Annotated in this window: 106 protein-coding genes and 1 pseudogene (2 of these 107 only partly in view); 64 read left to right on the top strand and 43 right to left on the bottom strand. The window is 60.0% G+C overall.

What is annotated here, in order from left to right:
- The 5 genes in view from AAHA41_RS10085 to tapM are tightly spaced (at most 16 nt apart) and all read right to left on the bottom strand, a layout consistent with a single transcriptional unit that may run on beyond the window.
- Window positions 1–2,018: the 5' portion of a type IV pilus secretin PilQ family protein gene (locus AAHA41_RS10085; protein WP_323070395.1), read on the bottom strand. It extends 193 nt beyond the left edge of the window; 2,018 of the gene's 2,211 nt are visible here — the first part of the coding sequence; its start codon is at window positions 2,016–2,018; the stop codon falls past the left edge of the window.
- Window positions 2,019–2,034: 16 nt separating this feature from the next.
- The gene (locus AAHA41_RS10080) at window positions 2,035–2,568 is read right to left on the bottom strand and encodes a pilus assembly protein PilP (RefSeq protein WP_041210018.1); all 534 of its coding nucleotides are present in this window, start codon (window positions 2,566–2,568) and stop codon (window positions 2,035–2,037) included.
- On the bottom strand, window positions 2,568–3,164 hold the full coding sequence (tapO, locus tag AAHA41_RS10075; protein ID WP_033112649.1) for a PilO family type IV pilus biogenesis protein TapO: 597 nt from the start codon (window positions 3,162–3,164) through the stop codon (window positions 2,568–2,570). The genes AAHA41_RS10080 and tapO overlap by 1 nt, the downstream gene beginning before the upstream one ends.
- Window positions 3,161–3,739, bottom strand: coding sequence for a PilN family type IV pilus biogenesis protein TapN (tapN, locus tag AAHA41_RS10070; RefSeq protein ID WP_041210017.1), 579 nt, complete (start codon window positions 3,737–3,739; stop codon window positions 3,161–3,163). The genes tapO and tapN overlap by 4 nt, the downstream gene beginning before the upstream one ends.
- Window positions 3,727–4,791, bottom strand: coding sequence for a PilM family type IVa pilus assembly protein TapM (gene tapM, locus AAHA41_RS10065; RefSeq protein ID WP_277988561.1), 1,065 nt, complete (start codon window positions 4,789–4,791; stop codon window positions 3,727–3,729). The genes tapN and tapM overlap by 13 nt, the downstream gene beginning before the upstream one ends.
- Before the next feature lie 298 nt (window positions 4,792–5,089).
- On the opposite strand from tapM, the gene AAHA41_RS10060 reads away from it, so the two are divergent.
- Window positions 5,090–7,549 (top strand): PBP1A family penicillin-binding protein, encoded by a 2,460-nt coding sequence (locus AAHA41_RS10060; RefSeq protein WP_219271119.1) that lies wholly within the window; start codon window positions 5,090–5,092, stop codon window positions 7,547–7,549.
- Between the two features lie 49 nt (window positions 7,550–7,598).
- Here AAHA41_RS10060 and oxyR read toward each other — a convergent pair whose 3' ends face one another.
- From oxyR to AAHA41_RS10040, 4 genes are all read right to left on the bottom strand, one after another.
- Window positions 7,599–8,498, bottom strand: coding sequence for a DNA-binding transcriptional regulator OxyR (gene oxyR, locus AAHA41_RS10055; RefSeq protein WP_198505876.1), 900 nt, complete (start codon window positions 8,496–8,498; stop codon window positions 7,599–7,601).
- A 151-nt stretch (window positions 8,499–8,649) separates the two neighbouring features.
- The gene (locus AAHA41_RS10050; protein WP_323070394.1) at window positions 8,650–10,290 is read right to left on the bottom strand and encodes a methyl-accepting chemotaxis protein; all 1,641 of its coding nucleotides are present in this window, start codon (window positions 10,288–10,290) and stop codon (window positions 8,650–8,652) included.
- Between the two features lie 171 nt (window positions 10,291–10,461).
- Window positions 10,462–11,100 (bottom strand): DsbA family protein, encoded by a 639-nt coding sequence (locus AAHA41_RS10045; RefSeq protein WP_323070393.1) that lies wholly within the window; start codon window positions 11,098–11,100, stop codon window positions 10,462–10,464.
- Window positions 11,101–11,178: 78 nt separating this feature from the next.
- Entirely contained in the window at window positions 11,179–12,039 is an 861-nt protein-coding gene (locus AAHA41_RS10040) for a Vmh family MBL fold metallo-hydrolase (RefSeq protein WP_043850210.1), read from the bottom strand.
- Between the two features lie 123 nt (window positions 12,040–12,162).
- Between AAHA41_RS10040 and AAHA41_RS10035 the strand changes: the two genes are divergently transcribed.
- Window positions 12,163–13,062, top strand: coding sequence for a LysR family transcriptional regulator (locus AAHA41_RS10035; protein WP_323070392.1), 900 nt, complete (start codon window positions 12,163–12,165; stop codon window positions 13,060–13,062).
- A 64-nt stretch (window positions 13,063–13,126) separates the two neighbouring features.
- On the opposite strand, the gene AAHA41_RS10030 is transcribed toward AAHA41_RS10035, so the two are convergent.
- On the bottom strand, window positions 13,127–13,903 hold the full coding sequence (locus AAHA41_RS10030; protein ID WP_043850144.1) for a BPSS1780 family membrane protein: 777 nt from the start codon (window positions 13,901–13,903) through the stop codon (window positions 13,127–13,129).
- Between the two features lie 263 nt (window positions 13,904–14,166).
- Here AAHA41_RS10030 and AAHA41_RS10025 point away from each other — a divergent pair, with 263 nt between their 5' ends.
- Complete coding sequence (locus AAHA41_RS10025; protein WP_323070391.1) at window positions 14,167–14,988, top strand: M23 family metallopeptidase; 822 nt, start codon at window positions 14,167–14,169, stop codon at window positions 14,986–14,988.
- A 56-nt stretch (window positions 14,989–15,044) separates the two neighbouring features.
- Here the strand turns inward: AAHA41_RS10025 and AAHA41_RS10020 are convergent, their stop codons facing one another.
- On the bottom strand, window positions 15,045–16,379 hold the full coding sequence (locus tag AAHA41_RS10020; RefSeq protein WP_323070390.1) for an MATE family efflux transporter: 1,335 nt from the start codon (window positions 16,377–16,379) through the stop codon (window positions 15,045–15,047).
- A 155-nt stretch (window positions 16,380–16,534) separates the two neighbouring features.
- On the opposite strand from AAHA41_RS10020, the gene mscM reads away from it, so the two are divergent.
- The 10 genes from mscM (at window position 16,535) to AAHA41_RS09970 (ending at window position 28,962) form a co-directional block, all read left to right on the top strand.
- Window positions 16,535–19,816, top strand: a complete 3,282-nt coding sequence (mscM, locus tag AAHA41_RS10015; RefSeq protein WP_323070389.1) for a miniconductance mechanosensitive channel MscM — start codon at window positions 16,535–16,537, stop codon at window positions 19,814–19,816.
- A 26-nt stretch (window positions 19,817–19,842) separates the two neighbouring features.
- Entirely contained in the window at window positions 19,843–20,526 is a 684-nt protein-coding gene (locus tag AAHA41_RS10010) for a glycerophosphodiester phosphodiesterase family protein (RefSeq protein ID WP_323070388.1), read from the top strand.
- 153 nt (window positions 20,527–20,679) lie between these two features.
- Complete coding sequence (locus AAHA41_RS10005) at window positions 20,680–22,557, top strand: methyl-accepting chemotaxis protein (protein WP_201929108.1); 1,878 nt, start codon at window positions 20,680–20,682, stop codon at window positions 22,555–22,557.
- Between the two features lie 510 nt (window positions 22,558–23,067).
- Window positions 23,068–24,852, top strand: a complete 1,785-nt coding sequence (frdA, locus tag AAHA41_RS10000) for a fumarate reductase (quinol) flavoprotein subunit (protein WP_041210004.1) — start codon at window positions 23,068–23,070, stop codon at window positions 24,850–24,852.
- Entirely contained in the window at window positions 24,845–25,579 is a 735-nt protein-coding gene (locus AAHA41_RS09995) for a succinate dehydrogenase/fumarate reductase iron-sulfur subunit (RefSeq protein WP_005347973.1), read from the top strand. The genes frdA and AAHA41_RS09995 overlap by 8 nt, the downstream gene beginning before the upstream one ends.
- Before the next feature lie 16 nt (window positions 25,580–25,595).
- A complete protein-coding gene (locus tag AAHA41_RS09990; RefSeq protein ID WP_033112664.1) occupies window positions 25,596–25,994 on the top strand; it encodes a fumarate reductase in 399 nt (132 codons plus the stop codon).
- Between the two features lie 10 nt (window positions 25,995–26,004).
- A complete protein-coding gene (gene frdD / locus AAHA41_RS09985) occupies window positions 26,005–26,361 on the top strand; it encodes a fumarate reductase subunit FrdD (RefSeq protein ID WP_033112665.1) in 357 nt (118 codons plus the stop codon).
- A gap of 254 nt (window positions 26,362–26,615) precedes the next feature.
- Window positions 26,616–27,347 (top strand): nucleoside recognition domain-containing protein, encoded by a 732-nt coding sequence (locus tag AAHA41_RS09980; protein ID WP_041210002.1) that lies wholly within the window; start codon window positions 26,616–26,618, stop codon window positions 27,345–27,347.
- A complete protein-coding gene (locus tag AAHA41_RS09975) occupies window positions 27,344–27,811 on the top strand; it encodes a YjiG family protein (RefSeq protein ID WP_041210001.1) in 468 nt (155 codons plus the stop codon). Before AAHA41_RS09980 ends, AAHA41_RS09975 begins: the two co-directional genes overlap by 4 nt.
- A gap of 26 nt (window positions 27,812–27,837) precedes the next feature.
- A complete protein-coding gene (locus AAHA41_RS09970) occupies window positions 27,838–28,962 on the top strand; it encodes a M20 family metallopeptidase (protein ID WP_323070945.1) in 1,125 nt (374 codons plus the stop codon).
- A 91-nt stretch (window positions 28,963–29,053) separates the two neighbouring features.
- Here the strand turns inward: AAHA41_RS09970 and AAHA41_RS09965 are convergent, their stop codons facing one another.
- The 3 genes from AAHA41_RS09965 to AAHA41_RS09955 all read right to left on the bottom strand — a co-directional run bounded on the left by AAHA41_RS09965 (window position 29,054) and on the right by AAHA41_RS09955 (window position 31,823).
- Entirely contained in the window at window positions 29,054–29,845 is a 792-nt protein-coding gene (locus tag AAHA41_RS09965) for a hypothetical protein (protein WP_323070944.1), read from the bottom strand.
- Between the two features lie 49 nt (window positions 29,846–29,894).
- Entirely contained in the window at window positions 29,895–31,142 is a 1,248-nt protein-coding gene (locus tag AAHA41_RS09960; protein WP_323070943.1) for a winged helix-turn-helix domain-containing protein, read from the bottom strand.
- A gap of 87 nt (window positions 31,143–31,229) precedes the next feature.
- Window positions 31,230–31,823, bottom strand: a complete 594-nt coding sequence (locus tag AAHA41_RS09955; protein WP_139395343.1) for a TetR/AcrR family transcriptional regulator — start codon at window positions 31,821–31,823, stop codon at window positions 31,230–31,232.
- 107 nt (window positions 31,824–31,930) lie between these two features.
- On the opposite strand from AAHA41_RS09955, the gene AAHA41_RS09950 reads away from it, so the two are divergent.
- Window positions 31,931–32,866 carry an ABC transporter six-transmembrane domain-containing protein gene (locus tag AAHA41_RS09950; protein ID WP_323070942.1) on the top strand — a complete coding sequence of 312 codons (936 nt, stop codon included), beginning with the start codon at window positions 31,931–31,933 and terminating at the stop codon, window positions 32,864–32,866.
- Window positions 32,867–32,880: 14 nt separating this feature from the next.
- On the top strand, window positions 32,881–34,269 hold the full coding sequence (locus AAHA41_RS09945) for an FAD-dependent oxidoreductase (RefSeq protein WP_203975249.1): 1,389 nt from the start codon (window positions 32,881–32,883) through the stop codon (window positions 34,267–34,269).
- A 31-nt stretch (window positions 34,270–34,300) separates the two neighbouring features.
- On the opposite strand, the gene AAHA41_RS09940 is transcribed toward AAHA41_RS09945, so the two are convergent.
- Complete coding sequence (locus AAHA41_RS09940) at window positions 34,301–34,948, bottom strand: class I SAM-dependent methyltransferase (RefSeq protein ID WP_323070941.1); 648 nt, start codon at window positions 34,946–34,948, stop codon at window positions 34,301–34,303.
- Between the two features lie 132 nt (window positions 34,949–35,080).
- On the opposite strand from AAHA41_RS09940, the pseudogene AAHA41_RS09935 reads away from it, so the two are divergent.
- The 7 genes and pseudogenes from AAHA41_RS09935 to AAHA41_RS09905 all read left to right on the top strand — a co-directional run bounded on the left by AAHA41_RS09935 (window position 35,081) and on the right by AAHA41_RS09905 (window position 41,593).
- Window positions 35,081–35,752, top strand: a pseudogene (locus AAHA41_RS09935) (thermostable hemolysin).
- Window positions 35,749–37,227, top strand: a complete 1,479-nt coding sequence (locus AAHA41_RS09930) for an AMP-dependent synthetase/ligase (RefSeq protein ID WP_323070940.1) — start codon at window positions 35,749–35,751, stop codon at window positions 37,225–37,227. The pseudogene AAHA41_RS09935 and the gene AAHA41_RS09930 overlap by 4 nt, the downstream one beginning before the upstream one ends.
- Window positions 37,224–37,877, top strand: coding sequence for an iron-containing redox enzyme family protein (locus tag AAHA41_RS09925; protein ID WP_033112674.1), 654 nt, complete (start codon window positions 37,224–37,226; stop codon window positions 37,875–37,877). Before AAHA41_RS09930 ends, AAHA41_RS09925 begins: the two co-directional genes overlap by 4 nt.
- Before the next feature lie 18 nt (window positions 37,878–37,895).
- The gene (locus tag AAHA41_RS09920) at window positions 37,896–38,756 is read left to right on the top strand and encodes an SDR family oxidoreductase (RefSeq protein WP_323070938.1); all 861 of its coding nucleotides are present in this window, start codon (window positions 37,896–37,898) and stop codon (window positions 38,754–38,756) included.
- Window position 38,757: 1 nt separating this feature from the next.
- Entirely contained in the window at window positions 38,758–39,390 is a 633-nt protein-coding gene (locus tag AAHA41_RS09915) for a tetratricopeptide repeat protein (RefSeq protein ID WP_043850158.1), read from the top strand.
- Between the two features lie 83 nt (window positions 39,391–39,473).
- Entirely contained in the window at window positions 39,474–40,160 is a 687-nt protein-coding gene (locus tag AAHA41_RS09910) for a response regulator (RefSeq protein ID WP_203130151.1), read from the top strand.
- The gene (locus AAHA41_RS09905) at window positions 40,157–41,593 is read left to right on the top strand and encodes an ATP-binding protein (RefSeq protein ID WP_323070937.1); all 1,437 of its coding nucleotides are present in this window, start codon (window positions 40,157–40,159) and stop codon (window positions 41,591–41,593) included. The genes AAHA41_RS09910 and AAHA41_RS09905 overlap by 4 nt, the downstream gene beginning before the upstream one ends.
- Window positions 41,594–41,631: 38 nt before the next feature.
- On the opposite strand, the gene AAHA41_RS09900 is transcribed toward AAHA41_RS09905, so the two are convergent.
- Window positions 41,632–42,126: an ATP-dependent zinc protease gene (locus tag AAHA41_RS09900; RefSeq protein ID WP_041209987.1), complete on the bottom strand. Its 495-nt coding sequence runs from the start codon at window positions 42,124–42,126 to the stop codon at window positions 41,632–41,634.
- A 395-nt stretch (window positions 42,127–42,521) separates the two neighbouring features.
- On the opposite strand from AAHA41_RS09900, the gene AAHA41_RS09895 reads away from it, so the two are divergent.
- The 5 genes from AAHA41_RS09895 to AAHA41_RS09875 all read left to right on the top strand — a co-directional run bounded on the left by AAHA41_RS09895 (window position 42,522) and on the right by AAHA41_RS09875 (window position 47,470).
- A complete protein-coding gene (locus tag AAHA41_RS09895; RefSeq protein WP_005348017.1) occupies window positions 42,522–43,565 on the top strand; it encodes a GMP reductase in 1,044 nt (347 codons plus the stop codon).
- A gap of 95 nt (window positions 43,566–43,660) precedes the next feature.
- Complete coding sequence (gene earP / locus AAHA41_RS09890) at window positions 43,661–44,869, top strand: elongation factor P maturation arginine rhamnosyltransferase EarP (protein WP_323070936.1); 1,209 nt, start codon at window positions 43,661–43,663, stop codon at window positions 44,867–44,869.
- Window positions 44,870–44,914: 45 nt separating this feature from the next.
- Window positions 44,915–45,481, top strand: a complete 567-nt coding sequence (gene efp / locus AAHA41_RS09885) for an elongation factor P (protein WP_005335100.1) — start codon at window positions 44,915–44,917, stop codon at window positions 45,479–45,481.
- A gap of 136 nt (window positions 45,482–45,617) precedes the next feature.
- Window positions 45,618–46,382: a DUF3530 family protein gene (locus AAHA41_RS09880; RefSeq protein WP_040066845.1), complete on the top strand. Its 765-nt coding sequence runs from the start codon at window positions 45,618–45,620 to the stop codon at window positions 46,380–46,382.
- 131 nt (window positions 46,383–46,513) lie between these two features.
- A complete protein-coding gene (locus AAHA41_RS09875; RefSeq protein WP_323070935.1) occupies window positions 46,514–47,470 on the top strand; it encodes a D-2-hydroxyacid dehydrogenase in 957 nt (318 codons plus the stop codon).
- 66 nt (window positions 47,471–47,536) lie between these two features.
- Here AAHA41_RS09875 and AAHA41_RS09870 read toward each other — a convergent pair whose 3' ends face one another.
- Both AAHA41_RS09870 and AAHA41_RS09865 read right to left on the bottom strand, forming a co-directional pair.
- Window positions 47,537–48,013, bottom strand: a complete 477-nt coding sequence (locus AAHA41_RS09870) for a YMGG-like glycine zipper-containing protein (RefSeq protein ID WP_071913044.1) — start codon at window positions 48,011–48,013, stop codon at window positions 47,537–47,539.
- A 267-nt stretch (window positions 48,014–48,280) separates the two neighbouring features.
- Window positions 48,281–49,222, bottom strand: a complete 942-nt coding sequence (locus tag AAHA41_RS09865; RefSeq protein ID WP_323070933.1) for a LysR family transcriptional regulator — start codon at window positions 49,220–49,222, stop codon at window positions 48,281–48,283.
- 135 nt (window positions 49,223–49,357) lie between these two features.
- On the opposite strand from AAHA41_RS09865, the gene AAHA41_RS09860 reads away from it, so the two are divergent.
- The 4 genes from AAHA41_RS09860 (at window position 49,358) to AAHA41_RS09845 (ending at window position 54,294) form a co-directional block, all read left to right on the top strand.
- On the top strand, window positions 49,358–51,157 hold the full coding sequence (locus tag AAHA41_RS09860; RefSeq protein ID WP_323070932.1) for an adenine deaminase C-terminal domain-containing protein: 1,800 nt from the start codon (window positions 49,358–49,360) through the stop codon (window positions 51,155–51,157).
- Between the two features lie 16 nt (window positions 51,158–51,173).
- Window positions 51,174–52,091: a ribonucleoside hydrolase RihC gene (gene rihC, locus AAHA41_RS09855; protein ID WP_323070931.1), complete on the top strand. Its 918-nt coding sequence runs from the start codon at window positions 51,174–51,176 to the stop codon at window positions 52,089–52,091.
- A gap of 54 nt (window positions 52,092–52,145) precedes the next feature.
- Complete coding sequence (dcuC, locus tag AAHA41_RS09850) at window positions 52,146–53,507, top strand: C4-dicarboxylate transporter DcuC (RefSeq protein ID WP_323070930.1); 1,362 nt, start codon at window positions 52,146–52,148, stop codon at window positions 53,505–53,507.
- Between the two features lie 184 nt (window positions 53,508–53,691).
- On the top strand, window positions 53,692–54,294 hold the full coding sequence (locus AAHA41_RS09845; protein ID WP_005335120.1) for a nitroreductase family protein: 603 nt from the start codon (window positions 53,692–53,694) through the stop codon (window positions 54,292–54,294).
- A gap of 112 nt (window positions 54,295–54,406) precedes the next feature.
- Here the strand turns inward: AAHA41_RS09845 and AAHA41_RS09840 are convergent, their stop codons facing one another.
- Together AAHA41_RS09840 and AAHA41_RS09835 are read right to left on the bottom strand one after the other, a co-directional pair.
- Window positions 54,407–55,084: an HAD-IA family hydrolase gene (locus tag AAHA41_RS09840; RefSeq protein WP_323070929.1), complete on the bottom strand. Its 678-nt coding sequence runs from the start codon at window positions 55,082–55,084 to the stop codon at window positions 54,407–54,409.
- A gap of 8 nt (window positions 55,085–55,092) precedes the next feature.
- On the bottom strand, window positions 55,093–55,338 hold the full coding sequence (locus tag AAHA41_RS09835; protein ID WP_100653106.1) for a hypothetical protein: 246 nt from the start codon (window positions 55,336–55,338) through the stop codon (window positions 55,093–55,095).
- Window positions 55,339–55,453: 115 nt separating this feature from the next.
- Here AAHA41_RS09835 and AAHA41_RS09830 point away from each other — a divergent pair, with 115 nt between their 5' ends.
- Complete coding sequence (locus tag AAHA41_RS09830) at window positions 55,454–56,362, top strand: LysR substrate-binding domain-containing protein (protein ID WP_323070928.1); 909 nt, start codon at window positions 55,454–55,456, stop codon at window positions 56,360–56,362.
- Between the two features lie 87 nt (window positions 56,363–56,449).
- On the opposite strand, the gene AAHA41_RS09825 is transcribed toward AAHA41_RS09830, so the two are convergent.
- The 4 genes from AAHA41_RS09825 to AAHA41_RS09810 all read right to left on the bottom strand — a co-directional run bounded on the left by AAHA41_RS09825 (window position 56,450) and on the right by AAHA41_RS09810 (window position 60,242).
- On the bottom strand, window positions 56,450–57,388 hold the full coding sequence (locus AAHA41_RS09825) for a diguanylate cyclase (protein WP_323070927.1): 939 nt from the start codon (window positions 57,386–57,388) through the stop codon (window positions 56,450–56,452).
- Window positions 57,389–57,585: 197 nt separating this feature from the next.
- Window positions 57,586–58,248, bottom strand: coding sequence for an excalibur calcium-binding domain-containing protein (locus AAHA41_RS09820; protein ID WP_323070272.1), 663 nt, complete (start codon window positions 58,246–58,248; stop codon window positions 57,586–57,588).
- A 119-nt stretch (window positions 58,249–58,367) separates the two neighbouring features.
- Window positions 58,368–58,934, bottom strand: coding sequence for an isochorismatase family cysteine hydrolase (locus AAHA41_RS09815; protein ID WP_323070273.1), 567 nt, complete (start codon window positions 58,932–58,934; stop codon window positions 58,368–58,370).
- A gap of 144 nt (window positions 58,935–59,078) precedes the next feature.
- Window positions 59,079–60,242: an FAD-dependent oxidoreductase gene (locus AAHA41_RS09810; RefSeq protein ID WP_323070274.1), complete on the bottom strand. Its 1,164-nt coding sequence runs from the start codon at window positions 60,240–60,242 to the stop codon at window positions 59,079–59,081.
- Between the two features lie 267 nt (window positions 60,243–60,509).
- Between AAHA41_RS09810 and miaB the strand changes: the two genes are divergently transcribed.
- The 5 genes from miaB to lnt all read left to right on the top strand — a co-directional run bounded on the left by miaB (window position 60,510) and on the right by lnt (window position 66,177).
- Complete coding sequence (gene miaB / locus AAHA41_RS09805) at window positions 60,510–61,943, top strand: tRNA (N6-isopentenyl adenosine(37)-C2)-methylthiotransferase MiaB (protein WP_033112695.1); 1,434 nt, start codon at window positions 60,510–60,512, stop codon at window positions 61,941–61,943.
- A 54-nt stretch (window positions 61,944–61,997) separates the two neighbouring features.
- Window positions 61,998–63,047, top strand: a complete 1,050-nt coding sequence (locus tag AAHA41_RS09800; RefSeq protein WP_215801776.1) for a PhoH family protein — start codon at window positions 61,998–62,000, stop codon at window positions 63,045–63,047.
- Entirely contained in the window at window positions 63,044–63,508 is a 465-nt protein-coding gene (gene ybeY / locus AAHA41_RS09795; protein WP_201929070.1) for an rRNA maturation RNase YbeY, read from the top strand. Before AAHA41_RS09800 ends, ybeY begins: the two co-directional genes overlap by 4 nt.
- 99 nt (window positions 63,509–63,607) lie before the next feature.
- Complete coding sequence (corC, locus tag AAHA41_RS09790) at window positions 63,608–64,492, top strand: CNNM family magnesium/cobalt transport protein CorC (RefSeq protein ID WP_033112698.1); 885 nt, start codon at window positions 63,608–63,610, stop codon at window positions 64,490–64,492.
- Window positions 64,493–64,632: 140 nt separating this feature from the next.
- Window positions 64,633–66,177 (top strand): apolipoprotein N-acyltransferase, encoded by a 1,545-nt coding sequence (gene lnt, locus AAHA41_RS09785; protein ID WP_323070275.1) that lies wholly within the window; start codon window positions 64,633–64,635, stop codon window positions 66,175–66,177.
- A gap of 100 nt (window positions 66,178–66,277) precedes the next feature.
- Here lnt and recJ read toward each other — a convergent pair whose 3' ends face one another.
- Window positions 66,278–68,008: a single-stranded-DNA-specific exonuclease RecJ gene (recJ, locus tag AAHA41_RS09780; protein WP_323070276.1), complete on the bottom strand. Its 1,731-nt coding sequence runs from the start codon at window positions 68,006–68,008 to the stop codon at window positions 66,278–66,280.
- Complete coding sequence (locus tag AAHA41_RS09775; RefSeq protein WP_323070300.1) at window positions 67,974–68,621, bottom strand: disulfide isomerase DsbC N-terminal domain-containing protein; 648 nt, start codon at window positions 68,619–68,621, stop codon at window positions 67,974–67,976. The genes recJ and AAHA41_RS09775 overlap by 35 nt, the downstream gene beginning before the upstream one ends.
- 318 nt (window positions 68,622–68,939) lie before the next feature.
- Here AAHA41_RS09775 and mscL point away from each other — a divergent pair, with 318 nt between their 5' ends.
- Complete coding sequence (gene mscL, locus AAHA41_RS09770) at window positions 68,940–69,350, top strand: large-conductance mechanosensitive channel protein MscL (protein WP_041209969.1); 411 nt, start codon at window positions 68,940–68,942, stop codon at window positions 69,348–69,350.
- Between the two features lie 75 nt (window positions 69,351–69,425).
- Here the strand turns inward: mscL and xerD are convergent, their stop codons facing one another.
- Window positions 69,426–70,325 (bottom strand): site-specific tyrosine recombinase XerD, encoded by a 900-nt coding sequence (xerD, locus tag AAHA41_RS09765; RefSeq protein ID WP_124241855.1) that lies wholly within the window; start codon window positions 70,323–70,325, stop codon window positions 69,426–69,428.
- Window positions 70,326–70,542: 217 nt separating this feature from the next.
- Here xerD and fldB point away from each other — a divergent pair, with 217 nt between their 5' ends.
- The 3 genes from fldB to AAHA41_RS09750 all read left to right on the top strand — a co-directional run bounded on the left by fldB (window position 70,543) and on the right by AAHA41_RS09750 (window position 74,045).
- On the top strand, window positions 70,543–71,061 hold the full coding sequence (gene fldB, locus AAHA41_RS09760) for a flavodoxin FldB (protein WP_033112705.1): 519 nt from the start codon (window positions 70,543–70,545) through the stop codon (window positions 71,059–71,061).
- 243 nt (window positions 71,062–71,304) lie between these two features.
- Window positions 71,305–72,705, top strand: a complete 1,401-nt coding sequence (locus AAHA41_RS09755) for a TldD/PmbA family protein (RefSeq protein ID WP_216994678.1) — start codon at window positions 71,305–71,307, stop codon at window positions 72,703–72,705.
- Complete coding sequence (locus AAHA41_RS09750) at window positions 72,705–74,045, top strand: TldD/PmbA family protein (protein ID WP_323070277.1); 1,341 nt, start codon at window positions 72,705–72,707, stop codon at window positions 74,043–74,045. The genes AAHA41_RS09755 and AAHA41_RS09750 overlap by 1 nt, the downstream gene beginning before the upstream one ends.
- A gap of 83 nt (window positions 74,046–74,128) precedes the next feature.
- On the opposite strand, the gene AAHA41_RS09745 is transcribed toward AAHA41_RS09750, so the two are convergent.
- Complete coding sequence (locus AAHA41_RS09745; RefSeq protein ID WP_323070278.1) at window positions 74,129–75,250, bottom strand: AAA family ATPase; 1,122 nt, start codon at window positions 75,248–75,250, stop codon at window positions 74,129–74,131.
- A 156-nt stretch (window positions 75,251–75,406) separates the two neighbouring features.
- Window positions 75,407–75,895, bottom strand: coding sequence for a zinc ribbon-containing protein (locus AAHA41_RS09740; protein ID WP_041209964.1), 489 nt, complete (start codon window positions 75,893–75,895; stop codon window positions 75,407–75,409).
- Between the two features lie 145 nt (window positions 75,896–76,040).
- Here AAHA41_RS09740 and leuS point away from each other — a divergent pair, with 145 nt between their 5' ends.
- From leuS to lipA, 14 genes are all read left to right on the top strand, one after another.
- The gene (gene leuS / locus AAHA41_RS09735; protein WP_323070279.1) at window positions 76,041–78,617 is read left to right on the top strand and encodes a leucine--tRNA ligase; all 2,577 of its coding nucleotides are present in this window, start codon (window positions 76,041–76,043) and stop codon (window positions 78,615–78,617) included.
- Between the two features lie 97 nt (window positions 78,618–78,714).
- Window positions 78,715–79,197: an LPS assembly lipoprotein LptE gene (gene lptE / locus AAHA41_RS09730; protein ID WP_071913004.1), complete on the top strand. Its 483-nt coding sequence runs from the start codon at window positions 78,715–78,717 to the stop codon at window positions 79,195–79,197.
- Window positions 79,197–80,246, top strand: coding sequence for a DNA polymerase III subunit delta (holA, locus tag AAHA41_RS09725; RefSeq protein WP_323070280.1), 1,050 nt, complete (start codon window positions 79,197–79,199; stop codon window positions 80,244–80,246). Before lptE ends, holA begins: the two co-directional genes overlap by 1 nt.
- Entirely contained in the window at window positions 80,240–80,890 is a 651-nt protein-coding gene (gene nadD, locus AAHA41_RS09720) for a nicotinate-nucleotide adenylyltransferase (protein WP_323070281.1), read from the top strand. The genes holA and nadD overlap by 7 nt, the downstream gene beginning before the upstream one ends.
- Before the next feature lie 97 nt (window positions 80,891–80,987).
- A complete protein-coding gene (gene rsfS, locus AAHA41_RS09715) occupies window positions 80,988–81,329 on the top strand; it encodes a ribosome silencing factor (protein ID WP_033112713.1) in 342 nt (113 codons plus the stop codon).
- A 21-nt stretch (window positions 81,330–81,350) separates the two neighbouring features.
- A complete protein-coding gene (gene rlmH, locus AAHA41_RS09710; RefSeq protein ID WP_005335166.1) occupies window positions 81,351–81,818 on the top strand; it encodes a 23S rRNA (pseudouridine(1915)-N(3))-methyltransferase RlmH in 468 nt (155 codons plus the stop codon).
- A gap of 99 nt (window positions 81,819–81,917) precedes the next feature.
- A complete protein-coding gene (gene mrdA, locus AAHA41_RS09705) occupies window positions 81,918–83,840 on the top strand; it encodes a penicillin-binding protein 2 (protein WP_041209959.1) in 1,923 nt (640 codons plus the stop codon).
- Window positions 83,833–84,936 (top strand): rod shape-determining protein RodA, encoded by a 1,104-nt coding sequence (gene rodA / locus AAHA41_RS09700; RefSeq protein ID WP_041209958.1) that lies wholly within the window; start codon window positions 83,833–83,835, stop codon window positions 84,934–84,936. Before mrdA ends, rodA begins: the two co-directional genes overlap by 8 nt.
- Complete coding sequence (gene mltB / locus AAHA41_RS09695; protein WP_323070282.1) at window positions 84,936–85,937, top strand: lytic murein transglycosylase B; 1,002 nt, start codon at window positions 84,936–84,938, stop codon at window positions 85,935–85,937. The genes rodA and mltB overlap by 1 nt, the downstream gene beginning before the upstream one ends.
- Window positions 85,876–86,847, top strand: coding sequence for a septal ring lytic transglycosylase RlpA family protein (locus tag AAHA41_RS09690; protein ID WP_323070283.1), 972 nt, complete (start codon window positions 85,876–85,878; stop codon window positions 86,845–86,847). The genes mltB and AAHA41_RS09690 overlap by 62 nt, the downstream gene beginning before the upstream one ends.
- A gap of 187 nt (window positions 86,848–87,034) precedes the next feature.
- Window positions 87,035–88,231 carry a D-alanyl-D-alanine carboxypeptidase family protein gene (locus tag AAHA41_RS09685; RefSeq protein WP_033112718.1) on the top strand — a complete coding sequence of 399 codons (1,197 nt, stop codon included), beginning with the start codon at window positions 87,035–87,037 and terminating at the stop codon, window positions 88,229–88,231.
- A 282-nt stretch (window positions 88,232–88,513) separates the two neighbouring features.
- Window positions 88,514–88,777: a DUF493 family protein YbeD gene (ybeD, locus tag AAHA41_RS09680; protein WP_005348100.1), complete on the top strand. Its 264-nt coding sequence runs from the start codon at window positions 88,514–88,516 to the stop codon at window positions 88,775–88,777.
- Window positions 88,778–88,840: 63 nt separating this feature from the next.
- Window positions 88,841–89,518, top strand: a complete 678-nt coding sequence (lipB, locus tag AAHA41_RS09675) for a lipoyl(octanoyl) transferase LipB (RefSeq protein WP_323070284.1) — start codon at window positions 88,841–88,843, stop codon at window positions 89,516–89,518.
- Window positions 89,515–90,480 carry a lipoyl synthase gene (gene lipA / locus AAHA41_RS09670; protein ID WP_041209955.1) on the top strand — a complete coding sequence of 322 codons (966 nt, stop codon included), beginning with the start codon at window positions 89,515–89,517 and terminating at the stop codon, window positions 90,478–90,480. Before lipB ends, lipA begins: the two co-directional genes overlap by 4 nt.
- A 393-nt stretch (window positions 90,481–90,873) precedes the next feature.
- Here lipA and AAHA41_RS09665 read toward each other — a convergent pair whose 3' ends face one another.
- Together AAHA41_RS09665 and AAHA41_RS09660 are read right to left on the bottom strand one after the other, a co-directional pair.
- Entirely contained in the window at window positions 90,874–91,434 is a 561-nt protein-coding gene (locus AAHA41_RS09665; protein ID WP_182927999.1) for an NUDIX domain-containing protein, read from the bottom strand.
- Between the two features lie 7 nt (window positions 91,435–91,441).
- On the bottom strand, window positions 91,442–92,242 hold the full coding sequence (locus AAHA41_RS09660; RefSeq protein ID WP_323070285.1) for a DUF2989 domain-containing protein: 801 nt from the start codon (window positions 92,240–92,242) through the stop codon (window positions 91,442–91,444).
- A 211-nt stretch (window positions 92,243–92,453) separates the two neighbouring features.
- Between AAHA41_RS09660 and AAHA41_RS09655 the strand changes: the two genes are divergently transcribed.
- Both AAHA41_RS09655 and AAHA41_RS09650 read left to right on the top strand, forming a co-directional pair.
- Window positions 92,454–93,887: a glyceraldehyde-3-phosphate dehydrogenase gene (locus AAHA41_RS09655; RefSeq protein WP_323070286.1), complete on the top strand. Its 1,434-nt coding sequence runs from the start codon at window positions 92,454–92,456 to the stop codon at window positions 93,885–93,887.
- A gap of 63 nt (window positions 93,888–93,950) precedes the next feature.
- Window positions 93,951–94,244: a DUF1315 family protein gene (locus AAHA41_RS09650; RefSeq protein WP_011707127.1), complete on the top strand. Its 294-nt coding sequence runs from the start codon at window positions 93,951–93,953 to the stop codon at window positions 94,242–94,244.
- 235 nt (window positions 94,245–94,479) lie between these two features.
- Here AAHA41_RS09650 and ansA read toward each other — a convergent pair whose 3' ends face one another.
- Entirely contained in the window at window positions 94,480–95,487 is a 1,008-nt protein-coding gene (gene ansA, locus AAHA41_RS09645) for an asparaginase (protein WP_005354141.1), read from the bottom strand.
- A gap of 441 nt (window positions 95,488–95,928) precedes the next feature.
- Here ansA and gltS point away from each other — a divergent pair, with 441 nt between their 5' ends.
- Complete coding sequence (gene gltS, locus AAHA41_RS09640; protein WP_042029850.1) at window positions 95,929–97,128, top strand: sodium/glutamate symporter; 1,200 nt, start codon at window positions 95,929–95,931, stop codon at window positions 97,126–97,128.
- Between the two features lie 198 nt (window positions 97,129–97,326).
- Here gltS and AAHA41_RS09635 read toward each other — a convergent pair whose 3' ends face one another.
- The gene (locus AAHA41_RS09635; protein WP_323070301.1) at window positions 97,327–99,198 is read right to left on the bottom strand and encodes a methyl-accepting chemotaxis protein; all 1,872 of its coding nucleotides are present in this window, start codon (window positions 99,196–99,198) and stop codon (window positions 97,327–97,329) included.
- Between the two features lie 255 nt (window positions 99,199–99,453).
- Here AAHA41_RS09635 and prfB point away from each other — a divergent pair.
- Together prfB and lysS are read left to right on the top strand one after the other, a co-directional pair.
- A protein-coding gene (gene prfB / locus AAHA41_RS09630) for a peptide chain release factor 2 (protein ID WP_104014039.1) occupies window positions 99,454–100,552 on the top strand; the annotation gives its coding sequence in 2 pieces (ribosomal slippage) (window positions 99,454–99,528 and window positions 99,530–100,552; 1,098 coding nt in all).
- 16 nt (window positions 100,553–100,568) lie between these two features.
- Window positions 100,569–102,104 (top strand): lysine--tRNA ligase, encoded by a 1,536-nt coding sequence (gene lysS / locus AAHA41_RS09625; RefSeq protein WP_033112728.1) that lies wholly within the window; start codon window positions 100,569–100,571, stop codon window positions 102,102–102,104.
- Between the two features lie 122 nt (window positions 102,105–102,226).
- Here lysS and AAHA41_RS09620 read toward each other — a convergent pair whose 3' ends face one another.
- The gene (locus AAHA41_RS09620) at window positions 102,227–103,033 is read right to left on the bottom strand and encodes a PhzF family phenazine biosynthesis protein (RefSeq protein ID WP_323070287.1); all 807 of its coding nucleotides are present in this window, start codon (window positions 103,031–103,033) and stop codon (window positions 102,227–102,229) included.
- A gap of 198 nt (window positions 103,034–103,231) precedes the next feature.
- Here AAHA41_RS09620 and AAHA41_RS09615 point away from each other — a divergent pair, with 198 nt between their 5' ends.
- Genes AAHA41_RS09615 through AAHA41_RS09605 form a run of 3 tightly spaced genes read left to right on the top strand, consistent with a single transcriptional unit; the run spans window position 103,232 to window position 107,515 of the window.
- Window positions 103,232–105,022, top strand: a complete 1,791-nt coding sequence (locus AAHA41_RS09615) for an assimilatory sulfite reductase (NADPH) flavoprotein subunit (RefSeq protein WP_323070302.1) — start codon at window positions 103,232–103,234, stop codon at window positions 105,020–105,022.
- Entirely contained in the window at window positions 105,022–106,746 is a 1,725-nt protein-coding gene (gene cysI, locus AAHA41_RS09610) for an assimilatory sulfite reductase (NADPH) hemoprotein subunit (RefSeq protein WP_323070288.1), read from the top strand. Before AAHA41_RS09615 ends, cysI begins: the two co-directional genes overlap by 1 nt.
- A 7-nt stretch (window positions 106,747–106,753) precedes the next feature.
- Window positions 106,754–107,515 (top strand): phosphoadenylyl-sulfate reductase, encoded by a 762-nt coding sequence (locus AAHA41_RS09605; protein WP_342697326.1) that lies wholly within the window; start codon window positions 106,754–106,756, stop codon window positions 107,513–107,515.
- A gap of 54 nt (window positions 107,516–107,569) precedes the next feature.
- On the opposite strand, the gene folA is transcribed toward AAHA41_RS09605, so the two are convergent.
- From folA to AAHA41_RS09585, 4 genes are all read right to left on the bottom strand, one after another.
- Complete coding sequence (folA, locus tag AAHA41_RS09600; RefSeq protein ID WP_279010308.1) at window positions 107,570–108,061, bottom strand: type 3 dihydrofolate reductase; 492 nt, start codon at window positions 108,059–108,061, stop codon at window positions 107,570–107,572.
- A gap of 18 nt (window positions 108,062–108,079) precedes the next feature.
- Window positions 108,080–108,547 carry a threonine/serine exporter family protein gene (locus AAHA41_RS09595; RefSeq protein WP_033112733.1) on the bottom strand — a complete coding sequence of 156 codons (468 nt, stop codon included), beginning with the start codon at window positions 108,545–108,547 and terminating at the stop codon, window positions 108,080–108,082.
- Complete coding sequence (locus AAHA41_RS09590; RefSeq protein ID WP_042029862.1) at window positions 108,544–109,341, bottom strand: threonine/serine exporter family protein; 798 nt, start codon at window positions 109,339–109,341, stop codon at window positions 108,544–108,546. The genes AAHA41_RS09595 and AAHA41_RS09590 overlap by 4 nt, the downstream gene beginning before the upstream one ends.
- A 233-nt stretch (window positions 109,342–109,574) precedes the next feature.
- Window positions 109,575–109,910, bottom strand: a complete 336-nt coding sequence (locus AAHA41_RS09585; protein WP_323070290.1) for a DUF3135 domain-containing protein — start codon at window positions 109,908–109,910, stop codon at window positions 109,575–109,577.
- A gap of 402 nt (window positions 109,911–110,312) precedes the next feature.
- Between AAHA41_RS09585 and mog the strand changes: the two genes are divergently transcribed.
- On the top strand, window positions 110,313–110,843 hold the full coding sequence (mog, locus tag AAHA41_RS09580; protein ID WP_323070291.1) for a molybdopterin adenylyltransferase: 531 nt from the start codon (window positions 110,313–110,315) through the stop codon (window positions 110,841–110,843).
- Window positions 110,844–110,931: 88 nt separating this feature from the next.
- On the opposite strand, the gene AAHA41_RS09575 is transcribed toward mog, so the two are convergent.
- From AAHA41_RS09575 to AAHA41_RS09555, 5 genes are all read right to left on the bottom strand, one after another.
- Window positions 110,932–111,333 carry a DUF2541 family protein gene (locus AAHA41_RS09575; protein ID WP_041209941.1) on the bottom strand — a complete coding sequence of 134 codons (402 nt, stop codon included), beginning with the start codon at window positions 111,331–111,333 and terminating at the stop codon, window positions 110,932–110,934.
- A 173-nt stretch (window positions 111,334–111,506) separates the two neighbouring features.
- A complete protein-coding gene (locus AAHA41_RS09570; protein WP_033112737.1) occupies window positions 111,507–111,716 on the bottom strand; it encodes a YgdI/YgdR family lipoprotein in 210 nt (69 codons plus the stop codon).
- Between the two features lie 201 nt (window positions 111,717–111,917).
- Entirely contained in the window at window positions 111,918–113,210 is a 1,293-nt protein-coding gene (locus AAHA41_RS09565) for a sulfurtransferase (protein WP_323070292.1), read from the bottom strand.
- Between the two features lie 29 nt (window positions 113,211–113,239).
- On the bottom strand, window positions 113,240–114,160 hold the full coding sequence (gene glsB / locus AAHA41_RS09560; RefSeq protein WP_033112739.1) for a glutaminase B: 921 nt from the start codon (window positions 114,158–114,160) through the stop codon (window positions 113,240–113,242).
- Window positions 114,161–114,291: 131 nt separating this feature from the next.
- Window positions 114,292–114,396, bottom strand: the final stretch of a protein-coding gene (locus AAHA41_RS09555) for a YggL family protein (protein WP_033112740.1). 228 nt of this gene lie beyond the right edge of the window; 105 of the gene's 333 nt are visible here — the last part of the coding sequence; its start codon lies beyond the right edge, outside the window — the gene reads right to left on this strand; it ends in the stop codon at window positions 114,292–114,294.

The following is a 114,396-nucleotide window of genomic DNA, read 5'->3' as shown; positions in this document are numbered from 1 at the left end:
ACCTGGGTGGTGATGGACTGGGCATTGATGGATACCGCATCACCTGTGCCGGTCGGCACAGTCTCACCCTTGGTATCCTGAGTAACGGTCAGATCGAGGATCACTCGATTGTCGGGAGTGATCTGCGGAGTCACCTTCAGACTCAACACAGCCTTCTTGAAGGTCACAGAGGTAGCACCACTGGAAGATGACTCTACATAGGGGATCTCGGTACCCTGCTCAATCAGCGCCGGTTTCTGGTTGGCGGTTGTCACCCGGGGGCTTGCTATGATTTCGGCCTTGCTCTCCTTCTCCAGCGCAGAGAGTTCAAGGTCCAGAAGCGTGCCATCGGCCAGACGAGCCACCTGGAAGGCCAGTGTGCCAGCGGCATTGGTCACAGGTAGATTGACGTTCATGCGATCATCAACGGTAGGTCTGGTAATCGCCGACGTACCGTTGTTATTACCTGAAGTATCGTTACCTTGGATGGAGCCCGAGGTGCTGTTGCCATGGCCATCATTCTTGGTCACTCCCCAACGCACACCGAGAGCCTCGTCAAAGCCATCGTCAATGGTCACCATGCGAGCTTCAATAACGACCTGCTTGACCGGTATATCGAGAATATCCAGCATTCGCTTGATATTGCTGATCACCTCAGCCGTATCCTTCACCACCAGCACGTTGGTACGCTCGTCCACACTTACTGCACCGCGCGACGAGAGCAGCTTGGTGCTCTGGGAGGAGAGCAACGCCGCGACTTCAGATGCTTTGGCATAGTTGATCTGCAGATATTCGGTGTAAAGCGGTGCCAGATCGGCAACCTGATTGCGACTCTCCAACTGCTGTTTCTCGCGAGTAGCGATCTCGTCAGCAGGAGCAACCAGCAGAATATTGTTGTCCAGCCGCTTATCCAGCCCACGCACCTTCAGGATGATATCGAGTGCCTGCTCCCAGGGTACGCCATCAAGACGCAGTGTAATGTTACCGGATACAGAATCGGTGGTAACCAGATTGAGGTTATTGAAGTCAGCAATGAGCTGCAGCACGGTCCTTACAGGAATATCCTGAAAGTTCAATGAGATGGGTTTTCCTTGATACTGCTTGGAACCAGCCGCAGCCGTGCGCTTTTTCACCTCGATAATGAACATTTTGTCAGCTTGGTCATAGCGATAATCAAACTGACCATTCACCGAAAGCTCGAACAGGGTATCACTGCCCTGGCGGGACACTTCGACCTGAGAAACCGGAGTCGCAAAATCCTGTACATTGATAAGATTGAGCAAGCCATCAGGCACGCTGGTACCGTGGAATTTGGCCATCACAGTCTGGCCGCGACTGCTCACATCCACCGCAGCGGAGCTGTTGTCCAGTGTCACCAGAAACTCGCCCTGACCATCCTTGCCACGGCGAAAATCAACGCCAGTTACCGTATTGAAATAGGCGCCACCGCCACTGTTCTGATAATTATTGAGAACGGGTTTGGCTGAGGCCGTTGAGGCAACAGGCATCGCCTGCGGTTGAATAGACTGCGAACTGGCTACAACGTTGGAATTGATCAATGCCGATGTGGTGACAGGCGTTGCTGAAGTAGAAGCAGGTGTCGCAGCTGGGGTCAGCAGAGCACTCTGTGCATTAAAAGACGCCGTTGATGCCCCCTCCCCCAGCGATACTAGCAATTTGCTGCCCTGCTGCTGTACCTGGTAGGGGGCCAGCTGATCAAGAGCGATCTTGATATCAAGTCCGGCTCCTTTACCCTCCACCTTGATGTTATCAACCCCCTGTCTCTGGATTGGTAACGGATTGACCTTGAGGGCGCCGACTGCTCCAGGAATATGCAACAGCAGTTGATTGGGTTGGTAGGAGAGACGATCGGTAAAACTGCTGACTGGTTCACTAAAACTCAATTCAAGCTGCAGTTGGTCAGCAAGCAGAGGATTGACCTTGATCTCTTGCAGGGTTGCAACCGCCCAGGCCTGAGTAAAGGCACTGGCACAAAACAGCAGGGCCACCTTGGTTACATGTTCCATTGTTCTTCTCATTGCTGCTCATCCCTGATTATTGTTTTGCCTGCGTATTGGCCATGGCCAACTGGGTTTCTCTTGTTACCCAGCACCCCTTCCCATCCGGTATGGTTTCCAGCAAATCCACTGCAGTATCGGTAATTTTGATGACCCGCCCCTGATCAAGCCCCATATACTGGTTTAGCCCGACCCGCATAGACTGACCATCGGGAGTTCGGATCAACGCCCACAATTGCCCGGCCTTGGCCAATGAACCTTGCATCGACAGGCTGGCTAACGAGTAATTCTCCAGCACCTCTTTTTCCCGATCGCTTACTACTTGTGCACAATCAGGCTTTAGCTTGGCACTATTCTCTGTCCCACTGCTCGCCTCGGGCTGAGGCATCATGAAGGGGCTACGCAACTCCTGTTGTTGGTAGTGCATGGGAGAAAACGGCTTGAGCTCCGGCAATGGTTCAATGGGGATTGGCGGCCTTGCTTTAACGTCGGCAATATAGGAATCCATGTCCTCCTGGCCACCACACCCCGCCAGCAGGAGAGCAGGTAACAACCAGCAGATACGCTTCATTATTTAGACCCCACTGTTTTGCCGTTATATTTGTAGGTCTTGGCCAGCATCGACATCGAGATCAGGTCTCCCGAATCCTTGTTCTGATCGAGCGTAAAGGAGTCGAGGATGACGATACGAGGTAACGCCGCCATGTCAGCCGTGAACTTGCCAAGTTCATGATAGGTTCCTACCACCTCGATACGCATGGGAAGCTCGGTCGAAAACTCGTGTTTCACTTCAGGTTCCCAATTAATGCGATTCAGCTTCAAGCCGTTATCCGTCGCAATAAAACTGATGTCATCCAGCAACCCCGCTACTTCATGAGTATTGGGCAGCTGCTTTAGCTGGGTATCGACCAGATGTTCCAGCTCAACCATCTGAGCCTTGTATACCCCCAAGTTCGCAGCAAGCATCGCTTTGCTCTCAAACTGAGACTTCAGCTCAGTTTCCTTCTCCGTTTCTTGTGTCAGCACAGCCAGTGAATTGGCTATCACGTAGTAGTAGAGGAGCCCACCAGTCAACACGCAGCAAAACAGAATAAAGATCACTTTTGCAGCCTTGGGCCAGCTCGCTATGTTGTTGAAATCCAACTCATTGAGTTGCTGCAGATTCATTTTTTCTCCTTGTTCGCATCATCGGCAGCTGCCGCATTGTTGGCGATAAGGAACATCATGGAAAACTGGCTGAGGGAAACAGGCTCAACGTCGGCAGTAAAAATAGTGCTGATCTTGGACTGTCCCAGCCAACCGGAAGCATCAATCCTGCGCATCATGCTGGCTACCCGACCATATGCCTCCGTCTTGCCATTTACATCTATCGTATTGTTCTGCAAGGCGAGAGTGTTGAGATAAACCCCGTTAGGCACCAAAGATGGCAGTTGGTTGAAGAGGCGAACCGGCAAGTTGCGGCGCATCTGCAACTGCTCGATAAGCTGCATTCTGTCGATCAGCTCTTTGCGCCGCTCCTTGAGCAACCGGATCTCTCCCAGATGCGCATCCAAAATAGCCATCTCCTGAACAAGGCGCTGATTTCGCTGCTGCTGCGAGCCCACCTGATGTTCAACCAACCAGTCGACAAAGAACCCGAGTGCCACTGTAGCCAGCACAAAGGCTCCCAATAAGACACCAAACTGTTTCTTCTGGCGCTGTGCTCGTACCTCGCGCCAAGGCAGGAGGTTTATATTTGACATGGAGTGAAGCTCCTCAAGGCCAGCCCGAAAGCAGTCATATATTTCGCACCATGTGACTGTTCAACTTCACTTTTGGGTTTGCCAAACAAGGCAAAGGGATCCGGGTGCAATACCTCGCAGTTGACTTCCTCTTTCAGCTGCACCACCAGACCCGGCAACAAGCTCCCTCCACCGCTCAACACCAGCCTGGATACTTCCCGATAGCCGGAAGAGCTGCAAAAGAGCTGAATATTGCGGCGAACCTGCTGAAGCAGTGAGTTGATATGGGGCATCAGCACATCCAGCTCGTGATCCACCGGTAGCGTGCCTTTGGTCTTGGCCTGCTCTGCTTCTTCCAGCGTCATGCCATAAAAGGAGGAGAGTGCCTGGCTATATTGATCGCCACCGAAGTTTTGCAGCCGGGAGTAGATAACCTCCCCCTTAACTAGGGCTGCAAAGGTCATTGAGCTGGCACCGATATCTATTACCCCCACAGGCCGTTCGCTTTCCAGCAGCTCAGGCAGACAAGTCACCACGGCACGTCCCAGTGCGTGTGACCCGATATCAACCACTTTGACCATAAAACCTGACTCGGAAAGCGCACTAACCCTGCCATTCACACTTTCGGTTCGCGCTGCACTCAGCAGTACATCAAGACGTTCTTCATTGTTAAGGCTATTACCCAGTACCTCAAAATCGAGGCTGACCTCATCAAGCGGAAAGGGAATGATTTGCTCGGCCTCGAGCTGAACCTGATTCTCCAGCTCCTTGTCGCTGAGAGCGGCATCAAGTTGAATAACTTTGGTGATCACATTGGAACCCGTCACAGCCGTGGCGGCATAGTCGCTGTTACCGGGGAGCAGGCGTTTAAGACTTTTGAGGGACTGGCTGACTCGCTCGATATCCTGTAACTGGTAATCCACCAGCGTCCCCTTCGGGGTAACGATATCTGCGACGGAATCGATATGCAGCTTGCCGGGACGTCCACTGAGGGTGACCGCCTTGATGGTCTGACTGCCAAAATCAACGCCCACCAACGGGAGGAGGGATCCCTTGTTGAATAGCCCAAACATATACACATCCATGCGTTATTGGGTTTGGTTTCTGGGTTGAGTGTAGGACAGCCCACCCGAAGAGGTCTTTGGCTATCCTAAATGCTCTATCTATCAATGTCATAAAGTTTATACCGAAAAGTGACTTGCCTCGCTTTCTTAATCGGAAGGCGTCTCCTTGGTTATTGCGCCCCGGGGTGCTAACCTCTCGCATCCTTCGAGGTGGGTGGCTAGCCACAGGAAAACCTCGAATTCCAGATAGCAAAAGGGCTATACTCTGCGCCCGTTGGCTAATTTTAAGACGATTGGTAGTTCTTCCATGCTGAAATGGCTCGTTCGCCTGTTTATTGTCATGATGCTGGGTGCTGTGCTGGGTGTTGCCAGCCTCATCGGTATCTATTTCTACATCAAGCCTCAACTGCCTGACGTTACTGCACTGCGTGACGTCAAACTGGCAACTCCGATGCGGGTCTATAGTCGTGATGGCGAGTTGATCGCCCAATATGGCGAGATCCGTCGCATTCCGTTGCGTCTGGATGAAATTCCAAAGCCGATGATCGATGCCGTGCTGGCAACGGAAGATGCCCGCTTCTATGAGCACCCGGGGATCGACCCCATCGGCATCCTGCGCGCAGCAACTGTCTGGGCTGTCTCCGGCCAAGCCCGTCAGGGTGCCAGTACCATCACCCAGCAGGTTGCCCGCAACTTCTTCCTGAGCAACGAGAAGACCCTGATCCGCAAGATCAAGGAGGTCTTCCTTGCCTGGCGGATTGAGCAAAACCTCTCCAAAGACGAGATCCTCGAGCTCTATCTCAACAAGATTCCCCTTGGTTACCGTGCATTTGGTGTCGGCGCAGCCGCCCAGGTCTACTTCGGTAAAGAAGTAAAAGATTTGGGACTCGACGAGATCGCCATCATCGCCGGTCTGCCAAAGGCCCCCTCCATGCTCAACCCAATTCGTTCGCCGGAGCGCGCCTTTGCACGCCGCAATGTGGTGCTGGGTCGGATGCTGGAGACAGGCAAGATCACTCAGGCCCAGTTTGACGAAGCCTCCAAGATGCCAATCAAGGCTCGTTATCACGGCGCCGAAGTGACCCTGCATGCCCCCTATCTGGGTGAGATGGTGCGCCAGAAAATGGTCGAGCAGTTCGGTGAAGATGCCTACACCATGGGCCTGCATGTCTACACAACCGTCTCTGCCGAACGTCAGCGCGCGGCCAGACAGGCCCTGCTGGACGGTGTCTTTGCCTACGACATGCGCCACGGCTACCGCGGACCGAGCGAACAATTGTGGAAAGCTGGCGAGTCGAGCTGGGACTACGAGCAGATCGTCGCCCATCTGGCCAAACAGCCTACCTATGATCCGCTGATGGCTGCCGTCGTCACCAAGCTGGATGACCGTAATGCCACCCTGGTTCTGAAAAATGGTAAAGAAGCTACCCTTGGCTGGAACGGCATCAAGTGGGCTCGCGCCTTTATTACCGACGACCGCCAGGGCTATGCCCCCAAATCAGCGCGGGATGTGTTGAAAGTCGGCGCCCGGATCTGGGTTCGCGAGCAGGGCGAAGAGCTGCTGCTGGCTCAAATACCGGACGTCAACGCGGCACTGGTTGCCATGAACCCGAAAAATGGTGCGCTGGAAGCGCTGGTCGGTGGCTTCAGCTTCGAACTCTCCAAGTTCAACCGGGTTGATCAAGCACGTCGCCAGATTGGTTCCAACATCAAGCCTTTCCTCTATGCCACCGCGCTGGAGCATGGTTATACCCTGGCGTCACTTATCAACGACGCACCGATCAACCAGTGGGATCCCTCCAAGGGGCCGATGTGGCAACCCAAAAACTCGCCGGCCGTCTACGATGGCCCGACACCGCTGCGTTTGGGGCTCGCCAAGTCCAAGAACGTCATGTCAGTACGCCTGATGCGCGCCATTGGCCTCGATACCTATATCGACGGCCTGACCCGCTTCGGTTTCCCGCGTGACTTCATTTCACCTCATGAAGCATTGGCACTGGGCGCTGCCGAATTCACGCCTCTTGAAGTGGTGCGCGGCTACTCGGTACTGGCCAACGGCGGTTTCCTAGTCACCCCTTACTTTATCGACAAGGTAACCGACAGCCAGGAGAACACCCTCTATCAAGCCAATCCGGCGATCGCCTGCACTACCTGCGAACAGCAGAGTGACCCGCAGCAACAGACCGTACAAACTGCACCTGCCACTGAAGGAGCAGCACCCAGTGCAACTGCTGCTATAGCTCCGCATACCATCAGTGCCCAGAGTTCTTTCCTCATTACCGATACCCTGAGCACCGCCATCTGGGGTGGCAACGGCTGGCGCGGTACCGGCTGGCGTGCAGCGCGTGACCTCAAGCGTCACGATATTTCCGGTAAAACCGGTACCACCAACGAATCTCGTGATGCCTGGTTCTCCGGCTATACCCCGGATATTGTCGCCACATCCTGGATCGGGTTTGACAACCACCAGCGCGGTCTGGGCCGTGCCGAGTTTGGCGGTGGCGCTGCTCAGCCTATCTGGATCGACTTCATGAAGGTGGCGCTCAAGAATATCCCCGAGCACAAGATGCCGGTGCCGGAAGGGATCATGACCGTCAAGATTGACAGTGAGACAGGACTGCTGGCCACGGGTGGCGGTACCGATGAATACTTCAAGGAAGGAACCGAACCGACCCGCTATGCGACACCGACCTCTGATGGCAATCAGGTGTATGGCGGAGATAATCCGAATGTAGAAGGCCCCGTCTCCACCGACGATATCTTCTAAATCAGCTCAATGGTTCAAATCAAACCGGCAGCCTGCGCTGCCGGTTTTTTTATTGCGCCAGAGCGACCTTCATCAAGCCCGCAATTTTGGTTGCCAGTTCATTGAAACATGGGCGACGTACCGAGTAGTGACGATAGAGCAAAGAGATAGTCCGCCCGGGAACCGGATCGATAACAGGTCGATAACTGACGCCCCCTTCATCACGATCGGCAGGCACTGCAAGTCGGGGAATGAGGGTCATGCCACTACCAGCAGCCACCATGTTGCGCAGCGTCTCCAGGCTGGTTCCCTTGAACCGCTGATCCTCACCGATGCCGCCGGCGAAGCAAAAGCCCATGGCTTGATCTCGCAGGCAGTGGCCATCTTCCAGCATCAGCAGCTTTTTACCCTTGAGATGCCCGAGCGGTACCTCTTTGGATCTTGCCTCCGGGTGCTGGCAAGGCACTGCCAGCCACATCGGCTCGTGATAAAGCGGGATGGAGCCAAAGCCCTCCATGCCAGCCATCTCGGCCAGAATGACACAATCCAGCTCTCCCTCCTCCAGCCGCTTGAGCAAGCTCTGGGTCTGCTCTTCATAGAGGTAGAATTCCAGCTGGGGGAAGCTCTCGCGCAGGGCTTGAATAATACGAGGCAACAGGTAAGGCCCCACCGTCGGGATAAATCCGATATGGATCTCCCCCGACATGGGTTCTGAAAAATGCTGGCCGATACTCTTGAGCTCACGCACTTCCTTGAGCACGCGTCTCGCCTGCTGGGCCATGGCATCCCCTGCAGGGGTGAACAGAACCTTGCGTGAGGTACGCTCAATCAGGATCACTCCGAGTTCATCCTCCAGCTTGCGCAGCTGGCCGCTCAGGGTTGGCTGGCTGACAAAGCAGCGCTCGGCCGCCTTGCGAAAGTGCTTTTCCTCATCCAGTGCCACCAGATATTCGAGATCACGAAGGTTCATACAGCAAGAGTCCTGCCCGGCAAATGGGTCAACAGAATGCCCAATATCCGCACCAGGAACAAGCCATCGCCATCCCAGGGCTTACGCCATCTTGCTACGTTAATAAAAAAGGCCGACAACCTTGCGGTTGTCGGCCTTGCTTTTGTAACAATCACACCCGGAAACGGCGCACCATCTCCTGCAGCTGGGTCGCCAGATGGTTCAGTTCGTTGCACGCCTGCGCCATCTGGGTTGCGCCGGAGGCGACCTCCTCGGAGGCGTGGCTGATATTGACCACGTTGCGGTTGAGCTCCTCGCTCACCGCCCCCTGCTCTTCGGTCGCTGTCGCGATCTGGATATTCATGTGAGAGATGCTGCTGACCGAGCCACTGATCTGGGAGATAGACTCGCCAGCTTCCCGCGCCGTGGCCACAGTGGTATTCATCAGATCCTGGCTCTGCTGCATGGTGCTGCCCGCCTGTTCGGCGCGTTGTTGCAGCTCGGCGATGATGTTGTTGATCTGGGAAGTGGAGTCCTGAGTACGTTTAGCCAGGGTTCTCACCTCGTCCGCCACCACCGCAAACCCGCGCCCCTGTTCACCGGCACGGGCAGCCTCGATAGCCGCGTTGAGCGCCAGCAGGTTGGTCTGCTCGGCAATGCCGCGGATCACTTCCAGCACCATGCCAATGTTGCGACTGTCATCACCCAACTGGCGGATCACCACCGCGGTACTCTCAATAGCGCTCGCCACCCGCTCGATGCGCTGGATGGAGTCATTGACCGTCTTGGCCCCCAGTTCAGCAGTTTCACTGGCAGAAGTGGCCGCACTGGCGGCATCGCTGGTGTTGCGCGACACCTCCTGCACTGTGGCTTGCATCTCGTTCATCGCCGTTGCCAGCTGATTGAGCTCATGCTGCTGGGAATGCATATTGTTGGCAGACTGGCTGGCAACCGAGCTAATCTCCTCAGCTGCCGAACTCAGTTGCACCACGGAACCTGATACTTCGCTGACCAGAGTTCGCAAATTGGTCTGCATCTCGCCAAACCCCTTGGCCAGCGTACCCAATTCGTCGTTGTTGAACTGCTGCATATCGATACGCGAGGTGAGATCCCCGGCAGAGACTCTGCGAGTCTGCTCAAGGAGGGCCATCACCGGATTGCGGATCTGGCCAGTCAGCAACCAGGCAATCACAACGACAAAGCCAAGGGTGATCAGGCTGACGACGATGCTCATGGTTCTGGCACTGTCGTAGAGATCGGCCACCCCTTTGGTCATCTGCTCGGCGATTTCATTGTTGATCTCGCGCAGGCGATAGGATTTGGCCCCAGCCTCCTCCAACGCAGCTCTGGTCTCGTTTTTGCGCAGGCTTCTGACCTTATCCAGATCACCGGCAGCAAAGGCGCTCATCAGCTCTTCGTGAACCGAGAAGTACTTGGCTCCAGCGCTGCGGAGTTGATCATAAAGCTGCTTCTCTTCGTCGGTGGTGAAGGGCAAGGCACCATATTTATCTGCCGCAGCCTCAAACTCCTGCTTGGCCTTGTTGAAGGTGAGCGTCCGTTCACTCACCTCCTGCGCATCCTTGTTGAGTCCGCCAATGACCTGAGCCAGCTCGGAGCGACGCGCATCCAGAATGGCCACGTGCATCTGGCTGGAATAACGGGTGGAGGGCAGCAAATTGGTAGTGATGGTTTCAGTATCATCATAAAGCTTGGCCAACTGGCTGATGGAGAACCAGGCCAAGCCCAGAACCAGAACAGCCAGAACGGCAAATCCAGCACTCAGCTTCTGACCGATAGACATGTTTTTGAACATAGGAGGGGTTCCTTGAAATAGGTCTGCACTCCCGCAACATCCCTCGGGAATGGTCATATAGAGCATAGCCTGCAAGCAGAAAATCGAAGTGTTTCATATCGCTTCTGCATACCGGAATATCGGCCCGCCCCCTCCACGCTAAAGGTGCATTATCTGTTCACACTTTAATAACTATTTCATCAGTTCCAGCAGCTGCTGACGCAACCCGGCCGGGTCACCCAAGAAGTCGGACACTCGGACAGGACTCAGCTTGCCATCACACTCCAACCCAAGCGTGGGGTAGCCCTGACCACCTGCCCTCTTCATCCACCCCTGGCTGTCAGCCAGATGTTGCAGCAGAGGGGCCTGCAGATAGGCTTGCTGGAACGCCTCTTCACTGATCCCCTGCTCTGCTGCCAGCGTGGCCAGATGTTCGGCAGCGCCCACCCAGATCCCGTCCCGATAATGGGATTGCTGGATCCGGTGCAGCATGGTCAGGCCATCACCACCCAGTGCGGTGACTGCCAGTACCGCACGGATCGGCGGTTCGGAGTCCAGCAGACACCCCTCACGCAGCAGAAGATCGTTGAAATAACGCTCGCCAAAAGGCTGACCGGTCAGCGCTTCGATCCGCTGATCATGAGGCCGGACGTAGTCGCGCAGCGCTTCGCCCATCGGCTGACGACGCACACCCAGCCAGAGTCCGCCAGCATGGAGCTCAATCTTCAGCCCGGTAATGGTGGCAGCACTTTGCAGCAGGGGCGCCGCACCGTAGCACCAGCCACAGAGGGGGTCATAAACATAATGGAGAACGGAATTCTGTTGCTTCATGGTATCTCTCTTCACATTCAGGATAAAAAACCGGGCCCTCTGGCCCGGTAAAAAAACACAGGGATACGGCTCAGTGAATTACCACTTCATCTCGCCGGTATTGACCTTGGCACCGATGGCCAGACCATCGTCAACCGGCAGGGAGGGGTAGGCCTTCTTCAAGCTATCGATCAGCTGGCCGGAGTTCTTCGCTTTCGCCAGCTCTTGCTCGAAACGCTGCACATAGTCACGGGTAAAGGTCACTGCTTCGCTCCCTTTCGGTTCAGCACCCAGGAAGTGGCCCGGCACTACCCGCTCGGGTTTCAGCGCCAGCAGCTTGTCGAGAGCCTGAACCCAGTTGCTGCGGGCCGCTTTGGTCTGGCTGTCGGCCATCCATACATGCACACCGTGGTAAACCGGCACACCACCAAAAGCGGTCTTGATGGAAGGTGCCCAGAGGTAGGCATTCGGCGTGTTCATCTCTTTGATTTCGATCTTCTCGCCATCAAGGGTCAGCTGGCTGGCAGTCATCACTTGCGGCACGGTCAGGCTCTTCGGAGCCCCTTTACCCAGGATCGGTCCCCAGTAAGCCAGTTTGGCATCCTTGGTCTCCTTGATGTGGTCGACCACGTGCTGGTCGGCCAGCACCTTGACGTTCGGGAAGGCGGCCAGTACCGGCTCCAGACCAAAGTAGAAGTCGGGGTCACCGGCGCTGATATAAACGGTGGTCAGCTGCTTGCCACTCTTCTTGATCATGTCGACCAGCGCCTGACCATTCTGTACGTCGAACTGGGCATCGATCAGGATGGCCTCTTTATCGCCCGCTACCAGCGAGGAGGAGACCGGGAAGATCGCCTTTTCACCGGGGTTGTAGACGGTCACGCTCAGCGGGCCCGCCAGAACGGCGCCGCTCAACAGGGTGGTGGTCAGAGTCAGGTTGCGGATCAGGTTGTTCATCATGTTTTCCTCATTAATCATTCGGGGGTTCATTTGATGGACAGAGTTTATTAGATCACTTAAGGTGCAAATACAGCACTAACAGCGCATCACTGTTGCACAAATCGAACATATAGAGAGCCATACATGGATCGACTGACCGCTTTACGGGTCTTCGTCAGCGTAGTCGAACAGGGGAGCCTGAGTGGCGCCGGCGAGAAACTGGATATGTCGCGCGCCATGGTGTCGCGCTACCTGGCCGAGCTGGAGAGCTGGATGGGTGCCCGGCTGCTGCATCGCACCACCCGGCGTCTGAGCCTGACCGGCCCGGGCGAGGAGGCGCTGAACCGGGCCCGCGCCATGCTGGCGCTGGGAGAGGAGATGGAGCAGATCGCCGTGAAGGGGGATGATGCCCCCAAGGGGCAACTGCGGATCACCAGCAGTTACTCCCTGTCGGAAGCCTTGCTGGTTGGCGCAGCCAACGACTATCTGGCGCAATACCCGGGCACCGCCATCGATATCCTGCTGCTGGACAGAACCGTCAATCTGGTGGAGGAGCGGATCGATCTGGCCGTGCGCATCACCAACGATCTCGACCCCAATCTCGTGGCTCGCCGACTTGGCACCTGCCATTCGGTGGTCTGCGCCAGCCCGGCCTATCTGGCCAACCACCCGGCACCGCAAAAGGTGCAGGATCTGGCGCTGCACAACTGCCTCACCTACACCTACTTCGGCAAGAGTCTGTGGGAGTTCAACGGCCCGGACGGCCCAGAATCGGTGCCGGTCAGCGGCAACCTGAGTGCCAATATCTCCAATCTGCTGCTGGAGGCGACGTTGGGCGGCGCCGGGATCAGCCTGCAACCGCGCTACTCGGTCCAACCCTATCTTGAGCGGGGGGAGCTGGTCCCGCTGCTGACCCAGTGGCAGCCCAAGCGACTCGGCGTTTACGGGGTGTATGCCACCCGCAAGCAGATGTCACCGCTGCTGCGCAGCTTCCTCGATTTTCTGCTGGCCCGCATGGCGGCCGACCCGCTTTGGCGGGAGTGAAACATCCAGCAATGCAGAAGGGGCCACAGAGGGCCCCTTCTTTAATCAACTGTTCAAGGCTGCGTCAGGCTTCGAAGCCAAACGGAGTAACCGGAGGCGTCACCTCCCCCTCTTCGTCGACGAAGATATCGCGGTACGCCACATAGATGGAGTAGTTGAGCGCCGGGATCACCACCAGCAGACCCACCAGTAACAGCACAGCGCCAAAGAGCAGCAGGATGGCGCAGAGGATCCCCCACCAGAAGAAGGGCCACATGTTGCGCCAGCAGCCGGCAAAACTGAGGCGCGCCGCCTGCAAAATACCGATATCGTGGAAATAGATGAGGGCCGGAGCGAAAGTGACCGCCATCAGCACCGGAATAACCAGCACCATCCCCACCAGCAGCACGATCAACAGTTGCTGCACCTGCAGGGCAGAGACCACCATGCTATCGGGATCCTGGGTCAGCACCGAGAGCAGACCCCACATGGAGAGCAACCCCACACAAACCAGCCCAATCAGGGTGAAGAGTGCCAATACCAGCAGACCACCCAGCATCAGGGGAGTCAGCTTGTGGCGAAAACCGGCAAAGAGGTCGTTGAAGTTGAGCGCTTCACCGCGGTATCCCCTGGCTGCCACGACGGCCCACCCCGCCCCCCACACCATGTAGAGCAGTTGGGAGATCAACCCGCCGGCAGGCAGCAGGTCGAGCACCATGCCAACGCCAAACCAGAACACCACCATGGCGACGCTGGCACCCATCCCCTTGTTGAAGATATCGAACCCGCTGCGAACCCAGACCCAGCCACGGCTGAGCGGGTGGCGGGCCGGTGCTTGGCGCAAAGGGGATAATCCATTCATGTCGTCTCCTCGGTGTATCGCAGGCATCAGTGCCGGATGCCGATTCTAGAGGCTGGACACCAGTGACTCAATGGCGAAGCGGGATGTCAGCGACATAAAACCTGACGCAGCCAACCCCGATTGCCCGCTCTTTTCACCACCCGGCACTGGCTGCAACTACGCAGAGAGGGCAAAATCGTCTCCCTGCGCCCGCAGGCCAATCAGCCAGCCCACGGGGCGCCCTTTCCGCCATCTGAGGCGTTTTAACAGCGAGTGATATCGTCATGAGAGTTGTGTGTTGTCTGTTGTTATTGCTGGCCAGCCAGTCGGCGCTTGCCGAAGGTTTTATCAGCCGTCTGCTCAACCATCCGGTGCCGGGCGGCGTGGCCGTCGTACCCCTTGGCAAGGCATCCCCGGCGCCACAAGCCCATTATCAGGGCAAGCCCGTACTGGTCGTGCAGGAAGATGGCCAGTGGATCGCCATCGTCGGCATCTCCCTCAAAAGCCCGCTTGGTACCCAAAACCTGACCACAAGCGATGGTCGCACCCTCGCCTTCACCGTGACACCGAAGCACTACCGCGAACAGCACATCAAGCTCAAGAACAGCCGTCAGGTCAATCCGCTCGCCGAAGACATGACCCGCATCAACCGTGAACTGGCCGAACAGACACGTGCTTATCAAACCTTTAGTCCCAACCAGCCGAGCAATCTGATGTTCGACAAGCCGGTCAATGGCCCGCTGTCGAGCCCGTTTGGCCTGCGCCGCTTCTTCAATGGTGAGGAGCGCAATCCGCACTCCGGACTCGACTTCGCCGTCGGCGCCGGTACCCCTATCAAATCCCCCGCTGCCGGCAAGGTGATCCTGATTGGCAACTACTTCTTCAACGGCAATACCGTCTTTGTCGATCATGGTCAGGGGCTCATCAGCATGTTCTGCCACATGTCGAAAATCGATGTGAAGCTCGGCCAGAGTCTGCCGCGCGGCGGCATTGTCGGACGGGTCGGTTCAACCGGTCGCGCCACCGGGCCCCATATGCACTGGAACGTCAGCCTCAACGACACCCGGGTCGATCCCGCCATCTTTATCGGCGCGTTCAAGCCCTGATAATGACAAAGGCAGCCAATGGCTGCCTTTGTTGTATAAAACGCCCGGTATTCTGACTAGACCGGTGTGTGGGAGCCGGACTCCTGACGCATTGCCCGCCACATCAGCAACACCAGCAGAGTGCTGCAGGTCGGCAGTGCCAGCCACACCCCGGCCACGCCCCACAGGGTCGAGAATCCCCACAGGAAGCCACCGATCAGCAGCAGCTTGCCACCGGTCAGCAGCGAGGCAATGCGGGGACGGTTGATCGCCTGAAAATAGGTGGCGCCCACCAGCAGCAATCCCTCCATCGGCAGCCCCCAGAAGTAGAGCCAGATCCCGAGCGTTGCCACCGGCAGCAGGGTCGCATTGTCGCCAGCAAAGAGGTAGACAGCCCCCTCGGGCCAGAGGTAGAGCGGCACCATGCCACAAAGTGCGATGGCGACGGTCACCCCCAGCGCCAGATTGCGGATCCGCAACACCCGTTGCCAGTTGCCCGCGCCGGCATTGAAGCTGGCGATGGGCTGGATCCCCATGGCAATCCCCTCGAAGATGAGATAGAAGAAGGCCTCGGTATAGCTGATCACCCCGTAGGCAGCGACATGCAAAGAGGTGCCGACAGCCAGCAGTGCCTTGTTATGCAGCGCCAGCACCACCGAGAGGTAGAGATACATCAGGAAGCTGGAGAAGCCGAGTTTCACCGTCTCCAGCATCAGCCGCCAGTCGGGCAGCAGGGTATCCCAACCGATGCGCAACTTGCTGCGCGTAGTAAAGAAGTGCCACAGGCAGAGGCCACCGGTAACCGCCTGGGAGAGCATGGTGGCAATCGCGGCACCTGCCAGCCCCCATGGAATGACTGCCATCAGCAGATAGTCGAGCAGCACGTTGAGCAGGCCGCCCCCGACCAGGATCCAGGTAGTCAGTCCCGGCCGCCCGTCGTTGCGCAGCAGGGCGGTAAAGGCCATGGAGAGCACGGCAAAGACGCCGAGCCAGGCATACCACTGCAGATAGGCCAGACCGGCGGTAAAAATATCCCCTTCTGCCCCCATCCAGGCCAGCATCTCATCGCCATAGTTGATGCCGATGAAGGCGAGCACGGCCGCGGCCACCAGCACCATCACCAGTGCATTGCCGACGATATGGCGCGCCCGTTTTTGCTCCCCCTTGCCAAGATAGAAAGAGGCGAGCGAGGAGGAGCCCATGCCGATCAGCGCACCAACAGCGTAAAGCACGGCGCAGATGGGATAGGCAAGCATCAGTCCGGCCAAGCCATCCTGCCCCAGAATATGGCCGACAAAGATGCCATCGATGGTGACATAGATGCCGGTGACCAGCATGGCGGCCACGGTCGGGGTGACATAGCGCCAAAAGAGGCGGGAAAGAGGGGCTGTGCCCAGATCGACTGCGGACATAAAATGCTCAATGGAGGGAAAAACGGCCAGAATAATAGCCAAATCGGGCCGGGATCGCCCGTTATTTGTGTTACAAATCATTAATATTGAACGCTTTACCCTCTTCTGCCCCTGCTTTAGGCTAGGGCAACCTCTTATGAACGGACACGTGCTTCATGTTGCAACGCCTGCTCGCCCTCCTGCTCCTTTCCCTCGCTCTGCTCACCACCACGGCACAGGCCGATGACACCATCGCCCAGGCCGAAGCGCTGCTGCAAAGCGTCCCCAAGAGCGATACGCCGGAAAACCAAAAATTGAGGGAGAGCTATCAGCAGGCACTGCAGTTTGCCCGGGAAGCAGAACGTTACCGGGAGCAGGGCAAAGCCTATCAGCAGGTATTGATCGACTATCCCGAGGAGTCGGCCCGCCTCAAGGAGAGCCTGCGCAACTATCAGCCCAAAAGCCGCCCAGCCCTCTCCAGTCTCAAGGAGGAGAGCCTGCGCCAGGCCATTGGCCTTAGCAGCAACCGCCAGATGATGCTGCGCAAAGAGCGTCAGGGCATCATGGACAGCCTCAATCAGCTGGAGAGCACCGGGCAGGATTATCATCTGCGGGTGGATGATCTGCGCAAACAGCTGCAAGTCACCCGCAGTCAGCTGGAGCGACTCAACTTCAGCAGCGAATCGGATCGGCTGCAGGAGGCACAACTGCTGCTGACCCGGATCAAGGAACAGAGTGTCTCCGACCGGATCCAGATGCTGGAGCTGGAGCAGCTCTCGGCCCAGCAGCGCAGCGATCTTGGCAAGCTCAAATTGCAGGAGCTCAATCTGACCATTGCCGATGAGGATGAGTGGCAAGCGACCCTGATGGCCCAGCAAAACCAGTTGCGTCGGGAGAAGACCGAGCAGGCACTGGAAGAGAGCGAGCGACTGCGCAAACAGCTCTCGGACGATATGCCTCTGCTGCTGGAGCAGCAGCAACAGAATCAGGCTCTCTCCATCCAGCTCGGCCGGCTGGAGGAGCAGATCGAAGAGGTACAGGACAGACAACGCAGCGTCGACAAGAATCTGTTTGAGCTCAACGAACTGGTCAACTCGGTGCGCGAGCAGCTTGAATGGCTGCAGATAAGCGACGCTTACGGCGAGAACCTGCGCAGCAAGCTGGCCGATTTGCCCGCCTACTACCCCCTCGACAAGCTCGAATCCGAAATCGTCAGCGCCCGCATGGCCAAATATCAGTACGAGACCGAGCAGGATACCCTCAAGGATCCCCGTCAGCTGCGCGACCAGCTCCTCGCCAATGAAGAAGTCTCCCTTGATCGCCCGCAGCAGGCAGTGCTCGACAATCTGCTCAAGGCTCGCCGCCAGCTGCTGACCCGTCTCAACGACGCGTCCGACACCCTGATTCAGGAGCAGACCCGGCTCAAGCTGCTCTACAGCCATCGCAACAGCAAGATCGACGAGATCCGTGAGCTCAGCGCCAGTCACCTGTTCTGGATGCCGGATGTGCGGCCGCTCACCCCCTCCGTCATGCTCGGGGTGCCTGCCGCCCTCTCGCTGGCCTTCAATCCGGAGAACTGGCTGCAAGTCCCCCACGCCATCGCCGAAAACACGCCACTCAGTCTGACCCTGGCCACGCTGGGACTGCTGGTACTGGCCTGGAGCTGGTTCAAACTGGCTCGCCATCTGACCCACTATTGCGACCACATAGCACCACGGATCGGCAAGGTAACCCAGGACAAGTTCAGCCTTACCAGCCGGCTGCTGTTGCGCTCTCTGCTTGCAGCCATGCCGCTCCCCGCCATGGTACTGATGGTGCGGGGGCTGCTGGGCGGTGCCTGGCAATACCCCTTTGCCGTGGCTATCGGCCGTGGCCTTGGCGAGATCTGGTTTCTGCTGCTGGCACTGGTGCTGGCACGTCATCTCACCCTTGAGAAGGGGATTCTCATCCACCACTTCCGCTGGCCAAAAGAGCAGGTGCAGAAAGTGTGGGGACAGTTTCGCACCCTGCTGCTGGTACTGATCCCGAGCTTTTTCGTGCAGGGGATGGCCAACAGCTATCAGGAGCACGCCTTCTACGACTCCCTCGGGCGGCTGGCCTTTATCATCGGTGCCCTCTGGCTGCTGCTCTTCTTCGCCCGTCTCAACCGGGAGCGACTGCCGCTCACCTGGGGCCAGAGCGACATGACCAAACCCCATCTGCTGCACCACTTCATCTGGAACAGCCTGATGCTGGCGCCGCTATTGGCGGTGATTGGCACCCAGTTTGGCTACTTCTATACCTCGCGCATTCTGCTGCGCCAGCTGGAGCTGAGCCTGCTGATGGGGCTTGGCTGTCTGCTTGTCTACTATCTGGCCAGACGCTGGATGCTGATCCAGCGTCGCCGGCTGGCCTTCGATCGGGCCAAGAGCAAGCGGGCGGAGATCCTGGCCCTGCGCGGCCGGGATGAATCGCACGAGGAGTTGAGCTCGGAGATCCCGGATGTGGTCGAGGAGACCGAGCTTGACCTCGATACCCTCAGCACCCAGTCGCTGGGACTGATCCGCACTCTGCTGATGCTCGGTTTCACCCTGCTGGTGGTAGTGCAATGGTCGGATCTCAACTCCGCCTTCAGCTTCCTCAGCAACATCGAGGTGTGGCAGGTCAGCAGCAAGATTGGCGGCATAGAGCAGCTCTCGGCCATCACCTTGCAGGATCTGATGCTGACCGCCTTCGTCTTCATCCTGACCGTGGTCACTGCTCGCAACTTGCCAAGCCTGATGGAGCTGACCCTGCTGCAGCATCTGAGCCTCTCCCCCGGTACCGGCTTTGCCCTCACGACCACCAGCAAGTATCTGGTGATCCTGATCGGCGCCCTCACCGGCTTCTCGATGCTCGGCATCGACTGGTCGAAGACCCAGTGGCTGGTTGCCGCTCTATCGGTCGGTCTGGGTTTCGGTCTGCAGGAGATCTTCGCCAACTTTGTCTCCGGCCTCATCATCCTGTTCGAGAAACCGATCCGGCTGGGTGATACCGTCACCATCCGCGACCTCACCGGCACAGTGACCAAGATCAAGACGCGCGCCACCACCATAGTGGATTGGGATCGCAAGGAGATCATCGTCCCCAACAAGGCCTTCATCACAGAGCAGTTCATCAACTGGTCGCTCTCCGATGCCATCACCCGGGTACGACTGCGGATCCGCATCGGCCTGACCCGGGATCCCAAACTGGTTCAGACTATTCTGGAAGAGTCGGTCAAGGCATCGACACTGGTGCTCGATACCCCGACTCCCGAAGTATTCCTGATCGAGTTCACCGACTCGGCACTGATCTACGAGATCCGGCTTTACGTGAACAACATGGATCATCGGATGCCCATCACCCACGAAGTTCACTCGCTGGTGCTGGAGAAGATGCAGCAACAGGGGCTCACCCTGCCCCACCAACAGATCGATATTCACTTGAGCAGGGGCTAACCCGGCCAATGAAAAAGGAGCAAACCATGCAGATCATTGCTCACCGGGGGGCCAGCGGCCTGGCCCCCGAGAACACCCTCAAAGCGATGGCCAAAGCGCTGGAACTGGGGGTCACCGCTATCGAGATCGACGTGCAGGCGGCCGATGGCGAGTTGTGGGTATTCCACGATCGGCGGCTCGAGCGCTGTACCAACGGCAAGGGGGTATTGACCGAGCAATCCCGCTCCTATTTGGAACAGCTCGATGCTGGCGAGGGGGAGATCATTCCGACCTTGTGGCAGGTGATGAGCCTGATTGACAGCAGCTGTGAGCTGCATATCGAACTCAAGGGAGCCAATACCGCCGATGCCGTCGCAGCGCTTACCAAACGGGCCGAGAACGAGCTCGGCTTCACCGCCAACCAATGGGTGATCTCCTCATTCAACCATCCAGAGCTGGCTCGCTTTGCGACCCTGCGACCCGATATCCGGATTGGCGCTCTTACGGCCAATCTGCCACTCGAACTGGCACAATTTGCCGAACAGCTGGGGGCCTGGTCCATCAATTGCGATGTTGATTTCATTGATGCTGCACTGGTCGATGATGCACATCGCCGTGGATTAAAGGTACTAGTCTATACGGTCGATCACCTTGCCGACCAGCAACAGCTGGCCGCTATGGGGGTCGACGGCATATTCACCAATCGGCCCGACCGTTTTTTAACGCAGTGAGCAACCAGCATCCGGATGGATAAGCGTGAGGTTAACCGCTAACTTTAAGTCGTAGACCGGGATAAAAAGAGTCCAACTTCGGCCGATAAGAGATGGCACATAACAATAATTCGCTCGAACACACTTCAGACTGACGCTCACAAGGAAGTAACTATGAACTTATCCATTAAAAACAAACTTGTTCTGGCTATCGGGATCATCATTCTGGTGATCACCGGCCTGCAGGTCTGGTACAACACCTCGCAGCTGCGCAGCGAAACCCAGCGACTGATCTGGAGCTTTATCGACGAAAGTTCAGCCGCCAACGTCAAGGGGATCTCCCGCTGGCTCGATGCCCGCGTCAATATGGTCAGCTCCACCAAGGAGGCGTTTGCCAAAGAGGATAACCCCATCAGCCATCTGGCCCAGTCCATGAATGCGGGCGGGTTTGATCTCGTCTATGTGGGCACAAATGATGGCAAGATGATCCAGAGCAAGCCGACCGATCTGCCCGCCGGCTACGACCCGCGCCAGCGCCCCTGGTACAAGGACGCCATGGCCGCAGGTAAAATGACCATCACTGCACCCTATGCAGATATCTCCACCGGGCAGCTGATCATCACCATTGCCGAGCCGTTCCAGCGTGGCAATACCCAGGGGGTGATCGCCGGTGACGTATCCATCAGTGGTCTGGTCTCCGACATTCTGGCGGTCAATACCGAAGGCACCTACGCGGTACTTATCGACAGCAGCGGCACCATCATTGCCCACCCGGATGCTTCACTGACCCTGAAACCAGCCACCGCCCTCTCCCCCGAGCTGACTGCATCCGGGGTCAATCGCATTGCTCATGACGGCACCATCTCAGAGATGGATATCAGCGGCAAACTGAGCGTGTTTGACCTGAACCAGATCCCCAATACCGACTGGTACTACGGCATTGTGGTCGATGAGGCGGTGGCCTATCAGTCGGTCAAACGCATGGTCACGTCAGCACTTCTGCAAGGCCTGCTCACCATCATCATCGTGGCGGGTTTCTCCTATGTCGCCATCAATGGCTCTCTGGCCCCGCTGAAAACCCTGGGTGAAGCGATTGCCGATCTCTCCCGTGGCAATGGAGATCTCACTCGCCGCATCAAGATCGAGCGTGAAGATGAGGTCGGCGTGGTCGCCAAACACGTCAACACCTTTATTGATCGGATCCATGTGATGGTGCAGGACATCTCAAACTCCTCCGGCCAACTCAACCAGCAGGCCAAGTCCTCTCACAACATGGCGGAGAAGGCCAATCAGGGGCTGGCTCGCCAGCAAAACGAGATCTCCCAGATTGCAACGGCCGTCCACGAAATGTCAGCCACAGCCGTCGAGGTAGCCAGCAACGCCGAGCAGACTGCCGAAGCTGCTCGCTCCTCCAGCAGCAGCTGTGAACATGGCAAACAGGTCATCGCCCGCAACCAGCGTTCCATCACCGATCTGGCGACTCAGGTCGAACAGGCCTCCAACATCATTCAAGAGCTGGAGAAGAACGCGCAGGAGATCAATACCATCCTCTCCACCATTCAGGGCATCGCCGAGCAGACCAACCTGCTGGCACTGAACGCCGCTATTGAAGCTGCTCGTGCCGGCGAACAGGGCCGTGGCTTTGCGGTGGTGGCAGACGAGGTACGGGTGCTGTCACAGCGTACCCACAGCTCTACCGTCGAGATCCGCAGCATGATCGAAACCCTGCAGCGCAATACCCAGGGTGCGGTCAGCACCATGCATGAAGGGCAGTTGCTGGCCCAGAACAGCGTGGATGATGCCAACAACGCCACCCAGGCGCTGGAGCAGATCACCGCTTCCATCAACCAGATCTCCGACATGGCGACCCAGATCTCCAGCGCCGCCGAGGAGCAACGAGCCGTTACTGACGAGGTCAGCCGCAATATTCAGGCGGTGAAAGATGTGTCTGACGAGCTGGCCGTAGATGCCGACAGCTCACGCCATCTCTCTGAACAACTTAAAAATATTTCGGGTGAATTGAGTAATCAGGTCGGTATGTTCCGAATCTGACGATGATAAGAAAGGGGCCGTACAGGCCCCTTTACTTTTTTAAATATCGCTTAATTATCAGTGAGTAATCTAACACTACCGTCGCCTCCCCAACTTCCTGTTGCCCCCGCCATTCTGTAGCTCCCATCGGATATATTCCACTTTCTTAGCCGAGGAAAGGATTAGTAATTTTTATGTATATGTTTAAATGCCAATAATTATCATTAAAAAGTTTTAATAAAAAACTTAAAATTTTTTTCGTGAGTACCTAAAAAGAGAGGTGATTCGCATTTTATTGAAAGAAAACTACGTATAATCCGGAAGTTAAAGTCTTCGTAGCAAGGTGTTTTACTGCTCAATAACACCAAAAAATGACGAAAATTACGACATTTTCATCCAGGGATCAGGGTGTTTTAGAACAAAATAACTACGAAAAATGGAATAAAACCAAGCTGTTTGACTTGCATCAAGCCTGAATTTTTTTCATAGAGCAAAATCGTGCCCAGCAAATCTATCCCTAAGGAGGCAGATGTGGATATTATCAAGACCGATGTAGCCATCATCGGTGCCGGCGGTACTGGCCTGCGCGCCGCTATCGCTATAGCCGAATCACAGCCAGACCTGGATATCGCCCTGATTTCCAAAGTCTATCCGATGCGTAGCCATACCGTGGCAGCCGAAGGTGGTGCCGCCGGTGTCGTTCGTGATGACGACTCCCTCGAAAACCACTTCAACGACACCGTCTCCGGTGGTGACTGGCTGTGTGAGCAGGATGTTGTCGATTACTTCGTCAACAATGCGACCAAAGAGATGATCCAGCTGGAGCACTGGGGTTGCCCCTGGAGCCGCAAGCCGGATGGCAAAGCCAACGTGCGTCCTTTTGGTGGCATGAAGGTTCCCCGTACCTGGTTCGCCGCTGACAAATCCGGTTTCCACATTCTGCACACCCTGTTCCAGACCTCCGTCAAATACCCGAGCATCAAGCGCTTCGACGAGCACTTCTGCCTCGACCTGATTGTCGAAGATGGTCGTGTCCAGGGCGTTCTGACCTTTGACATCCAGAACGGCATCACCCGCTTCATCCAGGCCAAATCCGTGATTCTGGCAACTGGTGGTGCTGGTCGTGTTTACCGTTACAACACCAACGGCGGCATCGTGACCGGTGACGGTATGGCGCTGGCCTATCGTCACGGCGTACCACTGCGTGACATGGAATTCGTTCAGTATCACCCGACCGGTCTGCCGGGTACCGGCATCCTGATGACCGAAGGTTGTCGTGGTGAAGGTGGCGTCCTGCTCAACAAGGATGGCTACCGCTACCTGCAAGACTATGGCTTGGGCCCGGAAACCCCGATCGGCCAGCCGAAGAGCAAATACATGGAACTGGGTCCGCGCGACCGCGTTTCCCAGGCATTCTGGCAAGAGCAGCAGAAAGGCCGCGTAATCCAGGGCCCGATGGGCGATGTGGTTCACCTCGACCTGCGTCACCTTGGCGAGAAGTACCTGAAAGAGCGTCTGCCGTTCATCTGCGAACTGGCCAAAGCCTACGTCAACGTGGATCCGGCCAAAGAGCCCATCCCGGTACGTCCGACAGCCCACTACACCATGGGTGGTATCGAGACCGACAACAAGTGTGCCACCCGTCTGGCCGGCCTCTACGCCGCTGGCGAATGTGCCTCCGTTGGTCTGCACGGCGCCAACCGTCTGGGTTCCAACTCCCTGTCCGAGATCGTGGTATTCGGCAAGCTGGCTGGTGAACAGGCCGGTGAATTCGCCAAGACCCAGAAGCATGGCAATACCGAAGCGCTGGTCGCCAAGGCCGAGGCTCTGGTCAAGCAGCACCTCTCCCTGCTCGACATCGATGGCACCGAGAACCCGGCCGATATTCGCAACGAACTGGGCACCTCCATGGAAGCCGGCGTCGGTATCTACCGTACCGAAGAGCTGATGCAGGGCACCATCGACAAGATCAACGAGCTGAAAGCCCGTTACAAGAAGGTCAAGATCAACGACAAGTCCTCTGTCTTCAACACCGACCTGCTGTACGCCATCGAACTGGGTTACATGCTGGACGTGGCAGAAGCCATGGCTCACTCCGCCATCAATCGTAAAGAGTCCCGCGGTTCCCACCAGCGTCTGGATGGTTACGAAGAGCGTGATGACGTGAACTTCCTCAAGCACACGCTCTCGTTCTACAACAATGGCGAAACGCCCTCCATCGATTACTCCGATGTGAAGATCACTAAGTCCCAGCCGGCAAAACGCGTGTACGGCTCCGAGGGTGAGAAACAAGACGAGGCTAAGAAGAATGGCTGAGATGATTGAAATTGAAATCCTGCGCTATCGTCCGGAGCAGGATAACGAGCCCTGGATGCAGACCTTCCAGGTGCCCTACCAGAGAGAGATGTCTCTGCTGGATGCGCTGCAATACATCAAGGATCACCTGGACTCTACCCTGAGCTTCCGCTGGTCCTGCCGGATGGCGATCTGCGGCTCCTGCGGCATGATGGTCAACGGTGTGCCCAAGCTGGGTTGCAAAGCATTCCTGCGCGACTATCTGCCGGGCAAGATGACCATCGAGCCGCTCAACAACTTCCCGATCGAGCGTGACCTGGTGGTCGACATGTCCGATTTCATCGAGAAGCTGGAGAGCATCAAGCCCTACATCATCCCGAGCGAGCCGCGCAACCTGTGCGATGGCGAATACATCCAGACTCCGGCAGAGATGGCGAAGTACAAGCAGTTCTCCCAGTGCATCAACTGTGGTCTCTGCTACGCGGCCTGCCCGCAGTACGGCATCAACAAGAAGTTCACCGGTCCGGCGGCACTGGCTCTGGCCTATCGCTACAACGTCGACAACCGTGATGCCGGCGCCAAAGAGCGGATGCGCATCATCAGCCAGGACGAAGGCGTCTGGGGCTGTACCTTCGTGGGCTACTGCTCCGAAGTGTGCCCGAAGGGCGTCGATCCGGCAGCGGCCATCCAGCTTGGCAAGGTAGAGAGTGCCAAGGACTACATGATCGCCATGTTCAAGCCAGATTGAGAGCAGGATTGAGACCATGAACAACACTGAAAGCAAACGTAAACCTTACGTCCGCGAAATGAAGAAAGACTGGTGGCTGAAGAACGCCTTCTACACCGGTTACATGATCCGCGAAGGCACCAGTATCTTCGTCTCCATCTACGCTGTTGTGCTGATGTGGGGTCTGATGCGTCTGGTACAGGGTCAGGAAGCGTTCAACGGCTGGCTGGAATCCCTGCAAAGCCCGATCGCCATCCTGTTCCACGTGATTGCGCTGGCAGCCTGCCTGTTCCATGCCAAGACCTGGTTCGCTCTGGCGCCGAAAGCCATGCGTATCTTCCGTGGTGAAGACCTGGTGCCGGAGAAACCGATCGTCATCGCCCAGTATGTGGCGCTGGCGGTGGTGTCCCTGCTTGTCCTGATCATCGTGGCCTGAGGAGAAAACAATGAGACGTTCTGACGAGCCAATTTACTGGGGTCTGTTTGGTGCGGGTGGCATGGTCGTTGCCATGCTGCTGCCGGTCATTGTCCTCATCACCGGTCTGCTGGTACCCATGGGCATCATGGACGTAGAGACCATGAGCTATGACCGCGTTCTGGCATTCGCCAGCTCCTGGTGGGGTGCCTGCATCCTGCTGGTGATCATCGCCCTGCCGATCTGGCACGGCATGCACCGTATTTACCACGGTCTGCATGATCTGGGGATCCACACCACCAAGCTGCACCACTACGTGTTCTATGGCTTTGCCTTCCTGGTATCTGCCATTACCGTCGGTCTGCTGATGGTGCTGGTACTCCAGTAATCACTACGCAACTGATTGAACAAACCGGGCCAAGTGCCCGGTTTTTTATTGCCGCGTCCCGACGCACCCTTACCGCTGATTTTTTCAACAAATTAAACAAAAACCGGATCTTCTTCTTTTCAGAGGACGATCATCCTCACATATCACCAACGTCACCCCGCATATCAGCAAGGCTCCTTGACCCCCATCAAATAATTGATAGCCGTATCAACCATAATTCATCCGATTAAATAATTATTCATGTGGAGCTATCTATGAGCGAAAAAAACCGTCCGGTAACGATCGGCTGTTATCTGGCACTGGCCTTTGCCGTTGTCTTCTTCTCCGGGCTGCTGCAGTCCAATCAGTGGTACGGGGTATTTGACTTCACCACGCTAAACGGTTCGTTCGGCACCATGGTGCAGAGCGTCAGCGAAAACGGGGATGGTATCAAAACAGCCATGACCGACATGCGTGGCAAGGGAGGCAATGGCGCTCGCGATGGCTTCCTGTTCGCCCTGACCCTGATCCCCACCGTGATGTTTGCCCTCGGCATGATCAACGTGCTGGAGCACTACGGCGCACTGGATGCCGCCCGCAAGCTGCTGACTCCGCTGCTGCGCCCGCTGATGGGGATCCCGGGCAACACCGGCCTCGCCCTTATCGCCTCGCTGCAGAGTACCGATGCGGGTGCTGCCATGACTCGCCAGCTCAAGGATGAAGGGCTCATCACCAAGCGCGAGACCGACGTGTTCACCATGTTCCAGTTCTCCGCTGGCGCCACCATAGTCAACTTCTTCTCCTCCGGTGCCGTGCTCTTCACCCTGACCCTGGCTGACGGCACCCAGGCTGTCAGCTCCTCCATCGGGCTGGCAGTCGCCGTGATGTTCGTCTTCAAGTTCATTGGCGCCAATCTGTTCCGGGTCTATCTCAACCTCACCGAAGGCAAGAGTGCCGACAACAGCAAACGCGATCAGACCCTTACCACCCAGGAGCAAGCCAAATGAGCCAGGCCAACGTCAAGAAACCCATCGTCACCGATATCTTCGTCGAAGGGGCCAAGAAGGGATGGGTCATCGCCACCACCTCCACCGTCCCCAACGTGCTGATGGCCTTTGTCATCATCAAAGCACTGCAGATCACCGGCGCGCTGGACGCCATGGGCGCCATCTTCTCCCCCGTCATGGCCATCTTCGGCCTGCCCGGTGAAGCTGCAGCCGTGCTGATCGGCGCCTGGATGTCGATGGGTGGCGCAGTCGGTGTGGTCATCACCCTGTTCGATCAGGGGATCCTCAACGGCACTCACATCGCCATTCTGGCGCCAGCCATCTACCTGATGGGTTCACAGGTGCAGTACATGGGCCGCATCCTCGGCTGTATCGGTACCGAAGGGCGCTATATCCCGGTCATGATCGCCATCTCGGTGCTCAACGCCTTTGGCGCCATGCTGGTAATGAACATCATCCTGTGACCCCGGATCTGATAGTGGAGCAAACAATGACTGTTTCTTTGGATCAATATCTGGCCGAGTTGGCCCCCCTGATCAATCTGGATTGCGGCTCTCTGCACCAGCCGGGCATTGCCACAGTGGCCGAGCTGATGGCCGCCAAATACGAGGCGATGGGCGGCTGGCAGATCAAACGGGTCGACTGCGGCATCGCCGGGGTCGGGCTGGAGATCCGCAACCAGCCGCAGGCCGAGCAGATCGACATCATGCTGATCGGTCATATGGATACCGTCTTCCCGGTCGGTACCGCCGCCGCCCGCCCGATGAGTGTCGATGGCGAGCGCGCCTACGGCCCCGGCGTCTCCGACATGAAATCGGGTCTGCTCAACATCGTCTATGCCCTGCGGGCACTGCCCCGCGAGGTGCGCGATCGCCTGAGCATATGTATCTGCATGAATCCGGACGAGGAGATTGGCTCCCTCCACTCCAGCGACTGGCTGGCTGCAGTGGCCAAACAGGCGAAGCAGGTGCTGGTGGCCGAAGCGGCCCGTGCCGATGGCTCGCTGGTCAAGGCTCGCAAGGGAATGGCACGCTATCGCATCGACTTCACCGGCAAGGCGGCCCACGCCGGCAACGAGCCGCAGAAGGGACGCAGCGCCATCACCGAGCTGGGCCACTGGATCCTTGCCATCAACGCCCTGACCAACTTCGAGAGCGGCACCACCCTCAACATCGGCATTGTCGAGGGGGGCAACGGCGCCAACATAGTACCGGCCCACGCCAGCGCGGTGGTGGATGTGCGCTTCTGGGACAATCAGGAGTACAGCCTGGTCAACGATCATCTGTTGACCCTGGTCGAGCGGCCCCATCTGGAAGGGATCACCATCAAGCTGACCCGTGAGGCGCATAAACCGGCCATGGTGCCATCAGAAGGCACTGAGGCGCTGATGGCGCTGGTTGAAGCGTGCGGCGCCGAACTGGGGCTGCCCATTCGCTGGCAAGAGGTAGGGGGCGGCTCAGATGCCAACCTCACTGCCGCCCTCGGCATCCCCACGCTGGATGGTCTGGGCCCTATCGGCGCCGGTTTCCACAGTGACGAGGAGTATCTCGATCTGGCCAGCATTGGCCCTCGCATCGAACTGCTGGTGAAGGTGCTGACCCGCATCGCGGCCTGATGGTTTTCCCATAAAACGGAAGAGCCAGCCGGTTTGCACCGGCTGGCTCTTTTTTCATCTGATAAATCTGAGTGATTAGCCTTCTTGGCACTTACTCCATCGGCGGCAGGAAGCGGCGCATCACCTCCTCCGCATGACCCTGCTCCTGAAATGCCACCAACGTCTGATTCAGGCGGGTAACCAGCTCGTAGGCACGAGGCGATCCCTTGCTGACCAGCAGATAGAATCCCTTGCGACTTGGCAGGGCGAGATTGAGTAGACCGGGTTCGCTCTGGTAGATGCCCAGGGTTAACCCGCCAACCAGCGGCTCAATCTCGCTTGGCAGGAAGTCACAGCGATCCCGCCCCAGCATGTCGAGCGCCTGTTGCAACTGCTTGACCCGGCGTGGCTCCTGCGCAAGTCCATAGGGGGCATAGTTATAGCCAATCACGCCGCATACCCGTGAGCTGTTGACCGTCTGCAGATCGGGCGTTTCAGGATAGCGGCGCTTGAGATAGAAGAAACCGAGATGGGTGTAGTAGAGCGGCACGCTGTAGAAGGCGAACTCGGCACGCTCCGGCTTGTAGCTGGCATCCCAGGTCAGCTCGCACAGGCCGTTCTGGTGATAATCCGCCAGCTCCTGCTGCACCCGCGCCCAGGGCAGATAGCGGATCTGGTAGGACAAGCCATTTTTCTTGATGGCATCGAGCACCAGCGTGGTGGCCGAGCCGGTCAACCGACTGGTATCGGGCACCCCATCCTTGCGCTCCCAGTAAGTAAAGGGGGCCCACTCGTTGCCCTCCCCCAGACAGATCTGTACCGGCTTCTCTGCCGCTCTGGCAAAGCTCGCCGGTATCAGCATGGCAAGGCCCAGCCCTGCCAGCAGCAATCGGGTTCGTCTCATCCCTCTCTCCCCACTCATGCCATCATCTTGCGACGCGTTACTGTGCGGATTAGTCCACTGCCGCTGCCTCACCGCCTTGCGCAACACCGGATTGCCACATGGCCAGCAAGGGCGCCGGAATGGCGCCATAGTGCAGCGCCGGCGTCTGGTGCCACTCGGCCAACTTTTGCAGAGCCTTCGCCAGATCCTGCGCAAGCTGGCGGGTCACTCTCACCCCGGCTTCCAGATAGAGGCTCTTGATCTCGAAGACTCCCTGCTGGCGATGGGCCTTGGCATCCATTCTGCCCACCAGCTTGCCACGATGCAGCAGCGGCAACACGAAGTAGCCGTACTGACGCTTGGGCGCCGGGGTATAGCACTCGATACGATAGTCGAAGTTGAACAGTTCACTGGCTCGCTTGCGATCCCATACCAGCGGATCGAACGGCGACAAGGCGGTGGTATGGGTTGCCTTGAGGGTGCCCGCCTGTGCCCTTGCCAGCTCATCGGCCAACGAGGCATGCACAAAAGCGCCGTGCTGCCATCCCTCCACCCGTACCGGCAGCAGCTCCCCCTCGTCCGCCAGTTGATGGAGCAAGGCGTCATATTTGCCACGCCGCAGCCGGTAGTAATCCGCCACCCAGCCAGTTTTGACCAGCCCCAGCGCCCGGCAGCTGGCGCGCACCATATCCCGCTGCGCCTGCTCGACGCTCGGCAGATCCCGCTCATCACGCCACTCGGGGAGCACCCGCTCGGCCAGGTCATAGACCCGCTGAAAGTTGCGCCGCTCCCGCACCATCAGCTGACCGGTGGTAAAGAGCACCTCCAGATGGCGCTTCTCCGGCTTCCAGTCCCACCAGCCGTTCCCCTTGCCGGTTGTGCGTTCAAAGTCAGCCGCCCGTACCGGGCCATGGTGGCGAATGCGCTCGATAAGCTGGCCGATCTCCTGCTGATGGGTAGCGAGCCAGTTGGCCGAAAACTTCCAGCCCATGGCGGCAGGGTCGAGCATTCGGTGGCGCAGCAGCCGGTAATCCTCGCGGGGAACGAAACAGGCCTCGTGGGCCCAATATTCGAAGATCTCGCCGTCGGCCAGCAACTGCTCCAGCCAGCGAGGCTCGTACTGACCGAGACGGCTAAAGAGCACCAGATAGGGGCTACGCGCTACCACCGAGATGGTGTCTATCTGCAGCAGCGCCATGCGGCGGATGGTCGCCAGCAGATCGGCCGGGGCAGCCTTGCCGCGGCGCGGCACCAGCAGCCCCTGCGCCGCCAGCTGCAAATGACGGGCATCCTGTAGCGATAAATGGGGGATAGACATCAAACCACTCCTTGGTAACCGACCTCCAGCATGCCCGAACAGCGGCCAAATAAACATGGGGAAGAGTTGATGGCCCCTCCCCCAGCTTTATGCCGGGTTGTTTGGCAGTACCAGCCGGTTCACCACTGCCATGATCTCCTGATAGGTGGCTTCTACCGTCTCGGGGGTTGGCTCCAGAATGAGGTCATCGGCATAGCCGTTGATGAGGGAGGTGATCTGGCGCGCCAGTCGTCCGGTATCAGCGGCCATGAAGTCGCCGCTGTCGATCCCCTTTTGCAGGATCTGCTCCAGCACCTCGCGCCATGCCTGAATGGTCTTGCGGTAACTCTCGGCAAATACCGGGTCGCGTAGCGACTCGTTCCATGCATCCAGATAGATGGCCCAGGAGGCATCCTGACTGGTCGGCAGGTTGTCCCGCACGAACAGTGGCAACGCTTCACGGGCCGGCAGCGGCAACAGCCACTCCCGCTGCTCGGCTATCTCCTGACTGGTGAAACGCTCCACGGCGCAGAGACAGAGCTCTTTCCAATCCTTGAAGTAGTGGTAGACGTGGCTGCGCGCCAGACCGGTGCGCTCGGCCACATCACGGGTGGAAGAGGCTGCCATTCCCTTCTCCCGAAACAGGGCCAGTACGGCCTCGATGATCATCTCTTTACGCTGTTCTGCTGATGGGCGTGCCATCTTACCTCCTGCGATATCAATCGTTCTGCTTGACTTTGAGCGACCGCTCAAACAAACTTTGAGCACTTGCTCAAAGTTAGCATTTCCGACATCTTAGGAGATAACCCATGACAACACCAACCACTTCGGCAGCCAGTTGCAACGAGCAGGCCACGCCGTTGCCACACTCGGCCGGTCGTTCGCTGGGGGCGATTGCACGGGCCAATCCCCTCAAGCTGGCGGGCACCTTCTCGCTGGTCGCCCTCGAAAACATCCTGCTGGTGGCTTACCCCCTGTTCGCCGGCTTTGCCATCGACGCCATCGTCAAGGGACTGTGGTGGCAAGCCTCGAGCTATGCCCTCATCGTGCTGCTGTTCTGGCTCATCGGCGCCCTGCGCCGGGCGGTCGATACCCGCACCTTTACCCATATCTATGCAGCGCTGGCGGTGCCGGTGATCCTGGCCCAACGTCAGCAGCAGGAGGGGCAATCCACCATAGTGGCGCGGGTCACCCTGGCACGGGAGTTTGTCGACTTCTTCGAGAAACATATCCCGATCCTGGCCACCAGCCTGGTCTCCATCATGGGTGCCGCCATCATGCTGACGGTGATCGAGTTCTGGGTCGGTATCGCCTGTATGGGGGTTCTGCTGCTGTTCGGTCTGTTGCTGCCCGGTTTTTCACGCAAGAACCAGCTGCTGCATGAGCGCCTCAACGACCGGCTGGAGCACGAGGTCAAGCTGGTGACGCACGCCGAGCAAATCAGGCTGACTCGTCACTACCGCACCCTCGCATGGATCCGTATCCGGGTATCGGATCGGGAGGCGCTCGCCTTTCTGGCGGTCGGCGTCAGCGCGGCCCTGCTCTTTTTGCTCGCCATCACCATGTTGATGGCCCAACCCCAGGTCTCCGCAGGCCATGTCTATGCTGTGATGACCTACCTCTGGAATTTTGTCAGCAGCCTGGATGAAGGGCCCGGTCTTGCCGACCAGCTCGCCCGGCTGCGGGATATCGGACGCCGGGTCAATACGGCGCAACCAGCCAGCAACACCGAACAAGCAATCTGAACCCGGAGCAAACCATGAACCCGACCACCCTCTGCCAACGAGCGTTGACCATGTGTATCAGCTGTTTTTTCCTCGCCGCCTGCGGCCCCAAAATGAGCGACTTTGAGCCCAACACCAGCTACTGGTTCAAGGAGAAACCGGCAGAGGAGAGTGCCCCGCTGGCACAAGATCTGAAGGTAGATATCGCCATCATAGGTGGCGGCTACAGCGGCCTCTCCAGCGCCTGGCATCTGGCAAAGGCCAATCCGTCGCTCAAGATTGCCATCTTCGAGGCCAAACAGGTCGGCAGCGGCGCCTCGGGCCGCAATGGCGGCATGGTGCTGCCGGGCTCCGAGGTGATGGACCTCTATGAAGAGGGGGAAGCGAGCAAGCGCCACTATGATCTGACGGTCGCCAGCATGCACAAGCTGCAAGCACTGGTTGAATCGACCGGCATCGATGCCGATATGAGGCTCGATGGTTATGTGGAGGCGATCCTCGATGAGGAGGATATTCCCGAGTACCGCGACTATGTAAAAACCGCCAATCGCCTCGGCATCCCGCTGCAATACTGGAACGCCGACACCACCGAAGAGAAACTCGGCACCGACCGCTACGCAGGCGCCGTCTACGACCCCAATGGCGGTCAGGTACACGCCATGAAGCTGGTTAACGCCCTGCACAAGGCGGTGGAGCAGGCGGGCGTCACCATCTATGAACAGAGCCCGGTGCTGGGGATCAAAGAGGGGAAGCAGATCGAACTGAACGTGGCCGACAAGTACAAGGTGACCGCCGACAGCATAGTGCTGGCGACCAACGGCTACACCTCAAAACTTGGCTACTTCAGCGGCCGGGTCTTTCCGGTACACGCCCAGAGCGCAGTGACCGAACCGCTTACCCGGGATCAGCTCAACGCCATCCAGTGGCAGAGCCGGATGCCCTTCTATGACACCCGCAACATCCTGTTTCATCTGGTATTGACCCCGGACAACCGGATCGTCATCGGCGGTGGCAATGCCGAGTACGTCTTCAACGACGGCCTCAACTACAAGGGAGACCTCAATCGGGTCAGCGCCATGATGATGAAGGAGCTGGTGACACTCTATCCGGCCCTCAAGGGGATCAAGTTTGAACAGGTGTGGGACGGGGTGCTCGGCATGACCGGCGACAGCACCGAAGCGGTGGGGGTGATGGGAGATCACAAGAACATCTACTACGCCCTCGGCTACAACGGCCACGGCATCAACCTCTCCTTCCTGTTTGGCGACATTGTGGCCAGCCTCTATCAGGGCAAGGAGCACCCCTGGTTCAACCACGCCGAGCAGACGCTGCCGATGTGGCTACCGCCGGAGCCGTTCAAGTCAATCGGCGTCAAGTCGGCCCTGATGTACTACCAGTGGCAAGACAAGGGCTACGACCAGTAACCCACCAACGAGCAACAGAACAAGGCACGCCTCAAGGCGTGCCTTTGTGCAATACCGCCACATCGGCATGAGGCAACTCAAGCTCGGCCTGCCAGCGAGCAGCCAGCACCCGAAACGACGCCTCGGCAAAGAAGACGATATGGGTAGGATCGTGGCGGTAACGCCAGTTCTTGAACCGCTCGTCACCGAGCACCCGCTGGGTTTGCAGCACCAGTATGCCGCCGGGCCTGAGGCAGGCCCACAACCGGTCAAGCACAGCGCGCGGTTCGGCAATGTGCTCGATCACCTCGGTACTGGTGATGAAGTCATACTGACGCGTCAGCAACTCGGGAAAGTCGGCATAGAACTTGTCATACCCAACCATGTCGTAACCCGCCTCGCGTCCCATCGCCACCAGCGCAGGGCCGGGACCACAGCCAAAATCAAGGCCGCTGGCAGGTAGCAGCACCCGCCCCAGCACCTCGCCAAAAGCCCGCATCAAAAAAGTGCGATAACGGGGATCATCCACCCGGTTATCGTGGCCGTCGTAGACCGCCTTCTCCGCCGTCTCATCCAGATGATCGCCCGCATCCAGCCAGACCAGCTCGCACTGGCGACAGCGGTGATAGCGCTTGCCCGCCACCGGCAGGGGATAGGAGTGATGGCTGGCACACAGGGGGCAGCAGGCAGTCGATGACATGGAATACCTCGGGATGGCGACAGGGGGGCAGCTTGCCTGCCGTACCGGATGCTGACAACTTTTTTTGCCGCTTAAGGGTTTCTTAAGTTTGGGCTTTTACTCTGAACCCATCGCAAGAGAAGGAGTCTCCCCATGACCACCGAGATCCAAGCCCCCTACCGGTTGATCCTGGCCGAATCAGAGCAGCAGGTCATGGCGCTGCAAGCCTATATCCAGGATGCCTACACCCTGGAGTTCAATGCCCGCATTCCCCATTTTCTGCCCTGCCTGATCGGACTCTATCGCGCCGACGGGACGCTGGTGGGTGCCTGTGGCCTCAACCGTGCCAGCAGCCAGGCCGGCGAGCATCGCCTCTATCTGGAGCAGTATCTGGAGCAACCGATCGAAGCCTCCATCGAGACTCGCCTTGGTGTTCGCCCCAACCGCCAGCGCATCATCGAGGTGGGCAATCTCGCCTGTCGCGAGCCGGGCAATGCCCGCCTGATGTTTGCCGCCCTCTGCCGCATGCTGTGTGACAACGCCCTCGACTATGTGGTCTTTACCGGCACCGCCAAGCTGCGCAACAGCTTCACCCGCCTGCGCCTCAATCCGGTCGAACTGGCCCCCGCCTAGGCGCATCAGGTCGGTGCCGACGCCGCTGCCTGGGGCGAGTACTACCGCTGCCAGCCCAAGGTGATGGTGGGAGATATCAATCAGGGGCGGGCAGTGCTCGCCCAGAGCAGCCTGCTGCTCAACCTGCTGGCCCCCATGCCAGTGCTTTTTACCGATGCAACCCTGACCAGTGAGAAAAGGTGCGCCCAATGAGCCTGTTCGACGCCATCGCCAAACATGCCCGCGAGAATCCGCAATCACCTGCGCTGCTGAGCAGCCAGCAGCGGCTCGACTACCACAGCCTCTGGCAGCAGATCCAGCATCTGGCTGGCAAGCTGCAGCAAGCCGGCATCAAGCGCCTTGCCCTGCAACTCGACAACGGCTTGCCATGGGCGCTGATGGATCTGGCCTGCACCAAAGCCGGGATCGTGGTCATACCGGTGCCCCACTTCTTCAGCCTTGAGCAGCAAGAGTGGCTGCTGGAGAGCAGCGGCGCCGATGCGCTGGTTGGCCCGGCCCATCAGGGGTGGCACGCCGCCGAGCCGCTGTTGCTGGTCAGCGGCGAACTGCCGCTCTGGCGCCGCAAACCGGCAAACCTCTCGGCATTGCCACAGGGCACTGCCAAGATCACCTACACCTCCGGCACCACGGGCCAGCCCAAAGGGGTCTGCCTCTCGCTGGCCAGCATGATGGCGGTGTGCGAATCGCTGGCCGAGCGTGTCGCGCCAGCCAAGGTGGAAAAACACCTCACCCTGCTGCCGCTGGCCACCCTGCTTGAGAACCTCACCGGCCTCTATGTGCCGCTGCTGACCGGCGCCTGCAGCCGCATCCCGTCGCTCGGCGAACTCGGCTTCACCGGCTCCAGCTCGCTCAATCCAGTCATGCTGGGGGAGGCACTGCTGCGCTGGTCAACTCACAGTCTGGTGCTGGTGCCCGAGCTGCTGCGCCTGCTGCTGGCGCTCTGTACCAGTACCCCGGTGCTGGCCCAGCAGCTGCGCGGTCTGCGCTTTATCGCCGTCGGCGGTGGCAAGGTTGCCCCCGATCTTATCGCCCATGCCCGCCAGCTTGGTCTGCCGGTCTACGAGGGGTATGGCCTCTCGGAGTGCTGCTCGGTGGTGGCCCTCAACACCATGGGTACTGACAAGCCGGGCAGCGTTGGCCGCCCCCTGCCCCATACCTGTGTCACCATCGGTGACGATGGCGAGATCCTGGTACGCGGCAGCGCCATGCTGGGATATCTGGGTAGCGATGAGTCAATCCCCGAGCTGATTGCCACGGGAGATCTGGGCCGCCTCGATGAAGAGGGCTACCTCCACATCACCGGGCGCAAGAAGAATGTCCAGATCACCGCCTTTGGCCGCAACTTCTCCCCCGAGTGGGTCGAGGCTGAAGCCCAGCTCTGCCCCGCCATCGCCCGTATCGTGGTGTTCGGCGATGGCCAGCCCGCCAACGTGGCGCTGATCCAGCCCCTGCCGGGCAAAGAGGCAGAACTGCCACAACAGATCGAAGTATTGAATCGTCGTCTCCCCGACTACGCCCGCCTGCACCACTGGCTGCCGGTGGCACTTGACCAGCATCCCGGGCTGCTCACCGCCAACGGGCGGGTGCGCCGGGAAGAGACCTATCGCCAGTTTGCCCAACAGATCAGCCAGTGCCTTGCAACCGGCACCACAGGAGAATCCTCATGAGCTTCTATCAGACTCTGCAACAAGCCACTGCCACTGAGCGCGAGCACCTTTTCAAGGCCCCCATCATCGAAGCTTGCCGCCGTGGCGACATCAGTCGCGACACTTATCTCGCCTTTCTGGCTCAGGCCTACTACCACGTGCGCCACACAGTCCCGCTTTTGATGGCAACCGGTGGCAAGCTGGGTCAGGAGTACGAGTGGGTACGCGGCGCCATTGCCGAGTACATCGACGAGGAGTACGGCCATCAGGAGTGGATCCTCAATGACATCCGCGCCTGTGGCGGCGATGCCGAGGCGGTTCGTCATGGCCAGCCCGGGCTGCCCATCGAGCTGATGGTCGCCTTCCTCTACGACCAGATCCAGCGGGGCAACCCCATGGGTTTCTTCGGCATGGTCCAGGTGCTGGAAGGCACCAGCGTCGCCATCGCCCTCACCGTAGCCGACCAGCTGAAAAGCGGCCTCGGTCTGCCCCCGCAGGCAATGAGCTATCTCAGCTCCCACGGCACCCTGGATCAGGAGCACCTCAAGTTCTTTGAATCCTTGATGGATCAGGTCGAGAGTCCGGCGGATCAGGCCGCCATCATCCACTCCACCAAGGTGGTCTATCGCCTCTACGGCGAGATGCTCTACAACCTCACCGCCACGCCGTGACCAGAAGGAATCCGCATCATGAAACTTGAAGGAAAAACGGTGCTGCTCACCGGCGCCAGCGGCGGGATTGGCGAGGAGCTGGCCCAGGAGCTGGCTGCACAGGGTGCCCATCTGCTGCTGCACGGCCGCCGCGCTCCGGCGCTGGAGCGTCTGTGCAAGTCGCTGCCGCACCCCGAGCGCCATCAGGTGGTGATCGCCGACCTCGGCTCCGCGCAGGAGCGTGCCAAGCTGTTGCAACACCCGGCGCTGGATAACGGGCTCGACATCCTGATCAACAACGCCGGCTGCAACCAGTTTGCCTGGCTGGAAGATCAGAGCAGCGAGCAGGTCGAGCGCCAACTGCTGCTCAATATCGAGGCGCCGATCCAGCTGACCCGCGCCCTGCTGCCCCGTCTGCGCAAACCGGGGATCATTATGAACATGGGGTCAGGGTTTGGCGGCATCGGCTACCCGGGCTACAGCGTCTACTGCGCTACCAAGTTCGCCCTGCGCGGCTTTAGTGAGGCGTTGGGACGGGAGCTTGAAGGGAGCAGCATCAAGGTGCTCCACTTCGCCCCCCGTGCCACCCGTACCAAACTCAACTCCGAAGCGGCCTACGAGATGAATGCGGCGCTCGGCACCCAGACCGACAGCCCGCAGGAGGTAGCCGAAGCGGCCATCATCGCCCTGTGCAACGAGACCCGCCGCAGCTGGCTCGGCTGGCCGGAGAAGCTGTTCGTGCGGCTCAATGCCCTGCTGCCCGGCATCGTCGACAAGGCGCTGGCCAAACAGCTGCCCATCATTAAACGCTATGCCCGCCAACAGCCGGGCATGGCCGAGAGCGGCGCGACGCTGCAGCCTGATCTCTCACGCCCCATCCCGACCAAAAAGGAACTTTGATATGAACGTTGCGCTAAAATCCGCCACCTCCTGCGTCATCGCCCTCCTGCTTGGCTCGACCTGCGCCCAGGCAGCCACAGACGCCCTCGCCCCCATCCAGCAGCAGTGGGCCGTCTGCCAGTACCAGCAGAGCGGCAAAGCGAAAGAGAGCTGCCTCGAAACCCTGAGCACTCAGGCCGAAGCGGCCAGCGCCAAGGAGCCATTTCGCACCGACCTGCTCATCTGGTCGGCCATCGTCAAGAGTACCTGGGCTGGCGCCAAGGGCGGGCTGGGAGCGCTGGGGCTGGTGAAAGAGGCCAAGGCCAAACTGGAGCTGGCCATCAAGCAGGATCCCAAGGCGCTGGAGGGCTCCGCCTATACCAGCCTGGGTTCGCTCTACTATCAGGTGCCCGGCTGGCCGGTCGGCTTCGGTGATGACGAGAAGGCGGAGCAGCTGCTCAAGCAGGCGCTGGCCATCAACCCGACCGGCATCGACCCCAACTTCTTCTACGGCGACTTCCTGCTGGATCAGGGCCGCAAGGCTGAGGCCAAAACCTATCTCGACAAGGCGATGGCAGCTCCAGCGCGCCCGGGCCGGGAAGTGGCGGACGAGGGCCGCAAAATGGAGATCCGCGAGCGGCTCGCCAAGCTGTAAAGTTCTGCCATATCAGAGATCTATTTAAACTCTGCCCACCAGCTTGCATACTGGTGGGCAGAGTCGTTTCAAGGGGAATAACAATGCGGATCCTGCTGGTTGAAGATGATGTGATGCTGGGTGATGGCATGCAGGATGCCTTGCGCCACAGCGGTTATACGGTGGACTGGCTGCAACAGGGGTTGCCCGCCCTGACGGCACTCAAGAGCGACGAGTTTGCCGCCCTCATTCTGGATCTCAACCTGCCCGATATCGACGGCCTCAGCCTGCTGCGCAAGCTGCGCCGCGAGGGGCACCAGCTGCCGGTGCTGATCCTCACCGCCCGCGATGCCCTCGACGATCGGGTCATCGGGCTGGATGCCGGCTCCGACGACTACATGGTCAAACCCTTCGCCCTGCAGGAGCTCAACGCCCGCCTGCGCGCACTGGTGCGCCGCAGCAAGGGGCAGGTGCAGGCCGTGCTGGAGTACGGTGAGATCCTCATCTACCCCGAGGCTCAGCAGGTCACCTATCGGGGCGAACCGGTCAAGCTCACCCCCCACGAATACAAGCTGCTGCAAGAGCTCATCAGCCAGAGCGGCCGGGTGCTGAGCAAGGAGCAGCTGCAGCAGAGCCTCTACGGCTGGGATGAGGGGGCCGAAAGCAACGCGGTGGAGGTGCATATCCACCACCTGCGCAAGAAGTTCTACAGCGACCTTATCCGCAATATTCGCGGTGTCGGTTACATCATTCCCCAGCTTGAGCAGGCTAGCCGGAGTGCCCCCCGATGAAAAAACCGCGCTCCATCCGCCGCTTTCTGCTCACCGGCATTCTCACGCTGGTGGGGCTCAGCCTCACCATCAGCGCCGTCATCGGCTATCTGGAGGCGAGCCACGAGATGGAGGAGCTGTTCGATGCGCGGCTGGCCCAGTCCGCCCGCATCACCGACCAGCTGCTGGAGCGCTATCTGGCCCAGCAAGGGGATCTGCCGGCCAATGGCACCATCTATCAGGATTGGGAGGTGCAAAACCCCGACGAGTGGACCAAGGATCCCAGCTTCAATCTGAGCGGCGAGGATCGGGAACTCACCCCCTATGGTCACGAGTTCGAGCGCAACCTCTACTTCCAGCTGCTCAACGACAAGGGGGTAATGCTGCTGCGCTCCCCCAGTGCCCCGGATCAGCCACTGGTCGAGCTCACCCGTGGTTTCAGCACAGTGAAAAAGGATCACCATCAGTGGCGCACCTTCACCCTCTACAACGAGGATGGCCGCACCTGGCTGGTGGTGGCCGAGCGGGATGACGAGCGCAGTGAACTGGCCAGCAAGATGGCGGCCCTTACCATGCTGCCCCTGTTGCTGACCCTCCCCTTTCTGCTGGTGCTGCTCTGGTGGCTCATCACCCGCGGTCTGGCGCCCCTGCGCCTGCTGGCGCAAGCTATCAGCGAGCGCCACCCCGCCAACCTGAGCCCACTCAATCTCAAGACAAGCGCCCACGAACTGACTCCGCTCACCAACGAGATCAACCGCCTGATGCATGCGCTGGCCGAAACCATCGAACGGGAGAAACAGTTCACCAACGAGGCAGCCCACGAACTGCGCACCCCGCTGGCGGTACTGCGGATCCACAGTGAAAATGCCCTGAGCGCCGAGGATGAGGAGAGCCGCCAGCAATCGATGCACAAGATGCTGCAGGCCCTCGATCGCAGCGACCGGCTGATCCGCCAGCTGCTGACCCAAGCTCGCATCGACAACCAGCAAGGGGTGGTGCAGGGCGAGCTCAACCTGAGCCAGCTGCTGCAAACCTCGCTGGCAACACTGGCCCCCATTGCCCTGAAAAAGGATCAGCAACTTTCGCTGGAGGGGGATGAGAATCTGATGGTGATGGGTCAGGGTACCCTGCTCGATCTGCTGTTCAGCAACCTCATCGACAATGCGTTGCGCTATACCCAGGCCGGAGGCGAGATCACCGTCGAGGTACGGCAGGAGGGGCACAGGGTCAGGGTCGATATCCGCGATAACGGCCCCGGCATTCCGACCGCTGCGCTGTCACGGCTGTGCGAGCGCTTCTTTCGGGTCAATCCCCAACAGGGAGATGGCGTCGGCCTTGGCATGGCGATTGTCTCGCGCATCGCCCAGCTGCATGGCGCCGAGCTTGATGTCCACAACCGGCCGGAAGGGGGGCTGGAAGTGAGTGTGTTCCTCCCGCTTCCGCCGGCAAGATGAGCGATAAGCAAACAGCCCGCGATGCCGGCTGTTTGCTATCAATGACAATTTGGCTGCACGGTAAAGGTTCGACCGGCATCCACCGGGCCAAGATCCGCCAGCAGGCGACGGCCAAGCAGCACCGGATAGATCATGTCGCTGCGATCCCGCAGAGTGAACCACTCCTCGTACACCTTGTCCCCCAGACAGATGGACATGGTGACGGTCGGCCGCTGCTCGATCCCCCCGGCGCCGCGAATGGTTACGCTCTGCTCCACCGGACGCTCGAATTGCTGTTTGACCCGCTCACCGCTGTCGGCGTCGGTCACATCCAGCATGAAGCGCACCCAGGGTTTGCCATCCCGTTTGAAGTGGACGAGGGAGCGCGCATCAAGAGAGGAGGTGAGCGCACCGGTATCGAGCTTCATCTTCACCGCCACACCGATCGGCATGATGAGCCCCTTCTCGACCCAGCCATAGCTGGTCGGTGTTGCCGCCAGTGCGCTGCCACAGAGCCCCCACAGGATGGCGGCACTCAACAATCTTTTGCCCATCACGATCTCTCGCCTTGTCGATATTGCGCCCAGATCTATCACAGCCAACCCGGGGGTCAACCCGATTTGTTATGACCAGCCGCAACCGGCCCGGCAAACCGCAACGGCAGACGACAGTCGGTGGCAGCAACGACGCCGATTGCATAAGGTTGAAAACAGAGAGAAAAGAGGTAAACGGGAGGCAAGATAAGGTGCTGGATGAAGCTTGTGGCCAACCTCAGGTTGTGACGCCAAAGGCTACCACAACAATGAGCGAATTATCAGTCTTGTTCTGAAGGGATTTTTGCCTACACTGTTGTAAACCGGAGGGCCTGAAAACCACCGGTTTTTTTGCGCCTGCCGAAAATTTGCCACTGCAAAAGTGACTTTCAACAAGGCTCAATAAGGAATTTGTAATGCGTATCGAAGAAGACTTGAAGCTCGGTTTCAAGGATGTCCTGTTCCGCCCCAAGCGCTCTACTCTCAAGAGCCGTTCCCAAGTAAGCCTGACCCGTCAGTTCACCTTCAAGCACACTCAGACCCAATGGCAAGGCGTACCCGTTATCGCCGCCAACATGGATACCGTCGGCAGCTTTGCCATGGCGCGCACGCTGGCCGGTTTCGAGATGATGACCGCGGTACACAAGCACTACAGCCTTGAGCAGTGGCAAGCTTTCGTCAACGAGACCGACCCGGCGCTGCTGGGCCATGTGATGGTCTCCACCGGCACCTCGGCTGAAGATTTCGCCAAGACCCGCCAGATCCTCGCCATGTCCGAAGCGCTGCGCTTCATCTGTGTCGACGTGGCCAATGGCTACTCCGAGCACTTCGTCGAGTTCGTGCGCAAGATTCGTGAAGCCTGCCCCAACCACGTCATTCTGGCGGGCAACGTGGTGACCGGCGAGATGGTCGAAGAGCTGATCCTCTCCGGCGCCGACATCGTCAAGGTCGGCATCGGCCCGGGCTCGGTCTGTACCACTCGCGTCAAGACCGGCGTCGGCTACCCGCAGCTCTCCGCCATCATCGAGTGTGCCGATGCGGCCCACGGCCTCGGCGGCCAGATCGTCGGTGACGGCGGATGCACCTGCCCGGGCGACGTCGCCAAAGCGTTCGGCGGCGGCGCCGACTTCGTGATGCTGGGCGGCATGCTGGCAGCCCACGAAGAGTGTGGTGGCGAGATCGTCGATGTAGACGGCGAACCCTTCATGAAGTTCTACGGCATGAGCTCCTCCAGCGCCATGGACAAGCACGCCGGTGGCGTCGCCGAGTACCGAGCCTCCGAGGGTAAAACCGTGCTGCTGCCCTATCGCGGCCCGGTCGAGAACGCCGTGCGCGACATTCTGGGCGGCGTGCGCTCCACCTGTACCTACGTCGGAGCCAGCCAGCTGAAAGAGCTGACAAAACGGACTACCTTCATCCGGGTACGTGAGCAGGAGAACAACGTCTACGGCAAGGAGTAACCTGCCGCAGCGACCGTCACGCGCTGACGGTTAGAAGCCAGTCAACCGGTGTGCTACCCTGCGCACCGGTTTTTTTGCATCTGGGATCCCGAGCCATGACAACTCCCCTGCCCCCGTTTGACTGGGACATCTTCTGCTGCGTCGTCGACAACTTCGGCGACATCGGTGTCACCTGGCGACTTGCCCGCCAGCTAAAGCGGGAGGGGAATATAGCGGCACATGGCGATGCGGTTCAGGTGCGGCTCTGGGTGGACGATCTGGCAAGTTTCGCCCGCATCTGTCCCGGGCTCGACTCGGAGCAGGATGGTCAGTGGGTCAATGGCATCTATATCCAGCACTGGCATGAGACCCTGCCGACCGACATGACTCCAGCCAGGGTAGTGATCGAAGCCTTTGCCTGCGAACTGCCCGCCCCCTTCATTGAACGAATGGCCGAACTGATGGCGAGCCAACCCAAGCCCCCCTGCTGGATCAATCTGGAGTACCTCTCGGCGGAGAGCTGGGTCGAGGATTGCCACGGCCTCGCCTCGCCCCAGCGGGTTGCCAATAAAAGCCTCAACAAATACTTCTTCTTCCCGGGCTTTACCGCTAAAACCGGCGGTCTCCTGTGCGAGCACGACCTCATCACCGAACGGGAGCAGTGGCAGCAAGATGATGCGGGACTGGCAGCCTACTGGGCCAGCCTCGGTTTGCCGCCCAGACAAGAGAACGAGCTGCGGGTCAGCCTCTTTACCTACGAGAGCGATGCGCTGCAAAGCCTGGTCGAGAGCTGGTGCCAGAGCACCACGCCCGTCACCCTGCTGTTGCCGCTGGGACGCTCGCTACAGGATGTGCTGCGCGGTGCAAGCCTTGAAGATGCCATCACCACCGCCAAGGCAGGGGATCTGCTCCACTCGGGCAACCTCACCATCAAGCTGCTGCCGATGACAGATCAGGCCGGTTATGATCGACTGCTGTGGAGCTGCGATCTCAATCTGGTACGCGGGGAGGACTCCTTCGTGCGGGCCCAGTGGGCAGCTCGTCCTTTCCTCTGGCATATCTACCAACAGGAGGAGGAGGCCCATCTGGTCAAGCTGGAGCAGTTCCTCGACCACTATCTTGCTGATCTGCCTGCCGATTGCGCCCAATGGCTGCGCCGCTTCAATCTGGCTCTCAACCGTGGTGAAGATTGCCGCGAGCTCTGGGCCCAATGGCCACAATACAGCGCGATTTGGCAGCAACATGGGCGACTCTGGTCACAGAAGCTGCTCCGGGATGGGGATCTCGTCACGAGGTTGGTGAAATTTCTGGAAAGCCGTATATAATCTGGCAGTTTTTATCCGTCCGTTTCACGAACAGGAATTTTTTACATGAAAACCGCTCAGGAAATCCGCGCTGGTAACGTAGTCATGATCGGCACCGAGCCGATGGTGGTCCAGAAGGCTGAATTCAACAAATCCGGCCGTAACTCCGCCGTGGTCAAAATGAAGCTGAAAGGCCTGCTGAACGGCAGCGCCACCGAGACTGTCTTCAAGGCCGACGACAAGCTGGACGTTGTTCAGCTGGAGCGTAAAGAGTGCACCTACTCCTACTTCTCCGACCCCCTGTATGTCTTTATGGACACCGAGTACAACCAGTACGACGTAGAGAAAGACAACCTGGGTGACGTGCTGAACTACCTGGTAGACGGCATGGAAGATCTGTGTGAAGTGACTTTCTACAACGAGAAAGCCATCTCCGTAGAACTGCCGACCACCATCGTGCGTGAAGTTGAGTACACCGAACCGGCTGCCCGTGGCGACACCTCCGGTAAAGTGACCAAGCCTGCCCGTCTGAAAGGCACTACCTACGAGCTGGCAGTTGCCGCTTTCGTAGAGATCGGTGACAAGATCGAAATCGATACCCGCACCGGTGAATTCAAGCGTCGCGTCAACTAATTGACCACGTTGAATTGATTGCAAAAAAGCGAGCCTCCGGCTCGCTTTTTTATTGCCTGTTCGCGGCCACAACTCCGCCTCCCCCTTCAGAAAATCCCACCGCCGCCGCTAACCCAGATAACCGGGGGAGCACACTATGGCCAGATTATCCTTATCACTGCTGTTATTGACCATGCTGGCTGGCCATGTCGCGCAGGCGAGCGACGTTGCACCGCCCATCGCGGAGCCACTCCCCCTCGATCACTGGCAAGCAAGCGACTGGAAAGGGCAACCCGAAGCTACCCAGATCGACAAGCAGACGGTGCTGTTTGCCAAGCACGATAGCGACAACTATGTGGGGCTCGCCATCCTGCTGCCCGACTGGCAGCGCAGCGGCCAGCTCTGGCAACTGACCCGCGCCCTCAGCCAGCTGGGCTTTGATACCCTGCTGCTGCTCCCCTCTCCCCAGCAAACCGAGCTCGACCCCGCCGCCGAGAAAAAAGCCAAGGAGAGTGACGCCTTTCGCAAACAACTGGCCGAGCGGATCAGCAAGCTGGCCGATGCCAAGCTGCAGGAGGGGGGCTTCAAGCTGATCCTGGCGCAAGGCACCGGCGCCGCCTGGACAGCCAACCTTATCGCCAGCGAACAGCTGCCCGCCCCCGATGCGCTGGTGCTGCTCGATGGCTTCTTCCCCGACCAGCAGAGCAACCAGATCCTCGCAAAAGAGATAGCGCAGGGCACCATACCTACACTGGATCTCTATCAGGAGGATGGCGGCCGCTGGCCGCTGCTGGCGGCCGAGGCGCGCCAGACCGAGAGCCGGCGCAGCCACAAGCTCAACTATCGCCCCTACGCCCTGATGGAACTGGGCGAAACCCCCACCCGCATTCAGGGGTGGCTCAACCATCTGGGCTGGCTCTGACCCGCGCCACAAAGCGCGCGCAACATCACATCAGCCGGAGAAAGCCCACCCGCCATGGCGCGGCACACTGGCTCTGATGGCGCCCTTTTTGGCATCATGACGGTTCAAACCCGAATATGGCAGGAAGGTACATGCAGCAGATTGTGTTTCTCGACAGCGATACCCTGGATGCGGGCATCACCCTGCATCATCCCGACTTTCCCCACCACTGGCAGAGTTATCCCAGCACAGCCCCGGAACAGGTGGTCGAACGGCTGAAAAATGCCAGCATCGCCATCATCAACAAGGTGCGCATCGGCGCCACCGAACTGGCCCAGCTACCGGAACTCAAACTCATTGCACTCGCCGCTACCGGCAGCGATAACGTGGATCTGGAGGCGTGCCGCGCGGCCAACGTCGGGGTGTGCAATATCCGCAACTACTCGGGCCCCTCGGTGCCGGAACACGCCATGGCGCTGATGCTGGCCCTGTCGCGCAACCTCTTCTGCTGGCGCCAGTCGTTGCTGGAGGGGCGCTGGCAACAGAGCGGTCAGTTCTGCTTCTTCGACCACAACATCATGGATCTGCACGGCAAGCAGCTTGGCATCATCGGCAAGGGAACCCTGGGTCAGGCGCTCGGCGAGCGGGCCAAAGGAATGGGGATGACGGTACGTTACGCCCAGAGCCAGATCGGTGGCAGCCACGACGAAGATCGCCTGCCGCTCGACGAGCTGCTGCAGAGCTCGGATGTGATCAGCCTGCACTGCCCGCTCACCCCCTACACCCGCAACCTGATTGGCGAGCGGGAGCTGAGCTTGATGAAACCGGGCGCCCTGCTGATCAACGTCGGCCGTGGCGGTCTGGTGGATGAAGAGGCACTGCTGCGGGCGCTGGCCAACGGCCGCCTCGGCGGTGCCGGTTTCGATGTGGCGAGCGTCGAACCCCCGCCCCCCGACCATCCCCTGATGAAGGCGCTGCAATACCCCCACTTCATCCTCACCCCGCATGTAGCGTGGGCCAGCGAGGAGTCGATGCAGCGGCTGGCCGACCAGCTGATCGACAACATCAACGCCTTTGCCGCCGGTCGCCGCCAGCACCGGCTGGTCTGATCAAACATGCAAAACGGGGCCCACTGGCCCCGTTGTTTTATCCCCACCACTCACGACAGATGGCGATCAATCGTCGTCATGCCATCTGTGTTTTTTGTGCTTCTTGTGCTTTTTGTGGTGCTTGTGATGATGGTCATCATCATCGTAATAGCGATCCTGACTCTGGTGGCCATCGCCGGTCTTGGCACCGATGGCCGAGCCACTTGCTCCGCCAACCCCTGCGCCGATCAGCTGGCCAGTATCACCACCGACACTCTTGCCGATAGCAGCACCACCCAGCGCCCCCACCGCGCCGCCAAGGGCCGCTTCATTCTTGTTGCCCTTGTTGGCCGTCGCCGCACCACCAGCTGCGCCGCCAATGGCCGCACCAACCAGCGCACCGGTATCGCCCCCCAGCTCCTTGCCGATCATGGTGCCCGCTACCCCGCCTGCGCCGCCACCGAGAATGGTATTGAGGGTCTCGGAGGCGTGCACGGTCGTACTGCCAGCGAGCAAGGCGCCCAACAGGGCCAGTGCGCGAAGCGCGCGCGAATTCATCTCCATGGGTACTCCTGTCAAACCTGATTAATTCCACCGGCACTATACAAAGCAGCGGGGCCAGCGCCAGATGGGGGCAATCGCCCCCCATGCTGCTCAAGTCGCGCCAAATCAGGAATGTGGGCGGAGCCATCGATGCAACGAATTGAATCAGAAGGGGAAACCGGTGAAATATCAGAAGTGGAGGCGAGCAGCCAAAGGCAGTTGCCACCGCTTTCTCCCGTCAGGGTCAAGCGGCCATCGGACAGCTCCTGTCACCAGCCCTGCAGCCGGTTAGCGAGAGGAGGATGCGGCGTACTGCGCCATGATGACCTGACGCAGCAGCGCGCGCGCCTCATCAATACGGGTTGAACGGGAGAGCCCCTTCGCCCACATCAGGGCCAGGGTGCGGCTCAGCACCGGTTCGTGCAGCGCCACGACCTTGAGCTGGGGATCGCACTGGTTCGCGGCATAGAGCCCGGGCAGGATGGCAACCGCCAGCCCGGAGCGCACGAGGCCGTAGAGTGTCTCGACATAATCTGTGGTGTATCTGGGTTTGAGCCCGGGCAACTGGCTCTGGGCCAGCCCGTTGACCTGCCGGCTGACGTTGCCTCTGGCAAAGAGGGCGATGTCGCGGCGGGTCAGCGCCTGCCAGCTGATGATCTCTTCCGCTGCCAGCGGATCCTGCCGGTTGATCACCGCCACCAGCGCATCGTCCAGCAGCGGCGTCACCTCCAGCGAATCGGGCAATTCGCCATCCAGCACGCCAATCCCTGCATCCAGAGACCCCTCGGCCAGCGCCTGCAACAGACCGTCGTTGGTGTGATCCTGAAACTCGACCCGCAAGCCCGGGAACTGCTGCTGCAGACGGGCGGCCGCCAGCGGAAACATCAGGGTGCAGGCAGACGGGATCAGACCGATGCGCAGGGTGCCATCGCCCCCTTCTGCCATCACCTGCTGCATATCGGCAAAAGCGGCGTGGGCCACATTGAGCAGCCCCTTGGCATGGGGCAGGATCGCCTCCCCCTGTTCGGTCAGGGTGACCGCCTGTGCGGTGCGGTGAAACAGTTTGCCGCCAAGCACAGATTCAATCTGGCGCAGGGCACTGCTCAGGGCGGGTTGGCTGATGGCCATCTGATTGGCCGTTTCGGTGAAGTGACGCAGCTGGGCCAGCGTGACAAAATACTGGATCTGCTTGAGAGAGAGCGCAGGCAGACGGCGCCAGGGTTCGGACATGAAATCGACAACCAAAGAAAAACGTTTGCAGCAGCATAACCCTTTCTTATCAAGTTATAAATTCTTTGCGCTATGCACGGGCCAATCCCCTCCCTAAAGTGGGCCCATTATTCCCCTTGTCAGGCCATCTCCTTCATGTGTGAACAAGATGCATCCCTCAACTTGCGCCGCCGCGCCGTGCAGGCTGCCCTCGGCGAAGCCCCCTTCGATCTGCTGCTGACCAACGCCAACCTGATCGACATGGTGACCGGCGAGATCCGCCCCGTCGACGTGGGGCTGGTCGGCCCGCTGATCGCCAGCGTCCATCCGGTCGGCTCCTTCCAGCAGGCACGCGAGACCCACGATCTGGCCGGCGCCTATCTCTCGCCCGGTCTGATCGACAGCCATGTCCATGTGGAGAGCTCCCACCTGACGCCGGAGCGCTACGCCGATGTGGTGGTCGCGCAGGGCACCACCACCATCTTCTGGGATCCCCACGAACTGGCCAATGTGCTCGGGCTGGCGGGGGTGCGCTATGCCATCGACGCCAGCCGCAATCTGCCGCTGCGGGTCATCTGCGCCGCCCCCTCCAGCGTTCCCTCGACGCCGGGTCTCGAGATGTCGGGCGCCGACTTCCACGGCCCTGAGATGGCCACCATGCTGGAGTGGCCAGAGGTGGCGGGGATCGCCGAGGTGATGGACATGCAGGGTGTGCTGGGCGGCAGCGAGCGGATGACCGGCATTCTGCACGCCGGTTTGCAGCGCAATGCCCTGATTGAGGGACACGCCCGGGGCCTCACTGGTCACCGGCTGCAAGCCTATCTGGCTGCCGGGGTTAGCTCGGATCACGAACTCACTTCGGCTGCCGATGCGCTGGAAAAATTGCGCGCCGGGCTCACCCTGCAGCTGCGCGGCTCCCACCCCTATCTGCTGCCGGAGATCGTCGCAGCGCTGAAACAGCTGCCCCACCTCTCCTCCCAAATCACCCTCTGTACCGATGATGTGCCGCCCGACATGCTGCTGGAGAAGGGTGGCATGATTGCGCTGGTCAAACTGCTGGCAGAGCTGGGACTGGCGGTGCCCGACGTGCTGCGGATGGCCACCCTCAATGCCGCCATCCGTCTGCAGCGCAACGATCTGGGGCTGGTTGCTGCCGGCCGCTGCGCCGACCTGGTGGTGTTCGACAACCTCACCGATCTCAACCCGGTCTGGGTCTACAGCGGTGGCCAGCGGGTTGCCCGCCATGGCGCCATTCTCAGCCCCTCCGAGCCTGTCGCTGGTTGTCAGGCGCCGCGCGATACCATGCAGATCCCCCTGCGCACCCTGGAGGAGTTCATCATCCGGGTGCCCGGGCTGGCTGCGGGGCGGGCCCGCTTCAAAACCATCAAGGGGGCTCGCTTCACCCAGTGGAGTGAAACCGAGGTTGAGGTTCGGGATGGTCAGGTCATCGTGCCAGCGGGATTTAGCCTCATCTCGGTGCAACACCGCCATGGTCGCCATCAGGCGGGCACCCGGCTGGCGCTGCTGGAGGGGTGGGGCGAACTGCAGGGAGCCATCGCCACCAGCTACTCCCACGACTCCCACAATCTGGTGGTGCTGGGGCGCGACCCGCAAGAGATGATGATGGCCGCCAACACCCTGATCACCAGCGGAGGCGGCATGGCGGTCGTCCAGCAGGGTAAGGTGCTGGCCCACGTTGCCATGCCCATCGCGGGTATGCTCTCCGACCTGCCGGCCAGCGAGCTGGCTGCCAGCTTCCACGCCCTGCGCGAAGTGAGCGGCAAGGTGGTGGAGTGGGAGCCCCCCTATCGGGTTTTCAAGGCCATCGAGGGGACCTGTCTTGCCTGCAATGCGGGGCCCCATCTGACCGATCTCGGCCTCACCGATGGCCTGACCCGCGAGATTGTCGACCCCTTCATCTGCTGCTGGCCCCACGATGCCAGCCAAGCCGATTAACCTCGAGGAGAACAGCGTGAACCCTGTCGCCATTATTCTGGACACCGACCCCGGCATCGACGATGCCGTTGCCATCGCCGCCGCCCTGTTTCACCCCGGGATCGATCTGGCGCTCATCACCACGGTCGCCGGCAATGTCGATGTCAACAAGACCACCCGCAACGCCCTGCGCCTGCTGCACTTTTTCGGCAAAGAGGTGCCGGTGGCACAGGGGGCCAGCCAACCCCTCGTGCGCCCCCTCGACAATGCCAGCCATATCCACGGCCACTCCGGCCTCGATGGTTACGAGTTTGCCGAGCCCGGGCAACAGCCGCTGCCGATGCATGCCGTCGAAGCCATGAAGGCCACTCTGCTCGCCAGCGAACAACCCATGACGCTGGTGCCCATCGGGCCGCTGACCAATATCGCCCTGCTGCTCACCCTGCACCCCGAGTGCCAGGAGAAGATCGCGCGGATCGTGCTGATGGGCGGCTCGGCCGGTCGGGGCAACCACACCCCCAATGCCGAGTTCAATATCTACGTGGACCCGGAGGCGGCCCACATCGTCTTCAGCTGCGGCCTGCCCATCGTGATGTGCGGGCTCGATGTCACCAGCCGGGCCACCCTGACCGGCGAGATGATTGCGGCGCTACCCGCCCTCAACCGCACCGGCGCCATGCTCCACGCCCTGTTCGGCCACTATCGCGGCGGCAGCATGCAGACCGGGCTCAAGATGCACGATCTCTGCGCCATCGCCTATCTGGTGCGCCCCGACCTCTTTATCACCCGGGCCTGCCATGTGGCCATCGAGACCCGGGGTGAACACACCCTCGGCACCACCTCGGTGGATATCAACAACCGGCTCAAGCAACTGCCCAACGCCGAGGTATGCCTCGATATCGACGTGCCCGGATTCAGGGCCTGGTGCATGGAGACCCTTGCCCGCGCCATCTGATCCCGAACCGCCAGCCCGCTGGCCCATTCACATCAAGAAGAGAGTGTTGGAAACATGCTGGAAATAATTGTCAGCACCCTGATCCTGGTCATCTGCGGCTATCTCATTGCCAAAAACTACGATGCCAAGATAGTGCTGTTTGGCGCCGGACTGCTGCTGATGTTTGCCGCCGTTGGACTGGGCCACCCCCTGCTGCCTGCAGCGCAGAGCAGCGGCCTCAGCTGGCTTGATCCCTTCGTCCAGATCAAGCAGATCTTCATCAGCCAGATGGGCAATGTCGGCCTCACCATCATGGTGTTGTTCGGCTTCTCCAGCTACATGAGCCACATCGGCGCCAACGATGTCACCGTCATGCTGCTGACCCGCCCCTTGAGCCGCATCCGCTCCCCCTATCTGCTGGTGCCGGTGATTTTCCTGCTGGGCAACCTGCTCTCGCTGGTGGTGCCAAGCGCAGCCAGTCTGGCGGTGTTGCTGATGGCCACCCTCTATCCGGTACTGAAGGCGTCGAACATGTCCTCCCTTACCGCGGGGGCCGTCATTGCAACCACCGCCACCATCATGCCCAGCCCGCTGGGGGCCGATAACGTGCTGGCCGCCCAGAAGCTGGGGATCCCGCTGGTGGAGTACATCGTCTCCTACCACGCTCCCATCTCGCTGCCGACGCTGGCGTTGATGGCGGTGGTGCACTACTTCTGGCAAAAGGCGATGGACAAGCGGCAGCAGGCGCGCGGCGGATTGGAAGAAAAAGAGGAGTCGCTCGCCGTGCCCACCAGCTTGCCACCCGCCTACTACGGCCTCTTTCCGGTGCTACCACTGGTGCTGGTACTGCTGTTCGGCATCTGCTTCACCCATATCTCCCTCGGGCTGGTGGAGATCACCTTCGTCTGCCTGCTGCTCACCATAGGGGTGGAGCTGCTGCGCAAAGGCAATATCAAGGAGACCAGCAAGGAGTTCGCCATCTTCTTCACCGGTATGGGGACGGGTCTGGCTCAGGTGGTCTCGCTCATCGTGGCGGCCAGCATGCTGGTGGAGGGACTGAAAGCCATCGGCATCATAGATACCTTGGTCGATAGCGTGAAACACATCGACGGCGTCGGCTCCATCCTGATGTTCTTCTTCTCCGGCACGGCGGCGCTGATCGGCTTTATCAGCGGCAGCGGTCTGGCGGTCTTCTACTCCTTTATCAACATCATTCCCGAAATCACCGAGAAGGTTGGGGTCAACAGCGTGGCGGTGGCCCTGCCGATGCAGCTCACCGCCAACCTGATCCGCTCCATGTCGCCGGTCGCCGCGGTGATCATCGTCATCGCCTCGATCACCGGCAGCAACCCCATCGAGATCATCAAGCGCACCTCGGTGCCCATCATCTCGGGCATCATCTGCTGCATGACCCTCTCCTACCTGCTGTTCAGCTAAACCAGCTCCATCTGCAGGCGATCAATCCGGTCGCCTGCAGACGGTTTTTTACCCCCGGTTGAAAGTGAACCCACTGCATGTAAACGCCCGGAAGATAATCGGGTGGTATAGTCTATAGCTTGAACAACAGGGGATGGCTGGCCACAAGGCTGGCGCCCGGTGACTATCAAGCAAAGGAGATGTTATGAGCAGTCCGTTTATCGAGCAGATCAAAGCACGTCGTACCATCTATGCCCTGGGTGACCAAGTCTCCCATACGCCGGAGCAGCTGACGGCCCTGATCCAGGATGCCATCAGGCACAGCCCCTCCTCTTTCAACTCCCAGAGCTCCCGCGCCGTCATCCTGTTTGGCGCCCAGCACCACAAGCTGTGGGATATCGTCAAAGCCGAGCTGAAAAAGATCGTACCGCCGGAGGCCTACGCCCAGAGTGAGGCCAAGGTGGATGGCAGCTTCCGCGCAGGCTTCGGCACAGTGCTGTTCTTTGAAGACACCGACGTCATCAAGGATCTGCAGCAAAAGTTCGCCCTCTATGCCGACAACTTCCCCATCTGGTCGGAACATGCCACCGGCATCGCCCAGTTTGCGGTCTGGACGACGCTGGCGCAGGAGAAGGTCGGCGCCTCCCTGCAGCACTACAATCCGCTGATCGACGAGGCGGTACGCAAGGAGTGGAACTTGCCCGCCAGCTGGCTGCTGCGCGCCCAGATGCCCTTTGGCAGCATCAAGCAACCGGCCGGAGAGAAGACCTTTATCGACGACGCCACCCGTTTCCGCGTTTTCAAATAACGGTCAGATAGCAAAACGCCCCCGCAGATCGGGGGCGTTTTTATTGCGACATAGAGTGCGGATGGCGCTGGTTCATAGCGCATATGCGGCCACCATCCATTATCTCCACAGCTCAGGCGGGCAGCGTCACCAGCAGGGAGTCGTCTTCCCCCAACTCCACCTTCACCTCGCGCCAGTCGCGGATCACCGCCACCACCGCCGGATTGAGCGGCGCATCGCCCCCCACCTGTACCACGGCGCAGCCTGCCTTCAGGGCGCTCTCGATACCGGCCGGGGCATCCTCGAACACCAGACAACGAGCGGGCGAGACACCAAGCCGTTCAGCCCCCAGCAGATAGGGCTCGGGATCGGGTTTGCCATTGACCACAGCTTCGGCCCCCACCAGCAGGTTGGGCAGCGGCAGACCGGCACAATGCAGGCGGTGACGGGCAACCCGCTCACTGGCGGAGGTCACGATGGCCCAGCGCAGTGGTGGCAAGTGGCGCAGCAACTCGCCACATCCGGCGATGGCATCGCCGCCGGTATGCAGCATCTCCAGCTCGTCGAGCCGCGCCGCCTCCCGCTCCACATCCAGTTGCAGGGCCAGCGCCCGGATCACCTCCCGCGAGCGCATGCCGTGGCACATCGCCAGCACCGGCTCGGGAGCGAGCTGATGGTCACGACACCAGATCCGCCATACCTGCTCCACATCGTCGGTCGAGCAGACCAGGGTGCCATCCATATCGAGCAGCAGGGCGGCGACCACCACGGTTTTTGTGTCGCCTGTACAAACGCCCGGTTCACGATTCATGCCGGTAATCATGCCGATACTCCCGTAAGCTCTGGCTCAGCCCCCTGCAGCGCATCGGCAAAAGCCTGCTGCTGGGCGGCACGTTCATAACAGGCGAGCGCCTGTTCGGCGCTGCCAGCCCACACCTGCAGCGGGCCGACCACAAATCCCTGCTGGAGCAGGCTGGCAAGCAGCTCCCCCGTTTCAGGCGCGGCCAGCGGCTGGGCCAGCACCAGGGTGCCTTTGATCAAAAAGAGATAGCGTTGGGTCGACATGATATGACTCCTTGTTCCAGACCGGAGGGGACTCGGCTCCCCTTTCAGCGCCATTAGAACAGGGCGTTTAGATAATTTATAATGAGCAAATGGCCACTTTCGATAATCAAACGGAATGAAATTCGACCTTAAACAACTGCAGGCGTTCGTGATGCTGGCCGAGACCGCCAACTACCGGGAAGCGGCCAATCGCCTCTTTGTTACCCAGCCCGCCCTCACCAAGCAGATCCAGGGATTGGAGCAGACCCTCGGCAGCACCCTGTTCAATCGCGGTCGCCACGGCGCAGAACTGACCGCCGTCGGCGCCCAGCTGTTGACCCAGGCGAGTGCGCTGGTCGAGCACGGGCGGGAGTTCGAGAGCCATGCGCTGGCGGTGGCGAGCGGAGTCGCCGGTCGGCTCAAGATTGGCTTTGGTCTATCGAGCTTTGCACTGGCCCCCTCGCTGGTCGCCCGCTTCAAGCAGCAGGTGCCCGATGTGATGGTGCATCTGCAGGATATGCCCTCCGCCATCCAGCAGGAACAGCTGCTCTCCGGCCAGCTCCAGCTTGGCTTTATGCGCCGCCCCGAGCTGCCGCAGTTGCGCGAGCACAGGTTGCTGATTGATCGGCTGGTGCTGGCGGTGCCAACCCGGATGACCCAGCCAGATCCGGCTGCGTTTGATCTCCAGCAGGCATTGACCAGCCAGCCGCTGCTGCAGATGGTGGGCCACCGCTGCCCCGGCCTCAGCCAGCAGATCGCCAGCTTTCTCGGCGCCAACCGGCTGACCGGGATGATCCAGGAGGCCGAAGATATCCAGACGCTGGTAGCGCTGGTGGCCGCCGGGATCGGCAACGCCATCCTGCCGCGCAGCGTCAGCTTTATCGCCGGCCCTGACGTCACCCTCTATCCTCTCTCCGGCCCCAATTCCGAGTGGGAGGTCAGTCTGGTATGGAATCCCCTGTTTGCCGATCCCATCCGCGACAGCTTCGTCAAGCTGGTGATCGCCGCGCACCCTACGCCAATCTCGGCCACGCCCGAGCGCTGATGGCTGCGGCTATGGGTTGTTCAATACCCAGCCAAAACAGTGCGCCCCCGGAAGGGGGCGCATTAACAACAAAAGCGGCGGTCAGGCTCAACAGTTGGTGCAATAACTACGGTTCTTACCCGCCCCCTTGGCGCTATAGAGCGCCGCATCGGCCGCAGCCAGCAACTCCCCTTCCCCCTCCAGCGGTTGCTCTGCCGTGTAGGTGGCAATGCCAATGCTGGCACTGAGCTGGATATTGTCCGCTACCACGATGTCGAGATCGTGGATGGCCTGGCGGATCTCCTCGCCAATCCGTTGCGCAGCCTCTCTGTTGGTATTACCGAGGATCAGAGCAAACTCGTCACCGCCAAAGCGGCAGGGCAGATCAGCCGGGCGCTGGCAAAAGGATTGCAACAGATGGCCCACCAGCTGGAGGGAGCCATCCCCCATCTGATGGCCAAGATGGTCATTGCAGGCTTTGAAGTTATCGAGATCGAGCATGATGAGGGAGAGGGGGGTATGCTCGCGCACGCTGCGGCGCCACTCGTTGTGCAGGAAGTTGTTGAAGAACCGCCGGTTGGCCAATCCGGTCAGCGGGTCATGGAGGGAAAGGTTGGCGACCTCGAGCTCCAGCAATTTTCGCTCGGTAATATTGGAATGGGTGATGACATAAAACTCGGCATCTATCCCTTTGACCGGAACAATGCGCATCATGAACCAGCGCTGGGTATCCGGGCTGTGGCAGGGATATTCCAGATAGAAGCTCTCCTGCTGGCGCAGCAAGACCCGTCGCAACCCCTCAATAGCGCTCAGCGCCGAAGGCTCAGCAGAGCCATCGCAAGCGCTTAAATAATTGACGCCACGCCAGTTATACCCCTTGGCCATGCCATTTTGCTCGGCGAATCGATTCCAGGCGAGGTTGGTATAATGGATCACCCCGTTGCCGTCTATTACTGCAAACTGGTCATCCAGTGAATCCAGCAATGCAACCAGATCCTGAGCTCGCTCGGCAAAGCGACGCATCCCCCCCGGCATGTTATCAATCATGGTGGCCATCCTGTGGCAAAAGTGGCGCCTCGCCAGCTATTAACAATTAGGTCAGCAGGTAGAGTAAAGCACCCAATTCTCACTTAGCCAACTGAGACCAAATGTCACCATGTCACACCATCCGGCAAGGTTTCAGGCCAGCTCCCGAACCGGATAAAAAAAGAACAAATCATCAATTTTTTATTCAGAAATAGTATTTAATTCCCGCACCACTGATTTTCACAGGGGATGCCATCTCCCTCTCCATCCATTTTGGTATTGGGGCAATTTTGCAAAAACCAGGTCGCCTCCTCGCAGGAGGTCATCTGGGAGCAATATTGGCGACCATCGCACTGATAGCTGCGGGTTGGCAGCGATGCGTTTGTGTCGTCAGTAGTACCGATACGACTCTCATCACTGCTGACAGGGATGACCGGCGCGGGCGTCACCGACTCGGCCGAGAAGCGGGAATAGCTGAAAAGGCACAGTGCCACCAACAGCAGGGGAACAAACGTGCTGCGCCAGCGGCTACGGCGCTGATAGGCAGGGCGCGGACGACGATACGTACTGGCAGGAGTATACGGGCGGCCAGCGTTGGAACGTTGGCTCGAAGAGGGCTCTGCTCGTGAAGAGCTATGACCTGCCGCCAGCGACAGCGGGCGGTCAGGAAAAAACACCTGTTCGGCGCGGGGTTTGCCATCTTTACCGCTCCCCATCAGATAGGAGACCCGCTCTCCCGCCATCGGGCTCAAACCATCTGTTTGCAGTGCCGTGATGTGCACGAACAGCTCAGCACCTTTCTGCGTGCCCTCTTGCTCGGGCACGATAAAACCAAAACCGCGCTCCTCGTTCCAATGCACGATCCGTCCCTGATAACGCATGTCCTCATCCTTGTGGCCACAGGCAATCTGTTCATGTTGCCCAAAACAGCTGCGGCCCAACAGTGGGCCGCAGACATAAATATCAAAACAGTGAGCAAGCGCAGCCTGCTGCCAAAGGGTTAGTCGAGCTGGGACACCTTGATGACCTCGGCAATGCGGCTCAGCATCCGCAGCGAGGTGTGGTGCTCGGTGGCATCCGCCGCCGCGCAGGCATCCTCCAGAATGGTGATGGCGTAATCGCGATCGTGACCATCTCGCGCCGCCGACTGAATGGCCCAGCTGGTGCTTACGCCGCACAGATAGAGGTGGTCGATGTGGTTGGCCCGCAAGGCGGGTTCCAGCGCAGTACCATAGAATGGGCTCACTCTGGGTTTGGCCAGCACCAGATCACCGGGCAGCACATCGAGGTCTGCATGAAAATCGGTGCCGCTGTCGCAAAGTGAGAGGGCGCCAAGCTGATGGGTCCGGCCAAACATGGGGGAACCCTTGGGTTGCAGTTGATAACGGCTGTCGAAACCGACCTTGATCAGCACCACCAGCCAATCGTGGGCGCGGGCATAAGCCATCGCCTTATTGGCATGCGCGATGGCGTTCTGCTCCATCACATGGTTGGCCGTGGTCGCAATGCGACCGTCAGGATGGGCGATGTCGTTGATAAAATCGATCACCAGTAGTGCCTTGTTCATCCCTTCTCTCCCAAATCGTGGTTGATAGCCGACCCGTTATACTCGCTTTTTCGCGCCTGCACAGCCCATCCAGCCAACCTTGCAGACATGAACAGCGCAGGCAAACCCGCCAGAGCGGCAATTGGCCTTCTGCATCCTCCCCGCTTACACCAGTCCAAGCGCGTAGCGCAGGGCCATCTCCTTCAGGGGGCCCGCCTTGTCCGCCAGGTTGAGGGCCAGATTGCGAGCCAGCTTGAGGGGGCCAATCTCGTTGCTGAACACCCCGTAGAAGAGATCCATCCCCGACTGCATCAGCTGGTTGTCGGGGCGGCGACGGCGCTCGTAGCGCTCGGCCAGCACAGCTTGATGCCAGTCGGCGCCGGCCCCTTGCAGCAAGTCGACCCAGCAGGCCACATCCTTGAAGCCGAGGTTGACCCCCTGCCCCGCCAGCGGGTTGATGGTGTGGGCGGCATCGCCGAGCAGCACCACCCGACCGGCGTGGTAGTCGTTGGCGTGACGGCGCACCAGCGGGAAGCTCCCCTTGCCGGTGACGGTAAAGCCGCCGAGACGGCTTGGAAAGTAGCGGCGCACTTCGGCGGCGAGCGCCTCGTTGCTCATGGCTGCCAGCGCCCGGATCCGGGCCGGACTGTCATACCACACCAGGGAGCCATGCTGGCCGGGCAGCGGCAGGAAGGCGCGCGGGCCGCTCGGGGTAAACTGCTGCCAGGTGATATCTTCCTGCGGGAAATCAGTGTCGATATTGATCAGCATGCAGTGCTGGCGGTACTCGAAGCGCGATACCCCGATGCCAGCCAGCTTGCGGGTGTGGGATTCGGCGCCGTCGCAGGCCAGCACCCAGCGGGCGGCCAGTTCAGTGCCGTCGTCCAGAGTCAGCACCGCTTCATCCGCACTCTGGCGCAGGCTCGTCACCGCCGCCGGGGTGTGGGTCTGGATGTTGGGAAAATCTTCCACCCGCTTGAGCAGGGCGAGCTGCACCAGCCGGTTCTCGATGATGTAACCGAGCTGGGGCAGGCCGAGATCGGCGGCGTTGAAGCGGGTGGCAAAACCGTCCAGCTCCCAGGTCTCCAATCGGCGATAGGGGCAGAGCCGCATCTGCTGCAGATGGTGCCAGGCGCCAGCCTGTTCCAGCAGCGCCACCGAGGCCTGACTGATGGCGGAGACCCGCAGATCCAGCGGCTGCTCCGGCGCGTATTGCTCCGGCAGCTGGGTTTCGATGACCCGCACCGAGAGGCCCTGGGCAGCCAGCAGACAGGCGGTAGCCGCCCCCACCATGCCGGCGCCGACGATGGCGATATCACACTGTTCCATAACTTTATTCCTGCAAAAGGGGCGCCCCGTTCATGGGTGGCCGGGGCCAAACCGAATGGCGCCATGATACCGCAAGGGGGCGGGATAAACAGTGAAGGGGGTGGAGAATTGCTGCGTCAAATCAAGGGGAAAGCCGATTTTCTCCCGCACGTGGCGCCCCCGCTGGCAAAGGGGCCGGACTGGATATTCGCTAGGCAGTCTCACGATTGCGGAGTAAAATGCCCGGTCCTTTGACAATGCCAAATTCAAAACCAGTCAAGAGTAGCAATGAGCAAGAAACTTCACATTAAAACCTGGGGCTGCCAGATGAACGAGTACGACTCGTCCAAGATGGCCGACCTGCTGGATGCCAGCAATGGCTACACGCTTACCGAGGAGCCGGAAGAGGCAGATGTGCTGCTGCTCAACACCTGTTCCATCCGCGAAAAGGCGCAGGAGAAGGTGTTCCACCAGCTGGGCCGCTGGAAAAAGCTCAAGGCAAACAAGCCCGGTCTGGTGATCGGCGTCGGTGGTTGCGTGGCCTCCCAGGAGGGCGATGCCATTCGCCAACGCGCTCCCTATGTCGATATCGTGTTCGGCCCGCAGACCCTGCACCGCCTGCCCACCATGATCAAACAGGTTCAGGAGGGACGTGGCGCCCAGGTGGACGTCAGCTTCCCCGAGATCGAAAAGTTTGACCGCCTGCCCGAGCCGCGTGCCGAAGGGGCAACCGCCTTCGTCTCCATCATGGAAGGGTGCTCCAAATACTGTACTTACTGCGTGGTACCCTATACCCGCGGTGAAGAGGTGAGCCGTCCGCTCGACGACGTGCTCTATGAAATCGCCCAGCTCGCCCAGCAAGGGGTGCGCGAAGTGAACCTGCTCGGCCAGAACGTCAACGCCTACCGTGGCCCGACCCATGACGACGGCATCTGCACCTTCGCCGAGCTGCTGCGTCTGGTGGCCGCCATCGACGGCATCGACCGTATCCGCTACACCACCAGTCACCCCATCGAGTTCACCGACGACATCATCGAGGTCTACAAGGACACGCCGGAAGTGGTCAGCTTCCTGCACCTGCCGGTGCAGAGCGGCTCCGACCGCATCCTGACCATGATGAAACGCCCGCACACCATTCTGGAGTACAAATCCAAGCTCCGTCGTCTGCGCGCCGCCCGTCCCGACATCACCATCAGCTCCGACTTCATCGTTGGCTTCCCGAACGAAACCGATGAGGATTTCGAGGCCACCATGAAGCTGATCGAGGATGTCGGCTTTGACATGAGCTTCAGCTTCATCTTCAGTCCGCGCCCCGGTACGCCGGCCGCCGACATGCCCGACGATGTCGACATGGAAGTGAAGAAAGCCCGTCTGGCCCGCCTGCAGCACGTCATCAACAATCAGGCGATGCAGATTGGCCGCTCCATGCTGGGCACCACCCAGCGCATTCTGGTGGAAGGGCCCTCCAAGCTCGACCCGATGCAGCTGTGTGGTCGCACCGAGAACAACCGGGTGGTCAACTTCGAAGGGGCCCATACCCTGATTGGCGGCTTTGCCGACGTGGAGATCACCGAAGTGCTGCCCAACTCCCTGCGCGGCAAATTCATCCGCGGCGAGAGCGAGATGAACCTGCGTATCGCCACCGCCCCGAGCGACATTCTGGCCCGTCGTCCCGACAACGTGCCGGACGAGCTGGGCGTGGCCGCCTTCACTCCCCATTAATCTCCCCCTCCCCATCCGCCCGGCGGATGGGGAGCGCCCTGATACGAGGATATTGTGAGCCGACACCTCTCGACCCTGAACCTGCATCTCGAACCCGCCGACAACCAGCGTCTTGCCAGTCTCTGCGGCCCCTTCGATGACAACATCAAGCAGCTGGAGCGCCGCCTCGGCATCGAGATCAGCTACCGTGACAACCACTTCCAGCTGCTGGGCAAGCAGGCCCAGGTGGATGCCGCCGCCGTCATCATCAAGCACCTCTATGTGGAGACCCAGCCCCTCAAGGGTGGCAAGGTAACCGACATCACCCCCGACATGGTTCATCTGGCCATTCTGGAGTCGCGGGTGCTGGAGCAGGATGACGAACCGGCCCCCTCCATCCCCTATGGCAAGGAGGTGACGGTCAAGACCAAGCGCGGTCTCATCAAGCCACGTAGCCCCAATCAGGCCCAGTACATCGCCAATATCGTGCGCCACGATATCTGCTTCGGCATAGGCCCGGCCGGTACCGGCAAGACCTATCTGGCGGTGGCAGCGGCGGTGGATGCGCTGGAGCGTCAGGAGATCCGCCGCATTCTGCTGACCCGTCCGGCGGTGGAAGCGGGCGAGAAGCTCGGCTTCCTGCCCGGCGATCTCTCCCAGAAGGTAGACCCCTACCTGCGCCCGCTCTACGACGCCTTGTTCGAGATGCTGGGTTTTGAGCGGGTCGAGAAACTGATGGAGCGCAACATCATCGAGGTGGCGCCGCTTGCCTACATGCGTGGCCGTACCCTCAACGATGCCTTCATCATTCTCGATGAGGCCCAGAACACCACCACCGAACAGATGAAGATGTTCCTGACCCGGATCGGCTTCAACTCCAAAGCAGTGGTGACCGGCGACATCACCCAGATCGACCTGCCGCGCAATGCCAAGTCCGGCCTGCGCCACGCGCTGGAAGTGCTGCAGGGCGTTGATGGTCTGTCGTTCAACTTCTTCCAGTCCACCGACGTGGTACGCCATCCGGTGGTGGCCCGCATAGTGCAGGCCTATGAGGCGTTCGACGCCAAACAGGCAGCCGAGAAGGTTGCCGGCCAAACAAACTCCAGCAAAGAGAGCGAGCAATGAGCGTAACCCTGGATCTGCAACTGGCCAGTGCCAGCACCGACGGCCTGCCAAGCGAGGCCCAGCTGCAGGGCTGGCTCGACGGCACCATTCTCGGCTTCCAGCCGGAGGCTGAAGTGACGGTGCGCATCGTCGACGAGGCGGAGAGCAACGAACTCAACCTCACCTATCGCGGCAAGGACAAGCCCACCAACGTGCTCTCCTTCCCGTTCGAGGCGCCACCCGGTCTGGAGCTGCCGCTGCTGGGCGATCTGGTGATCTGCCGTCAGGTGGTGGAGCGCGAGGCACAGGAGCAGGGCAAACCCCTCATGGCCCACTGGGCCCACATGGTTGTGCACGGCAGTCTGCATCTGCTAGGTTATGACCATATCGAGGATGAGGAAGCCGAAGAGATGGAAGCGCTTGAGCGCGACATCATGCAGGAGCTGGGCTTTGCCGACCCTTATCAGAGCGACGAAGAGTAATGTGCAGCATGGCGGTTCATCGGCTTGAAACAGATGGCTGCCATCCTCATATAGCTGAAGTGAAATCCCCGTATATTCAATGAGTAACCAAGAGAAAAAATGACCGACGATCACCCTAGTACCGGCTCGCCGAAGAAAACCTGGCTCGACAAGCTCAGCCAACTCTTCCAGGGCGAGCCAAAAGACCGCAATGATTTGGTGGAAGTGATAGCCGATGCCGAAGAGCGTGACCTTATCGATCAGGACACCAAGGACATGATCGAAGGGGTGCTGGAGATCGCCGATCTCCGGGTACGCGACATCATGATCCCCCGCTCCCAGATGGTCACCATCGAGAAGTCCCAGCCGATCGACGAGATCCTGCCGGTGATCATCGAGTCGGGTCACTCCCGCTTCCCGGTGATCAACGAGGACAAGGACCATGTCGAGGGCATTCTGCTCGCCAAGGATCTGCTCCCCTTCGGTTTCGGTGGTCACCATGCCAGCGAACCGCTGCAACTGGAGAAGATCCTGCGTCCCACGGTGATCGTCCCCGAGAGCAAGCGCGTTGATCGCCTGCTCAAGGAGTTTCGCGAAGAGCGCTACCACATGGCCATCGTGGTCGATGAGTTCGGTGGCGTCTCCGGTCTGGTGACTATTGAAGACATTCTGGAACTTATCGTTGGCGAGATCGACGACGAGTTTGACGACATCGAGGACGAGCCGGACGAGATCCGCCGCCTCAGCAAACGGGTCTTCTCCATCAGCGCACTGACCGAGATCGAGGATTTCAACGACTTCTTCGGCACCAAGTTCAGCGATGAAGAGGTGGATACGGTCGGTGGTCTGGTGATGCACGCCTTCAGCCACCTGCCCAAGAAGGGCGAGGAGATCGAGCTGGACGGCTACCTGTTCAAGGTGATGCATGCCGACAAGCGCCGCCTGCAGCAGTTGCAGGTGAAGATCCCCGAGAACCACGCAGTGGCGCAATCTGAACCCCAGTAAGCCGCCCGAGCGCATTGAACAACGCCCCGACCCCGGGGCGTTGTGCTATCCGGACGGCAGGAGGCTCGCCGTTGGCAACCGTACAGGGTAAGATACCGGCCATTCGACCCAGTTGCAGACCAAGACGAGCACCATCGCCCGTGAGATTATCCCCTGTTACTTCAAAAATTCTGTTAAGCCTCAGTGCGTTGGCCTCTGGTGCCATCGCTGTGCTGGCCTTCTCCCCCTTCGGCTACTGGCCGCTGGTTATTCCTTCCCTGCTCGGCCTCTACGCCCTGCTGGACAAGGCCAGCCCCAAACAGGCGGCCTGGCGCGGCTTTGGCTACGCCATGGGGCTGTTCTTGCCGGGTCTGTGGTGGATCCACGTCAGCATGACCGAATTTGGCGGCATACCGCTGCCGGTCGCTTTCGTGCTGCTGGCTGGTCTGTCAGCCTATCTGGCGCTCTATCCGACGCTGGCCTGCTGGGCCTTTGCCCGCTTCTTCAGCGGTCGTCACTGGAGCCGCTGGCTGCTCGCCTTCCCGGCACTCTGGCTGCTGGCCGACTGGCTGCGCGGCTGGGTGATGACCGGCTTCCCCTGGCTCTGGTTTGGCTACACCCAGATCGACGGCCCGCTCAAGGGATTTGCTCCCGTTCTCGGGGTACAGGGCATCACCCTGGCACTGCTATTCTGTGCCTCCGCCATCTGGCTGGTGTGGAAGTCCCGCTCGCCACTGTGGCTGGCTGTGCCCGCCCTGCTGGCTGCCGGCGCTCATGGCCTGATGCAGCTCAACTGGGTAACCCGTGGCGAACCGGTCAAGGTGGCGCTGGTGCAGGGCAATATCGCCCAGTCCCTCAAGTGGGATCCGGAGGCGCTGGCCCCTACGGTACGCACCTATCAGGATTTGAGCCGCGACAATCAGGATGCCGACATCATCGTCTGGCCCGAGTCGGCGATCCCGGCCCTCGAGAAGACCATGGGCCCCTATCTGGAGAACCTCGACAAGGCGATGAAGGTGAACGAGACCGGCCTGCTGGCAGGGATCATCCACTACGACGAGGAGCAGCAACGCTTCTACAATACCGTGCTCGGCATGGGGGTACAGGATGCGGATGGCAAGGAGTCCTACTTCTACGGCCACCCCAACCGCTACAACAAGTACCACCTGCTGCCCATCGGCGAGTTCGTGCCATTTGAAGATCTGCTGCGCCCCATCGCCCCCTTCTTCAACCTGCCGATGTCCTCTTTCAGTAGGGGTGACGAGGTGCAGCCCAACCTGATCGCCAAGGGGCTCAAGTTTGCCGCCGCTATCTGTTACGAGATCATCTTCCCGGAAGAGGTGCGCCGCAACGTCAACCCGGATACCGACTTCCTGCTGACCGTCTCCAACGACGCCTGGTTCGGCACCAGCATCGGCCCCTGGCAGCATATGGAGATCGCCCGGATGCGTGCGCTGGAGCTGGCTCGTCCGCTGCTGCGCGACACCAACACCGGCATCACTATCGTTACCGAGATCGATGGCAGCATCATCGGCCAGATCCCGCAGTTCGAAGCGGGTGTGCTGCGCAGCGAAGTACGCCCGGCCCACGGTGCCACCCCCTACATGCGCTTTGGCAACTGGCCTCTCTACGGCATGACCGTGCTGCTGCTGGGTCTGGCCCTGGCGCTGCGCCCCAAAGCGCACCCCTGGGCTCGCGAGCTCTGAGTCATCTGCTCTGAATAACAAACGAGGCGCCCATGGGCGCCTCTTTTTCTTACCAGCTTTTGCTTACCTACCGCTATCTACAGCCAAAAAAGTTATCAGCTCAGAGACCGGCCGCCTCCAGATGCTCCACCAGCAGCTGCACGCTGCGGTTGCCGCGCCACTCGTTGACGTCGAGCCGGTAGACCAGCCGCACCCGTTTCACCGAAGCATCAGGCCAACGCTTGAGATCGACCCCGAAGGCGATGGCATCCACCGCATGGCCGGAATCGGTAGTCAGCATCATCTTGAGGTGCTTCTCCCCCACCAGCCGCTGCTGTACCAGCACGAACTCGCCGTCGAACAGCGGCTCGGGGAAGGCCTGACCCCAGGGGCCGGAGGCGCGGATCAGCTCCGCCAGCTCGATATTGAGCTCATCCGGCAAGAGCTCACCATCGGTGAGCAACACCCCGGTCAAGAGCTCGGGGGTCACCAGCTCGCTGATGACTGCCTCGAAAGCCCGACCGAACGCCTCGATATTGGCCTTGGGCAGGGTCAGCCCCGCCGCCATGGCGTGGCCGCCAAACTTGCCCATCAGCCCCGGGTGGCGGGTGTCGAGCAGTTCCAGCGCATCGCGCAGATGCACCCCAGGGATGGAGCGACCGGAGCCCTTGAGCTCGGTGTCGCTGCTCTCGGCAAAGGCGATGACCGGGCGGTAGTACTTCTCCTTCACCTTGGAGGCCACCAGCCCCACTACTCCCTGATGCCACTCGTTGCGGTGCAGCACGATGCCCGACGGAACCTCGCCATCACGAAACCGGATCTGCTCCAGGGTGGCAAGCGCCTCCTGCTGCATCCCCTGCTCGATCTCCTTGCGCTCCTGATTGAGGCTATCCATCTCGGAGGCGAGCTGGCGCGCCAGATTGAGATCATCGCAGAGCAGACAGGCGACCCCGAGCGACATGTCATCAAGGCGCCCCACCGCGTTGAGGCGCGGCCCCAGCGCAAAACCGAGGTCGGCGGCGGTGAGGCGGCGACCATCGCGGCCCGACACATCCACCAGCGCCTGAATGCCGGGGCGGCAGCGACCCGCCCGGATCCGCTGCAAACCCTGATGCACCAGAATGCGGTTGTTGCCGTCGAGCGCCACCACGTCGGCCACCGTACCGAGCGCCACCAGATCGAGGTAATCCGCCACATTGGGGGCTACGATGCCGAGCCGCTCATACCAGCCGGAGTGCTTGAGGTAAGTATTGAGCGCCGCCATCAGGTAGAAGGCGACCCCGACCCCGGCCAGCGACTTGGAGGGGAAGTCGCAACCATGCTGGTTGGGATTGACGATGGCATCGGCGTCAGGCAACTCCTGACCCGGCAAATGGTGATCGGTAACCAGTACCTGCATGCCAGCCGCCTTGGCCGCCGCCACCCCGGCGATGCTGGAGATGCCGTTATCCACCGTGATCAGAAACTCGGCGCCGCGGGCCACCGCCAGCTCGACGATCTCGGGGGTAAGGCCGTATCCGAACTCGAAGCGGTTGGGCACCAGAAAATCGATATGGCGGCCGCCCATGGCGCGCAGGGCCAGCACGCACAGCGCCGAGCTGGTGGCGCCATCGCAGTCAAAGTCACCGACGATGAGGATCCGCTTCTGGGCGGCCAGCGCATCGGCCAGCAGCGGCACCGCCTGCTCCATGCCATAGAGGCGCTGGGGTGGCAGCAGCGAGCTGGCGCTGCGCTCGAGCAGGACGGGATCGTCTACGCCACGGCTGGCGAAGATTTGGCGAAGCAGCGGATGCAGGTTGGCGGGCAGATGGGAATCATCAACTCGCGGACGACGACGAATGTGCAGAGGCATCAAAATTATCCAGTATCTTGAGCAGTTGTTCAGGGCTCTGGTAACCCCGCACCAGATCTCCTTCAGAGGAGATCCAGGCCGGCAGTACCTTTACCCCCAACCATTGGCTCAGGCCAATATTTTGGATAAGGGTCTCACTACATTCCTTTTGAGGCAAATAAGCTTTGAAGGGCGAATTTTGCAGCAGGGGATCGCTGCACCAGTCGGTGGCTCGCTCGGCATGGTCAATGACCGGATAGATCGCGATGCTCACCCCGGATGCCTGCAGATGTTGCAGAGTCCCGGGTAGCTGACGCCGTGCCGCATCCTTCTCGCCAAGAAACAACGCGACCCGATGACGCTCATCCCGGGCCTTGAGCACAATGGGAGCATGGGCTGCCTGCGCCAATCCCAGTCGACGCTGAGTGCGCATGCCGGAGATGGTCAGGTTCTTCATGTCCCGAGTCATGTCCAGCATGACCCCCTGTACCAGATAATCCCCTTTGGCATCGCTATAGAGCCCCCCCTTGGAGGTGCCCAGCATATACAGGCCCGCAATAGGCGTCTGATCCACCGTATATACGGATATCCCCAGCCTGGTGGATATGGCTGTTTTCAAGGCCTGGGGATCCATCCCCGCTTTGGCAGTAAATGTGCACAAAAGCATCATTCCCAGTAGTAAATACTTCACTCTTTTACTCACGTGGCATGAATGAATGGACTCAACAAAGTACAGCAGCACAGTTCAGCATTCAACCTGCTATTTATCGAAAAATTAATATCAGGTTGAACCAAAAAATCACGCCCCCCTGATTGCCAAGCAGAGCCAACCTCAGCAAGCTAGTCAGGGAGAACAGGTGGCATGTGCTCTTGCTACCCTGCTCCCGATAGCGGATCGCCGCCAGAACAAGGCGCGACCGCTACGCTAGCGTGCTTAATTTCGGAGGAAAGAATGAGTCTGATACAAGAGTTCAAGGCCTTTGCATCCAGAGGCAACGTGATCGATATGGCGGTCGGTATCATTATTGGTGCCGCCTTCGGCAAGATTGTCTCCTCCTTCGTCGGTGACGTGATCATGCCGCCTATCGGCCTGATCCTGGGCGGCGTGGACTTCAGCGACCTGGCAGTCACCCTGAAGGCTGCCGAAGGCAGCGCTCCTGCCGTGGTCATTGCCTACGGCAAGTTCATCCAGACCATCATCGATTTTCTGATCATCTCCTTCGCCATCTTTATGGGGCTGAAGGCCATCAATACCCTGAAGAAAAAGCAGGAGGAGGAAGCAGCCGCCCCCGCAGCACCGACCAAGGATCAGGAGCTGCTGACCGAGATCCGCGACCTGCTGAAAGCCCAGCAAGGCAAATAAGCGTCACTTCCCGTCGTGTATTCATAAAAAAACCGCCCGCAGGCGGTTTTTTGTTTTGTTGGCCACCCAACCCGCTCAGGCCCGCGGGTGATGCTCGCCATGGAGCGCCTTGAGCCGCTCGTTGGCGACATGGGTGTAGATCTGGGTAGTGGAGAGATCTGCGTGGCCCAGCAGCATCTGCACCACCCGCAGATCGGCGCCGTGGTTGAGCAGGTGGGTGGCAAAGGCGTGGCGCAGGGTATGGGGGGATAACTCGCCATTGATCCCGGCCCGCTGGGCATAGAGCTTGATGCGGTGCCAGAAGGTCTGGCGGGTCATCATCCGGGCCAGTTTGGAGGGGAAAACCACATCCGAGCTGGTACCGCCGAGCAGCAGGGTTCTTCCCTCCCGGTAGTAGCGCTCCAGCCAGTACATCGCCTCCTCGCCCATGGGCACCAACCGCTCCTTGTTGCCCTTGCCCACCACCCGCACCAGCCCCTGCCGCAGGCTGACATGCTCGGCAGTCAGCCCCACCAGCTCGGAGACCCGCAATCCGGTGGCGTAGAGCAGCTCCAGCATCGCCTTGTCCCGCAGCTCCAGCGGATCATCCACCAGCGGCGCCGTCAACAGCGCTTCCACTTCTGCTTCGCTCAGGTCAGAGGGGAGCTTCTTGGGCAGCTTGGGCCCCTCCAGCAGTACGGTGGGGTCGTCGCTGCGCAGCTTCTCGCGGTTGAGGTACTGATAGAAACGGCGCAGGGCCGACAGAAAGCGGGCCGTACTGCTGGCGGCAAACTGATGATCGACCCGCCACGCGAGGTAGTGCTGGATCTCGTCCATCCCCGCCAGCAGCAAGGAGCTGCCCTGCTCGTCGAGCCAGAGGGAGAATTTTTCCAGATCGGTGCGATAGGAGCTGACCGTGTTGTCGGAGAGGCCCCGCTCCAGCCAGAGGGCATCGAGAAAGGGTTCAATCAGGGGATGTGGCTCGGGCTTGCTCATGGTCGGTCGCAGTCAGAAGAACAGTGGCCCATTGTAACGCCTCTGCTTGCCGGATGTGCAAGCCGCTTGCCGCGACCTGATCTGCCCGTGATATCGGGCGGTGAAGGGACGCAGCCAATCTGCTAGACTGGCGCCCTCCCCTTATGTTGCCCATCGTGTTGCCAACAGGTGCAGCCCACACGAGCAAGCGAGAAAGCGCCAAAAGAGATAAAGAGCGATGAAGATTGGTCTGTTTTACGGTTCTACCACCTGCTACACCGAGATGGCTGCCGAGAAGATCCGCGCCCTTATCGGCCCCGAGCTGGTGGATATCCACAACATCAAGGATGTCTCCCTGCGCCTGATGGAGGATTACGAGGTGTTGATCCTCGGCATCTCCACCTGGGATTTCGGCGAGCTGCAGGAGGATTGGGAGTCCCGCTGGGAAGATATTGGCGACCTCCATCTGGAGGGGCGTATCGTCGCCCTGTTTGGCCTCGGCGACCAGCTGGGTTATGGCGAATGGTTCCAGGATGCCCTCGGCATGCTGCACGATCAGCTGGTGCCCAGAGGGGTCAAGCTGGTGGGTTACTGGCCCAACGAAGGCTACGAGTTCGATGCCTCCAAGGCGCTGATCGATGATGGCCGCCACTTCGTCGGCCTGGCCCTCGACGATGCCAACCAGTATGACCAGACCGACTCCCGCATCGAGCAGTGGGTCGACCAGATCCTGACTGAAATTCACGAGCTGCTCTGACCCGAGCTGCCTGTCCGGCATCCCAGCCTGTGCGGATGCCGGCTTCCTCCCCCTTCTCTCCGCTCTCTTAAATCCCCCTTTGCCGCCAATGCGGTCGCAGTTATCGCATCGATTTTTTCAATCGGTATCATCCGCTGACGCCATAGCGACATTTGAGTAACGCTCTGCAACAATGGGGCAGCTACACCATCACGCTCGAATCCGGGTCGCGAAGGCTGAGACCCGCCCAGAAAAGGAGATCCTATGACGCCACTCTCCCTGTTGGCCCCCGCCATCGCCCGCGACGTGCTCGATCACGCACTGGCACTCGGGGCCGATTTCGCCGAGCTGTTTGTCGAGCGCAAGCGCCGCAGCCAGCTCAGCCTGCTCTCCAGCCAGATAGAGAACATCAGCGGTGGCCTCGATTTCGGCATCGGCGTGCGCCTCTGCTATGGCCACAAGGTGCTCTACGGCTACACCAATCTGGCCAGCCGCGATGAGCTGCTGCGTATCGTCACCCTGCTGGCAGCCAAAGACCGCCGCGACCCGGTGGTGACCGCCACCGCCTTCGATTTTACCCGCTTGACCGATCGCAACCCGGTCGCCCTGCCGCTGTCGGCCGACAAGCTGCTGGAGCAGAAGATCGCCTATCTGCACGCCATGGATGCGGTGGCCCGCGCCGAGAGCGACAAGGTGAGCCAGTTCTCCGGCAACGTGCTGGGCTGGGAGCAGGAGGTGGAGATCTTCAACAGCGAAGGGCTGCAGGTGGCCGATCGCCGCCACTACAACCGCATCATGGCCCAGACCATCGCCCGCGAAGGGAGCGAGCAGAGCGTCGGCTATGAGGCACCGGGCGCCCTGATGGGGTGGGAGCATGCCGAACGCATCGATCCGCGCGAGCTGGCGCTCACCGCCACCCGTCAGGCACTGGTGAAACTGGGGGCAGCCCCCTGCCCGAGCGGTACCCTGCCGGTCATCATGGAGAACGGCTTTGGCGGCGTTATCTTCCACGAGGCGTGCGGCCATCTGCTGGAGACCACCTCGGTGGCCAAGAAAGCGTCGGTATTCCACGACAAGATGGGCCAACTCATCGCCAATCCGGTAGTCAATGCGGTGGACGAAGGGCTGCAAGGCAACGTCTGGGGCTCCATCAACGTCGATGACGAGGGGATGGCAGCCCAGCATACCCAGCTCATCAAGGACGGCGTGCTGACCGGTTTTCTGGTGGACAGAATGGGCGCCCTCAAAACCGGTTATGCCCGTACCGGCTCGGGTCGGCGTGAATCCTACAAGTACGCCCCCACCTCGCGCATGCGCAACACCTATATCGAACCGGGCAACCACAGCCTCGACGACATGCTGGCCACGGTGGAGCACGGCATCTACGCCAAAAAGATGGGGGGCGGCTCGGTACAGCCCGGCACCGGTGAATTCAACTTCAACGTGCAGGAGGCCTACCTCATCGAGCACGGCAAAATCACCAGACCGCTCAAGTCGGCCACCCTGATCGGTACCGGCCCGCAGGTGTTGAAAGAGATTTCCATGGTGGGCAGCAATCTGGCGCTGGCCGCCGGCATGTGCGGCTCGGTCTCGGGCTCGGTCCCCACCTCGGTGGGCCAGCCGGCGCTGAAAGTGGACAATATTCTGGTGGGAGGGAACGCCTGATGAGCACCATCGACATGAACCAACTGCTCACCCGCCTGCTGGACAAGGTGGCCGATCTCAACGCCGAAGCGGACATCATCGCCAATCAGGAGAGAGCCTTCTCCCTCAAGGCCGACAAGGGCGAGCTCGGCGAATACAAGGTGACCAGCAGTCAGCAGCTTGGCATTCGCCTGATAAAAGAGGGCCGGGTCGGCATCGCCTACTCGGAAGCGCTCGATGAGGCGGCGCTCGATGCCATGCTGCAAGATGCGCTCGATGCCAGCCGCTTTGCCAAGGTGGATCCGGATCAGCGCATCTCGGTGACCAATAGCCGGATCACCACAGATTGCGCCGAGATCAACCAGCCCGATACTACGCCGGTTGAGGAGAAGATCGCCCTGGCCCTGCGCCTGGAGTCAGACATGCTGGCCATGCCCGATGTGAGCGGCGCCCCCTACAACAGCTTCTTCGAAGGGGAGAGCCAGCTCTGGCTCGCCAACAGTCAGGGCACTCTCTGCCAGCACGGCGAGTTCAGCGTTGGCTGCTACACCTCGGCGCTGGTCGAACGGGATGGCCGCCAGTCGATGCACTCGCAGGGGCAGTATGGCCGTCGCTTCGACGAGCTGGATAGCCAGCGGCTCATCGCGCAGATCTATGCCGTCGCCAGCGACCTGCTGCCGGGCGAGGCGGTACCAAGCGGTCGTTACAGCGTCATCTTCAGTACCAACTGCTTCGCCAGCCTGTTTGGCTGCTTTCAGGGGGTGCTGTCGGGCAAGTGGGCCCAGCAGGGGATCAACCCCTGGCGGGAGAAGGTGGGGCAGAGCGTCGCCTCGCGCTGGCTCACTCTGGAGAGCCGGGTCTATATGCCGGGCGGCATGAACATCAAGACGTTTGATGGCGAGGGGGCGGCCACCTCGGATCTGCTGCTGATTGGCGACGGTGAGCTGAAAACCCTGCTCCACAACAGCGCTACCGCCCGTCACTTTGGTGTGGCCAGCAACGGCTCGGCCGCCCGCGGCGCCCGCAGCTCCCTCGATGTGACCGCTCGCCATCTGGTGTTTGGGGCCGGCCCCCACAGCGAAACAGAGGTGCAGAGCGGCGACTACCTGGAGCTGGTCAAGCTGGACGGTCTGCACTCGGGGGCCGATGCGGTGAGCGGCGACTTCTCCTTTGGCGCATCGGGATTCCTCTGTCGCGACGGAGTGCGCCTGCAGCCGGTACGCGGCATCACGGTGGCGGGCAACTTCTACCGCCTGCTGGGTGAGCTGGAAGCGGTCGGGGATGTCCTGCACCACAACGATGGCAAGGGCTTCTACGCCCCGCTTATCCGTTTTGGCGGACTCTCCGTCGCTGGCAAATAATCCTGCCTGACTAACGGCGCCCCGGGTCAACGCATGGCCCGGGGCGCCGTTTTTTCATCTCTTGCCCCGCAATTTCAGACCCTTTAATCCTCGTCAAATCGCCACTCGCGACGAGCAGGATCATGCAGGCAGGTCTCCCCGTTAATCATCTGCAAAGGGATGTGGCGACACGGCGCATGGGCTTCGATCGCCTGTGCCAGCACCGGGCTATGGGTAGTCACCCAGAGCTGGGAGTGGCGCGACGCTTCGCCAATCAGCCGGCCTAGTGCGGGCAGCATATCGGGATGCAGGCTACTCTCCGGCTCGTTCAGTACCACCAGCGGTGCCGGGCGCGGGCTGAGCAGGGCCACCGTCAGGCAGAGCAGGCGCAAGGTACCATCGGATAACTCGCGCGCCCGCAGCGGACGACGCAACCCCTCCCGCGTCATCATCATCTCGAGCCCCGCTTCGCTGTTCCCCACGTGGAAGCGGGCGTCGGGGAAAGCACGGGCGAGAATATCGTGCAGCAATCGGGCATCGCCAATTTCGACGATGGTGGCAAAGGCCGCAGCCAGATCCCGCCCGTCATGACTCAGCACCGGAGTGCGGATCGCCGGTTGCGGACTGCGCAGGGGGGAGCCGGGAGCGATATCGAAGTGGTGATAAAATCGCCACTGATTCAGCAAGTGGCGCAATCTGGCGAGTTCTGGATAGCGCTCCGGCTCGGCCAGATGGCCAAAGACCGACTCGTGGGGCAGCATGCCGGGGGCATAGTCCACCTTGTCGCCGTCGATGCCGAGCACCTTGACCGCCTGATTGCGCCGCATCAGCAACCGGTTGGAGGGGGAGCGGCGCTCCCCCAGCCACGCCTCCTCCTGCTTGATCTCGGGATCGAAGGCGAAATAGGGGCTGACTGGCGGTGGGGGCAAACCTATCTGCAGCTCATAACCGAACAGATCTGCCTGCATCCCGAGAATAATGCGTTTGGGGGCATCGGCCCGATCGCCAGGGCGCAGGCCTCCTGCCCACATGGTCTGGCTGATGCCCCCTTCGGCGCAGATGGCTCGCGCCAGCTCTCCGCTGGCTGCGCTCGCCAACAGATGAATGGCGTTGTAGAGATTGCTCTTGCCGCAGCCATTTGCCCCCTGCACCAGATTGATCCTGCCAAGGGGCATGGATAGCTTGCGCACCGACCGATAGCCCCGGATCCAGATCTCGCTCAACATGGGGATGACTCCTTGCACCTGATAAACGCCCTGAAGGCGAGCCAACCCCGCCGGGCCACAAGGCTACTGTGATCCGCTCGGGAAAGCAGCCCCCAGCCACATGAGAAGAGGCACCCGAAGGTGCCTCTTGCAAGCTGCCTTACTAAAACGACGGGCTCAGGGCGAGAGCGGTTCGCGGTGATACTCGGCGCAGCCGCATTCGGGGCAGGTATCTAACTGCTCGGGATGGAGCACGGTATGGCGCCAACCACACTGGTCGCACACCATGACCCCCAGCCCCACCCAATCGCCCGCTTCGTAAACACCCTTGTGCTCCAGCTCGTCAGCCAGCTCGCGCCACTCCACCTGGGCGCGGTCGGTCACATCCGCCAGCCAGGACCAGGCAGTATCTTTGAGCGCCAGCATAAAGGCAGACTCCTCCACCTGCTCATCCTTGCGCCCCTCGTCATAGTTGCCCAGATCCCGCTTCACATACTCGGCGATCAGCGCCAGCTCGTCCTGAGTGAGGTCACTGGCCGCTTCCAGATAGGCCTGAACGCGGGCAATCATCCGGTTGAGGCGCTCCCCCTGGAACTGCTCTGTCTCTTGCCACTGCTTTTGCAGTTCGGCAATGAAGGTTTCATACCCTTTTTGACGTTTGTCCATGGCTGTTACTCCTCTGCTAAATCCCTTTCTGGCCCGGCTTCAGACTTGACGGATGCTGGCGGTTGTTGCCGCCGCAGGATATGGGTATTCTATTGCGATTTCCCAGCTGATTTATCTATTCATTTCACAGATCCGGATGTCACCAATGCAAGAGCAATACGTTCCCCAATCAATCGAACCAGCAGTGCAGAAGCACTGGGATGCCAAGAAAACCTTCAAGGCCGTGGAGAAAGTAGACAAAGAGAAGTTCTACTGCCTCTCCATGTTCCCCTATCCGTCTGGTCGTCTACACATGGGGCACGTTCGCAACTACACCATAGGTGATGTGATCTCCCGTTATCAACGCCTCAATGGCAAGAACGTGCTGCAACCCATCGGTTGGGATGCCTTCGGTCTGCCGGCGGAAAACGCCGCCATCAAGAACAACACGGCGCCGGCGCCCTGGACCTACGAAAACATCGAATACATGAAGAACCAGCTGAAGATGCTGGGTCTGGGTTATGACTGGGATCGTGAAGTCGCCACCTGCAAGCCGGACTACTACCGCTGGGAGCAGTGGTTCTTCACCAAGCTCTACGAGAAGGGTCTGGTCTACAAGAAGACCTCCTCCGTCAACTGGTGCCCGAACGACATGACCGTACTGGCCAACGAGCAGGTAGTGGACAACTGCTGCTGGCGCTGTGACACCCCGGTGGAGCAGAAAGAGATCCCCCAGTGGTTCATCAAGATCACCGACTACGCCGAAGAGCTGCTGAACGATATCGACAACCTCGAAGGCTGGCCGGAGATGGTCAAGACCATGCAGCGCAACTGGATTGGCCGCTCCGAAGGGGTCAACATCAGCTTCGCCATCGAGGGTCAGGCTGATCAGCTGGAGGTCTACACCACCCGTCCGGACACCTTCATGGGCGTCACCTATGTCGGTATCGCCGCTGGCCACCCGCTGGCCCTGCAGGCCGCCGAAAACAATCCGGAACTGGCAGCCTTTATCGAAGAGTGCAAGAACACCAAGGTAGCCGAAGCCGAACTGGCCACCATGGAGAAGAAGGGCATGGCCACCGGCCTCTACGCCATCCACCCGCTGGATGGCCGCAAGGTACCGGTCTGGGTCGCCAACTTCGTGCTGATGAACTATGGCACCGGCGCCGTGATGGCGGTTCCGGCCCACGATCAACGTGACTTCGAATTCGCCACCAAATATGGCCTCGACATCAAGGCGGTCATCAAGCCGGTTGATGGTGACGTCGACGTGAGCGAAGCCGCTTACACCGAGAAGGGCGTGCTGTTCAACTCCGGCGAGTTTGACGGTCTCGACTTCCAGGGCGCCTTTGATGCCATCGCCAACAAGCTGGAAACACTGGGCAAGGGCAAGCGCACCGTCAACTTCCGTCTGCGCGACTGGGGTGTCTCCCGTCAGCGCTACTGGGGTGCCCCTATCCCGATGCTGACTCTGGCTGACGGCACAGTAGTGCCGACGCCGGAAAACCAGCTGCCGGTACTGCTGCCGGAAGATGTGGTGATGGATGGTATCCAGAGCCCGATCAAGGCCGATGCCGAGTGGGCCAAGACCACCTACAACGGTCAGGAAGCATTCCGCGAAACCGATACCTTCGACACCTTTATGGAGTCCTCCTGGTACTACGCGCGCTACTGCTCTCCGGACTACGACAAGGGCATGCTGGACCCGGCGGCGGCCAACCACTGGCTGCCGGTGGATCAGTACATCGGCGGCATTGAGCACGCCTGTATGCACCTGCTCTACGCCCGCTTCTTCCACAAGCTGCTGCGTGACGCAGGTCTGGTGAACAGCGACGAGCCGTTCAAGCGTCTGCTCTGTCAGGGCATGGTGCTGGCCGACGCCTTCTACTACAAAGACGAGAAGGGCGGCAACGTCTGGGTCAGCCCGACCGACGTCAAGGTAGAGCGTGACGAGAAGGGTCGCATCACCAAGGCCATCGATAACGAGGGCCGCGAAGTCATCCACTCCGGCATGACCAAGATGTCCAAGTCCAAGAACAACGGCATCGACCCGCAGCTGATGGTCGAGCGTTACGGCGCCGATACCGTCCGTCTGTTCATGATGTTCGCCTCTCCGGCCGAGATGACCCTGGAGTGGTCCGACTCCGGCGTAGAGGGTGCCCAGCGCTTCCTGCGTCGCCTGTGGCGTACCACCTTCGAGCACGTCTCTGGTGGCGCCGTTGCTGCGCTGGATCTGGCTGCCCTCTCCAACGAGCAGAAAGCGGTACGCCGCGAACTGCACAAGACCATCGCCAAGGTGAGCGACGACGTGGGTCGCCGTCAGACCTTCAACACCGCCATTGCCGCCATCATGGAGCTGATGAACAATCTCTCCAAACTCGGCAACGACGAGCAGGACCGCGCTCTGATGCAGGAAGCGCTGGAAGCTGTGGTGGTCATGCTCTACCCCATCACCCCGCACATCGGCTTCGAGCTGTGGAAGATGCTGGGCAAGGGCGACGACGTGGATCACGCTGCATGGCCGGTGGCCGATGAAGCGGCCATGGTCGAGACCGAGAAGCTGGTAGTGGTGCAGATCAACGGCAAGATGCGCGGCAAGCTGACCGTTCCGGCCGAAATCAGCCAAGCTGATGTCGAGAAGCTGGCCATGGCCGATGCCTCCGTGCAGAAGTTCACCGACGGTCTGACTGTGCGCAAGGTGATCTATGTACCGGGCAAGCTGCTCAACATTGTCGCCAACTGATTGATCGCCAACGAGCGTTGCCAATCTGTAACAGCAAACGGATGATAACGGCGGGCCCTGCGCCCGCCGCTTTCCCTTAATGCAAAGAGGATTTTCTATGGGCACCATCTTCACCCGCTGGATGGCCATCGTGCTGGCAGCCCTGCTGCTGCAAGGCTGCGGTTTTCACATGCGTGGCACCGGCATTCCGGCCGAGCTGAAGACCATGAAGGTCGTGGGCGACAACAAGAGCGACTTCTACCGGATGGTCACCACCCGCCTCAAGGCGTCAGGGGTTACCCTGGCCGACAAGGAGGGGATCCCGGTACTGACCCTGGGCGGCATCGGTGCCAGCAGTCAGGTCGCCTCGGTCAACGCACAGGGTGTCGACACCGAGTATGTGCTGGGATTCAGCACCCAGTTCACCGTCTCGGTGCCGGGCAAGCCGACTCAGGTTTTCCCCATCAACTTCAACCGCAGCTTCCTCAACAAGCCGGATGCAGCGCTCGCCTCCTCTCGTGAGCAGGAGCAGCTCAACCGCGAGATGCAGGAGCAGGCGGCCAACCAGGTGATCCGGCAGTTGAGTCAGGTCAGCTTCTGATGCGGATCTACCCGGAACAGTTTGGTGACCACCTCAAAGCAGGGCTTCGGCCCTGCTATCTCGTTTTTGGTGACGAACCCCTGCTGCGACTGGAAGCCATCGACGCCATCCGTCAGGTCGCCCGCAAACAGGGATTCGATGAACGCCACACCTTCGTGGTGGAACAGGGGCTGGACTGGAATCAGGTCTACGACGCCTGTCAGGCAATGAGCCTTTTTTCTGCCCGCCAAATCATTGAACTGGAACTGCCCGCCAAGGTCGACAAGGATCTCGCTGCCCGTATCAGCGACATTGGCAAGCAGCTCCACCCCGACCTGCTGCTGGTACTGAGCGGCGGTCGTCTCAACCAGACCCAGATGAAGGCAGCCTGGTTCGACAAGCTCTACCAGATCGGCACCTATGTGCCGGTCAACCACCCGGAGCCCAAGTTCTTTCCACGCTGGATGAGCGCCCGCTTCCAGCGCTTTGGCCTCAAGGCGCTGCCCGATGCCATCAACTTCATGTGCCACTCCTACGAGGGTAACCTGCTGGCCGCCAGTCAGGAGATCGAGAAGCTGACCCTGCTCTCGCCGCCACAACCCATCAGCGTCACCTATCTGCAGGAGACCATCATCCGCCACGCCCACTTCACCCCGTTCCAGCTGGTCGATACCCTGCTGGAGGGAAAAGTGAACCGGGCCCAGCGCATTCTGGCGGCACTTCGGGCCGAAGGCACCGAGCCGGGGATGCTGGCATGGACCCTCTGCCGCGAGCTGGAGCAGCTGACCGAGCTGTCGCTGGCGATGCGCAACGGCCAGCCACTGGGGGAGCACTTCAGTCGCCTGCGCATCTGGCAGAGCCGCCAGCAGCTCATTCAACAGGCGCTGACCCGGCTTCCCTTCGCCAAGCTGCAGCAGCTGTGGCAGCTGATGGCACAACTGGATGACGCCCAGCGCCGCTTTGATACCGAGCAGGCCTGGCTGATGCTGCAGACCATAGCCCTCGGCTTTCGCGATGGTACGCCCCTGCCGATGGCGATGGCGATGGCGATGGAGAGTACGCCATGCTAAAGGCGCCCATTGGCCTGCTGGGGGGCACGTTCGACCCTATCCATATCGGCCATCTGCGCCCCGCCATCGAGGCGCGCGATGCCATTGGTCTGGCCGAAGTGCGGCTGATCCCGAACCATATACCGCCCCACCGCGCCAACCCACACTGCTCCAGCGAGCAGCGTCTGGCCATGGTCAGGCTGGCGGCGGCAGAGAACCGCCACTTCGTGGTGGATGACCGGGAGCTTTGGCGCGACAAGCCCTCCTACACCATCGATACCCTGATTGAGCTGCGTCAGGAGCTGCCAGATACGCCGCTCTGCTTCTTGATGGGGATGGACTCGCTGCTTGGCCTGCCCGGCTGGCACCGCTGGCGGGAGCTGCTCGACTATGCCCATCTGGTGGTGAGCACCCGCCCCGGCTGGCAACCCGATTATCCGGCCGAACTAGCTGAACTGCTGGCCCGTCATCAGGTCAAAGAGGTAGCCACACTGCACCGGCAACGGGCAGGCCATATCTGGTTGGCCAGCAACCAACCCATTGAATTGTCTGCTACCCGGCTGCGCGAGCTGCTGGCGGCGGGAGAAGATCCCCGCTACCTCTTGCCCGAGCCGGTTGCGCACTATATTGATCAACAGGGGCTCTACCGCGCCATCTGCCGGTAAGACTCCCCAGCTGTCCCGTTCCGGTAGGAAACGGGAGTGACCATGATATAATCCGCCGCCCTCACGCTGTCAGGCGCCGGAATACAGGAGATACTCATTGCAAGGCCAAGAACTTCACGCCTTTATCATCGACAAGATTGATGACATGAAAGGCCGCGATATCATCACCCTCGATGTACGCGGCAAATCCAGCATCACTGACACCATGATCGTCTGCTCCGGCAACTCCAACCGTCACGTCTGCGCCATCGCCAACCATCTGGCCAGTGAAGCCCGTCATGCCGGGCTCGACCTGCTGAGCGTGGAAGGCGAGCTGAGCGGAGAGTGGGTACTGGTAGATATGGGATCGGTGATCGTGCATGTGATGCAGGATGAACATCGTGACTTCTACCAGCTGGAAAAACTGTGGGGCGGTGCCGCTCAAGTGAACACGCAATAACGAGAGCAGCAAAGTACCGACATGAAGATTCAGTTGATCGCGGTGGGCACCAAGATGCCCGCCTGGGTAGAGCATGGCTTTGAAGAGTATCGCCGCCGCTTCCCGAAAGACATGCCGTTCGAGCTGGTGGAGATTGGCGCCGGCAAACGGGGCAAAAATGCCGATATTCCCCGCATTCTGCAAAAAGAGGGGGAGGCCATGCTGGCTGCCGCGGGGCGCTCGCGCATCGTCACCCTCGACATTCCGGGCAAGCCATGGACCACGGAGCAGCTGGCTACCCAGCTGGAGGCGTGGAAGCTCGATGGCCGCGATGTCGCCCTGCTGGTAGGCGGGCCGGAAGGCTTGTCGCCGGAGTGCAAGGCGGCCGCCGAGCAGAGCTGGTCGCTCTCGCCGCTGACCCTGCCCCACCCGCTGGTGCGGGTACTGGTCGCCGAGAGCCTCTACCGTGCCTGGAGCATTACCACCAATCACCCGTATCACAGGGAGTGAACCAGGATGTGGCTCACCCTCCCCGACACACATGCGAATCACAGAGAGTGAACAATGCCGCTCCTGCTGTTATTGCCCCAATGGTTCTGAGGTAAAGGCATGCTGAAACAACGCATCGAGATGCGCGATCACAGTGCCGAGGGCAATCTGTTCTTCCGGCGCACTCTGGTAGCCTACATCGGCATCGTCGTGCTGATGCTGGTGCTGCTGGGCAATCTCTATTACCTGCAGGTAGAGTCCTACGACACCTACCAGACCCGCTCCAACTCCAACCGCATCCGGGTGGTGCCGGTGGCGCCGCCGCGCGGCCTCATCTATGACACCAACGGCGTGCTGCTGGCGGAAAACCGCCCCGTCTACAGTCTGGAGATTGTCCCCGAAGAGACGCCGGATCTGGCCAAAACCGCCGATGAGCTAGTCGCCCTGCTGGGTCTGCCGGAGGGAACAAAAGAGAAGTTTCTGGCTGAAGTGAAGCGCCAGCGCCGCTTCAAGCCGGTCGCCCTCTACGAGAAGCTGACCGAGTATCAGGTGGCGCTCTTTTCGGTCAACCAGCACAACTACCCGGGTGCCAGCATCGAGGCTTACCTCAAGCGCTACTACCCGTTTGGCGACACCCTCACCCATGCGCTGGGCTACGTGGCCAAGATCAACACCCGCGACGTGGAGCGCCTCGACAAGGAAGACAAGCTCGCCAACTACGCCGCCACCAAGGATATCGGCAAGCAGGGGGTGGAGAAGTATTACGAGGATGAGCTGCACGGCGTGGCGGGCTATCAGGAGGTCGAGGTCAACAACCGCGGCCGGATTGTCCGCACCCTCAAGTTCCAGCCCCCGGTTCCCGGCAAGGATATCTACCTCAACATCGATGTGCGGCTGCAGCTCAAGGCCCAGCAATTGCTGGCCGGCCAGCGCGGTGCCATCGTGATGATGGATCCCAAGACCGGCGCCATTCTGGCCATGGAGTCGAGCCCGAGCTACGACCCCAACCTGTTCGTGACCGGCATCTCGGGCCCCAACTACTCGGCGCTGCTCAACGATCCGGCGCGGCCGCTGGTCAACCGCACCACCCAGGGCATCTATGCCCCCGCCTCCACCGTCAAACCCATGATGTCCATCATGGGTCTCAACGAAGGGGCCATCACCCCCGGCTATCGCTACTTCGGCGGCCCCAGCTTCTCCATTCCCGGTACCACCAAGAAGTTCCGCGACTGGCGCCGCTGGGGTCATGGCTGGCTCGATGTCTATCGCGCCATCGAGGTATCGGCCGACACCTACTTCTACGATCTCGCCTACCGGGTCGGCATCGACAAGATCCACAGCTACATGACCAAATTCGGCTTCGGTCAGTACACCGGTGTCGACCTCTATGAGGAGAGCAAGGGGGTGATGCCGTCGCGGGACTGGAAGATGGCTCGCTGGCGCCAGCCCTGGTATCAGGGTGACACCATCTCCATCGGTATCGGTCAGGGGTACTGGAGCGCCACCCCGCTGCAGCTGGCCAAGGCGATCAGCATCCTGACCCAGAACGGTCACGACGTCACCCCGCACCTGCTCAAGAGCACCGCCTCGCAGGCGGGCGTGGTCGATGCCCCGGTCAACCCCAACATCGCCCTCAAGCTCAAGAACGACAGCTTCTGGAAAGTGGCGCAAGAGGGGATGTGGCGCGTCAACCATGGCAGCGAAGGCAGTGGTCGCCTGTCGTTTGCCAAGGCCCCCTACTCCTCGGGTGGCAAGTCGGGCACCGCTCAGGTGGTCGGTCTGAAAGAGAACCAGGTCTACAACATCAAAACCGTCAAGGCGGAGCATCGCGACAATGCGCTATTCGTCGCTTACGCCCCCTTTGAAGCCCCCAAGGCGGTCGTTGCGCTGGTGCTGGAGAACTCCATTGGTGGTGGTGGTGGCCGTGCAGCATCCCCCATCGCACGCCAGATGATGGATGCCTTCCTGCTGCCACCCGAACCCCAACTGCCACCGGCACCGGAAAAGCCGTCCAAACCGAGTGAGGTTGCTACCAATGAGTAATTCAGCCCGCCAGCAGAGTATCTGGTACAAGCTGCACATCGACCTGCCCCTGCTGTTGGGGTTGCTGGCCGTCATCGCCCTCTCGATGGTGGTGCTCTACTCCGCCTCCGGCCAGGATATGGACTCCATCGTGCGCCAGCTGGTGCGCGGCGGACTCGCCTTCGCCCTGATGATCGGTATGGCCCAGCTGCCGCCCTCCCTTTATGCCCGCTGGTCGGTGCCGCTGTTTGTCGGGGTAGTGCTGCTGCTCATCGCGGTGGACGTGTTCGGCCATATCGGCAAGGGTGCCCAGCGCTGGCTCGACTTGGGCTTTATGAAGTTCCAGCCCTCCGAGGTGATGAAGCTCTCCATGCCCATCATGGTCGCAGCCTGGCTCAGCCGTCACTCGCTCCCCCCCAAACTCAGCCACGTGGTGATAGCCCTCATCATGGTGCTGCTGCCGACCCTGTTGATTGCCGCCCAGCCCGACCTTGGCACCTCCATTCTGGTAGCGGCCTCCGGCTTCTTCGTCATCTTTCTGGCGGGGCTCAGCTGGTGGCTGATCGGACTGGCGGTGCTGCTGATCGCGGCCTTTATGCCGGTGCTCTGGTTCTTCCTGATGCACGACTATCAGCGCCAGCGGGTCATGATGTTGATCGATCCGGAGAAAGATCCGCTCGGCCGCGGCTATCACATCATCCAGTCCAAGATTGCCATCGGCTCCGGCGGTGTCTTTGGCAAGGGGTGGCTGCAGGGAACCCAGTCCCAGCTCGAGTTTCTGCCCGAACGCCACACCGACTTTATCTTCGCGGTATTCAGCGAGGAGTTCGGTCTGGTGGGGGTAGCGCTGCTGCTGGTGCTCTATCTCTACGTCATCAGCCGCTGCCTGTTTATCTCGATGCAGGCCCAGAACAGCTTTGAACGGCTGCTGGGTGGCGCCATCACCCTCACCTTCTTCGTCTATGTGTTCGTCAACATGGGCATGGTTAGCGGCATCCTGCCGGTGGTAGGGGTGCCCCTGCCGCTGGTGAGCTATGGCGGCACCTCCATGGTGACCCTGATGGCCGGATTCGGTATCCTGATGTCCATCCAGACTCATAGAAGACTGCTTGCCTGATGAGACGGGTTGGATTCTCCCTTGCCCTGTTTGCCTCAATGGCAACCGCCGCTGTGGCACCGGACAGGCTTGCCCTGCTCGCCGAACAGCAGCAAGTGCCGCTGGCCGAGTTGCAGGCGGCTGTGGCCAGCGCCCGACTAAGGCAGGAGGTGCTCGACACCATCAGCCGGCCATGGGAGGCCAAGCCCTGGCACCGCTACCGGCCGCTGTTCGTCACCCCGGATCGCATCCGGGATGGCCTGCAGTTCTGGCAGCAGCATGCCGCCACGCTGGCGCGAGCCGAGCAGACCTATCGGGTACCGGCCTCGCTTATCGTGGCCATCATCGGCATCGAGACCTTCTACGGTCGCCAGATGGGCCGTCATCCGGTGCTGGACAGCCTCTACACCCTGGGGTTTCACTACCCCGAGCGCAGCGATTTCTTTGCCAAGGAGTTTGCCCAGCTGGTGTTGCTGGCCAAAGAGGAGGGGTGGCAACTCGATACCCTCAAGGGCTCCTATGCCGGGGCCATGGGGATGGGGCAGTTCATGCCCTCCAGCTATCGCCACTACGCCGTCGATTTTGACGGCGATGGCAAACGGGATCTCTTCGCCAATCCGGCCGATGCCATCGGCAGCGTGGCCAACTACTTCGCCAGCCACCAGTGGCGCTGGGGTGAAGCGGTGGTCGAGCCGGCCCAGATCGGGCTGATGGCGGTTGATCCCCTGCTCAGGCGAGAGCCCGAGCTGACACAACAGTGGTCAGAACTGGCGGCGGCAGGGATTGAGCTCGCCACGCCGCTGGCCCCGCAGACGCCGGTCAAGTTACTGGCATTTGATCAAGCCGATGGACCGGAATACTGGGTCGCACGGCATAACTTTTATGTGATCACCCGCTACAATCGCAGCCCGCTCTACGCGATGGCGGTGTATCAACTTAGCCAAGCCATTCAGGAAGCGTATGCATCTTCGTCACAAACTCCTCCCGCTCAGCCTGAGCTTGTTGCTGGCCGCCTGCAGTAGCAGCCAGCCGGAACAGTCCGCCCCGGTCGATCTGCCGCCCGCCAGCAAACCGCCCGTTATCGAGATCCCGCAAGCCACCGGCGCCATTCCGCGTCCCGAACCCCTGAGCACCAGCGGCAACCGGGACTACTGGCGCGGTCAGGAGAAATTCGAGGTGTGGCGCGATATCAAGCACTACAGCGAAGAGGGCACAGCCAGCTGGCTCTCCCCCTCCCTCGATGGCCAGAAGACCGCCAATGGCGACGTGCAGGACAGCAAGCTGTTCAGCGCCGCCCACCGCAACCTGCCGCTGCCAAGCTACGTGCGGGTCACCAATCTGGACAACGGGCTGGAGACCATAGTGCGAGTCAACGATCGCGGCCCGTTTGACAGCAGTCGTCTCATCGACCTCTCCCCCGCCGCCGCCAAACAACTCGAAATGATCGAGGGGGGCGAGGCGCGGGTGCGGCTCGAACTCATCAACGACACCCCGGATCAGATGGTGATCATGGAGCCGATGAAGCCCATCGAGATGACGCCGACCGCCCCGGCTGCCGCCGCTGCACCTCAGGCGATGTCACAGGATGGCTTCATCGGTCAACCGACCGAGCTCGCCATGGCTGCGCCGGCCGCAGAAGCGGCGCCCGTCAAGGCACCCGCAGCCCAACCAGCCAAAGCGGCACCGGCCAAGGCGGCAGCCCCTGCCAGCAGCGGTGACGGCAAGATGATCCAGGTACTGGCCAGCGGCTCCCAGCAGCGGGCCGAGGCGATGGGCAAGGTGATGACCCAGCGTTATGGCCTCCCCTACCGGATCGATAGCCATGGCGCCATTTTCCGGGTGCTGATTGGCCCTGTTGCGGCCGACCAGCAAGCCGCAACATTGGAAAAAGTGCGTCAGGGTGGCCTCGAACAGGCCTTTATCGTTCCCTGATCATTACCCTTTTGCTGCGGGTGTGACTAACCGCTTACTTACCGCCATCACGTCGTTTTATGGCGTGCTGGCGTTAAGTGATGGATAAAAAACCAGTTCTGATCGCCATGTCGGGCTATAACCTGCGGGCGCATCTGGTATAGTTAGGCCCGCATTTTATCCCCATCTGGATCGCAGGAATTTCAAGATGTCCAAATTTGCCCGTTCAGTTCTTCTGGCCTCACTGATCAGCGCCACCGCTCAGGCCAATACCCCGATGCCGGCTCCTACTCCGAACAGCAACCCGGTTGTTGTTCCCGCCGCACCCGAGATCTCCGCCAAGGCCCATATTCTGATCGACTACTACTCCGGTCAGGTGCTGGCCGAGCAGAACGCCGAAGAGCGCCTGCCGCCCGCCAGTCTGACCAAGATGATGACCTCCTACATCATCGGCCAGGAGCTGCTGAAGGGGAACATCAAGCGCACCGACATGGTGACCATCAGCCAGAACGCCTGGTCCAAGAACTACTCCGACTCCTCCAAGATGTTTATCGAGGTGGGCAAGCAGGTCTCCGTCGATGACCTGAACAAGGGCATCATCATCCAGTCCGGCAACGACGCCTGCGTCGCCATGGCCGAATTCCTGGCCGGCAGCACCGACTCCTTTGCCAGCCTGATGAACAGCTGGGCCGCCAAGCTCGGCATGAAAGACAGCCACTTCATGAACCCGCACGGTCTGGATGCGGAAGGTCACTACAGTACCGCTCACGACATGGCCCGTCTGGGTCAGGCGCTGATCCGCGACCTGCCGGAGGAGTACAAGATCTACTCCCAGAAGTCTTTCGTCTTCAACGGCATCACCCAGCACAACCGCAACCGTCTGCTGTGGGATCAGTCCCTGCAAGTTGACGGCATCAAGACCGGCCACGTCAGCCAGGTCGGCTACAACCTGGTCTCCTCCGCCACCAACAACGAAGGCATGCGCCTGATCGCCGTGGTGCTGGGTGCCAACAGCGAAGCCTCCCGCGCCGCCGAGAGCAAGAAGCTGCTCACCTACGGCTTCCGTTTCTTCCAGAGCCTGACCCCCTACAAGGCGGGCACCGTACTGGTCACCCAGAAGATCTGGATGGGTGACAAGCCGGAAGTGAAACTGGGCGTCGACAAGGATATCTCCGTGCTGGTCACCCGCGGTCAGGGCAACAACCTCAAAGCAGACTTCCAGCTTGAGAGCGAACTGAAAGCGCCGCTGGCCAAGGGTCAGCGCGTCGGTACCGTGTTCCTGAAACAGGGTGACAAGGAGATCAAGCAGGTTCCGCTGGTTGCCCTGGAAGATGTGCAAGAGGGTGGCCTGATGAGCCGTCTGTGGGACTACCTGGTGATGCTGGTCTCCAGCTGGTTCAAGTAATCGGGACGCACAATCCTCACCATACAGCGGCGCCAACAGGCGCCGCTGCTGTTTCTGGTGGCTCTAGCCAGTGAATAACCCTGTAAACTGCAGGTTCCGCCCCATGCCGATTTGTGGTAAAAAGCACCACCCCCACTCATGTCTGACGATCCGGGCCTTGATCCCGGCACGGGCCATGCCCATATAGACTTGAGATGGCGGCCCTCGCGGGCCATCGGCCAAGCGCCAAACAAGAGTGCGTCATCCCGTGACGACGCCATGAAGACACCCAAAGGTGAGTAAATGAATACCAAGTTTGACGAACTGCTGGAGTTTCCCTGCAAATTCCCGTTCAAGGTACTCGGCATTGCCGACCCGGCGCTGCCGGACATGGTGGTTGAAGTGCTGCAGCAGCACGCCCCCGGCACCTACAGCCCGACCGTCCAGCCCAGCTCCAAGGGCAACTACCACTCGGTTCGCGTGACCGTGACTGCCCAGAGCAAGGAGCACATCGAAGCGATGTACACCGCCCTTGGCAAGATCGAGCTGGTGAAGTACGTACTGTAATGTCTCTCTCGCCCCGTTCTGCGGGGCGACTGTTTTTGGCCATTGAGCCGCCGTGAGGAAGCCATGTCATCCGGGATCCCCGCCCAGAACACGCTTATCGTCAGACATCTGGGTCGCCGCCCCTACCAGCCGGTATGGGACGCCATGAAAGCCTTCACCGACAACCGCACCGGCGACACCCCGGACGAGTTCTGGGTGGTCGAGCACGACCCCGTCTACACCCAGGGTCAGGCCGGCAAGGCCGAACACCTGCTCAACCCCGGCAATATCCCGGTGGTGCAGAGCGATCGCGGCGGTCAGGTGACCTATCACGGCCCGGGCCAGCTGGTGCTCTACGTTCTGGTGGATGTACGCCGCTGCAAGTTTTCGGTGCGCGAGCTGGTGACTGCGCTGGAGACGGCCATCATCAACACCCTGGCCAAAAGCGATATCACCGCCTACGCCAAGGCTGATGCTCCCGGGGTCTATGTGAAAAACGACCTCGGCATGGAGGCCAAATTGGCCTCGCTCGGCCTGCGCATCCGCAAGGGGTGCTCGTTCCACGGGCTGGCCCTCAACATCAACATGGACATGACCCCCTTCCTGCACATCAATCCGTGCGGCTATGCGGGCATGGCCATGACCCAGACCAGCGCCCTGGGCGGCCCGCAAAGCGTGGCCGAGGCGCAATCCATTCTGGTGGCCGAGCTGGCCCGCCTGATTGGCTATCAAACAATAACAAACACCGAGAGTGAATCATGAGCAAACCCGTTCGTATGGAGCCGGGCGTCAAGCTGCGCGATGGCGACAAGATGGCCCTGATCCCGGTGAAATTCATGCCGGATCCCAACGAGGAACTTCTTCGCAAGCCGGACTGGATGCGGATCAAGCTGCCTCCCTCCAGCCAGAAGATCGAGCACATCAAGAGCACCCTGCGCAAGAACAAGCTGCACTCGGTATGTGAAGAGGCCTCCTGCCCCAATCTGGCGGAGTGCTTCAACCATGGCACCGCCACCTTCATGATCATGGGCGCCATCTGCACCCGTCGCTGCCCCTTCTGCGACGTGGCCCACGGCCGTCCACTCCCCCTCGATCCGGAAGAGCCGAAGAAGCTGGCGCTGACCATCAAGGAGATGAACCTCAAGTACGTGGTGATCACCTCGGTGGACCGCGACGATCTGCGCGACGGCGGTGCCCAGCACTTCGCCGACTGCATCCGCGAGATCCGCGAGCACAGCCCGCAGACCCGCATCGAGATCCTGACCCCGGACTTCCGCGGCCGGATGGAGCAGGCCCTTGAGGTGTTCCGCGAGACCCCGCCGGATGTGTTCAACCACAACCTGGAAACCGCCCCGCGCATGTATCGCGTTGCCCGCCCGGGTGCCGACTACAAGTGGTCGCTGGAGCTGCTGCGTCGCATCAAGGAGATGCACCCCCACGTACCGACCAAGTCCGGTCTGATGATGGGCCTTGGCGAGACCAACGAAGAGATCGTCGAGGTGCTTAAAGATCTGCGCGCCCACGGCGTCAACATGCTGACTCTGGGCCAGTATCTGCAGCCAAGCCGCCACCACCTGCCGGTGAAGCGCTACGTGCCGCCCGCAGAGTTCGACGAGCTGAAAGATGTCGCCATGGAGCTGGGCTTTACCCACGCTGCCTGCGGCCCCTTCGTGCGCTCCTCCTACCACGCGGATCTGCAAGCCAAGGGCGAAGAGGTTAAATAACCTCGCAGCAAAGAGGGGTCAAACACCCCCTCCTTGCGCCAGCAGCAACAAAAAGAGCGCCCCGAGGCGCTCTTTTTTATGGCTCAGCTCTTTTTATGGCTCATCTCTGGACGGGCTGATGCTGCTATCAGGCTGCCGACGCCCCCCGCAAGCATCTGTTTAACTGGTATGACGGCAGATCGGGCACTGCTTTCTGGCCATCATGGCTGGCAAGCCGGGTGCACTGACAAGGCAAGATTGTCTCGCCAGTGCAACAGACAGAAAATTCCAACCGATTTATTTGCAACAATCTGAGCCATGAAGCCGTCTGCTACACGAGCAGGCGAGGCGCGATACCACCCCCGATATAGACGACCAAGAGAGGCGTAGCGCCCCCCTTGTCACTCCTGATGGTCACTCCTCCTCGAAGCGCCCCTGCTGATGCCAGCGCTGCAACTGGGCCAGCACCCGGGTTTCCCGCGCCGTCCACTGGGGGCATGGCCCCGCCAGCTGGGTCTTGTTGGTCTGCAGCGCCTCGTCGATCGCAAACCAGCCCGGCACAAAGCCAAGCCGGATCTCGTAGGGCTGCGGCTGCGGCGCTACCAGCTGCTCGCCAATCCGGCACAGATAGTAGAGCGAGCGGATGCAGTAGGCATCGAACCCCAGCTCGCGGGCGGCACGATACTCGCGGGTCTCGCCAAGCAGGGCGCCAACGTCCAGCAGCTCGGCGCCGCACTCCTCCAGCAGCTCGCGGGCCAGCGCCACATGGTGGCTCTCCCCCGCCTCGATGCCGCCACCGGGGAACATCAGATCGCCGTTGACCCGCGAGTGAACCAGCAGCAGCTCGTCGCCGCGCAGCACCACGGCGCGCACCGTGAGGCGCTCCAGAGTGCGGCCATCGGTGGTTATCTCGCCATGCACAAACGAGAGGTCGAAGGGCTCGGGCCAGACACTGGCCCCGGATGGGTTGCTCATTATCTCCTCAGGGTCGGTAGCTGCCGCCTTGCAGTTGCCGGACGATCTCGGCCGCCTGGGCATCGAGGGCATCCTGACGGGGTTTGCTCAGGCTGTAGTAGAGGCCAAAACGCTTGGCGGAGACCTCGGGGTTGTTCGGGAAGGCTTCGCTCACCTTGCCCCACAGATAGGCCTGCTCATACTGCTTCTGGCCCATGTAGAGGGTGCTGAGGGAGGTGAGCAGACGGCTGTTGACCTGTTCCCCCTCGCGATAGAGGGAGAGGCCGTGGTGCAGGATGGCAATGGCCTTGTCCGGCTCGCTCTTGGCATAGATACCGGCCAGCACCAGCTGCAGGTCGGGCTCTTCCAGCCCCTTGCTCCCCTCCTGCGCCAGAAACTGCTGGCGAGCCCGCTCGTTACTGTTGTTGGTCCAGTGCCAGAGCAGCAGGTAGGGATCCTGCGAGTTGCGGGTCGCCGCATCGAGCCGGGCCAGCTGATCGCCGGCGGCCAGCATTCCCTCCACCCGCGGGCTCTTCTGCTCGCGGGCCCGCTTGTACTCGATGTTGGTGGAGTGCTCGGCGCACTTGATGTAACGCTCCAGACTGCGCATCAGCTCGTAGCTGCGGCGATCGCCCTGCTCCTCTTGCAGATAGAAGCGGCTGCGGATGACATCGGTGCGCTCGTAGCGGCACCAGCCGTCGTCCACCAGATCCTGACAGAGCTCGGGGTGATTGCCGCAGATGGTGTGGAGCCGATCGTTATCGCAACCGGCGACGGCAAGGCCGGCCGAGAGGATAAAGAGAGGTTGTCGCAGGGCTGTGGGGATCATGGCTCACATCTGGTTGATAACAGTGACTGGCAACAACTGGAGTCTTATGTGGCCACCTTCGGCTAGCAAACCGGTTACATATCCATTACAATGCGCGCGCCGTATAAGGCCGCGATTGCAGAATACTATAACGAAATCGACACCCCTACACTGATCTGCATTCGACGAATTTTCTATTTGCACCAACAACGTGAAATAAAGGATCTGGTCAATGACCCACGAGCACTATCTGCAAACGTGGCAGGAGAGCCAGGAGCTCGCCGAAGCCATGCAGCCCTTGATTGGTCGCCTCTACCGACAACAAGGGGTCGAGATCACCCTCTACGGCCGCCCGCTGCAAAACGCCTCCACCATCGATATCCTCAAGGCCCACCGGGTCGTTCGCCGCCACCAGGGCGCTCCACTCCCCATCCAGCAAAGCTTCCCCCTGCTCCAGGCCATCGTTGCCCTCAAACCCACCGCCGCCGAGGTAGACCTTGGCAAGCTGGCGGTCGGTTACTGGCAGGATCATCAGGATGAGGCGGGGATCGAGGACTATCTGCAAGCGCGACTGGCACCGGCCCTTGGCCGCAGCCAGATGCCGCAGCCGACCGACGTGGTGCTCTACGGCTTTGGCCGCATCGGCCGCCTGCTGGCCCGCCTGCTCATCGAGCGCACCGGCGCCGCCAATCCGCTGCGCCTGCGCGCCATCGTGGTGCGTGGCGGTCGCGACGGAGATCTGGAGAAACGCGCCAGCCTGCTGCGCCGCGACTCGGTGCACGGCCCCTTCAACGGCTCCATCGAGGTGGATCTGGAGCGCAGCGCCATTATCGCCAACGGCACCTTCATTCAGGTGATCTACGCCAACAGCCCGGCCGACATCGACTACACCGCCTACGGCATTCACGATGCGCTGATCGTCGACAACACCGGGGTCTGGCGCGATGAGGCGGGTCTCTCCGAGCACCTGAAAGCGCGCGGTGCCGGCAAGGTGCTGCTGACCGCTCCCGGCAAGGGGGAGATGAAGAACGTGGTGTTCGGGGTCAACCATGAGGTGATAGGCCCGGATGACAGGATCATCTCCGCCGCCTCCTGCACCACCAACGCCATCACCCCGGTGCTCAAGGTGATGCAGGAGCGGTACGGCATCCGCCACGGCCACGTGGAGACGGTCCACTCCTACACCAACGATCAGAACCTCATCGACAACTATCACAAAGGCGAGCGCCGCGGTCGCAGCGCCGCCCTCAACATGGTGATGACCAGCACCGGCGCCGCCAAGGCGGTGGCCAAGGCGCTGCCGGAACTCAAGGGCAAGCTGACCGGCAACGCCATCCGGGTGCCGACCCCCAACGTCTCGCTGGCCATCATCAATCTGTCGCTGGAGCAGGCCACCGATCGGGAGAGCCTCAACGCCTATCTGCAGCAGATGGCGCTAAGCTCGGCCCTGCATCGCCAGATCGACTTCAGCGCCAGCACCGAGCTGGTCTCCTCCGACATGGTGGGTTCCCGTTATGCGGGCATCGTCGACTCCCAGGCGACCATCGCCGAGGGGGATCACTGCGTGCTCTACGTATGGTATGACAACGAGTTCGGGTACAGTTGTCAGGTAGTGCGGGTGATGGAGCAGATGGCTGGCGTAGTCCGCCAGGATCTACCTGCATAGCCCGCCAGGATCTGCCGGGCTGACCCCGGAGTTTATGGCTCAATAGTTCAAGGAGAAGGCCGGATGTCGTTTCAACAGGGTGAGTTTTTGCAAGCAATCAGGCAGATGCCCGCAGAGGTGTACGAGCGGCTCAAGACCGCAGTCGAGCTGGGCAAGTGGCCCGATGGCAAGCCCCTGACCGACGAGCAGAAAGCCACATCGCTGCAAGCCGTGATGGCCTGGCAGGCGATGCACCTCGACAACCCGGAGCACATGAACATCGGCCGCGACGGCGAGATCGTGATGAAGAGCAAGAGCGAGCTCAAGCGTCAGTATCGCGACGAGGAAGAGATAGTGCGGGTCGACCTCAACCACTGAGCCTGACCCGGCAGGCCGCTCGCGGCGGCCACAGCAAAGAGGGGAGCCATAATGGCTCCCCTCTTTTTCCACTCTCCCCATGGTGGGGAGGTCAGAAGCTGTTCACGACCTGTAGCGAGAAGACGTCAGCAAGGTGAAGAGCAGCGCAGGAACCGGAGCGTATAGATATACGTGAGGATTCCGAGCAGCACATGAGCCTTGATCACGGCTTTGCAGTAAGGTCGCGGACAGTTTCTCAGGGTGTCAGCTCCCCACGCAGCGACTGCTGCATCAACTCGCGAATCCGGTGGGATGGCAAGTCCTGACTCAGCAGGAAGTGGAGCTTGGTGAGCGCCGCTTCGGCGGTCATGTCAAAGCCCGAGATCACCCCGGCCCGCGACAGGGCGTTGCCGGTGGCATAACCCCCCATATTGACCTTGCCGTGCAGGCACTGGCTCAGGTTGACGATGATAACGCCGCGGGCTGATGCCTCGGAGAGCAGCGCCAGCATGGCCGGGTTCTGCGGCGCATTGCCGACCCCGAACGAGAGAAGGATCAGCGCCTTCACCGGCTGTTGCAGGATGTTGGCGATCACCTCGCTGGAGATACCCGGATAGAGGGTCACCACGCCGATGGGCTGGGGGGTGATGTCGTGCAGCACCAGCGGCCGCTCGGAGGGTACGCCCAGCTCGCCCGCTTCCAGCGAAATGGCGATCCCGGCATTGAGCAGCGGCGGATAGTTGGGCGAATCGAAAGCGTGGAAGCCATCGGCGTGCACCTTCTTGCTGCGGTTGCCGCGATAGAGCTGATTGTTGAAGAACAGCGTCACCTCGTGGATCGGGTAGTTGGCCGCGATATAGAGGGCGTTGAGCAAGTTTTGCTGACCGTCGGAGCGCAGCTCGGCGAGCGGGATCTGGGAGCCGGTGATGATGACCGGTTTGTGCAGATCCTCCAGCATGAAGGAGAGCGCCGAGGCGGTGAACGACATGGTGTCGGTGCCGTGCAAAATGACGAAACCGTCGTACTTGTCGTAGTTGTCGCGAATATCCTCGGCGATGCGCTGCCAATCCGCCGGGGTCATGTCGGAGGAGTCGATGAGAGGGGCATATTCGTGGATATGGTAATCCGGCATCTCGGGACGATGGAACTCGGGCATCCGCGCCAGACAGTCTTCCATAAAGCCCGCCATCGGTACATAACCGTGGTCGGAACGCTGCATCCCTATGGTGCCGCCTGTGTAGGCGATGTAGATGGACTTCTTCACACCCTCTCCTCTCTGTGGGCCGAAAACCCGCGAATGATAAACCATGCGGGGCGAACCAACTGCTCGGATCCCGTCCGTTTCCGCCGCGGGCTGGAAACCGGCGAATTATAGAGACTGACGCCTCAAATGACAGCCGTTCTCTGCGCCTTTTCGGCGTTTAGTTGCCATACCTCAATGGTGTTAAATTTCACAATAAGACACTAAAACGAGCATTAATACGACAAAGATGGAATTAAACGATGCTTTTTGCTACAATCCGCCGGATTTTACTAAAATCTCATCTGGATGCCTGAGCATTTCAGGCCCGCACAAGCCCCATATTTGCTGGGGCGGGGAGATGTTTCCCCTTCTTTGCTGGCACATAAGCCACACTGTTTTTATCCCGGCTGAATCTGTGAGTCTTCACCCCGAAGGCACAGCCAATCAACATGGGAGTACTGAATGTTACAACTTGATTCCTACGCAACCCTGGTCGCTGCCACCCTGGTACTGCTGCTTGGCCGCATGCTGGTCACCCGTGTCGGACTGCTGCGCACCTTCAACATCCCTAAACCGGTCGCAGGTGGTCTGGTCGTTGCCCTGATCCTGCTGCTGCTGCGCTCCACCATGCAGCTGGAGCTGCAATTCGATACCAGCCTGCAAACCCCGCTGATGCTGGCATTTTTCGCCTCCATCGGTCTCTCTGCCGATCTCGCCAGCCTGAAACGCGGCGGCAAGGCGGTGGTCACCTTCCTGATGGTGGTCACCGGCCTGCTGCTGGTGCAGAACAGTCTGGGGGTCACGCTGGCCACCATGCTGGGCCTTGATCCCCACATGGGGCTGCTGGCCGGCTCCATCACCCTCTCCGGCGGTCACGGTACCGGCGCGGCCTGGAGTGCCACCTTCTCCGAGAAGTACGGGGTGCAGTCCGCCGCCGAGCTGGCCATCGCCTGCGCTACCTTTGGTCTGGTGCTGGGTGGTCTGATCGGTGGCCCGGTAGCCCGCTATCTGGTCAAAAAAGTGGAAGTGCCCGGTGAGGAGCACAACCGCGACGACGCGCCGCAAGGCTTCGAGATGCCCGATATGGAGCGCCCGCTGACCACCTTCAGCCTGATCGAGACGCTGGCCCTCATCGCCATCAGCCTGAAAGGGGGCGAGCTGCTTTCCGCCTACCTCAAGGGGAGTGCGCTGGAGCTGCCCATCTTCGTCTGCGTGCTGTTTGTCGGCGTACTGCTGCGCAACCTGCTCACTCTCTTCAACTGGCATGAAGTAAGCGATCGCGAAGTATCGCTGCTGGGCAACGTCAGCCTGTCATTGTTCCTGGCGATGGCACTGATGAGCCTGAAACTGTGGGATCTGGCCAGTCTGGCGCTGCCCATCTTCATCCTGCTGGCCGCCCAGACCGTGGCGATGGCGCTCTACGCCATCTTCGTCACCTTCCGGGTCATGGGCAAAAATTACGATGCAGCCGTGCTGGCGGCGGGTCACTGCGGCTTTGGTCTGGGTGCCACCCCGACCGCGATTGCCAACATGCAGGCCATCACCCAGCGATTCGGCCCCTCCCACCTGGCGTTTCTGGTGGTGCCCATGGTGGGCGCCTTCTTTATCGACATCATCAACGCCATGGTGATCAAGCTGTTTATGGCGATGCCATTCCTCTAATACCCCTTCCTGTCAGACGTATAAGAACAGAGCCCACCTTTGGTGGGCTCTGCCATTTCTGCATGCGGGCGACCTCGGCTCGTCACTCTTTCTGCACCTCATTCGTTCGGCCATTCCTGCGAGATAGATAAATAAAAAGCCCCGAACTCGGCAGAGTGCGGGGCTTTCTCGGGCGGCCGTGCTGCCGCGCTTCAGAACTTACAGGATAAAGGTCGAGACCTGCTTGTTGAGGTCGGTCGCCCGCCCCTTGAGGCTCTCGGCCTGATCCAGATCGCGCATCGCAGCGGCGGTGATCTCGTCACTCACATCCTTGATGGCGGTGGTGTTCTGGGTGATCTCGCCGGTGACCTGAGTCTGCTCCTCGGCGGCAGTGGCGATCTGGCCAGCCATGTCGGAGATGAGCGATACGGCCTGGGTGATCTCCTCCAGCGCTGCTGCGGCGGCATCGGCATCCTGCACGCTGTTGTCCGCCAGCCCCTGACTGGTCTGCATCAGGCTTACCGCGCGGGCAGTAGTCTGCTGCAGGGTCTCGATGGTGGCGTGGATCTCCTGGGTGGAGTCCTGGGTACGCTTGGAGAGCACCCGCACCTCATCGGCCACCACGGCAAAGCCGCGGCCCTGCTCACCGGCACGAGCCGCTTCGATGGCGGCGTTCAGTGCCAGCAGGTTGGTCTGCTCGGCAATGCCCTGAATGGTGGAAAGAATGCCGGAGATGGCCTGTGCATGACGGCTCAGCTCGCCGATAACCTCGGTGGCCTGCCCCACCTCTTGCGCCAGATTGTTGATGGAGGCGCGAGTCTTGTGCACCAGCTTCTTGCCCTGTTCGCTGCTCATGGTCGATTGCTGGGCAGCGGCGGCGGTGTTTTCGGCGTTGCCGGCGATCTCCATGGTGGCGCTTGCCATCTCGGTGACCGCAGTGGCGACCATGGTCACCTCCTGCTGCTGACGCTGCAGCTCGTCCACGGCGGCCTGGTTGGTCACCAGACTGCGCTCGGCATCGGCGTTCAGCTCGTTGGCCAGCTGGCGGATATTGGCGATCAGCTGGTGCTGGCTGCCGACGAAGCGGTTGAAGCTGTTGGCCAGCTGGCCCACTTCATCGTTGGCGTCGATCTTGATGCGCTGGGTCAGGTCACCGTTACCGTCAGCGATGCGAGCCAGTGCCTGGGATACCTTGCTGAGCGGGCCAAGCAGCATGCTGACCAGCCAGGAGATGGCGAGGATGCTGCCCACCAGCACCAGCAACGCCAGACCGAGCTGGGTCATCAGCAGGGAGGAGAGCGGCGCCTCAAGGGTATCCTTGTCCAGCACCAGTACCAGCTCCCAGTCGGTATCGGGAATGTCGGTCGCCCACAGCAGCTTGTCACGCGCTTCGCTCTCGAAGTAGGCGGGTACCAGCCCCTGACTCGCCTTGCTCTGATCGATCAGGGCATTGGTCAGATCGTTGTCGATCTCGGTGGCCGGCTTCATCGCCTTGGCGGCATCCTTGTAGGCGATGACGGTACCATCCTTGTGCATCATGATGGCAAAGCCGTCAGCCGGCAGTTTCATCTTGGTGACGTCTTCCACCAGCGAGGCGATGGAGAGGTCGCCCCCCACTACGCCGCCAGAAACCGGCTGGGCCAGGGTCACCACCATGATGTTGTAGGCCACATCCAGATAGGGTTTGGTCACGATGAGCCCCCCCTTGGCCATGGCTTCCTGATACCAGCCACGGGAACGCGGGTCATAGCCACTGCGGTTGATGGAGGGGTCGGAGTCGTTCATTTTGCCGCTGCTCTCGCCAAAATAGGTGAGCTGGAAGCGGCCGGAAACCTGTGCCTGTTGCAGGGCGTTGAGGGGCTCGGCTCCCGCCTTGCTGCCCAGCGCCTGAATGACGTCGCGACGGGCTGCGAGCCAGTCGCTGACGCTGGTGGCCTGCTGGCTGCCAAGACGCTGAACCTGCTCCTGGCTGCCCTGCAGCAACAGGTTTTTCTGGCTGCTATAGCTCTGCCAAGAGAGCATCAGGATCACCAACGAAAGGGCAATCACCACCGACAACAGTATCTTCTGTTTGAGTGATAGGTTTTTCATCATCTGTTCTTCTTATTTGAGGTTAGGAAGCAGTTATGTCGTATGTACACCGAACGCTAGTAGTCATTAGCGACCCCCTGCTCCAAAACTGAACAGGAAAATGGATCGACGGGCGATATTTTCTCCCGATGCGCGGAAAACTGCATCAGAAATTGCTCACCTGGCGCGCGTAAACTCAGGCAACCCTGTTTATTCCTTCCACAATTGGCTAGAATGACCCGTTTTCAAATCACATCGATCCTGAGAGTTTTCACGATGTTCGAAGTTAATCCCGTTTTAAATAAACTTAAGGAGCTGTCTGAGCGGACCGAGCTTCTTAGGGGGTACCTTTGACTATGACGCCAAGAAAGAGCGTCTGGAAGAGGTCAATGCCGAGCTGGAACAGCCGGATGTATGGAATGAACCCGAGCGCGCACAGGCGCTGGGCAAAGAGCGCGTAGCGCTGGAAAATGTAGTCGGCACCATCGACACCCTGACTCAGGGCGTGGATGACGTCGAGATGCTGGTCAGCCTGGCCGTGGAAGGGGAAGACGAAGAGACCTTCAACGAAGCCATCGCCGAATCCGAGCAACTGGAAGCCAAGCTGGTGGATCTCGAGTTCCGCCGCATGTTCTCCGGCCAGCACGACGGCTCCGACTGCTATATCGATATTCAATCCGGCTCCGGTGGTACCGAAGCGCAGGATTGGGCCAACATGGTGCTGCGCATGTATCTGCGCTGGGGCGATGCCCACGGTTACAAGCCCGAGCTGATTGAATGCTCCGAGGGCGACGTGGCCGGCATCAAGTCCGCCACCATCAAGTTCACCGGCGAATATGCCTTCGGCTGGCTGCGTACTGAAACCGGCGTGCACCGTCTGGTACGCAAGTCCCCGTTCGACTCGGGCGGTCGCCGCCACACCTCTTTCTGTTCTGTGTTCGTCTACCCGGAAATCGACGACGATATCGAAATCGATATCAACCCCGCCGACCTGCGTATCGACGTCTACCGCGCCTCCGGTGCCGGTGGTCAGCACGTTAACCGTACCGAATCCGCGGTGCGTATTACCCACGTTCCGACCGGTGTCGTGGTACAGTGCCAGAACGACCGATCCCAGCACAAAAACAAAGACCAGTGTATGAAGCAGCTGAAAGCCAAGCTCTACGAGCTGGAAATTCAGAAGCAGAATGCCGAAAAACAAGCCCTGGAAGAGACCAAGTCCGATATCGGATGGGGCAGCCAGATCCGTTCCTATGTGCTGGATGACTCCCGTATCAAGGATCTGCGCACCGGCGTCGAAACCCGTAATACCCAATCGGTGCTCGACGGTGACTTGGACAAGTTTATCGAAGCCAGCCTGAAATCAGGTCTGTAAACAAGCAGGAATCACCATGTCTGAACAAACCATCACTCCGGAAGTCGATCAAACACTCGAACTCAACAACGAGATGACTGAGCGTCGTTCCAAGCTGGCCGCCCTGCGCGCCCAGGGCAATCCTTTCCCCAACGACTTCCGTCGTGACAGCCTCTCCGGCGATCTGCAGGCAGAGTTTGGCGACAAGAGCGCCGAGGAGCTGACGAGCCTGGGTAAACGGGTGAAGATTGCCGGTCGCATCATGACCCGCCGGATCATGGGCAAGGCTTCTTTCGCCACCCTGCAGGACATGGCCGGCAAGATCCAGGTCTACGTCACTCGCGACGACCTGCCGGAAGGTTTCTACAACGAGCAGTTCAAGAAGTGGGATCTGGGCGACATCGTGGGTGTCGAAGGTACTCTGTTCAAGACCCAGACCGGTGAACTCTCCATCCATGTCTCCGACATCCGTCTGCTGACCAAGGCACTGCGTCCGCTGCCCGAGAAGCACAAGGGTCTGACCGACCAGGAAGCTCGCTGCCGCCAGCGTTACCTGGACCTGATCGCCAACGAAGAGTCCCGCAAGACCTTCGTAACCCGTACCAAAGTGGTTGCCGGTATCCGCAAGTTCCTGAACGACAAGCGTTTCATGGAAGTGGAAACCCCGATGATGCAAGTCATCCCGGGTGGCGCTTCTGCCCGTCCGTTCATCACCCACCACAATGCGCTGGATATCGACATGTACCTGCGTATCGCTCCGGAACTCTATCTGAAGCGTCTGGTGGTTGGTGGTTTCGAGCGTGTCTACGAGATCAACCGCAACTTCCGTAACGAAGGTATCTCCGTTCGCCATAACCCCGAGTTCACCATGCTCGAGTTCTATATGGCCTACGCCGACTACATCGATCTGATGGACCTGACCGAAGAGATGCTGCGCACTCTGGCACAGGACATTCTGGGCGACACCAAGATCCGTTACGCCAAAGAGGGCGAAGAGGGTCTGACCATCGATTTCGGTCAGCCGTTCCAGCGCCTCTCCATGGTTGACTCCATCCTGAAGTACAACCCGGATGTCACCCGTGACGATCTGGCCACTCTGGAGAAGGCGACTGCCGTCGCCAAGCGCCTGAAGATCGAGCTGATGAAGAGCTGGGAACTGGGCCACGTGATCACCGCGATCTTCGAAGAGACCGTTGAACACATGCTGCTGCAACCGACCTTCATCACCGAGTACCCGGCTGCTGTTTCTCCGCTGGCCCGTCGCAACGACGTGAACCCGGATGTCACCGACCGTTTCGAATTCTTCATCGGTGGCCGCGAGCTGGCTAACGGCTTCTCCGAGCTGAACGATGCAGAAGATCAGGCCGAGCGCTTCCAGGCTCAGGTTGACCAGAAAGCCGCAGGCGATGACGAAGCCATGTTCTACGATGCCGACTTCGTGACCGCGCTGGAGCACGGTCTGCCGCCGACTGCCGGTCAGGGTATCGGTATCGACCGTCTGGTAATGCTGTTCACCAACAGCCACACCATCCGCGACGTCATCCTGTTCCCGGCTCTGCGTCCGCAGAAGTAAGGTTCATGCCCACCGGGATCCATCCCGAGCGCGATAGCTTGAAAACGCCCCGCAACTGCGGGGCGTTTTTTATGGTGGGCACAAACCGGTGACGAACCTTCCATACGCCGCCAGCTTGCCACTTATGAGGCCTGAGGCTGTAACCACTCCCCCTGCCACAGGGTAATGGCCTGACCGGCCATCAGCACCCGATTCTCCTGCTGTTCTAGCCGCAGCTCGCCACCCCGAGCCGAAATCTGGCGGGCCCGCAGCTGCTGTTTGCCAAGACGCTCGGCCCAGAAGGGCACCAAGGCACAGTGGTTGGAACCGGTCACAGGATCCTCCTCCACCCCGACCCAGGGAGCGAAATAGCGGGAGACGAAGTCATAGTTCGGGTCACTTGAGGGCGCAGTCACCATCAGACCGCGACCAGTCAGCGCACGCAGGGCGTGAAAATCCGGGGTGAGCGCTCGGACTTCTTCCTCGCTGGCCAGCTCCAGCAAAAACTTGGCACCAGCCGCCAGAGTTTGCAGTGGCTGGCAACCAACGGCCACTGCATAAGCCGGCTCCAGCGTCAGTGGGGAAAGGGAGATACGCGGAAAATCGAGCCAGATCCATTCCTCTTCGCGGCGGGCCAGCAGTTCGCCGCTGCGGGTTTCGAAGCAGATTGCCTCATCCTCGGCTACCTCTCCCGCCTGCCATAGCACGTGAGCCGCAGCCAGAGTGCCATGACCACAGAGATCCACCTCCACCTTGGGGGTGAACCAGCGCAACTGATAGCGAGCCCGGCCAAGAGGCACCAGAAAGGCGGTCTCCGACAAGTTGAACTCGGCCGCCATAGCCAACAGGTGGGCATCTGGCTGATTCGGCCCCAGCACCACCACCGCCGGATTGCCACCAAAGGGGTGGTGACTGAAGGCATTGACATGAAACAATCTGATAGTCGACATTCACGCTTCCTGTATTTTTCAAACGGGCTCATTTATCGCTCTTTATACCATGGGGCTCCTGTCGACCTGAGTCACTTCCCGCTCAAGCCAATGCGCTCTTTAATGCAGTAATAGAATAAAAAAGACATTTTTATTCTTTGTTGTTAGCTATCCCACCCCTTACCCTGACCAAAAATCAGACCATGGAAGACGTGTGTGATGCAATTGAAGGACTCCCTGATCAACCTGACTCCCCTCTCCGACGAGCAGCAACGCCAGCTAAGCCAGGTGCTCGCCACCCTCAATACCCAGCAGCTTGCCTGGGTGAGCGGTTATCTCTACGGGCTCTCCCAGAGCGGCTTGCAGCCTGCCGTGACCGGCGCGGCTGTGTCTGCGCCCAGTGGCAGCCTGACCATTATCTACGGCTCCCAGACCGGCAACGCCAAAGGTGTCGCCGGCGCCATCAAGGCGCAGGCCGAGGCCCGTGGCCTACCCGTTTCCCTCGCGTCGATGGCAGACTACAAACCCAAGCAGCTCAAGAAAGAGAGCCACCTGCTGGTGATAGTGAGCACTTACGGGGAGGGTGAACCGCCGGAGAGCGCCGTCGACCTCCACGACCAGCTGAAGAAAGGCAAGATAGGCAAACTCGAGGGCCTCAAGTTCGCCGTGCTGGGGCTGGGTGACAGCTCCTACGAATTTTTCTGCCAGACCGGCAAAGATTTTGACGACTTCCTCGCCAAAGCGGGGGCCGAGCGCATTCACGAACTCGCCAGCCTCGATGTGGATTATCAGGATGCAGCCAAGGCGTGGGGCGAGCAGGCACTCAACGCCATTGCCGCGACCCTCTCTACCGGAGCGGCCAGCAGCAGCGTGGCCAGCGCGGTGCAGCAGGCGGTTGGTCACAGCCAGCACAGCAAGGAGAACCCCTTTCCTGCCCGCCTGTCGGTCAATCAGAAGATCACCGGCCGCGATTCCACCAAGGATATCCGCCACATCGAGATCAACCTTGAAGAGTCTGGCCTCAGCTACCAACCGGGGGATGCCCTCGGCGTCTGGTTCGACAACGATGCCAAGCTGGTTAGTGAAGTGCAGGCCCTAACCGGCCTCTCCGGTGATGAAGCCACGGCCCACGGCACCTTGCGTGCAGCCCTGACCGGTCACTTCGAACTGACCCGGTTGCACAGTGGCTTTATCACAGGCCTTGCCGAAATCGCAGGCAATGCAGCGCTGAAAGATCTGGCCGGCGACAAGGCCCAGGTCAATGCGCTGGTCGCTTCAGCCCAGATTGTGGATGTACTGAAGCGCTTCCCAACCGAGCTCACTGCCGAGCAGCTGCTTGGCCTGCTGCGCCCGCTCACCCCGCGCCTCTACTCCATCGCATCAAGCCAGCGCGAAGTGGAAGAGGAGGTGCACCTGACCGTCGGGGTGGTGCGCTATCCGCAAGAGGACGGCACGGTGCGCAGTGGTGGCGCCTCTTCGTTTCTCGCTGATCGCCTTGAAGAGGGCGCCGAGGTACGGGTGTTTGTCGAGCACAACGACAACTTCCGCCTGCCCGCCAATCCCGACACCCCCGTCATCATGGTGGGCCCGGGCACCGGCATCGCCCCGTTCCGCGCCTTTATGCAGGAGCGGGAAGCCATCGGGGCTTCGGGCAAGAACTGGCTGTTCTTCGGCAACCCCCACTTTACCCAGGATTTCCTCTATCAGGTGGAGTGGCAACGTTATGTGAAATCAGGCTTGCTGTCGAAGATCTCGCTGGCCTTCAGCCGGGATCAGGCCCACAAGATTTATGTGCAGGACCGCCTGCGCGAAGCGGGCCAGGAGCTCTATCAGTGGCTGGAAGCAGGCGCTCACTTCTATGTGTGTGGTGACGCCAACAAGATGGCCAAGGATGTGCAGGAGGGCCTTCTGGATGTGATTGCCGAACATGGCCATAAGAGCCGTGAGGAAGCAGAAGAGTATTTGAGCGAATTGCGTCGTGCCAAACGTTATCAAAGGGATGTCTATTGATGAGCAAACAACCTCTTTCTCACCCAAAAGCGGGACCGGTCGAAGGACCGCTGGCCGACAACGAACGTCTGAAACGCGAAAGCAACTTTCTGCGCGGCACCATAGAGCAGGATCTGCAGGATCCGCTCACCGGCGGCTTCAATGGCGACAACTTCCAGCTGATCCGCTTCCACGGCATGTACCAGCAGGATGACCGCGATATCCGCCCGGAGCGCTCGGCGCAAAAGCTGGAGCCGCTGCACAACGTCATGCTGCGTGCCCGTCTGCCCGGCGGCATCATTACTCCGGCTCAGTGGCAGGTGATCGACAAGTTCGCCGAAGAGAACACCCTCTACGGCAGCATCCGTCTCACCACCCGGCAGACCTTCCAGTTTCACGGGGTATTGAAGCGCGACATCAAGCTGATGCTCCAGACTCTCAACAGCACCGGCATCGATTCCATCGCCACTGCGGGCGACGTGAACCGCAACGTGCTCTGCACCAGCAACCCGGTGGAGTCCGAGCTGCATCAGGAAGCCTACGAGTGGGCCAAGAAGATCTCCGAGCATCTGCTGCCCAAGACCCGCGCCTACGTGGAGATCTGGCTGGACGGTGAAAAACTGGGGCAGGATGAGGAGCCGATCCTGGGTTCCAACTACCTGCCGCGCAAATTCAAGACCACTGTGGTGATCCCGCCTCACAACGACGTGGATATCCACGCCAACGATCTCAACTTCGTGGCCATTAGCGATCACGGCAAGCTGGTGGGCTTCAACGTGCTGGTCGGCGGTGGCCTCGCCATGACCCACGGCGACACCAGCACCTATCCACGCAAGGCCAGCGACTTTGGCTTTATTCCGCTCTCCCACGTGCTGGAGGTGGCGGCCGCCGTGGTCAGCACCCAGCGCGACTGGGGCAACCGGGTCAATCGCAAGAACGCCAAGACCAAGTACACCCTCGAACGTGTTGGCGTCGAAGCGTTCAAGGCCGAGGTGGAGAGCCGTGCCGGCATCCAGTTTGGCGAAGTGCGTCCCTATGAGTTCACCAGCCGTGGCGACCGTTTCGGTTGGGTTGAGGGGATCGACGGCAAGCATCACCTCACTCTGTTTATCGAGAATGGCCGCCTGCTGGACTTCCCGGGCAAACCGCTCAAAACCGGCATGCTGGAGATCGCCAAGGTACATCAGGGAGATTTTCGCCTGACCGCCAACCAGAACCTGATCATCGCAGGCGTCCCGGCTGCCGAGAAGACCCGTATAGAAGAGCTGGCACGCCAGTACGGCCTGCTGGATGACGGTGTCAGCGAGCAGCGCAAGCAGTCGATGGCCTGCGTGGCCCTGCCTACCTGCCCGCTGGCGATGGCCGAGGCGGAGCGCATGCTGCCCGCCTTCGTCACCGAATTTGAAGGGCTGCTGTCCAAACACGAGCTGGCGAACGATGCCATCGTCTTCCGGGTTACCGGCTGCCCCAACGGCTGCGGCCGCGCCATGCTGGCCGAAGTAGGTCTGGTGGGCAAGGCGCCCGGCCGCTACAACCTCCATCTGGGCGGCAACCTCGAAGGGACGCGCATCCCGCGCATGTACCGGGAGAACATCACAGAGCCGCAGATCCTGGCCGAACTGGACGCCCTGATCGGCCGCTGGGCCAGCGAGCGCGAACCTGGCGAAGGGTTTGGCGACTTCGTCATCCGCGCTGGTATCGTCGCACCTGTGGTCAACTCGGCCATCGACTTCTACGCCGCCTGAGGGGGATATCATGACTCTCGATCTCGACCACCTGCTGACCCTGACCCGGGACGAACAGGTTGAGGCACTGGCTCCCCATAACCGGGAGCTGGAGCAGATGAGTGCCGCCGAGCGGGTACGCTGGGCGCTGGCCAACCTGCCGGGTGGCCATATCCTGTCGTCAAGCTTTGGTATTCAGGCGGCACTGATGCTGCATCTAGTGAGCCGCGAGCAACCGGATATTCCGGTGGTGCTGACCGATACCGGCTATCTCTTCCCCGAGACTTACCGCTTTATCGACGAGCTGACCGAGCGTCTTGGGCTCAACCTGCAAACCTACCGGGCGGCGCTAACCCCCGCCTGGCAGGAGGCGCGTTATGGCAAGCTGTGGGAACAGGGAGTGGAGGGGATCACCCGCTACAACCAGCTCAACAAGGTCGAACCCATGGAGCGCGCCCTGCAGGAGCTGGGAGCCCGCACCTGGTTCTCGGGGCTGCGCCGCGAGCAATCGGGCAGCCGTCAGGGATTGCCGGTACTGGCCATCCAGCGCGGCCGCTTCAAGTTCCTGCCGGTGATCGACTGGAGCAACAAGGATGTGCACTACTACCTCAAAGAGTTCGACCTCCCCTACCACCCCTTGTGGGAGCAGGGTTACCTCTCGGTGGGCGACGTACACACCACCACCAGGTGGGAGCCGGGCATGAGCGAGGAGCAGACCCGCTTCTTCGGCCTCAAGCGCGAGTGCGGCCTGCACGAAGAGAGCGCTGAAAATGGCGGGTCGGGTATCTGACCCCATAACAACAAGGGCACCCGAAGGTGCCCTTGTTGTTTGTGCCATAAGACGTTACTTGCGCAGCCAGGTTTCGAAACGATAGGGGTGCGGGTTCTTCTCATCGGCCTGGTGAACTTCACGCTCGACACACAACCACTGCTCATCCGCAAAGGCAGGGAAACGGGTATCCCCTTCCACCTCTAGCTCAATGCGAGTCAGATAGAGGCAATCGGCCTTGGGCAACAGCTCGGCATAGAGGTGCCCGCCCCCGATCACCATCACTTCCGCCACCTCGTTGTCGGCCAGCAGCGCCAGCGCCGCTTCGACGGAACCCACCACCTCGATACCATCGGCCTGATATTCGGGATTGCGGCTGATCACCAGATTACGGCGACCGGGCAGCGGACGACCGATGGATTCGAAGGTCTTGCGCCCCATCAATACCGGCTTGCCAAGGGTGACCCGCTTGAAGTGGGCCAGATCGGCCGGCATGTGCCAGGGCATCTGGTTGTCCTTGCCGATCACCCGATCGTGGGCCATGGCGGCAATCATGGAAATCTTCATTGGGCTTCTCACCATCCGTCAGATTATGGGGCGGTTACGGTACACGACCAGGGAGGGGATCGCCAAACCGAAACTGAGGGCTCCCACGATAAAGAGCGCCTTGAGGCCGTTCTCCACTGCGCTCTGGAGCAAGTTCATGGTCACGCCGTTGATGTTGAGCTCCACCACCGCGATCATGGTCTTGAAGGCGTAGCTGCCCGGGATCATCGGGATGATGGAGGCAACGCTAAACACCGGGCGCGGCGCCAGCAGGCGGCGCGACCAGTAGACACAGACAAAGCCCACGGTGGTGGATGCGGTCAGGGTTGCCCACTCGATAGGCATGCCGTAGTGGATAAGCAGGGTACGCAGACTGTGGGCCAGCGCACCACCCATGGCGCAGTACTTCAGCATTCTCGGCGGCACGTTGAACAACATGGCGAACCCGACGGCCGGAATGGCCGACCAGAAGGCATCCTTGGCCAGTAGCCAGAGCAGATCAATCATACCTTCCACCCCCAGATCCCGGTCACCGACATGGCGAGAATAATGCCAATGGCCGCGCTGATGGTGAGCAGGGTCGCCGTGCCCCAGCGTGCCAACCCCATGTTGAAGTAGCCCTTCACCATGTCGGAGACGGCATTGATGAGCGGAAAACCCGGCACCAGCAGCAGCACGCTGGCCGCCATGGCGAGATAGGGCTGACTGCCCCAGCCAAAGAAGGTGGCGCTGGAGGCAAGCAGGGTGGCGATAAAGCCGGTCACGGCAAAGTTGATAAGCGGACTGTGGTGGTGGCGGGCCATCAGCTGGCGCACCCGCATCGCGATCGCAGCAGAGAGACAGGTCACCACAAAGATGGGCCAGTCACCGCCAAACAGCAGGCTGAAAGCACCGCAGGAGAGCCCCACCATGGGCACCACCAGCCAGGGGTGGTAATGAAAAGGGACGATAGCTTCGAGTCGCAGGCGCACTTCACGGGCACCGATCAGCTCTTTCTCCGCCATGATGCAGATGCGCTGGATCTCGCACACCACCTGCATGTTGATGCCGTGTTCGCGCACCCGCCGGGTGGTAGTGACGCAACTGCCCTGATAGAGGCTGGTGAGCACGATGGCACTGGAGGAGATGGCCATCTCGACGCTCTCCAGCCCCAGCGCCATGCCAAGGCGTACCGTGGTCTGCTCGATGATCCGGCTCTCGGCACCAAACTGGGCCAGCATCTGCCCCACCTTGACGATAATGCGGGTGATCTCTGTCTGTTGCTCCCGCGACAGCACCCGTCTTGGTGTGATACTTCTCATAATCCCTTCGAGTCGTAGCAATAAATTTTGGCCATATTAGCTTAACTTTTATCGCTATTCATCCACCCTTATCACAACTCCCTGAATAATCTATTTTGGCCCAATAAAATAAAACCTCATCACAATTTCATCACCAGCAACATAAAAATCCATAACAAATAAAAAGAGAGTGGCAGGTTCTTATTTTTCCACTCTCCATCAAATCAAGTTTCGATATTAAATATTGCGACAGATTATTTAGGCCGTTTATAGTCGATCAACCGGATTATTTTGCCACTGCCATCGTTTTCAGGCGGAGGTATCTCCTCCTCGCGAAATTGTCGCATTTCACTGCCCATCAGATAAAAGGAATCACGCATCATATTGGCAATGCGGATACAGCTGTCGAGGTTGTTTTTTGCCAACCTGCGCTGACCGTCAATCTTGAACTGGAGCCCGCGCAAACGGCGCTGCTGCTCGGGGTTTGCCCGAGCCATCAGCTGTTCAATCTGCTGCTCCAGAATGGCATCCAGCCGGGAGGATTCACTCGCAGCCAGTTCTTTCAGGGTGTCAAAATCAGGCAACTCCATATGCCCTCCCAGGCAACGCCAACGGGCAGCACAGCCTGTGCTGCATCCCTATCTCGCACTCATTCCACGCTCATCTCTTTCTCTGTATACAATGCCGATATAAGGGGTTCAATCCGCCTGATGACGACCTTCGGGGTATTATCGGTATTGGCCGCTTCTCTCTATTTTAATTGTGTTAAGGATCAAACGATTATTTTTATAATCCGGCCCACCTGCCACTTATAAAATTTTGTCTGATGTGATTTGTTTTTTATTGCTGATTAATGAATTGTTGCTGGATATTTTGCTTCATTCGACACTGGATAATCGTAGTCCGGAAGGCTCAGCTTTTCTGGCGATTTAACTTATCTCACTGATTATGTTATTTTAATTACCACTTTTTCGGATATCCAAGAGCAGACCATGAGCAAGGCAAAAATCGGTATCGTGACCGTCAGCGATCGCGCCAGTGCTGGCATCTACGAAGACCTCTCCGGCAAGGCCATCATCGACACCCTGAACGCCTATCTGACCTCGGAGTGGGAGCCCGTCTATCAGGTGATCCCCGATGAGCAGGATCAGATTGAAGCGACCCTGATCCGGCTGGCGGACGAGGAGCAGTGCAGCCTCATCGTCACCACTGGTGGCACCGGCCCGGCCAAACGGGACGTCACCCCGGAAGCAACCGAAGCGGTATGCGATCGCATGATGCCGGGCTTTGGCGAGCTGATGCGGGCCGAATCCCTCAAGTTTGTTCCGACCGCCATTCTGTCACGCCAGACTGCGGGCCTGCGCGACGATACCCTGATCGTCAACCTGCCGGGCAAACCCAAGTCGATCCGCGAGTGTCTGGATGCAGTCTTCCCCGCCATTCCCTACTGCATCGACCTGATGGAAGGGCCCTATCTGGAGTGCGACGAAACCGTCATCAAGCCATTTCGGCCAAAGAAATAACCCAATTCTGAACAGGCCATAAAAAATAGTGGCGAGCATTGCTCACCACTATTTTTATCCGGTTTTTCACACCGACAAATCGCTTCGCTTATTTACGGCCAAATACTTTCACGCCAGCCTTGCTGCGCTCGGAATTACCGTACACTTCGATTTTCTTTACACAGCGGCGCGAGCCAAGGGATTTCCAGCCGGTCTCGGTATCACCACGCATATCCTGATCGAAATAGATCGTCTTGGTGCGATCACCGCCATATGTGACGACGACTCGATCCAGGGTCAAATCACGCTCTGCCTTCACCTTGATATATTTGGTCTGGCGGCAAATCACCATGGGAATTGTGGCACCATGATCACCGGCCCCCAGCAAAATGGTGCGGCCGAGGGTGAATTGATCTTCACCGGCATGGCTGGCAGTAGCGACAACCAGCAGAAGAGTTCCCAGCAGGGCACGAACGGAAAAACGGGAACGCCAGAGAGCGAGCAGGGACATAACACCTCCAATAAAAAATGGAGCGCCATGATAGTGAAGCAACCATAACGGAAGCTGTACCCCGCGGCCAAAAGCAGTGAATTGATGGTAATTTGCTGCGAATGTCGGCAATTTGCATGGATTTAAAAACAACAAGGGCTGCCACTGGCAGCCCTTGTCATCTCATGGCTGGATCAACGCTCCATGATCTGGGTGACGTCATCCTTTTTGATCATCACTTCGCGCCCTTCGGTATCGTAGTAGCGATACATGCCGGTGCTCTCGTCCAGCTTGGGTTTGCTATCGGTGGTGATCATCTTGCCGTCCTTGGTGCTCATGATGTATTGGGAGCTGCATGCCACCAGCCCCAGCGCACAGATCAGGATCATCATCAGTTGTTTCATCGCCGCTTTTGCCTCCCTCTGCACCCTCACCACGAGGATGATGAGTGAAGCCTAGCTCAACATCATGGCCCCGTTTGCATCGATTTTGGGAACGGGATCTGCGTCAAAAATCAGTGAGTTAGCCTTTATGACGGCGATGAATCAGGCGCCGGAATAAAAAAGGCCGGACAACTGTCCGGCCTTTTATGCGATCTCTATCCGTTACTTGGCAGGCTTGCGCTCGCCGGTCACGGTCGGGTTCTTGGGATCGGAACTCCACTCGTACCAGCCACCGTCGTAAACGCTGATCCGCTTCCAGTCCATCAACCAGGCGTAGAAGAAGGCTTCGGAGGCACGCCAGCCGGTACCGCAGTAGAAGGCGGCCTGCTGGGTCGGCTCGATGTTCCACTCATCCCACATGGCGAGGATCTCGCGGGCCGGCTTCATGGTACCGTCCGGGTTGTGGAAGTCGCTCATGCTGTTGGCATCGACACCACCATGACCCCACTTGGCCCCCGGGATATCGCCCTTCGGCTTGATGTAGCTGTAGCCAGAGGTGTTGCCGACAAACTCGTCCCAGGTACGCACGCTGACCAGCGCACTATCGGGCTGCTTGAGCAGGGTCTTGGCCTGATCCAAAGTGGTGTAGTACTCGGGGTGAGCGGGAATGGCCACCCCAAAATCCTTCACCGGCTCATATTTGTTGGGCAGGCCGGTTTCGGTGCGCAGGTGCTGGATAAACCAGGCATCAAGGCCGCCGTCCAGCAGGCGGACATCTTCCACGCCGGCATACATCATCAGATGCGCAGCACGGGCAGCCGCCATGGTGTTGCGACCGTAGAGGATCACGGTGGTGTCGTGGCGGATGCCATTCTCCAGCAGCAGCTTTTTAAGCGCCTCGTCAGAGACCTTGTTCCACAGCGGCTCCTCTTCCAGACGGTTGGTATCGATATAACCCGCCCCCGGAATGTGGCTCAGCAGATAGGCCTTGGGTGAACCCCAATCCACTTCAAACAGCTTCCAGTCACCCTTGGGCGCTGCAGCTACCGGCCGGCCTTCCTGCAGGTCGAGCAACCAGCGCGGATAGACCAGCTGTTGCCAGCGAGCCAGGTGTTCGCGTGGGGCGCTTTGCCAGCCCTGCAGCTCGAACAGCTGCTTGATGCCCTGCATGCGCAGCATGCGCGCCACTTCGGCCACTTCGCGCGGCGCACCATAGAGCGCGACCGGGCGATCGGCTTTCAGCCCCTTGGTGGCAAGGGCGGCAGGCCAATCCGCATCGCGGTATTTCCACTCGGCGGAGAGGTTCTCGGCGCCAGCCACATGGCCCCCCTGCTTCTCGCCCTCCATGGGCCACCCCTGATAGAAGTAGCTGGCGCGAGTATCCAGGATGACCGCCTGTTTGGCCTTGGCGTCAGCCAGCGAAAGCGGTGGCAACTCGGCTGCAAAGGCGGGCAGGGCACACCAGAGCAGCAAGGTCGCCAGCGCGGCCTGCAAGAAGCGAAGATGTCGTTTCATGGTGATTTCTCGATTCATAGTGAACAAGGTTAAAAAATGGAGCGGCCCAGACGCTCGGCCAATAACTCCAGCGCTGCCGTCCCTGCCAGCGAATTGCCCGCTTTGTTAAGCTCGGGCGACCAGACACAGACGCACAATTCTCCCGGGATAAGGGCCACGATACCACCGCCGACCCCGGACTTGCCCGGCATGCCAACCCGGTAGGCAAAGTCCCCCGCCTCGTCATAGAGGCCGCAAGTCGCGAGCAGGGCGTTGACCTGCTTGGTGGTGCGCGCCGGCAGCAGCGGGGTTGTTTCGCCAAGCGGCAAGCCGCGGTTGGCCAGATAGATAAAGGTTCGCGCCAGATCGACGCAACTCATGCGGATGGCGCAGGCATTGAAATAGCTCTGCAGCACCTTGTCCACTTCGTTTTCGAAGTTGCCATAGGCCTTCATCAGATAGGCGATGGCGGCGTTGCGGGCCGAGTGCTGATATTCGGAGCGGGCGACGACCTGATCCGCCATGATGGCCGGATTGCCGGAGAGGCGGCGAGCCAGCTCCAGGGTGCGCTGGCGCGGCGCGGTAAGGCGGGTCTCCAGCAGATCGTTGACCACCAGAGCGCCGGCATTGATAAAGGGGTTGCGGGGTATCCCCTGCTCGAACTCGAGCTGGACCAGCGAATTGAAGGGTTGGCCGGAGGGCTCTTTGCCGACCCGGGCCCAGATCTCCTCCTCCTGATAGAGGGTGAGGGCCAGCGTCAGGCTCAGGGCCTTGGAGATACTCTGGATGGAGAAGGGTTCGAAGGCATCACCGGCCGTGAACAGCTCCCCCTCCACGGTACAGACCGCAATGCCGAGCCGGTCGGCTGGCACCTGCGCCAGTGCAGGAATATAGTCGGCCACCTTGCCGTGCCCCAGCAGCGGGCGCACCTCTTCCAGAATGCTGGCCAGTAATTCGGATGACAACACCATAAGCAATTCCATGACTAAAGCGGGTGTGGAGATCCCATCCCCACTGACAAAAATCCCGCCAGTGGCGGGATTTGTCTATCTGACTGCGGCAGGCAGTCGACACCGGCTCGCCTGCCACAGCGAGTCTGGTATCAGGCGGGTTCGCCGTACCAGAGGTCGAACAGTTCGGTGACCACGACAGCTTCCATCCCCTTGCCTTCCAGCCAGGATTTGACGGCGGCACGGTCTTCTTCGCT

The sequence above is a fragment of the Aeromonas sp. SER genome, assembly GCF_038739615.1.
GTDB lineage: Bacteria > Pseudomonadota > Gammaproteobacteria > Enterobacterales > Aeromonadaceae > Aeromonas > Aeromonas jandaei.
This window is presented reverse-complemented; position numbering and strand designations above follow the sequence as displayed.

Coding starts and splice junctions, on each gene's coding strand:
- AAHA41_RS10080 (WP_041210018.1), bottom strand. CDS start 2,568: ATGAAGCGTATCTGCTGGTTGTTACCTGCTCTCCTGCTGGCGGGGTGT.
- tapO (WP_033112649.1), bottom strand. CDS start 3,164: ATGAATCTGCAGCAACTCAATGAGTTGGATTTCAACAACATAGCGAGC.
- tapN (WP_041210017.1), bottom strand. CDS start 3,739: ATGTCAAATATAAACCTCCTGCCTTGGCGCGAGGTACGAGCACAGCGC.
- tapM (WP_277988561.1), bottom strand. CDS start 4,791: ATGTTTGGGCTATTCAACAAGGGATCCCTCCTCCCGTTGGTGGGCGTT.
- AAHA41_RS10060 (WP_219271119.1), top strand. CDS start 5,090: ATGCTGAAATGGCTCGTTCGCCTGTTTATTGTCATGATGCTGGGTGCT.
- oxyR (WP_198505876.1), bottom strand. CDS start 8,498: ATGAACCTTCGTGATCTCGAATATCTGGTGGCACTGGATGAGGAAAAG.
- AAHA41_RS10050 (WP_323070394.1), bottom strand. CDS start 10,290: ATGTTCAAAAACATGTCTATCGGTCAGAAGCTGAGTGCTGGATTTGCC.
- AAHA41_RS10045 (WP_323070393.1), bottom strand. CDS start 11,100: ATGAAGCAACAGAATTCCGTTCTCCATTATGTTTATGACCCCCTCTGT.
- AAHA41_RS10040 (WP_043850210.1), bottom strand. CDS start 12,039: ATGATGAACAACCTGATCCGCAACCTGACTCTGACCACCACCCTGTTG.
- AAHA41_RS10035 (WP_323070392.1), top strand. CDS start 12,163: ATGGATCGACTGACCGCTTTACGGGTCTTCGTCAGCGTAGTCGAACAG.
- AAHA41_RS10030 (WP_043850144.1), bottom strand. CDS start 13,903: ATGAATGGATTATCCCCTTTGCGCCAAGCACCGGCCCGCCACCCGCTC.
- AAHA41_RS10025 (WP_323070391.1), top strand. CDS start 14,167: ATGAGAGTTGTGTGTTGTCTGTTGTTATTGCTGGCCAGCCAGTCGGCG.
- AAHA41_RS10020 (WP_323070390.1), bottom strand. CDS start 16,379: ATGTCCGCAGTCGATCTGGGCACAGCCCCTCTTTCCCGCCTCTTTTGG.
- mscM (WP_323070389.1), top strand. CDS start 16,535: ATGTTGCAACGCCTGCTCGCCCTCCTGCTCCTTTCCCTCGCTCTGCTC.
- AAHA41_RS10010 (WP_323070388.1), top strand. CDS start 19,843: ATGCAGATCATTGCTCACCGGGGGGCCAGCGGCCTGGCCCCCGAGAAC.
- AAHA41_RS10005 (WP_201929108.1), top strand. CDS start 20,680: ATGAACTTATCCATTAAAAACAAACTTGTTCTGGCTATCGGGATCATC.
- AAHA41_RS09995 (WP_005347973.1), top strand. CDS start 24,845: ATGGCTGAGATGATTGAAATTGAAATCCTGCGCTATCGTCCGGAGCAG.
- AAHA41_RS09990 (WP_033112664.1), top strand. CDS start 25,596: ATGAACAACACTGAAAGCAAACGTAAACCTTACGTCCGCGAAATGAAG.
- frdD (WP_033112665.1), top strand. CDS start 26,005: ATGAGACGTTCTGACGAGCCAATTTACTGGGGTCTGTTTGGTGCGGGT.
- AAHA41_RS09980 (WP_041210002.1), top strand. CDS start 26,616: ATGAGCGAAAAAAACCGTCCGGTAACGATCGGCTGTTATCTGGCACTG.
- AAHA41_RS09975 (WP_041210001.1), top strand. CDS start 27,344: ATGAGCCAGGCCAACGTCAAGAAACCCATCGTCACCGATATCTTCGTC.
- AAHA41_RS09970 (WP_323070945.1), top strand. CDS start 27,838: ATGACTGTTTCTTTGGATCAATATCTGGCCGAGTTGGCCCCCCTGATC.
- AAHA41_RS09965 (WP_323070944.1), bottom strand. CDS start 29,845: ATGAGACGAACCCGATTGCTGCTGGCAGGGCTGGGCCTTGCCATGCTG.
- AAHA41_RS09960 (WP_323070943.1), bottom strand. CDS start 31,142: ATGTCTATCCCCCATTTATCGCTACAGGATGCCCGTCATTTGCAGCTG.
- AAHA41_RS09955 (WP_139395343.1), bottom strand. CDS start 31,823: ATGGCACGCCCATCAGCAGAACAGCGTAAAGAGATGATCATCGAGGCC.
- AAHA41_RS09950 (WP_323070942.1), top strand. CDS start 31,931: ATGACAACACCAACCACTTCGGCAGCCAGTTGCAACGAGCAGGCCACG.
- AAHA41_RS09945 (WP_203975249.1), top strand. CDS start 32,881: ATGAACCCGACCACCCTCTGCCAACGAGCGTTGACCATGTGTATCAGC.
- AAHA41_RS09940 (WP_323070941.1), bottom strand. CDS start 34,948: ATGTCATCGACTGCCTGCTGCCCCCTGTGTGCCAGCCATCACTCCTAT.
- AAHA41_RS09930 (WP_323070940.1), top strand. CDS start 35,749: ATGAGCCTGTTCGACGCCATCGCCAAACATGCCCGCGAGAATCCGCAA.
- AAHA41_RS09925 (WP_033112674.1), top strand. CDS start 37,224: ATGAGCTTCTATCAGACTCTGCAACAAGCCACTGCCACTGAGCGCGAG.
- AAHA41_RS09920 (WP_323070938.1), top strand. CDS start 37,896: ATGAAACTTGAAGGAAAAACGGTGCTGCTCACCGGCGCCAGCGGCGGG.
- AAHA41_RS09915 (WP_043850158.1), top strand. CDS start 38,758: ATGAACGTTGCGCTAAAATCCGCCACCTCCTGCGTCATCGCCCTCCTG.
- AAHA41_RS09910 (WP_203130151.1), top strand. CDS start 39,474: ATGCGGATCCTGCTGGTTGAAGATGATGTGATGCTGGGTGATGGCATG.
- AAHA41_RS09905 (WP_323070937.1), top strand. CDS start 40,157: ATGAAAAAACCGCGCTCCATCCGCCGCTTTCTGCTCACCGGCATTCTC.
- AAHA41_RS09900 (WP_041209987.1), bottom strand. CDS start 42,126: ATGGGCAAAAGATTGTTGAGTGCCGCCATCCTGTGGGGGCTCTGTGGC.
- AAHA41_RS09895 (WP_005348017.1), top strand. CDS start 42,522: ATGCGTATCGAAGAAGACTTGAAGCTCGGTTTCAAGGATGTCCTGTTC.
- earP (WP_323070936.1), top strand. CDS start 43,661: ATGACAACTCCCCTGCCCCCGTTTGACTGGGACATCTTCTGCTGCGTC.
- efp (WP_005335100.1), top strand. CDS start 44,915: ATGAAAACCGCTCAGGAAATCCGCGCTGGTAACGTAGTCATGATCGGC.
- AAHA41_RS09880 (WP_040066845.1), top strand. CDS start 45,618: ATGGCCAGATTATCCTTATCACTGCTGTTATTGACCATGCTGGCTGGC.
- AAHA41_RS09875 (WP_323070935.1), top strand. CDS start 46,514: ATGCAGCAGATTGTGTTTCTCGACAGCGATACCCTGGATGCGGGCATC.
- AAHA41_RS09870 (WP_071913044.1), bottom strand. CDS start 48,013: ATGGAGATGAATTCGCGCGCGCTTCGCGCACTGGCCCTGTTGGGCGCC.
- AAHA41_RS09865 (WP_323070933.1), bottom strand. CDS start 49,222: ATGTCCGAACCCTGGCGCCGTCTGCCTGCGCTCTCTCTCAAGCAGATC.
- AAHA41_RS09860 (WP_323070932.1), top strand. CDS start 49,358: ATGTGTGAACAAGATGCATCCCTCAACTTGCGCCGCCGCGCCGTGCAG.
- dcuC (WP_323070930.1), top strand. CDS start 52,146: ATGCTGGAAATAATTGTCAGCACCCTGATCCTGGTCATCTGCGGCTAT.
- AAHA41_RS09845 (WP_005335120.1), top strand. CDS start 53,692: ATGAGCAGTCCGTTTATCGAGCAGATCAAAGCACGTCGTACCATCTAT.
- AAHA41_RS09840 (WP_323070929.1), bottom strand. CDS start 55,084: ATGAATCGTGAACCGGGCGTTTGTACAGGCGACACAAAAACCGTGGTG.
- AAHA41_RS09835 (WP_100653106.1), bottom strand. CDS start 55,338: ATGTCGACCCAACGCTATCTCTTTTTGATCAAAGGCACCCTGGTGCTG.
- AAHA41_RS09830 (WP_323070928.1), top strand. CDS start 55,454: ATGAAATTCGACCTTAAACAACTGCAGGCGTTCGTGATGCTGGCCGAG.
- AAHA41_RS09825 (WP_323070927.1), bottom strand. CDS start 57,388: ATGATTGATAACATGCCGGGGGGGATGCGTCGCTTTGCCGAGCGAGCT.
- AAHA41_RS09820 (WP_323070272.1), bottom strand. CDS start 58,248: ATGCGTTATCAGGGACGGATCGTGCATTGGAACGAGGAGCGCGGTTTT.
- AAHA41_RS09815 (WP_323070273.1), bottom strand. CDS start 58,934: ATGAACAAGGCACTACTGGTGATCGATTTTATCAACGACATCGCCCAT.
- AAHA41_RS09810 (WP_323070274.1), bottom strand. CDS start 60,242: ATGGAACAGTGTGATATCGCCATCGTCGGCGCCGGCATGGTGGGGGCG.
- miaB (WP_033112695.1), top strand. CDS start 60,510: ATGAGCAAGAAACTTCACATTAAAACCTGGGGCTGCCAGATGAACGAG.
- ybeY (WP_201929070.1), top strand. CDS start 63,044: ATGAGCGTAACCCTGGATCTGCAACTGGCCAGTGCCAGCACCGACGGC.
- corC (WP_033112698.1), top strand. CDS start 63,608: ATGACCGACGATCACCCTAGTACCGGCTCGCCGAAGAAAACCTGGCTC.
- recJ (WP_323070276.1), bottom strand. CDS start 68,008: ATGCCTCTGCACATTCGTCGTCGTCCGCGAGTTGATGATTCCCATCTG.
- AAHA41_RS09775 (WP_323070300.1), bottom strand. CDS start 68,621: ATGGATCCCCAGGCCTTGAAAACAGCCATATCCACCAGGCTGGGGATA.
- mscL (WP_041209969.1), top strand. CDS start 68,940: ATGAGTCTGATACAAGAGTTCAAGGCCTTTGCATCCAGAGGCAACGTG.
- xerD (WP_124241855.1), bottom strand. CDS start 70,325: ATGAGCAAGCCCGAGCCACATCCCCTGATTGAACCCTTTCTCGATGCC.
- fldB (WP_033112705.1), top strand. CDS start 70,543: ATGAAGATTGGTCTGTTTTACGGTTCTACCACCTGCTACACCGAGATG.
- AAHA41_RS09755 (WP_216994678.1), top strand. CDS start 71,305: ATGACGCCACTCTCCCTGTTGGCCCCCGCCATCGCCCGCGACGTGCTC.
- AAHA41_RS09750 (WP_323070277.1), top strand. CDS start 72,705: ATGAGCACCATCGACATGAACCAACTGCTCACCCGCCTGCTGGACAAG.
- AAHA41_RS09745 (WP_323070278.1), bottom strand. CDS start 75,250: ATGTTGAGCGAGATCTGGATCCGGGGCTATCGGTCGGTGCGCAAGCTA.
- AAHA41_RS09740 (WP_041209964.1), bottom strand. CDS start 75,895: ATGGACAAACGTCAAAAAGGGTATGAAACCTTCATTGCCGAACTGCAA.
- leuS (WP_323070279.1), top strand. CDS start 76,041: ATGCAAGAGCAATACGTTCCCCAATCAATCGAACCAGCAGTGCAGAAG.
- lptE (WP_071913004.1), top strand. CDS start 78,715: ATGGGCACCATCTTCACCCGCTGGATGGCCATCGTGCTGGCAGCCCTG.
- holA (WP_323070280.1), top strand. CDS start 79,197: ATGCGGATCTACCCGGAACAGTTTGGTGACCACCTCAAAGCAGGGCTT.
- nadD (WP_323070281.1), top strand. CDS start 80,240: ATGCTAAAGGCGCCCATTGGCCTGCTGGGGGGCACGTTCGACCCTATC.
- rlmH (WP_005335166.1), top strand. CDS start 81,351: ATGAAGATTCAGTTGATCGCGGTGGGCACCAAGATGCCCGCCTGGGTA.
- mrdA (WP_041209959.1), top strand. CDS start 81,918: ATGCTGAAACAACGCATCGAGATGCGCGATCACAGTGCCGAGGGCAAT.
- rodA (WP_041209958.1), top strand. CDS start 83,833: ATGAGTAATTCAGCCCGCCAGCAGAGTATCTGGTACAAGCTGCACATC.
- mltB (WP_323070282.1), top strand. CDS start 84,936: ATGAGACGGGTTGGATTCTCCCTTGCCCTGTTTGCCTCAATGGCAACC.
- AAHA41_RS09690 (WP_323070283.1), top strand. CDS start 85,876: ATGCATCTTCGTCACAAACTCCTCCCGCTCAGCCTGAGCTTGTTGCTG.
- AAHA41_RS09685 (WP_033112718.1), top strand. CDS start 87,035: ATGTCCAAATTTGCCCGTTCAGTTCTTCTGGCCTCACTGATCAGCGCC.
- ybeD (WP_005348100.1), top strand. CDS start 88,514: ATGAATACCAAGTTTGACGAACTGCTGGAGTTTCCCTGCAAATTCCCG.
- lipB (WP_323070284.1), top strand. CDS start 88,841: ATGTCATCCGGGATCCCCGCCCAGAACACGCTTATCGTCAGACATCTG.
- lipA (WP_041209955.1), top strand. CDS start 89,515: ATGAGCAAACCCGTTCGTATGGAGCCGGGCGTCAAGCTGCGCGATGGC.
- AAHA41_RS09665 (WP_182927999.1), bottom strand. CDS start 91,434: ATGAGCAACCCATCCGGGGCCAGTGTCTGGCCCGAGCCCTTCGACCTC.
- AAHA41_RS09660 (WP_323070285.1), bottom strand. CDS start 92,242: ATGATCCCCACAGCCCTGCGACAACCTCTCTTTATCCTCTCGGCCGGC.
- AAHA41_RS09655 (WP_323070286.1), top strand. CDS start 92,454: ATGACCCACGAGCACTATCTGCAAACGTGGCAGGAGAGCCAGGAGCTC.
- AAHA41_RS09650 (WP_011707127.1), top strand. CDS start 93,951: ATGTCGTTTCAACAGGGTGAGTTTTTGCAAGCAATCAGGCAGATGCCC.
- gltS (WP_042029850.1), top strand. CDS start 95,929: ATGTTACAACTTGATTCCTACGCAACCCTGGTCGCTGCCACCCTGGTA.
- AAHA41_RS09635 (WP_323070301.1), bottom strand. CDS start 99,198: ATGAAAAACCTATCACTCAAACAGAAGATACTGTTGTCGGTGGTGATT.
- lysS (WP_033112728.1), top strand. CDS start 100,569: ATGTCTGAACAAACCATCACTCCGGAAGTCGATCAAACACTCGAACTC.
- AAHA41_RS09620 (WP_323070287.1), bottom strand. CDS start 103,033: ATGTCGACTATCAGATTGTTTCATGTCAATGCCTTCAGTCACCACCCC.
- AAHA41_RS09615 (WP_323070302.1), top strand. CDS start 103,232: ATGCAATTGAAGGACTCCCTGATCAACCTGACTCCCCTCTCCGACGAG.
- cysI (WP_323070288.1), top strand. CDS start 105,022: ATGAGCAAACAACCTCTTTCTCACCCAAAAGCGGGACCGGTCGAAGGA.
- folA (WP_279010308.1), bottom strand. CDS start 108,061: ATGAAGATTTCCATGATTGCCGCCATGGCCCACGATCGGGTGATCGGC.
- AAHA41_RS09595 (WP_033112733.1), bottom strand. CDS start 108,547: ATGATTGATCTGCTCTGGCTACTGGCCAAGGATGCCTTCTGGTCGGCC.
- AAHA41_RS09590 (WP_042029862.1), bottom strand. CDS start 109,341: ATGAGAAGTATCACACCAAGACGGGTGCTGTCGCGGGAGCAACAGACA.
- AAHA41_RS09585 (WP_323070290.1), bottom strand. CDS start 109,910: ATGGAGTTGCCTGATTTTGACACCCTGAAAGAACTGGCTGCGAGTGAA.
- mog (WP_323070291.1), top strand. CDS start 110,313: ATGAGCAAGGCAAAAATCGGTATCGTGACCGTCAGCGATCGCGCCAGT.
- AAHA41_RS09575 (WP_041209941.1), bottom strand. CDS start 111,333: ATGTCCCTGCTCGCTCTCTGGCGTTCCCGTTTTTCCGTTCGTGCCCTG.
- AAHA41_RS09570 (WP_033112737.1), bottom strand. CDS start 111,716: ATGAAACAACTGATGATGATCCTGATCTGTGCGCTGGGGCTGGTGGCA.
- AAHA41_RS09565 (WP_323070292.1), bottom strand. CDS start 113,210: ATGAAACGACATCTTCGCTTCTTGCAGGCCGCGCTGGCGACCTTGCTG.
- glsB (WP_033112739.1), bottom strand. CDS start 114,160: ATGGTGTTGTCATCCGAATTACTGGCCAGCATTCTGGAAGAGGTGCGC.